The organism is Pseudomonas violetae (genome assembly GCF_023072615.1).
GTDB lineage: Bacteria > Pseudomonadota > Gammaproteobacteria > Pseudomonadales > Pseudomonadaceae > Aquipseudomonas > Aquipseudomonas violetae.
Genome location: NZ_JAKNRW010000023.1, coordinates 1 through 83,356 on the forward strand (window position 1 = coordinate 1; position 83,356 = coordinate 83,356).

Here is an 83,356-nt window from a genome sequence, read left to right on the forward strand (position 1 = left end):
CGCGCGGCCAGCCGAGCATCGCCCGCGCCCAGTAGCGGCGCCGGGATTCGGCAGCCGAGAGGAATTCCTGGTACATCATCGGCTGCCGGCCACGGCGCACGCCCTGGTTGTCCCGGTAATCGGGAATGCCCGACGGTGTGCTGATGCCGGCTCCGGTCAGCACCACGAACGGTTGTTCGGCCATCAGGTGATTGAGCTGATCGAGTTGTTCGCGTATTCGGCCATCTAGCATATTCAACACTCCAGAGATCTCCCCATTGTAGGAGTTGCCGAAGGCTGCGATATCTTGATCTTTATAAATCAAAATCAAAAGATCGCAGCCTTCGGCAGCGCCTACGCGGACCCCAGCCTGGCGTGTGATTTGCGCGCCTCACCCGCCTGCGCGGCGAGACCCAGTAGGCGTGCGGTGGTCGTGGGAATGAACAGGACGCCAGGGGGTGTCCTGTGTGCATTTAGGCTAGTTCGCAGCCGCTGAGCCATTGCCTCAGGCGACGAAAATCTCACCTGAAACACCGCCCGCCCCCTGTGGGTGTTGCTTGTATTGGAGTGTATCCGGTGTTGGCATCGGCGGGGCTCACGGCGCGGCGTTGCGGGCCCTGGCGGAAAGGTTTGCGCTGTCGTGCCACGATTTGTCGTTGTCCTTCGGTGTGCCGACGCCCCTGGACGTCGGATTTGTGCGCGAGGTCATGGTCTTTCTCGACCACCACCAATGCCGTGTTGCGCGAAGCCGATTGCGACCTGCTGCTGGACATCAACACTGTGTACGTCAATTCGATCAATCATGGTTTTGATCCGCAGGCGTTCCTGCTCGGCAGCGAGGCCGGCCGGGTGGTGGGCATGCACGTGGCCGGGCATTTCGACGAGTCCGACACCTTGAAGATCGACACCCACGGCGCCTCGGTGAAACCGGCCGTCTGGTCATTGCTGGCGCAGGCCTATGCACGCTTCGGCGCGTAACCGACGTTGCTCGAACCTTTTTCGAGCGGGTCGCCGAACTCAGGCTCCTCGGCGATGCGCGCTGGCGCGCAGTTTCCTGCGAGACCATCGCGCACGCACGCCGAAATTTGGCGAGAGCGCTGAAGAATTCGTCGGCTTTCTGGCCAGCATCCCGCCCGGCGACTGGCCAGGGTTCATGGTCGAGCTGGCGCATGACGAATGGGTCGAGATGGCGTTGCAGCAGAGCGCTGCCGAACCCTTGCCGGCCAGCGCTGCCGGGTCGTTACTGGAGCGGCCGTTGCAGATTTCACCGCTGGCCAGGCCTTGTTGCAGCAGCTGCATGGGGAAGGCGTGGTGGGTGGGGTGGCCCGGTAGGTGCGCTGAAACCTGCTCCGGGGGGGCGACGATGGCCGTGCTGGGGTCTTACAGCCGAAACACCAAAGCCTTCAACCCGCACTCGATATCCGTGTCCGGAAACTCCGGCGGGTTCTCCAACCGTTGCTCAAACCGCAGGCTCGGCGCTTCTCGGGTCACGCCCTCGACCAGGAAGTCTGCACCCAATGCCGGGTCGTTCATACAGGCCAAAACAGTGCCTTGGGCTGCGAGCAGCTCCGGCAGCCGACGCAGCACCCGCTGGTAATCCTTGGTCAGCAAAAAGCTGCCTTTCTGAAAGGACGGCGGGTCGATGATCACCAGGTCATAGGGCCCCTTGCCGATCACTTTGCCCCAGGACTTGAACAGGTCATGGCCCAGAAACGTTACCTTGCCCAGGTCGTGGCCGTTCAGGCGGTGATTGTCGCGACCGCGGCTCAGGGCCGCGCTGGACATGTCCAGGTTGACCACATGCTCGGCGCCGCCTTCGATTGCTGTCACGGAAAAGCCGCAAGTGTAGGCAAACAGATTGAGCACGCGCTTGCCCTGCGCATTGGCCCGCACCCAGTCGCGCCCGTAGCGCATATCGAGGAACAGGCCGTTGTTCTGCTTGCGGCCCAGGTCCACCCGATAGCGCAGGCCGCCCTCGGTGATGGTCATGTCATCGATGGCGTCCCCCACCAGCCATTCGGTGGTGCTCTGCAGCATGTAGCGATGCTGCAGTGCGAGGGTATGCGCGCCGCAGGCCACCCATGCGGGCGAGGCGGCGAGTCGCATCAGGTCTGCCTTCAACGCCTCCAGTTGTGCCGCTGGCGGTTCCTTGAACAAGGACACCAGCACCACCCCTTGCAACCAGTCCACCGTCAACTGCTCCAGGCCCGGCCAGCACCGCCCGCGGCCGTGGAACAGCCGGCGGGTTTCGGCGGGGGCGTCTGCCAGGGCGGTCAGCAGATGAGCATGGAGGAGGGTGAGCGCGTCTGGGTTCATCGGCCTGGTTCGGTCATTTGAGAGGGTCGGCATTTAACCACAACTTTGGCCAACGGCTGCTTTGCGGGTGTCGGGAGTTATCACGTTTAATTTAACTTTTCGTGAGGATTTGGCGATCTGAGCGCCCACATACTAGGCTCCATCGAACAACCGCCGCCGGGAGAGCCACCATGTTGCAGCAACCCACGGTCAATACACATCCGCGCTGGCTAAGGCTGACCCACTGGCTCAATGCCTTGGCGGTACTGGTGATGGTGGCCAGCGGCTGGCGCATCTACAACGCCTCGCCGCTCTACGATTTCAGTTTCCCCACGTCGATCACTCTGGGCGGCTGGCTCGGCGGCGCGTTGCAATGGCATTTCGCAGCGATGTGGTTGCTGGCCATTAACGGTGTCATTTATCTGCTGGTCAACCTCATTAGTGGGCGCCTGTCGCGACGGTTTTTTCCCCTGTCGCCTAAAGGTTTCGGGCACGACCTGCTGGCCGCGCTGCGAGGCAAATTAGGGCATGCGGACCTGCGCCAGTACAACCAGGTGCAGCGGCTGGCCTACCTGTTCGTGATGCTCGACATCGCGCTGCTGGTGGTCTCCGGGCTGGTGCTGTGGAAGTCCGTGCAGTTCCCGTTGTTACGCGAGCTGCTGGGCGGTTACGACGCGGCGCGGCACGTGCACTTCATTGCCATGGCGCTGTTGCTGGGGTTTGTCGCGGTGCACCTGGTGATGGTTGCGCTGGTCCCGAAAACGCTGGTCGCGATGCTGTTCGGTCACAAGGAACCATTATGAAAAAGCGCATTCAAGGACTTGGGCTCGATGAAGCGTCCATTCTCGCCGACGCCCGCAAAATCATTGCCCCGCAAATCGAAGACCGCTCGCGCCGCTCCTTTCTGCTGCGTGGTCTGACCCTCGGCGGGGTAGCGATGTTGTCCGGCTGCAACCTGACCGACAACGACAGCGTCGAGAGCGCATTGTCTTCCATGTCGCGCTTCAATGATCGGGTTCAGGGCTGGTTGTTCAACCCCAATGCACTGGCGCCAACCTACCCTGCGTCGATGATCACCCGGCCGTTTCCGTTCAATGCGTTCTACGGCATCGACGAGGCGCCGACCGTTGAGGCAGACAGTTATCGGCTGGAAGTTACCGGACTGGTCGCCGACAAACGCAGCTGGCGCCTGGAGGAACTGCGTGCCATGGCCCAGACCGAACAAATCACTCGGCACATTTGCGTAGAAGGCTGGAGCGCGATTGGCCGCTGGGGCGGGGTGCGGTTCAGCGATTTCCTCAGGCGCATCGGTGCCGATACGGACGCCAAATACGTCGGCTTCAAATGCGCGGACGATTACTACACCAGCATCGACATGGCCACCGCACTCCACTCGCAAACCCTGCTGACACTGACCTATGACGGCGCGGTGCTACCGCGCGAGTACGGCTTCCCGATGAAGCTGCGTATGCCAACCAAGCTGGGATACAAAAATCCCAAGCACATCCAGGCGATTTTCGTCAGCAATACCTATACCGGCGGCTACTGGGAAGACCAGGGCTACAACTGGTTCGGGGGTAGCTGACGAGCATCCGTCAGGTTTAACCGCGCAGCCCGCGCTGCGCTCATTCGTAAGCCAAGCTTCAGGAGATTCAACATGAAAAAATTGACCAGCGTTGTTCTGTCCATGTGTCTCGCAGTGGGCGCCGCCAGCGTGTTTGCCGCCGATACGATGAGCAATGACAGCATGAGCAAGGACTCGATGTCCAAGGATGCCATGAAGAAAGACGCGATGAAAAAAGACGGCATGAGCAAGGATGCGATGAAGAAGGACCACATGTCCAACGACTCCATGTCCAAGGACAATATGTCCAAGGATTCCATGAGCAAGGACGGGATGAAAAAGGACGCAATGTCCAAAGACGCCATGAAGAAGGATGACATGGCCAAGTGATTTTTGCCCTCTGTCGTGGGCTGGACGCCTGATTTTGTCGACTGACTGTATCAAAAGTGAATTTCCGCCGAGTCCGCTGCTCATACCTGTAGGCAGCGGATTTGAGCCCGCGAAATTTCGAGCAATCAGGGAGTGGCAGCGTCATGAGTCCAGTCACAACGGCAAGCGATCACCTTCCCGACGGGTTGATCCTTGTGGTCGAGGATGATCCGTTGATCCTGGAGTTTCTCTGCGAAATTCTTCAGGACGAGGGTTTTACCGTTGAACCCAAGATCAGTGCGGACGCTGCATCGGTCTATCTGGAGCAGCATTCAAACAAGGTCAGCTTATTGCTGACCGATATCACCATGCCTGGCAAACTCAACGGAGCCGACCTGGCAAACCAGTTCGGCGATCGTTGGCCGGACAAGCCGATCATGATCATGTCAGGTTTCGAAACGCCGGAAACTTCCGGCGTACGGCACGACGTTTCTTTCATCAAGAAGCCTTGGGCGCTCGGGCAATTGCTCGATTGCGTAGAAGGAGCACTGAAGAAAGCGCCAGTGCAACGTTGATCCTGTACATTCCCTGAAAACCCGCCTGTTATCTGGATAGGAAGTTTGCCTTTGCCTGCTGACGACGCTGTCTTCAATTCCCCTTATCGCGCCTTTCTCTTCGACATGGATGGCACCGTTCTCAACTCCATTGCTGCGGCAGAGCGAATCTGGACCACCTGGGCCCTGCGCCACGGCCTGGATGTCGCTGCGTTCCTGCCGACCATTCATGGCGCACGCGCCATCGACACGGTTAATCGCCAGGGTTTGGCAGGAATAGACGCACAGGCGGAAGCGGCGTGGGTGACCCAGGCTGAGGTCGAGGATGTCGAGGGGATTGTCGAGGTGTCAGGCGCTGCGCGATTCCTGCAATCGCTGCCGGCCAGACAGTGGGCGATAGTCACTTCGGCGCCTCGTGCATTGGCGTTGCGCCGGATGGCGGCGGCCGGTATTGCGGTGCCCGAGGTGATGATCACCGCCGAGGAGGTCAGCGCGGGCAAGCCTGATCCTGCCGGTTACAAGTTGGCGGCTGAGCGTTTGGGCGTCGAGATTGGCGAGTGCCTGATTTTTGAAGACGCCAGTGTCGGTATTCAGGCGGCTGAGGCGTCCGGGGCTGACCTGCTGGTGATCACCTCGACGCATCCGCACCCGATAGACACTGCGCACGCGACGCTGCAAAGCTATGAGCGGGTGAGTGTTGCAGTGGCGGATGACGGGCGACTCAGCCTGCAAAACCACTGAGTTCGCGGTTAACTGCCTAGGAGCTGCCGAAGGCTGCGATCTGTTGATCTTGGGCATTCCAGCCGCGCCCAAAATCAACAGATCGCAGCCGGCGGCAGCTCCTACAGGGTGTCGCAGGACTTGGGTCGGTCTATTGCCCCGACGCCGCGCCATCATTGATCAGGATTGCCCGAGCCAGGTCTTCATCGGTGGCGTTCAAACCGGGGTTGTCCTGGCGGATCTGATGCATCACCGACTCCAGATACACCCCGCGAATGGCCCCACCACTGGCAACGAAACTTGAGGCATCGTCTTTGGCGGGAATCATCAATTTGTGATCCTTGAACGTCGAATACAGCGAAGCTGAAACACCCGCCGAAGTGGCGACCTCGCCGGCATCGACTTTGGCCATGGCAGAACCGAATGGCAAACAAAGTACCAGGGAAGAAATCAGAAATAGACGGCGCATGACGGTGTCCTCCGACAGCTTGAAGCGTAAGGGAATTACCACATAGCTTAGGATGCTCCCTGGGGCTCAGTAGTTCCTTGACGGGCAGATAATCATTTCCCGCGACCGATGATCAGGGCCCGGGCCGCCGTGGCTCACCGGGTCTATGCTTGCCAGTGCACCCATCGCAATGGGAGAACTGCAATGATCAACACAGCCACTGCCTGCCTGCTTGCCGATTACAAGCGCTGGGCGGATCTGCGCCTGTTCGACAGCCTGGCTGCACTGCCACCGGGTGAAGTCGATAAACACCGAGTGTCGGTGTTCAGCAATATGATTGGCACCTTAAACCACATCTATGTGGTGGACTGTATCTGGCAAGCACACCTAGAAGGCCGCGGACACGGCTTCAAGACCTCACACGATCTGCTCCACGCCGAATTGCCCGAACTGCGCCAGGCGCAAAAGGACATCGATTCCTGGTACTGCGACTGGAGCGCCAGGCAGACCGACGCCTCGCTGCTCAAACCGGTCGAGTTTGTGTTTGTCTCCGGCGAAAACGGCACTATGAGCGCTGGTGCAATGCTGATGCACGTGATCAACCATGCCAGCTATCACCGCGGCTGGGTGGTGCAGATGTATTTCGAGATCCCGGCCATGCCGCCCGTGACGGACCTGCCGGTGTTCCTGCGCGAGCAGGATCCACCGTTCAAGACGCAGAAAGCACCGGCAGCGGCGCCGACATGTGTTGGGCTATTCGCGAGCGCAACCAACGTTCTGCCGGATCGTTATCGTTGACGCCGTTCCACACCATCGAGAGCTCCGACAGCACCATGTCGAACGGCGGTTCGTCGGCACGCAACTGGTTGCTGCCTTCGATCAAGGCGCACGCTGCGTAGTCCGGCACCGTGGCAAGCATCTCCGTGCCCGCAAGCAATGCGCGCAGGCCAGAGAACTGCGGCACCGCCAACACCACCCGGCGTGAGCGGCCGATGCGCGCGAGGTCGTTGTCGATAGCGCCGGTCAGGTCCCCGGAAAACGACACCAGCGCATGGGGCCGCTCGCAGAATTCATCCAGGGTCAGGGGCCCGGGGCGATCGTCACCGCGCAGGATCTTCACGCTCAGGTCCCGCAGTTTCTTGCGCTTGGCGTTGGCCGGCAGTTCAGTGGTGTAGCTGATGCCTACGGATATCTCGCCGCTGGCGAGCATCGATGACATCAGCAGAAAATTTACCCGCCGCACCACCACCACGACGTTCTGCGCCTCGTCGCGGATCTGCTTGAGCAAAGGCGGAAACAGGCCAAACTCGGCATCGTCGGACAGGCCGATACGAAACACGTCGCGACTGGTAGACGGGTCAAAATCCTTGGCCCGGCTGACCGCCCCGGAAATGGTGTCCATCGCTGGCTGCAACTCCTTGAGAATCTGCAGGGCGCGCTGAGTCGGTTCAAGGCTGCGGCCATTGCGCACCAGCAACGGGTCGTCAAACAAATCGCGCAACCGCGCCAGTGCCGCACTCACCGCAGGCTGGCCCAGGAACAGCTTTTCCCCGGCACGGGTGAGGTTTTTTTCGAACATCAGGGTCTCGAAAATCACCAGCAGGTTCATGTCCACGCGGCGCAGGTCGTTGCGGTTCATGGTGGGGGGCTCGCAGGTTTCTTGAGGTTTTCTCAGTAAAGCATCAAAGGTGGGGGAGGCGCGCATGATCGGTTAATAGAACGTCAACAAGGATCGTCGAAAATGCATCGTAAGCTGCGAAACAAGTCCGCCCTCGTTTACTACCATTTACTGTCCATGTCCTGGTGTCCGAACGGGCGCCGTTGCCAACGATGGGAGCTTGAGCATGAAAATTGATCTGAGCGCAAAACTGGCGATTGTCAGTGGCAGCACTGCCGGTATCGGCCTGGGCATCAGCAAGGCGTTGGCTGAGGCCGGTGCGACGGTGGTGGTGATAGGCCGGGATACCGCGAAGGTCGAGCAGGCGCTTGAGAGCATTCGCCAGAGCGTGTCGGGCGCGCAGTTGCGTGGCGTGACGGCGGACCTCGGTACCGCAGAAGGCGCAGAGCAGTTGTTCGCTGCCGAGCCGCGGGCGGACATCCTGGTGAATAACCTGGGGATCTTCAACGAAGTGGATTTCTTCGACGTGCCAGACAGTGAGTGGGCGCGTTTTTATGAGGTCAATGTGATTTCCGGCGTGCGCCTTTCCCGGCATTATGTGCCGGACATGGTCAAACAAGGCTGGGGGCGGGTGATTTTTCTGTCCTCGGAATCCGGGGTGGCAACGCCGGCCGACATGATCAATTACGGCGTGACCAAGAGTGCTAACCTCGCGGTGTCCCACGGCCTGGCCAAGCGGCTGGCGGGCACTGGTGTGACGGTCAACGCGATTTTGCCGGGCCCGACGTTCACCGACGGCCTGGAGCAGATGCTCAAAGATGTCATTGCCGAGTCCGGCCGCAGCCCCCGGGATGAAGCTGACGCCTTTGTACGCAAGGCGCGCCCGACTTCGATTATCCAGCGCGTGGCGGATGTCGAGGAAGTGGCCAATCTGGTGGCTTATATTGCTTCGCCATTGTCTTCGGCCACCACCGGCGCCGCTTTGCGGGTCGATGGCGGTGTCGTCGATAGCATGGCAATCTGAATTTTTTGCTTGATCGAGAGAGAGAGAATTACATGGCAACTGCATCAGCGTTCATTGATATCCCGGCGTCGGCCGACGAGGTTTGGCAATTGATTGGCGGCTTTAATTCGCTGCCGGACTGGCTGCCGTTCATTCCCAAGAGTGAGCTGAGCGAAGGTGGGCGCGTGCGTAGCCTGCAGACCTCGGACGGCGCGGTGGTGGTTGAGCGGCTCGAGTCGTTTGACAACGCCGGGAAGACCTACAGCTACTCGATTCTGCAGGCGCCGTTTCCAGCGAAGGATTATCTGGCGACGATCCGTGTTGAAGCCCAGGGCGAAGGTACGCGGGTGACGTGGTCGGGGCAGTTTGCACCGGTGGGTGTGACCGAGGCAGAAGTGGTGGAGCTGTTCAGCGCTATTTATCAGGGCGGGGTGCAAGCTTTGCGGGCCAATTATCCCGTGTAAACCCGATCGGCATGCGGGGGCCGGTGCCTGGCATTGAGCATGAGTGTCGCCTGGCACGGCCTCATCGCGAGCCAGCTCGCGATAGCGGTGGGTCAGTTGACAGCAATGTTCGGCGGTTGCCGGCACTCCAGCGCCAAGCGTGCACCGCCCAGTTCGCTTTCACCGACCTCCAGTGTGAAGCCATGGAGGCTGACGATGGCTGCGACGATCGACAGGCCCAACCCGAACCCGCTTTGCTGATTGCCGCCTTCGGCGCGATAGAAGCGCTGAAACACGGCTTCTCTCTCCGCCAGCGCAATACCAGGGCCGGAATCGTGCACTTCGATTCGCGTATGCCCACTCTCGGCGATCCCGCGCAAAATCACCTCGCCACCGGGCGCAGTGAACTTGATCGAGTTGCTCAGCAGGTTGGCCACGGCTTCGAACAACAATGCCCGATCGCCATTGAGCGGCGGCAACGTATCCGGCAGCTGCAGCTTGAACGTCAGTTCGCCTTCTTCCGCCAGTGGCAAGTAGAAATCATGCAGCTCCTGCAACATTGGCAACGGATCCAGCTGGACAAAACCGGAGCGCCGCTGCCTGTCTTCCAGTTCGGAAATCCGCAACAAACCACGGAAGCGTGCCATCAGGGTATCCGCTTCACCGAGCACCGAGTCCAGTTGTGTGGCCAGGGGTGAGCCCTCGTCCGCCTGTTGTTGAATCCGATACAGCTGCGCCCGCAGGCGCGTCAGTGGCGTGCGCAGGTCGTGGGCGATGTTGTCGCAGACGCCCTTGACCTCGTTCATCAGGCGCTCGATGCGCTCAAGCATGGCGTTGACGATGGCGGCCAGCATGTCCAGTTCGTCGCGGCGATTGGACAGCGGCAGGCGGCGGGTCAGGTCGCCGGCGACTATCGCCTCGGCGCTGGCCTGGATTGCGCGAATCCGCCGCAGGGGCCGGCGGCGCAACAGGTGCCAGCCAGCAATGCCTGGAAGAACGGTCAGGGTCACGCCCCAGAACAGCGCGTGCAGGATGATCCGGGTTACGGCAAACAGCGAGCCGTTGTCGCGCACCAGGATCAGCCAGCGACCGTCCAGGGTCTGGGTGGCGACCGCGTCACAGCTGTCAGCGGGCAGGCTCGGGTCGTCGGAATCTGCGCAGTCGCCAAGCATGTGGATCTTGCCGTCCAGCGGCAGGCCTTTGGGTATGTGGTCCAGCGCGCCACTGAGGTAGCGGTGCTGATCGTCGAACAGGCCATAGGCGTCGATGCCGCGAATGTCGAAGGTCATGCTGACGGCGAGGGCGTCGAGCAGCTGCTGGCCTTGAAAATGCGAGAACAGATGCTGGCGTTGCAGCAGCGAATGCTTGGCCAGATTGTCGAGGTAGGTGGACACCTCGTAATACATCACCCCCATCAAGATTCCGCTCCAGATCACGAACAGTGAACTGTAGAGCGCCAGCAAGCGGCTGCTGGAGGAGCGCCAGCCGTTAGAGGGGTTCGGCAATGACATAACCCGACCCTCGCACGGTCCGAATCAGTGGGGCATTGCCAGGTGGATCGATCTTTTTGCGCAGGCGGCCGATATGCACGTCGATGAGATTGGTGCCGGGGTCGAAGTGATAACCCCAGACCTCTTCGAAAATCATCATGCGCGAGAGGATCTGCCCGGTATTGCGCATCAGAAACTCGAGCAATTTGTATTCGGTGGGCAGCAGTGCCAGCAGTTGGCCGTCGCGACTGGCTTCGTGGCTGATCAGGTTCAGCTCCAAGTCCGCGACGCGCAACGTGGTCACCTGTGCGGTGACGGTGTTCTGTCGGCGCAGCAGGACCTCCACCCGGGCCGCCATTTCATCGGTGGCGAAGGGCTTGGTCAGGTAATCGTCACCGCCTGCGCGCAAGCCGCGAACCCGCTCATCGACGTCCGAGAGCGCGCTGATCATCAGGATGGGCGTGGTCACGCCCATGGTGCGCAAGGTCGTGACAATTGCCAGGCCGTCCAGCTCGGGCAGCATGCGGTCGAGGGTGATCAGGTCATAGTCGCCACTGACTGCCCGCTCCAGGCCTTCACGGCCGTTATCCACCCACTCCACGTCGAGGCCATGGCTACTGAGTTCGGCAACGATTTCCCGGGCGGTCACGGCGTCGTCTTCGATGGTCAAGATTCGGGTCATAAGGCTGGCCTGATAGTCGGTTCGTGGCGAGGATGCAGGCATTTTGCCAAGAAATACTCCCGACTTTTTAAATTAACTTTCATGTTGCTTTAGTAGGCGGAAACACGCATTGATATCATAAAGCCATAATTTACTAAGGAGTTGCACCGTGCGCACGTTGCCTGGCCATGGCTGGATGCCAATGTTGATATTGCTGCTCATGACTATCAGTACGTACGCCTGGGCTGCCAATACACCTTGTTCGGGTAAAAAAGGAGGCATCGATCGTTGTGACGGGGATTTGTTCCTCTGCAACGACGGGTCTATCAGCGGCTCGAAAAAGAGTTGCTCGGCCATGTTCGGCACCCAGCACCAGGCCCGTCCGCAGACCCTGCTTGAAGGTGCGGATGGTTGTGCCTGCGGGACTGGAGCATTCTGCACCGGCCCCAGGGGTGGGGTGTATTGCCTCACGCCTGCCGGTAACAAGAGCTATAAGCGCAAGTAACGCCTGTGCAATGCATAAAACCCGCTGATATCGGCACTTCGTTGCAATTTGCAAGGAATTGGGAAGTTCAAAATTTATAATGCATTGAATTAAAACGATTTATCAAAAAATAGCGCTTGGCACGCCGACTGCAATTATTCAGGCAGCTACTTGTAACAACATCTTTCCTGCCTGGAGCGACAAATAATGAATAGATCCTCGGATGGTTTCTATCCTGCCGCAGAAGAATCAAACGCGCGGTCGGGCGTTTCCTGGGCGGCGATTTTCGCCGGTGCCGCTGCTGCGGCGGCGTTGTCGCTGATCCTGGTATTGCTGGGCTTCGGTCTCGGCTTCTCGGCAGTTTCCCCGTGGGCCAATGAGGGCGTGAGCGCCAAGGGCCTGGGCATTTCCACGATCGTCTGGTTGGCGTTCACGCAAATCGTCGCATCGGGCCTGGGTGGCTACATTGCAGGCCGCCTGCGGGTCAAATGGGCCAACATGCACGGGGATGAAGTCTATTTCCGTGACACCGCCCATGGCTTCCTCTCCTGGTGCGTTGCAACGCTGGTGGCCGCGACCCTGGTGGTCGGTTCGGTCAGCAGCATCATCAGCGGCGGTGTGCAAGCCGGTGCCAGTGCGGTCGGCGGTGCCGCCAGCATGGCAACCCAGGCTGCAGGTTCTGCAGCCGGTAATACCGACAGCGATCAGTACGGCTACTTCATTGACAGCCTGTTCCGTGACGATCGTCCAGCCGCCGTCAGTGATGACGCCGCCCGTGGCACCGTCACCCGCATCTTCGTACGCAGCCTCAATGACGGCCAACTCGCCGCCGAAGACCGTGCCTACCTTGCGCAACTGGTCGCCCAGCGCACCAACTTGACCCAGGCCGATGCCGAACGTCGTGTTGACGAAGTGTATGCCCGCACCCAGAAAGCGGTGGCCGATGCCAAACAGGCTGCCAAGGAAGCGGCTGACACCGCTGCCAAAGTTGCTGCGAGCACCACTTTGTGGATGTTCGTTGCCCTGCTGATCGGTGCCTTCTTCGCCAGTTTCGCCGCCACCTTCGGCGGTCGTCGTCGCGATGCCGTGGTGTATGTCGAATCTGATGCCTACGTCACCACCAACAACTCTATTCGTTAAACCAGGAGAAACCTCATGCGCTCACTACTGTTGTTCTTTCTCGGTGTACCGATCCCGATCATTATCCTGATCGCCCTGTTTATGCACTGATAGTTCTGGAGCTTGCGCTCCTGCCGCTTCTGCCCTTGGTAGAAGCGGCGTTTTTATGTGGGGGGCGATTCATTCAGTCGGTGTGTTCAGGAATTCTTCCAACTGCTCGGCATACTCGGTAAACGCGTTGATCCGTGGAAACCGCTCACTGTCCACCTGCTCCGGTACCACCAACTTGGAGAAGTTCCATGCCACCGCCACGCTGATGCCGGCTTGGCCGATCGAGCCATCAGTCGTCAGCGGGTCGAACTCCAGTTCGCGCTCAAGCGCCGAATACGCCGCTGCCAATTGTCCCTCCACCCGCTCCACCCAGGGTTCATATTGAATCTCGGCCGGCCGAAGGGTGCGTTCGTAATAGAGCTGCACGGATTTTTCGCAGGCGGCCAGCGCCAGGCCAGTCAGGCGCAATGCGCGCAAGCGTTGATCGAGTTCGCCGGGCATCAGTGTCCTACCAGGGCTGGCCAGCGCCTCCAAGTAATCGATGATCAGCGTTGAATCGATCAGTACATCGCCGTTGTCCAGCACCAGGGTCGGCGCCTTCACCACCGGGTTGATCTGCTGGAATTGCTCGAAGTGCCGAAACACCGAGACCGATTGATGTTCCAGAGGGATGCCCAGGCACTTGGCGGAAATAGCGACGCGCCGCACGTAGGGCGAGTCGAGCATGCCGATCAGCTTCATAGATATTCTCCTTGGGGATGGCCATAGCGGAGGCTGAACCTTAGCTCAGGTTCAGCGCGGTGCAATATATGAAGAGGTGAGCCGCCGTTTATCTCCTCAATACAGCCACCCGATTGAATTTCTTGCTATAAACGCACTCCGATAACCACTGCAACGACTGCCGTAGAGCATTTTCGGGGTCTTGTCGGACGAATTCACTGTCTTTTCAGTTGCTGAGGCCTCAAGTCGGCCTTAGACTGCCGCCCCTCGTAAATTGAGTGCCGGGTGGCGCTTGGAATAAATGGCGCCTTTGCGTTGGCCTTCCCAGGCCCAGCGGAACGCTCCCTAATTCGCCTTAATGCACGTTTTTTTATAGAGATATCAATGACAAAGGACAAGTTGCTGGCCATGCCGGCGGATGACTACATGAATGCCGAGCAACATGCTTTTTTCTCCGAGCTGTTGCAAAACATGAAAGTTGAAACCCATGAGCGCATCGAACAGAACCGCATCGCCATCGAGAGCCTGGACACCCCAGCCGATCCGGCCGACGCTGCTTCCGTTGAAGAAGAGCGCACCTGGCTGGTGAACGCGATCGATCGCGACCAGCGCATGCTGCCTCAGTTGGAACAAGCCCTGGAACGCATCAAGGAAGACAGCTTCGGCTGGTGCGATGACAGCGGCGAGGCTATTGGCCTCAAGCGTCTGCTGATCAGCCCGACCACCAAGTACTGCATCGAAGCGCAAGAGCGTCACGAACAGATCGACAAGCACCAGCGTCAGGCCTGATTTCGTTTCGTAGCGCTTCAATCGCGGGCAAGCCCGCTCCCACAAGGTTTGCGTTGAACCGGTGGGAGCGGGCTTGCCCGCGATGTTTTTGCACGCCTGCAGAAAACCTCACACTTCTATTGATCTGCTGCAATACCACGACTAATGGACCATGGATAATGGCCATGTAGTGGCGTTAAATGTGGATACAACAATTAGAAGACGCGTGGGGTGACGAAGATGACGAGAGACGGATCTCTGGTTGGGCCAGTGCCGGCACCAGTACCGGCAACCCGCAACCGTTGGCTCACGCCGACGCTGCAAAGTATCGCGCTGCTGCTCCTGCTATTGGGGATCGCGCTGGGTGGTTGGTCGCTGACTATCGGCCTGCCGCTGGCGATGCTGATCATCTGGCTGCCGCGGCTACGGCAACGCAACACCCCTGAGGCGCCAGCCGACAAGTCCGACGGCATCGCCGAGTTGACCCGCGATCTTTCCTACGCCACCAGCCACAATGCGTTGTCAGCCGCTGGAGTGGCGTACTCGGTCAAGCAACTGGCCGACCGCCTGCAGTCGCAGCTTGGCGCGGCTGCGCAAATCGTCAGCAACGCCGAAGTCCTGATCGCCACAGAGCAAGTCACTTCGCAGCTCAGCCAGCAAGCCCTGAGCGCAGCCAGCGAGGCTCATCACAGCAGCGCGGCCGGGCGTTCGGAACTGGTCGAGTCGATCGCGCGTATGCACCAACTCAGTCAGCGCGCCAGCAGCAGCCGGGAAATGATCGAAGCCTTGAGCTTGCGCAGTGACGACATCCAGCGGGTCACACTGGTGATCCAGTCCATTGCCAGCCAGACCAACCTGCTGGCCTTGAATGCGGCCATCGAGGCGGCGCGAGCAGGTGAACATGGCCGTGGCTTTGCGGTGGTCGCCGATGAGGTGCGCGGCCTGGCGGCGCGCACCGCGACAGCGACCGGCGAAGTTGGTGAGATGGTTGCCGATATCCAGCAACGCACGGCGCAAGTGGTGGAACAGATTCGTCAATTGTCCAGCGACCTGGATCAGGGGGTTGAACAGGTTGAGCAAACCGGACAGCACCTGGAGAACATCGCGCGGCTGGCAGCTGGGGTCGAAAACCAGGTCGGCGAGATCGCCCAGGGCGCGGCGACCAACCGCGAGCAACTGGACAGCCTGTTCCACGCCATTGAGCAGATGCGCAGCGATCTGGGTGTCAGCGACCAGCAGACTCAGCGACTGGCCCTGGCAGCGGTGCAAATGGAAGGGCAGGCCGAAACCATCAGTGAGCGACTCGCCGAGGTTGGACTGGATGATTACCACCAACGCATCTACGACCTTGCCCGTGAAGGCGCGAGTCAGATCACGGCGCGTTTCGAGGCCGATATCGACCAGGGCCGTGTCAGCCTCGAGGACCTGTTCGACCGCAACTACCAAGTGATCCCCAACACTAATCCCGGCAAGTTCCAGACCCGGTTTGATCGTTATACCGACCAGATGTTGCCGGCCATTCAGGAGCCGCTGCTGACGCGTCACGAGGGCCTGGTGTTCGCCATCGCCTGTACCCAGCAAGGCTACGTGCCCACCCACAACAAGGTGTTCAGCCAGCCGCTGACGGGCGATGCGCAGGTGGATGCGCTGCACAATCGTACCAAGCGCAAGTTCGCCGATCGTACCGGCATTCGCTGCGGCAGCCACCAGCAACCCGTGCTGCTGCAAACCTATACCCGCGACACCGGGGAATTGATGCACGATCTCTCGGTGCCGATCCTGCTCAAAGGACGTCACTGGGGTGGTTTGCGGTTGGGCTATAAACCGCAAAGCCCCCGCTGACCGGCAGGTATTGTTACCGGTTCGGCAACGAAGCTGTGCAGGGGCGTTGCTGTTTCCTCGCAGGGAAACTCATTAATCTACTGACATAGTTAGGTGGCTAATGAGTTGATCGAGGCAATATGCAAAGCAAAGTGGATGTGGCGGTGATGATTGGCAGCGCAGTGCCTTCAAGTCTGCGGGCGATGGGGCAGAGTGTCTGCTGGGTGGTCCTGCTCAACGGCGAGCGTCGCGGGACGGCATTCGCCAGCCGTCATGAAGCACAAGAGTGCAAGGCTGCCTGGTTGGCACAATTGAGCGCCGCGTAACAAGGCAGCCTGCATTGGGTCCGCGGCTTAGTAAACCTGGTGCATGCGCAGGTTGAGGTCGTCCACCACCCGTGCCCAGTCAGCATCTTCGCGCAATTGTTCTTTCAGGAAACCTGCCTGTTGCGCAGTCCAGAACTCGGCGTCGATGAGTTTCTTGTCGTCGGGGAGGGGAGAGTGACTGGCGATGAAGTCGTCGATAGCCTTCTCGCTGGAATCAAGGCCAAGTTGGTCGAACAGGCCTTTCAAATCATGTGTAGGTGCATCCATGTTGATCTCCTTGAGTGTCGCGTCGAGTGCGGTTCTGAAGTACGGCTCATTGCATCTGAGGTGGCCGCGCTCCAGGAGTTCGATAGCGATGTTCGAAAGCAGGGCAAGCATAGACTGCAAACTGATTTCAGGCTTTCAACGCGCCTTCGTCGACAGCCAGTTTGAGTGCTTTAGCGGCGTCTTGGGCGGCGATGGCGGCAACGTCGGCGGTTTTGAACCAGCGGTCCTTTTCCACCTGGTGAAACGTGACAGTGGTTAGCGGTGGTTTGGCGCGCATAACGATGACTGCCTGGAACTCGCCCTCGACTTCCCTGACTTCGCCCCGGATAAAAAATTCGCCGATATCAAATTCCGTCACGTCGCGGTCTTCCCTTGAGAATATTCTGATGTTTTTTAACGTCGCCCGCCGTTGGGACGGATTTCATTGGTCGGGCAGTATGGCAGTAGTTGCCTGCCGGCGGCTGAGATAAGTCGCCGGCATGACGAAACGCCTGCCGGAGTAACGAGAGGGGGCGCTCAGCAGCGTGATTCCAGGGAGCGAGCGAGGGCGCAGGCTTCGTTATGGTTGGCGCGGAAACCTCTTACATGACCGGTGGAAATTTCCTTGATATGGAAAAAAGCACTTCCCGCCAGCACCACCTGAAAGCGCGGTGCTTCAGTGTGTGCCTGATGCCCGTCAAGGTCCGCAAAACTGGCTCGATTTCTGGCCTGCAACTGATGAGAGGGGGAAGAAAGCAGTTGGCTGAAGTGAGTTTGAGTGCACATATGAAGTCCTTTTCATGGGTTTACCGACGTCTGTTTGTCGTTATGGGTAGTCTCGAATAGCGTCGCTGCTCTAGAATCACCCGCAGTGCCGGGCGTACGTGCCTATCTAAAGCAATTTTTGCCTGGCGATCTGTCGGAAAAATGCTTTTTTTAAAGAGATTTTTCCCCAGCGTTGATAGTCCGTTTTCTCTGGCGTAAAAAAAGGCGTTTTCCTTCAAATCATGGAGAACGCCAGACAGGACGACATGGGCGGTACTCCATTATTCTGCTCATGCCGGGATTTCAATCCGGTTTAGGTGTTCATTTCGGCATTGCCGCTATTTTCTGCCGTGCGCCAGTTTCGCGTACGGCGTCATTTCAGATGTGGGGATGTTTCCTTGGCAGTAAGTAATCTCGATATGCATGCTTTGTTCGTGCTGGGTGATCTGCGCGCAAAGCTGGTTAAACAGTTTCAGTCTCGTTTCGTCTACATCACCGAACAAAACGCCGAAGGCATTTACATTGCTGAAATCGACACCGAAGAGTCGTTGGTCGTCGATGACAAGCCAGGGCTCAAGCTCAAGGTTGGCGATCACTTCAGCGCTGCCGTGCTACCTAGTCGCGAAGGCGGCAAGCTGGATATCAAGTTTCGCGAAATCAAACTGACTGTTTACGGTTTGGGCGATTACGCGTTCGTGACCACCGCTGATGGCCACGGCATCGTGTTCAAGGAAGGGCATAGCGTGGTGATGGTGTTTGCCGCGCACCAGCAGTTGCAGGAAGGGTTGACCAAGACGCTCAAGGCCGTCACCGCCAAGGCCGCCAAGTGGCGCAAGGGTGAATTGGTGACCTTCAAGGCCAGCGAATAACCGGTCGCCGCTGCAGGAAACTTCCGAAAATAGATTCATACCCCTCGAAAGTAGGAACCTCTACTACAGTCAGTGGACTGAGTATTTTGAGGCTTGCAGTCTTCTGCCCGGCCATCTTGCTATTGCTGTGAACAGCACGAGGTGCAAAAGCATGAAAGGATTACGACGGTTGCTGGCCGCTGTTCTGGCCACTGGCGCTTTGTTCGCTTCATCCGGTCCGGTGGCCGCCGCCCAGGCGCCCATCCATTTTGCCGACCTGAATTGGGAAAGCGGAAGCCTGATCACCGATATCCTGCGCATCATTGTCGAGAAGGGTTACGGGCTGCCCACCGATACCTTGCCGGGTACGACCATTACCCTGGAAACCGCGCTGGCCAACAACGATATTCAGGTGATCGGTGAAGAGTGGGCTGGGCGCAGTCCGGTCTGGGTCAAGGCCGAGGCTGAGGGCAAGGTGGTAAGCCTGGGCGACACGGTCAAGGGTGCCACTGAAGGCTGGTGGGTGCCGGAGTATGTAATCAAGGGTGATCCGGCCAAGGGCATCAAAGCTGTTGCCCCGGATCTGCGTAGCGTCACCGATCTGCCCAAGTACAAGGACGTGTTCCGTGATCCGGAATCTCCCGGCAAGGGCCGCTTTCTTAACAGCCCGATCGGCTGGACTTCCGAGGTGGTCAACAAGCAGAAGCTCAAGGCCTATGGGCTGGACGACAGCTACGTGAACTTCCGCAGCGGATCCGGAGCGGCGCTGGATGCCGAGATCAGTTCTTCGATTCGCCGAGGAAAGCCGATCCTGTTCTATTACTGGTCGCCCACGCCGTTGCTCGGCCGCTTCAAGCTGATCCAGTTGGAAGAACCGCCGTTTAATGCCGAAGCATGGAAGACCCTCACCGACGCTGACAACCCGAATCCACAGCCGACCCGCTCGCTGGCCTCGAAGCTGTCGATCGGCGTCTCCGCCCCGTTCCAGAAGCAGTACCCGCAAATTGCCGAGTTTTTCAGCAAAGTCGATTTCCCGATCGATTCATTGAACAAGGCATTGGCCGACATGAGCGAAAAACACACGGCCCCACGCGAGGCGGCCGAAGCGTTTATGAAAGCGCATCCGGACGTATGGCAGGCGTGGGTGCCCAAGGATGTCGCCGCCAAAGTCACTGCCGAATTGAAGTGAGTTTAGACCGGCCCTTACATTATCGTTCGGGGAGGTTCATTCTGCGCCGACATTTCACGCTGGAAGTTTGACTATGAGCCTGGTAATTGCGCAATGGATGGCTGCCGTCTTCCTCCTGATCAGCTTGGTCCACCTGTACTGGGCGGCAGGTGGCAAGTTGGGCAGCGAGGCCGCAGTGCCGCGAGTGCCCAGGGAGGACAACCAAGGCTCCAGGCCGGCCTTCAAACCCTCAGGATTCACCACGCTGCTGGTCGCGGTCGGCCTGTTGCTGATCGCTATGCTGGTGTGCCTGCGGGTAGGCCTGTATTTGCCGACGGTTCATCACTGGTCGCTGCAGTGGGTGATTAGCGCAATCGCGATGCTGATGTTTGCCCGGGCGATTGGCGATTCGAATCTGGTGGGGTTTTTCAAGCAGGTCAAGGACTCGCAGTTTGCGTGGCTGGACACCTGGGCTTATTCGCCGTTGTGTGTGGTATTGGGGGCGGGGTTGCTGGCGGTGGCGTGGATCTGAACAGTATTCAGGTCGATCCTTGAGCGTCGGTAGTGCTATTGAACGCTTCGGGGTACTTTTCCAGGTAAGCATCATGGAGCTTTGTATCTTGGGATCGCATGAAAGTTCTGAAATCAGGTACCAGAAAGACCAGCAGAGATAACAGCAGGACCATGGCCCCCAGCAGTGTGATTGTCAGAGCGACTCCCAAATAGGCGATGAAGGTGGTCATCGCGAAACTGCCCAAGGGGCTGGCCACTGCGGACAGGAATGCAACCGTGGCAAAAACGCGGTTGCGATGCAGCTTTGGCGTCGCCAGCAACCTGACAGAGGACGTAGGGATGTTGATCAGCATCAGGCCGACGCCGCCGCAGAAAAAGGCAGCGGGTAAAATAGCCGAAGATGAAAGGGTTCCTACCACTAACAGATTGCAACCTAACAGTGCAAAACCTGCGGACACACACCTGTCACGGGGGACGCGGCCGGATAACCATCCGATAATTTTGTAACTGCCCACCAGTATGCCCAGCCCGAAGCTTGCGTCCAGAAGACCGATGTAAGTAACCGGATATTGGATGACGTCTTTCACATACAGTGGAATCAGGATGGTGAAAAACGGAAACAGGGCAAAGTTGATCAGCATTGCAATGATGGCCAGGTAAAACTCCACTTTCACGCCGTAGACCACCTTGAAACCGGAGTAGATCATGCTCAAGCCGCTGGCGGCCGGAGCGTTTGAGCTTTCGTCAGGGGCTCCGATAGAACTCGGGATAGTCGCAATCAATGCCCCTGCGATTAGAATCGCAACGAAATCGGCGGCCAAGGCGAACGTGATACCGAGTCCGTAAATCAACCCGCTGGCCAGCGCCGGACCCAGCAGCATGGAAAAGGACGACATCACGCTTTTGCTCCTGAAGGCCAGCGAGACTTTATCGTCGTTTGCAAACAAAGGAATGATCGAGGCCTGAAGCGGGTCACGCACGCCGACGATCGCACTGCTGACCATCATCAGCGCACCCACCGTCCAGGGATTGAACAAGCCTGCGACGGATAGCACCAACATCAACAGCGCTGTGATCAAGCTGAGCCATGAGGCTAGCTTGATGATGTGGATTTTGTTGTATTTATCCCCCATCCAACCCAGGAGGGGTCTGGACAACACCTCTGTCGCGATGGAACAGGCAATCATGTTGGCGAAATAGAGCGCCGAGCCTGTTTCCTGGAGGACCCACCAAGCCACCGCCAGTTGGTTGCACCGTCCACCCAGAACCATCAGGAAAAAGCTGAATTGAACCTTCAGTAGTTGCCGGTCTATCCCGGCAGGAGCCGGTTTGCTGGCGAGGCGGCCCTCAAGCCCTGCGCTTACGTCGAGTGCGCCATCGCAGGCAAGCCTTGAACCCGCAGGGTCAGGTGTGGCCCCACTACTCAACTCCCGCTTTCCATGCTCCGGCTGCTCACTTCGGCCGGCACGTCATCCCCCGCCATGCGCTTGCGAAACAGTGCCGCCCGGGCCAGCAGCAGGGTGGTCACCGGTACCGTCAACGCCAGCAGGATCGGAATCAACCAGGCGTGTAACACCGGCGCGGACTTGAGCGCCGAGAAGTAGATGATCGACGCCAGTGCCACGCTCCAGGCACCCAGGGTCGACGCCAATGCCGGCGGGTGCATGCGCTGGAAATAATCCTTCATGCGCAGCAGCCCGACGGCACCGATCAGTGCAAACAGGCTGCCGAACACCAGCAGTATCGCCACCGGTACTTCAACCCACAAAGACAGTTCAGCGCTCATTCGATCACCTCGCCACGCAGGAGGAATTTCGCCAGGGCAAACGAGCCGACGAAGCCGAACAGCGCGATCAGCAGCGCTGCCTCGAAGTAGGTGTCACTGGCATAACGAATGCCCAGGGTTAGCATCATCAGCATCGCGACGATGTAAAGGTAGTCCAGCGCCAGTACCCGGTCTTGTGCCGAGGGACCCTTGAACAGGCGAATCAGCGTCAGGACCATGGCCAGTGAGAAGATGAACAGGCTCAGCAGGATCGCGTTCGACAGCAACGGGCTCATTCGAAGATCTCCATCAGGGGGCGTTCGAAGGTCGCCTTGAAATGCTCAATGAACAGCGCCTCGTCATCCAGGTCGAACACGTGCAGTAATAGAATGCTGCGATCCAGTGCCAGCTCTGACCAGACCGTGCCGGGGATCACCGTGGTGATCATCGATAAGGCCGCCAGGCCATTGGCGTCGCGCAGATCCAGTGGCACCTTGATGAAGTGAGAGCGCGGCGGTCGGCGGCTGGCATTGAGCACGATCCAGGCGACGGCGAGGTTGGACACCACCACGTCACGTCCCACCTGCAGGAACAGGCGCAGGATCACTCCAGGCCGGCGAATGCGGATCGGTAGTGGGCGCAGCTTGCGCATCATCAGCGGCGCGCAGAGGCCGAGAATGGCACCCAGCAGCAAATTACCCGGGCTGATCGACAGGTTCAGCGCCAGCCACAAAACCCACAGGGCCAGCGACAACCAGGGTGCGGGAAACAGGCGTCTCATGGGCGCACCTCCACGATAGCGGCTTTCGCTTCTGGGCTTGGTACGGCGCGAGTGCCGAGCACCGCCATGACGTACTGCTGGGGATTGTTCAAGGCGTCTGCAGCGGCTTGTGTGTAACGCAACAGCGGCTCAGCCTTGAAGGTCAGCGCGATGCTCAGGCCCAACAGTGCGAAGATCGGCACGCATTCAAAGCGGCGCAATAGCGGTGACGGTCGCTCCTCCGGCGTCCAGAAGCGCTGGATGCCCAGGCGCGAGAACGCTATCAGCGATGCCAGCCCCGAAATGATCAGCAACGCCAGCAGGCCCCACGCGGCGTTCGAGACCGGTTCAGCGTCCCCACTGCCCAGGCCCAGGGGGTTGAGCAGGGCGTGTAGCAAGCCTAGCTTGCCGATAAAGCCCGAGAGCGGCGGCATACCGATGATCAGCAGCGAGCAGGCAATAAAGCTCAGGCCCAGGAAAGCCATGGTCCAGGGAATCACCTGGCCCACTACGGCTTTCTGTTCGTCATCGAGGTTGATGCCTTTGGCTGGCTGCAGGGATTCCATGGGCCGTGGTAGCAGGTCGCCGTCATCGAACAGCGGTATTTCATTGGCCGAGCGCGAACGTTCGATCAGCTCGGCCAGCAGGAACAATGCGCTCAGCGCCAGTGTCGAGCTGACGAGGTAGAACAGCGCGGCACCAATTAGCTTGGGCTGGGCGAAGCCAATGGACGCCAGCAGAATTCCCGCGGACACCAGGATGCTCAGGCTGGCCAGGCGTTCGAGGCGTTGCGCGGCAATGATCGCGATCGCCGCGCAGATAATGGTCGCCATGCCGCCGTAGATCAGCCAGTCGCCGCCGAAATACGCCGACGCGCCGGCTTGTCCGGAGAACAGCAGGGTCCACAGGCGCAGTAAGGTGTAGACGCCGACCTTGGTCATGATCGCAAACATCGCTGCTACCGGGGCACTGGCGGCGGAATAGGCCGGTACCAGCCAGAAATTCAGCGGCCACATGCCGGCCTTGGCCAGGAACGCCACCGCCAGTATCGCCGCGCCGGCATGCAGCAGGCCCCGATCGGCCTCCGGCACCAAGGGGATTTTCAGCGCCAGGTCAGCCATGTTCAGGGTGCCGGTGACGCCGTAGATCAGCGCGGCGCCAATCAGGAACAGTGACGAGGCCAGCAGGTTGATCGAAATGTAATGCAGGCCGGCCGAGACCCGTGAGCGCCCCGAACCGTGCAACATTAGCCCGTAGGAGGCGGCCAGCAGCACTTCGAAGAACACGAACAGGTTGAACAGATCGGCGGTCAGGAAAGCGCCATACAAACCCATCATCTGAATCTGGAACAGCGCGTGGAAACTCGACCCCGCGCCATCCCATCGGGCCATCGCAAACAGCAGGGCGCTGACGCCGATGATCCCGGTCAGTACCAGCATCATCGCCGACAGGCGATCGACCACCAGCACAATGCCGAACGGTGCCTGCCAGTTACCCGGCAGGTACACGCCGATGGAGCCGGGAATGCCGGTCTCCTCGGTCCATTGCAGCAGCAGCACGGCAATGCCCAGCCCGACCAGGCTGGAGAACAGGTTGATCCTGGCCTTCAGCGGGCGGTGTTTTTCCCCCAGCATCAGCATCACCGCAGCGGTCAGCAGCGGCAGCAGAATCGGTGCGGCGATCAGGTGCGGCATCAGGTTCATTCTTTAGGCTCCCGGCCGTCCACATGGTCGGTACCGGTCAGGCCCCGGGAAGCCAGCAACACCACGAGAAACAGTGCGGTCATGGCGAAGCTGATGACGATGGCGGTCAGCACCAGCGCTTGCGGCAATGGGTCGGTGTAGTGCAGCAGGTCCTGGGGCACGCCGTCCTTGATGATCGGCTCCTTGCCGATGAACAGGCTGCCCATGCTGAAGATGAACAGGTTGACGCCATAGGACAGCAGGCACAGGCCCATGACCACCTGGAACGTTCGCGGCCGCAGGACCAGCCACACGCCGGACGCCGCCAGGACGCCGATGGCGATTGCGATGACTTCTTCCATCAGACGGCTCCTTTGCTGGCGACGGATTTGGGCAGGGTCGCGTTCTTGTGGCCACGTACCGACTGGTGGGCTAGGGCGGTGAGGATCAGCAAGGTCGAACCCACGACCACCGCATACACGCCAATGTCGAAGAACAGGGCGCTGGCGATGTGGATGTCGCCGAACACCGGCAGGTCGAAATGCCAGGTATGGGTGGTCAGGAATGGATAACCGACGGTCATGGCCCCAAGCCCGGTGACTGTGGCGAACAACAGCCCGGTGCCCATCCAGCGTAACGGCCGCAGGTTCATTTGGGCCTCGACCCACTGCGTACCGGCGACCATGTATTGCAGGATGAACGCTACCGACATCACCAGCCCGGCAACGAACCCGCCACCGGGCTGGTTATGGCCGCGCATGAACAGGTAGATGGACACCACGAAGGCGATTGGCAGCAGCAGGCGCACCAGCACCGCCGGCACCATCATGAAGCCCAGGGCGGTATCGCTGGCCTGACGCGGGTTGACCAGGTCGGTTACCACGTCGGGCGCCAGCAGGCGCTGCTGGGCAGGCAATTGCAGACTCTCTTTGGGTGGGCGGAAGCGTCGCAGCAGGGCGAACACGGTCAGCGCCACGGCGGCCAGCACGGTGATTTCACCGAGGGTGTCAAAGCCGCGAAAATCCACCAGCATCACGTTGACCACGTTACTGCCGCCGCCCTCGGGCAAGGCCCGACTGAGGTAGAAGGAGGAGATGTCGTTGGGCGTCTGGCGCGTCAGCATGGCGTAGGACAGCAGCGCCATGCCGCCACCGACTGCGGTCGACAGCAGCAAGTCGCGCAGGCGGCGGATGCGCGCCTTGCGCAGGGTGCTTGGCAGCGGCGACACCTCTTCGATCCGCCGTGGCAACCAGCGCAGGCCGAGCAGGATCAGCACCGTGGTCACCACTTCGACCACCAGTTGCGTCAGGGCCAGGTCCGGTGCGGAGAACCAGACGAAGGTGATGCAGGTCATCAGGCCACAGACGCTGACCATGGTCAGGGCTGCCAACCGGTGATACTTGGCTTGCCAGGCGGCGCCCAAGGCACAGGCGATCGCCAGCAGCCACAGGGTCACGAACACCGCCGAACCAGGGATTTTCGGCCGATCGCCCCAAGTCAGGCTGCCGTGCAACATCGGGATCAACCCCACCAGCACAGCGGCCAGCACCACCAGGAACAGCTGGGTTTGCAGGCGCTTGGTGCTGATCCACCGCTCGAGGCGTCGAGCCAGACGCATCATCACCACCAGGCTGCGTTCGAACTGGCGCTTGCCGTTGAAGCGGCCAATCAGTGGCGGGTACTTGAAGCGCCCGCGCTTGAGCTGGTTGCGCAGCAGCAGGTAGAGGACGATGCCGCCGGTCATGGCGATCAGGCTCATGATCATCGGCGCATTCCAGCCGTGCCAGATGGCCAGGCTATATTCCGGCAATGTGCCGCCGACCACGGGACGAGCGGCGGCGGCCAGCAGCGGGCCCACCACCTGGGCGGGGAAAATGCCCACCACCAGGCAGGCGAACACCAGCAGTTCGACCGGCGCACGCATCCAGCGTGGCGGCTCGTGCGGGGTGTGGGGCAGGTCGGTGGCGGTCGGGCCGAAGAACACGTCAGCGGTAAAACGTAACGAATAGGCGACGCTGAAGGTACCGGCGATGGTCGCGACGATCGGCAGGGTCATTTCGACCCAGGCCGTGGCATTGATGAACACGGTTTCGGCGAAAAACATCTCTTTTGACAGGAAGCCGTTGAGCAGCGGCACGCCGGCCATGGAGGCGCTGGCGACCATGGCCAGGGTGGCGGTGTAGGGAATCAGCCGGATCAGGCCACTGAGCTTGCGTATGTCCCGGGTGCCACTTTCGTGGTCGATGATCCCGGCGGCCATGAACAGCGACGCCTTGAAGGTGGCGTGGTTGAGAATATGAAAAACCGCAGCCACTGCCGCCAGCGGGCTGTTCAGGCCCAGCAGCAGGGTGATCAGGCCCAGATGGCTGATGGTGGAGTAGGCCAGCAGACCCTTGAGATCGTTCTGGAACATTGCACAGTAGGCGCCGAGCAACAGGGTGCAGGCTCCGGCGCCGCTGACGATGTAGAACCATTGTTCACTGCCGGACAACGAGGGCCAGAGTCGCGCCAGCAGGAACACCCCAGCCTTGACCATAGTTGCCGAGTGCAGATAAGCCGAAACGGGCGTCGGCGCCGCCATCGCGTGGGGCAGCCAGAAGTGAAAGGGGAATTGCGCGCTTTTGCTCAGGGCGCCGATCAGGATGAGAGGAAGCAGTACAGGGTATAGGGCGTGTGCGCGAATCAGCTCGCCGGCGGCCAGGACCTTGTCCAGGTCATAGCTGCCGACCACATGGCCAAGCAGCATGACCCCCGCCAGCAGGCACAATCCGCCGGCACCCGTGACCATCAGTGCCATATAGGCACCGCGTCGGGCGTCGGCGCGGTGATGCCAATAGCCGATCAGCAGGAATGAAAAGAGGCTGGTCAACTCCCAGAAGAACACGATCTGGATCAGGTTGCCGGAGATGACGAGCCCAAGCATGGCGCCCATGAACGCCAGGAAGAACGCAAAGAAGCGCGGCACCGGGTCGTCCGGCGACATGTAGTAACGAGCGTACAGCGAAACCAGTGTGCCGATGCCCAGCACCAGCATGGAGAACAGCCACGCGAAGCCGTCCATGCGCAGGACGAAGTTCAGGCCCAGGCTGGGTAACCAGAAGAATTCCTCGCGAATCACGCCGCCGTCGGCGATTTGCGGGTACAGCAAGGCGACCTGGACGGTGCCTATGAGGGCGACCAAGCCAGCCAGCAGGGATTCGGTATTACGCGCGTTGTGCGGCAGCATGGCTGCCAGACAGCTGCCGATGAAGGGCAGAAGCAGTAGAACTATCAGGGACATAGGCTTCTAATCTGCGGAGGTTTGTGAAGCATCATACGTGCCAGTCTCCGGATTACCAAACGCGAACCTGTGGCAGAATCCTACTCGGATTGCGGAAAAGTCCTGCTTTTGGTGATTTGGCATGCTGTGGCGATGAAGGTCTGGCCTTTTCGCGAGCAAGCCCGCTCCGACCTTAGATCTTCTGTGAATGCAGGACATGTGTATCACAGAGAAAACCTGTGGGAGCGGGCTTGCTCGCGAAGATTTTCGATCAAACGCCGCAAATATTGCCGGTTAGCGTTGGGTTTCGCTCTCCAGGTCCGCCTTAGCCACAACCCCCTTACCCTTGGTCTTCAACTCACTGACAATTACCGCCGCCACGATCAGCCCTGCGCCGACCAACGCAACCGCTGGCAACCGCTCCCCGGCAATCCGCCCGACAATCCCGGCCCAGACCGGCTCGCCGGCATAAATCAGGGTGGCTCGGGTCGGCGAGACGCTTTTCTGCGCCCAGTTCATTGCAACCTGAATCGCCGCGCTGGCCGCGCCCAGGCCCAGGGCGCTGCACAGCAGCAACCAGGAAAAGTCTGGAATGCGTTCCTGGGTCGGCACCACCAGCAGGAATGACAGCACCGAAGTCACCGCCAGTTGCACCACTGTCACTCGGCGTACGTCGACCTGACCGGCAAAGTTACTGATAAGAATAATTTCCGCAGCAATCGCCACGGCGCTGATCAGGGTGGCGATTTCACCGGGGCTGAAATTCAATGACGCCCCCGCGGGCCCTGACAGCAACATCAACCCGGTAAACGCCAGCATAATCCCGATACTAGGCATCAGGCCCGGACGCCGCCCCAGCACCAGCCATTGCAGCAACGGTACGAAGGGCACGTACAGCGCCGTGATGAATGCCGACTGGCTGCTCGGAATGCTCTGCAACCCGACCGTCTGCAAGCCATACCCGAGCATGATTGCCACCCCAATAAAGGATCCGGCCTTGAGCTCAAACAACGTCAGGTCACGCAGGTGCCGCCAGGAGAACAGCGCGACGATGAGGGTGGCTGCGGCGAAGCGCAGGCCGACGAAAAACATCGGACCGCTGACGGTCATCGCATGCTGCACCAGCAAGAAAGTCCCGCCCCAGACCATGGTGATTAACACCAGCACGCACTCGGCCTTGCTGAACCGCGAAAAGCGGGGAGAAGTATTGTGGGAGGAGTTCACCGACGTCATGACCTTGCGTGCTACCTGAGGGGGACGCACAATGCGTCGTATGTTGCGCAGTATACTGCCCAATCCTACCAAGTGAGCAATATAGTGCACAAAGATTCCACGCAAAGGGCCTCGGTCCTGCAACACGTCAGCCTCAATGTTCGGCGCCTGCGCCACGCCGCCGATATGAGCCAGACGACCCTCGCTGAAAAGTCCGGGGTCAGCCGGCGGATGCTGGTGGCGATCGAGGCGGGTGAAAAGAACGTCAGCCTGACCACCCTCGATCGCGTGGCCGAAGCACTCGACGTAGCCTTCAGCGACCTGATCCAGGCTCCCGAGGCCCGCGATCCGAGTCGCATCAATGAACTGGCCTGGGCCGGCACCATTCCTGGCAGCAAGGCGGTGTTGCTGTCCAAGGCCAGTGCCACCCGCGAGGTGGAGCTCTGGGAATGGCGCCTGGAACCGGGCGAGCACTACCCGTCCGAACCCGATGCCGATGGCTGGAGCGAACAGCTCTATGTGTTTGAAGGCTGCCTGACGCTGATGCTCGGTGATGTGCCCCACACTATTTCGGCGGGGGAGTTCTACATGTTCGCCAGTAACCAGCCGCACTCCTATCGCAACGAAGGAGAAGTCGCCGCGCGTTTCGTGCGTAACGTGGTGATCTGAACAGGGGCGCGGCAGAGCCTGCTCATTGCGCAGGGCCGCCATCGCTACTTTGGTACTGCTTGATGACGCGGCCCCGGATTTGGCGCTTATTATCGTCCCATGACTTCCATTCAGGAAAACACTGATCAGTGAGAACACCATGAGTGAAATCCCCCACGAGCAGGCCAACGCCGCCCTCCGCCAAGCTGACGTCCTGATCGTTGGTGGCGGCCTGAGTGGCGCGCTGCTGGCCTTGCAACTGCTGCGCCTGCCGGGCAAGCGCTCGGTGCTGGTCATCGAACCCCGTACCGAACTTGGACGGGGCGAGGCCTACAGTGCGGTGGAACTGGGCCACACACTCAACGGCAACGCGGCGCGAATGAGCGTCGACCCGGACAATGCCGATGACCTGACGCAGTGGCTGACGGAGCATATCGCGGCGGGTGGCTGGCCCGAGTCCGATCAGCAGCCTGCGCCGATCAGCGAGTTGTTCCCACCGCGCGGGCTGTTCGGCGAGTATGTGCAGCAACGTCTTGCACAAGCCCAAGCGGTGGGCGCGGTGAACGGATCAAGCGTCGAACACGTGCGGGCGGAGGCCGTAGACCTGGAAAACCTGGCCGGTGGCGTGCGACTGACCTTGAGCGACGGGCAATGCCTGCAGGGCACTTGCGCGGTGCTGGCCACTGGAATGTTTCCCGCCGCACGCACGCCACAGACCGAATCCAGCGGCTTGAACGCGGCGGCACTCGACCCCTGGGACATCGCCGCGATGCGCCAGCTTGATCCGCAGTCGACGGTATTGATCATCGGTTCCGGCCTGACCATGGTGGATGCTGTGGTCTCGCTGGAGCAGGCCGGACACCGCGGGCCCATCGAAGTGTTTTCCCGGCATGGCCTGCTGCCCCATGTACGCCGCCAACCGCCCGCATGGGCGGACTTCCTCGCCAATGACCACAGCATTCGTACGCCACGGCAATTGGTACGCGAACTGCGCCGCCATTGCCGGGACGCCAGCGCCCAGGGGGTCGACTGGCAAGCGCCACTGGACACTGTGCGGGTGCACATCCCGCGGCTGTGGAGTCAGGCGACGGATGTGCAGCGTCGGCAGTTCGTGCGGCATGTGCGGCCGTGGTGGGAAAGTCATCACCACCGCTCGCCGCCCCTGAGTGCCGAGCTGGTGGCGCGGTTGCATGGGGAAGGGCGGCTGCGGATTCAGGCGGCGTCATTCAAGGGGCTTGAGCCTTCGTCGGGGAATAGCGTGGGGATCCGCATCCGCCGGCGAGGTGAGTCTGCGCAGTGCGTGGTCAGTGGTGCGGCGTTGATCAATTCCAGTGGCATCGAATATGACTGGCGGCGTGTTGCGCGACCTCTGCCCAGGCAGTTGCTGGCGCGGGGCTTGATTCAGCCTGGGCCCCTGGCATTGGGAATCGCCGCCGCAGTGGACGGCGCGGTGATCGACGCGGATGGGCACGTCGCCAGTCGTCTGTTCGCCATGGGGCCTCCGTTGCGTGGCATGTGGTGGGAAAGCACGGCCGTTACGGATGTGGCACTGCAGGCCAAAGCGCTCGCCGCCCGGCTAGCCAAATCCCTGTAAGAGCAACTGTGCTCCAGTTGCAATGGGCGAATCAATAACGCTGATACTTAGAACCGAACTCAGGGCGGTTTTGCGCAACGTAGTCGTTATCAAAGTTGTTGAACCGGATGTGCCACTCCCGCTGTCGTCATTCAGCCCTGCGCGCCGAGCATCTCCACGGGGTAGGAGAAAACATAGCCTTCGCTGCGCACGGTCTTGATGTAGGTCGGTTCGCGCGAGTCGTCCATCAGCCGTTGGCGCAACCGGCTGACCAGCAGGTCGATGGACCGGTCGAACAGGTCGGCGTCGCGACCCTGGGTCAGGTTCAAGAGTTGATCCCGGCTGAGCACGCGCTGTGGATGGTCGAGAAACACCCGCAACAGGCGGTATTCAGCGCCGCTCAGGGCGACCATGGTTTGATCTTCGTCCAGCAGATGGCGGGCGGTGGTGTCCAGGCGCCAGCGACCGAAACCCAGCAGGCGGCCGCTCTCGCTGACCAGCAGGTTGGGCGGCAGCATCCGCGTGCGCCGTAGCACGGCGTTAATGCGGGCAAGCAGTTCACGGGCAGAGAAGGGTTTGGTCAGGTAGTCATCGGCGCCCATTTCCAGCCCGAGAATTCGATCGGTTTCATCGTTGCGCGCCGTGAGCATCAGGATCGGCGTCGCCTTGTGCTTGCCCGAGCGCAATTCGCGACACAGCTGCAGGCCGTCATCGCCGGGCATCATGATGTCCAGCACGATCAGGTCCACCGGGTTGGCTTGCAGAAAACTGCGCATCTGTCGTCCATCGGCCACGACAGTGGTGCGCAAGCCGTTCTTCTTCAGGTAATTGCTGACCAGTTCGCGGATCTCTCGATCGTCGTCGACTATCAGGATGTGGTTCACGTGTTCCATCGCTTGATCTCTTGTTATTGAACCCAGGGTTTTGCATCGGGCTGTATCCGTCGCCCCGTCGGACACTTTATGCCGCAATAGCGCGGGTTTACGACACAAGTCAGATACCACGGCGTGCTCATGCCTTAGCCCGGGGTTATGGTGGCGCGCACTTTCTCTCGACGAGACGCGGCGCACCGGCCAGCCGCCCGCATTGGCCGGTAATGTCATCGACCCGGAGCGGGTCGAAGCGTTGGTGGCGGTCAGCGGTTATCTGATCGGCAACCAGGCGGCAGGCAATAATCCGTTACCGCCCAAGGCGGTGATTGATGCCGATAGAGTGTGATTGGCTGGGCGCACACCAACCTGGGAGCGCGGTCAGCATTGATGTCACAGGTAGATCGCTATCGCAAGCAGGCTCCCACAGTATCTCGGCCGGGCACAAATGCTGCGTACACCAACAATACCCTGTGGGAGCACGCTTGCCCGCGATGGCACTCTTGCTGTCACATCAGTGTCGCAAGTGCAGCTCCCTCATGGGCAAGCCCGGCTCCCACAGCACGCTATGCAACCACTCGATAACACGGCACATACGCCGCGCCGCCGGGCAGTTTCATGCGGTGCTGGGCGACGAATGCCTTGAGTAGTTGATCCAGCGGCTGCATCACCGCGGCATCGCCACGGATCTGATACGGCCCGTGGTCCTCGATCAGGCGGATGCCCTTGTCCTTGACGTTGCCGGCAACGATGCCGGAAAACGCCCTGCGCAAGTTAGCGGCCAATTCGTGGGCGGGCAGGTCGCGGCTCAGGTTCAGGTTGGCCATGTTTTCGTGGGTCGGATCGAACGGGCGCTGCAGGCTTTCATCGATCTTCAACAGCCAGTTGAAGTGGAACGCATCGTTACGCTCGCGACGGAACTGCTTGACCGCCTTGAGGCCCTGGGTCATTTGCCGGGCCACTTCGGCCGGATCGTCAATGATGATCTCGTAGTGCTTTTTCGCCGCTTCGCCCAGCGTGGCGCAAACAAACGAGTCAAGCTGCTCCAGGTAAGGCGCTGCATGTTTCGGACCGGTGAGGATGACCGGGAAGGGCAGCCCTTCGTTGTCCGGATGCATCAGGATCCCGAGCAGGTACAGGAACTCTTCGGCGGTGCCGGCGCCGCCCGGGAAGATGATGATGCCATGGCCCACTCGCACGAAGGCTTCCAGGCGTTTTTCGATGTCCGGCAGGATCACCAGCTCGTTGACGATCGGGTTCGGCGCCTCGGCGGCGATGATCCCGGGCTCGGTCAGGCCCAGATACCGGCCGCCGTGAATGCGTTGCTTGGCGTGGGCAATGGTCGCGCCCTTCATCGGGCCTTTCATTACGCCGGGGCCGCAACCGGTGCAGATATCCAGGCTGCGCAGGCCCAGTTCATGGCCGACTTCCTTGGTGTACTTGTATTCCTCAGTGTTGATCGAGTGGCCACCCCAGCACACCACGATCTTCGGTTCGATACCGGGGCGCAGGGTGCGGGCGTTGCGCAGCAGGTGGAACACGTAGTCGCTGATGCCCTGGGAATTGCTCAGGTCGATACGTTGGCTGTCCAGTTCGTTTTCGGTGTAGACGATGTCGCGCAGGGCGCTGAACAGCATCTCCCGGGTGCTGGCGATCATTTCGCCGTCGACGAAAGCGTTGGCAGGGGCGTTCAGCAGTTCGAGACGCACGCCACGGTCCTGCTGGTGAATGCGGATCTCGAAGTCCTTGTAGGCTTCGAGAATGGTCTTGGCGTTATCAACATGCGCGCCGGTATTGAGGATGGCCAGGGCGCACTGGCGGAAGAGGGTATAGGTGCTGCCGGATCCGGCTTCGCTCAGTTGCTGCACTTCACGTTGAGAAAGGGTTTCCAGGCTGCCTTTAGGGCTGACAGAGGCGTTGATTACATGTCGTTGGGTCATTCAATGATCCTTAAAACGATGTCATTCACACGGGGGCCGGCAAATGGCATCCGAATAGTGTGTATCCATGAAAGAAGATGGCACGAACTGAGCAGTATCGCCACGTTGCCCTTTGACGATGAAAAGATGAAAAGGAGCTCCAGCATAGCTAAATCTGTCGGGGAGGCGATAATGCCCCGCAGTCTTTTGCCCCTGAATCTATTACCTGATGCAAGGAACCCTGTCGCAATGTTTGAAATCCAGCCAATGAACGCCCAGACCTATCGACAACAGACGCGGCGCAGCACGGTGATTATTGCCCTGGTGTTCCTGGCGCTGGCGATGCTGCTGTCGACTGTGGCGGTCGCCGTGTTCGGCGAGCCTGGTGGCGACAACATGCGCTTCAATGTCGGCGGGGTGTTCGTGGCGGTGTTGCTGATGGTCGCGTTGATGCGTGGGCTGTTCTGGGAGCAGCCCTGGATGGCGGCAGCGGTCTATGGCTGGCAGCTCAAGCGCAGCCTGATGAGCGTTACCAATGTCATGCACCAGGTGACGGCGGCGGTGGATCGCGATGATCCCCGGGCGATGAAGTTGCTACGCTTCTATCATCTGGGGCTCACTCAGATGCACGAACTGGACGCTAATTCCAGCGATCACGGGCAATTGAATCGGGAGATTGACCTGCACAAGGCGCGAATGGAAGCGCTGGGCATCGACATCGGGCAGACACGACTGGATCCCGCCTGGATCGCTGCCGTCAAGCACACGCCGAAACCATAAGCGTTCAGGGAGTGACATGGTACAGCTGTCCATCAACGATCATCTCGATAATAACCAACCGGCCTTGCTGTTGAACGGCGGCCAGGTGTTGTCCAGGCTGAAGATCCGCTCACTGGTGTTTTTCCTGATCGCCGTGTGCCTGTCGATGACCACCGTTGCTGGCTGGGAAGTCTGGAATTCGCGCCAGTACCACCTGCGTGATAAGGAAGTGGCGATGTCCAACCTCGCCCAGGCCCTGGCCTGGCAGGCGCAGGCGTCGATCAAGCAGGCTGACACTCTGCTGCTCACGTTGGTTGAGCGCCTGGAAAACGAAGGCATCGAATCGGCCCGCCAGCCCAGGATGCAACGCCTGCTCGGTATCCAGCGCCGCGAGCTGAGCCAGCTGCATGGCCTGTTCGTTTACGACCAGGCCGGGCAGTGGATCGCCAACTCCAACGGCGCCGCCCTGGCCAACGCCAATAACTCGGATCGCGAATACTTTATCTTCCACCGCGGTCATCCTGATCGTGGACCGCACATCGGCCCTTCGATCAAGAGCCGATCCAGCGGCGAATGGATCATGACCGTGTCGCGCCGGGTCAGTCATCCGGACGGCAGTTTTGCCGGCGTGGCCCTGGCGACCATCCAGCTGAGCCATTTCCTGGCGCTCTATGACAGCATCGACATGGGCCACAACGGCGTGATCAACCTGATCGCCGATGACGGCTCGATTGTCGTGCGCCGTCCGTTCAAGGAATCCGAAGTTGGCAGCAGCGTGGCCAATGGTGCGCTGTTTACCCAGTTGCTGCCCTTGGGTAATTCCGGGACTGCCAGGGTCAGGTCGGTGGTCGATGGCGTCGAGCGGGTGGTGGGTTTTCGTAGGGTCGAAGGGTACCCGCTGATCGTGTTCGCCGCGCTGAATCAGGAAGAGGTATTGGCCGGCTGGCGCGAGGAATCACTGCTCAGCGCCGGCATTGTCGCCCTGTTCCTGGGGCTTCTAGGCGTCCTCGGTTATCGCCTCATCCGCCTGATGAAACACCAGAACCACATTCAAAGTGTGCTGCTCGACGCCCAGGAAAAACTGCTGGAGGTCAATCGCGGCCTGGAGTTGCTCGCACTGGAAGATGCCCTGACCGGCCTGTCCAATCGGCGCCAGTTCGATCTGTTCATCATGACCGAGATGCGCCGCGCCCGGCGCACCCAGACTCACCTGGCGCTACTGATGATCGATGTCGATCATTTCAAGCGCTTCAATGATCTGTATGGACACGTGGTCGGCGACGCGTGCCTGCGCAGGATCAGCTCGATCATCGTCGAGCACATCAAGCGCCCCGGTGATCTGGCGGCCCGATATGGTGGCGAAGAGTTTACGGTGGTGCTGCCGGGCACCGACTATGTCGGCGCTTTCCTGGTGGCGGAGAAAATTCGCCGTGCGGTGCAGTTGGCGGGGATCGAACACAGCGAGGGCGTCGAAGGGACGGTCACCGTCAGCGTCGGGGTCTGCGCCTGGGATACGGCCTTGCACGATCAGCCCGATGACCTGGTACGTGCCGCTGACAGGGCGCTGTACGTGGCCAAGGCCAGTGGGCGCAACATGAGCGTGATCGACAAGTAAGCTCAGCGCCGCTCGCCTCGCCGCAAGCGCCTGACCAGCCGCAGGTAGACACAGAAGTTGAGCGCCAGCACCACGGCGCCCAGCCCCACCTGGATGCCCGGGGTCAGTCCGGCGGGATAGATTGCCGGCCATATATAATGCTCGACGAAACCACCGCCGTAGCCGTTCTGGCCCGCCGCTTCGCGCAGGCGGTTCTCCCATTCGGTCAGCGGGCACAGCAGGTGAAAGACTTCCACCGAGATACCCCATGCGACCGCGGGTAGATGCCAGAAAGCCAGGTGGCGCCACTTGAGCACCAGCAGCCCGCCGAACAGTACGAACAGAATGAACAGCAGATGAAACAGCACCAGTCCGTCGGCGGCGATTCGGTAGAGCATGTGGGCTTCCCTGGGTGTGCCGGATGGACTGCGCCATGGTACTCGGTCGAGGGTCGGCAAATAACTCGAAATTGTGTATGCCTTCGCGGGTAAGTACTGGCAGAGTTGCAGGTCTTTTTTCCAGTGGCAGAGCGCTATGTCCAACTCACACTTGCCCTGCAGCGCATTCCTGCGCGGCGCCGTGGCGATCCTTCCCTTGTCCCTGGCGACTGCGCCTTGGGGCTTATTGGCCGGATCCATGGCCATCGAAGCCAACCTCACGCCCCTGCAAGGCCAGGGCCTGTCGAGCATCGTGTTTGCCGGCGCCGCACAGTTGGTGGCTATCGGCATGCTCAAGGGCGGTGCCGGAATCTTCTCGATCCTGCTGACCACGCTGCTGCTGACATCCCAGCATCTGCTCTACGGCATGAGCATGCGCTCGGCGATCTCACCGCTGCCGGGGCACTGGCGCGTGGGCTTGGGCTTTTTGCTTACCGACGAACTGTTCGCCCTGACCAGCCAGCATGACAAGCAGCAGTTCGATCGCTGGTACGCACTCGGGGTTGGACTGACGTTCTACATTGCCTGGAATCTCTTTACCCTGGCCGGCATCGTGCTCGGCAGCAGCATTGCGGGGCTGGAACACCTGGGCCTGGACTTCTCGATTGCCGCGACCTTCATCGCGCTGATCACTCCCGTGGTGCGCAACGTGCCCACAGTGGTGTGTGTCGCGGTGGCGCTGTTCTGTTCGGTGCTGTTCAGTTACTGGCAATGGGGCTCGGCGCTGGTGCTGGCAGGCCTGGCGGGAATGACGGCGGGATTTGTGTGTAACAAACTTTATGTGGGGCAAACAGCATGATGGTCTGGGCGGTCATTTTCGGGATGGGTGTGCTGGTGTTTCTCAACCGCTACGTATTTCTGGAGCCTCGCCTGCCAGTGCGCCTGAGCAGCAACGCCCGGCAATTCCTCGGTTTTGCCGTGCCTGGCATGCTCACCGCCATCTGCGGACCGATCGTATTCATGCCGGATAAACAACTGAACCTGCAATGGGACAATCCTTACCTGCTCAGTTCATTGGTGGCGGTGGGGCTGGTTCTGTACACCCGTAACACCTTGCTGAGCATGTTGTTGAGCATGGCGTTTTTCTTTGTGCTGCGTTGGTGGCTGTGAATCTGTTCTACGCTTGAATGGATAATCTTCACGAACAGAGGTGAACATGGCGAATGAACCCGAGCGTCCCGATCCGGATGAACCTAGCGAAGAAGAAATAGAAGAACAGAACAGGCGCTCGAAGCAGGACTGGAAACATGACGACAGCCGAGAGCTGTCGGAGCGTGATCAGGAGCGTCCGCTGAAACGTTGAATAGTGTCTTTCGCTCGCGGCGGCACCTGCAATTTTAACTGCAGGCGCTGTCGCCCTACAGAGGCGCGTTCAGACATCTTCCAGCCGGGAGAAATCGGGGTGCATTGCTCGATAGCCCAGGGTCCTGTCGATCCAGGCATTGAGCTCATTGACCATCACTGGTGGCTTGCCTGGATAGCGCTGCAAGGTTGTGCGCAGAGTAGTGTCGATGTTGGGCACCGATGCCAGGTTTCGGGTCTTGATGTATTGCCCGATGAAACAATCGAGTTGATAACGTTCTGTGGTCGACAGATGGACACATTCAACACTGGTGAACTGTTTGTTATAAAAATCGTCGCGCAACTGGGTTCTCTGCAAGGCTTGAGTTTCTGGGTTTTCCGTCCTGGGAGATGCGGCGCGCATGCTAGCGGCACTGGTCCTTAATGTATGTATGACAATCGAAATGTCAGACAGGCGGTTGGCGCGGCAAATGGCCATATTTCGCTCGACTGTTACGTGGGTGAAACACTATGTGTAACGTCCCAACGGCCTGTTTATTTAACGTCCGCCTGCTATGCCAGTTGTTCTATTAGTTCGGGTCCCTGATTGCGCACATTGCCTACTGCCTTACTGACCCGGAACCACTCGAACACTTCGCTGGCTTCTCCTTGAAACAATGCCATCTGTTCGGCGCGCTCCTTGGGCGTGGCAGGGTCGAGCCACTCTTGCGCGAGTTCGGGCGATAGCACGATAGGGCGTCGGTCGTGGATATCGAGCATGCCGCCGGCGCTGTCGGCGGTGAGGATGACAAAACCGTCCTCGGGATTTGGCTCGGCGTGGCCTGCGGGGAACTGGCCGATGGCGGCGCAGTACACCGGCGCCCGGTCCTTACGGCGGATCAACCAGGGTTGTTTGCTGCCTTCCCCGGCGTCGACCCATTCGAACCAGTTGTCCACCGGCACAATCGCCCGGTGCGGCCAGATAAGCCGGAAGTAGGGGCCGTGGGCGACCTTTTCCACCCGGGCGTTGATGGGCGGGGCGCGATCCTTGGCCCAGTGTGGCCTCCACCCCCAGCGCACCAGGTCGGCGTGCAGGCTGTCGTTTTGCCGGTGTAGCAGGGCGAGGCGGGTGGTGGGCGCGGCGTTGTAACGGGCCAGTGGTTCATTGCCGACGTGGTTGATCAGCGCATCGGGGATGCTCAGCGCCGCGACGAAATCGTGGATGCCACGGTATTGGCTCAGGCGTCCGCACATTGGCTGGTCCTCAGGGTGGCAGGAGTTGTCTCGTGAAAGAAGGCGGCGGGTCGCCGTACTGGTTTGATCGTGCACGGCCTCAGGGCGCACGCTACTCCCTGTAGACGCGAGCTTGCTCGCGACGAACGTAAACGATACCGCGGGCCTCCTGGATAAACGCGGCACTTTCAGGTTCATCACCGTAATTGCCCAGACCAGGCGTCCTCTACAGGCCATTGTTGCGCACGACCTAAGGTTCGCCAACCCATCTCAGCGCCATTTGAACCAAACACCCTGTACCCTATCCAACCTGCGCCCGCCGCCCCGCACGGGCGCAATCGTCTGGCCAAAGCAAACCATGAAACAGCTGTGCAAGCTTCTCGCTCCACTCGTTATCGCCGCCGGGCTGGTCGGGTGCATTGCTGCACCCATCGCAATGACCCCGCAAACTGAACAACGCTTAAATGCCCAACCCCCTGTCCGGTTTCTACTGACCTTTGACGATGGCCCCAGTGCCTCAAGCTTCTGGAACCCGACGCTGACCGTACTCGATAGTCTCGCGCAAAATCCGCTGCAACCGGACATCAAGGCGGTGTTTTTTGTACAAACCCGTGCTTCCCGGGCCGGGGGCAGTGAGATCGGGCACCAGGTCATGCGCCGCGAACATGCTGAGGGTCATGTCATCGGCTTTCACACGGCCACTCCCGGACACAGCAACCATCGATCCCTGGACGATCAGGCGCTGGAGCAGTCGCTCGCCAATGGCAGCGCCGATATTGCCGTGATCACCGGTGTGTTGCCAAGCCTGCTGCGTCCGCCGTTCTGGAATTACGACAAACGCACATTCGCTGCCTATCGGCAGCACGGCCTGCACGTGCTGCTAACTGACCTCAGTGCCAACGATGGCAAGATCTGGGGCTTTAATGCCAGCCCGCGGCGGCGGTCCCATATGCTGCGTTCGATGTCCGAAGTACGCGAGCGCATCGCACAAGGTGAACTGCCGGTGGTGGACGGTGTGATTCCGGTGGTGGTGACCTTCCATGACCTCAATCGCTATACCGCAAGGCATGCACGCGAGTATCTGCAGATTCTCCTGGATAGCGCCCGGGAGACAGGCGTGAAGGTTGCGCAAAAGCCCTTTTATGATGACACGGCCTCTCTGCAACGGGCGGCCCTGGCGAGAACCGTGCGCGACAGTTCGCAGCCGGTGCAACTGCCGGGGCTGTGGAACTGGATCTGGTCTGGGGATTCGCGCTGAGAAAACTACTCAAAATGAGAGCTGGATAACACTACGACGTACGCGCAATGCGCAAAGTGTATCTATCCTTGCTGGGGTCTTTTCCATTAAATGCCGCCCGAGTCGTCAGCCATGGTGCCCATTGCAGTCCTTTCCAATATTGTAGAATCCGGTTTCGAGCCGCTGTCTTGCGAGTGCACGGAGAGCCTGGGCTTACTGGAAATCACGATTTTCGATCCTGATACCCACGAGGTTGTGCTATTGGTCCGCAATGTCTCCACAGCGCACCTGAGCACCGTCCGCGACATCAACAACCTCATTGCCGAGTTGCGCACGGAAATGAAAGCCGGGCGCCGTGCGTTCGCGGGTTGAGCAAGCTCTCCAGCCACAGGCTACAGCTCAGGCGCCCTGATTGGATTCCAGCGTGCGAGGCAACAACTCATCAATCATCTGCAGGCAGTGCTTCAGCCCCGGCGACACATCGCCTACCCGCCGGCTGAGAATGATGGGTGAAGTCGCGTTGTCCTCCAGAAGTGCCGTAAATCCTATGTCGTCACGATGCAGCAATTGCACGGAAGCCGGCACCAGGGTGACACCGATGCCTGCCCCGACCAAGCCAATCGCGGTCTGCAGCTCGTTGGTCCATTGCGCTACCTGAATACTCACACCATAGGATTCGAACAGGGCGATCACATGGTCGGCATAACTTGGCCGCGGATTACCCGGGTAGAGTACGAAAGGCTCCCTGGCCAGTTCCCGCAGGCTTATCGGCGCGCCCAGCAGCGGGTGCCCGGCGGGCAGGGCGGCGACCAGCCGGTCTTCGGTGAGCACGGTCTGGATGATGGCCGGGTCGTCGATGCGGATTCGCCCGAAGCCGATGTCGATCCTGCCAGCCTTGAGCGCATGGACCTGTTGAAGCGTGGTTAATTCCGACAGCCCAAGTTCCAGTTCAAGGGGCTCACCGCTGCGCAAACGACGGATCAGCTCCGGTAGCACGCCATAGAGCGTGGATGGCGCAAAGCCGATTCCCAGCCAGGTTTTTTCCCCCAGGCCAATGCGCCGGGTGTTGTCACACACCTTGCCCAGTTGTTCCAGAAGCGCGCTGGAGTGTTCATGGAAGAACCGGCCGGCATCGGTCAATTTCAACGGTCGGCCACGTTCCAGCAACAGCACTCCCAGCTCATCCTCCAAGTGCTGGATCTGCCGGCTCAGGGGCGGCTGTGCGATATGCAGCAGCTCGGCGGCGCGGGTGAAGTTGAGGGTTTTCGCCAGCGCCTGAAAATAGCGCAGGTGACGCAGTTCCATACAGCCTCCAAAAGCTGATCGGCTACATACCTTTAAGGTATCGAGTCAGACCAATTCTATATTGGCTTCCAGAAAAAAGCCGTACCAGAATCGGTTCCAGAACTCCAAGAACCTGACGGGTATCGAAATGCTTGCAACAGCCATTGAATCGATCGAGACGATCATCGTCGATCTGCCGACCATTCGCCCGCACAAGTTAGCCATGCACACCATGCAGAACCAGACGCTGGTGATCATTCGCGTGCGTTGCGCCGACGGCATAGAAGGTATCGGCGAAGCGACCACCATCGGTGGCCTGGCGTATGGCAACGAAAGCCCGGATAGCATCAAGACCAACATCGACCGCCACTTCGCGCCGCTGCTGCTGGGCCAGGACAGCGCCAATGTGAATGCCGCGATGTTGCGCCTGGAGCGCTGCATCCGTGGCAACACTTTCGCCAAATCAGGTATTGAAACGGCCTTGCTCGACGCCCAGGGCAAACGCCTGGGCCTGGCGGTCAGTGAGTTACTCGGCGGTCGGGTACGCAATGCGCTGCCAGTGGCCTGGACCCTGGCCAGTGGAGATACCGCCAAGGACATCGCCGAAGCGGAGCAGATGCTCGACCTGCGCCGCCACCGCATCTTCAAGCTGAAAATCGGCGCCGGTGAAGTCAATCGCGACCTGGCGCATGTGATCGCCATCAAGAAAGCCCTGGGTGATCGCGCCAGCGTGCGGGTGGATGTCAATCAGGCTTGGGACGAAGCGGTGGCCATCCGTGCCTGCCGAATCCTCGGTACCAACGGTATCGACCTGATCGAACAGCCGATCTCGCGCAACAACCGCGCCGGCATGGTGCGCCTGAACGCCATGAGCCCGGCGCCGATCATGGCCGACGAATCCATCGAATGCGTGGAAGATGCCTTCAATCTGGCCCGTGAGGGCGCCGCTTCGATCTTCGCCCTGAAGATCGCCAAGAACGGCGGCCCGCGCGCAGTGCTCAAGACCGCAGCCATTGCCGAAGCGGCGGGCATCGGCCTGTACGGCGGCACCATGCTCGAAGGCGGGATCGGCACCATGGCCTCGGCCCAGGCATTTATCACGCTGAACAAGCTGGCCTGGGACACCGAGTTGTTCGGCCCGTTGCTGCTGACCGAAGACATCCTCAGCGAACCGCTGGAGTATCGCGATTTCGAGTTGCACGTACCGACCACCCCGGGCCTGGGCCTGAATCTGGACGAAGGGCGCCTGGCGTTTTTCCGTCGCGACAAGTCTTCCACTGTTCTTCATCAAGTCTGAGGAGTGCATCATGCTGTTCCACGTAAAGATGACCGTGAACCTGCCGGTCGATATGAATACCGAGTTGGCCACCAAGCTCAAGGCTGACGAAAAGGCCTTTTCCCAGCGTCTGCAAGACCAGGGCAAGTGGCGTCACCTGTGGCGCATTGCCGGGCTGTATGCCAACTACAGCGTGTTCGACGTCGACAGTGTCCAGGAACTGCACGACCTGCTGATGCAACTGCCGCTTTACCCGTACATGGCGATCGAAGTCACCGCGATGTGCCGGCATCCTTCGTCGATTCGCGAGGATGACCGCTGAACCCAGCCTGTTCAGTTCGCTACGCTAATAATTACAAGATGAGGAACCACCATGAACATCAAGATTTCCCACACTGCTGCTGCCCAGCAATTTCTCGAAGAAGCCAGCGGCCTGCACAACGATGCCGGCAGCCCACGGGTCAAGGCGCTTATCTACCGTATTCTGCGTGACTCGGTGAACATCATCGAGGACCTGGCGGTAACGCCGGAAGAATTCTGGAAAGCCGTCAATTACCTCAACGTGCTGGGTTCGCGCCAGGAAGCCGGACTGGTCGTCGCTGGCCTGGGGCTGGAACACTATCTCGATCTGCTGATGGACGCCGAAGACGAGCAGGCCGGCAAGGCTGGCGGCACCCCGCGCACCATCGAAGGCCCGCTGTACGTGGCCGGCGCTCCCTTGTCCAACTTCGAGGCGCGTCTGGACGACGGCTTGGATCCGGGCGTGACCCTGTTCATGCAGGGCCAGGTGCTCAATACCGCTGGCGAACCTCTGGCGGGTGCAGTGGTGGATGTCTGGCACGCCAACACTGGCGGCACTTATTCCTACTTCGACAGCACCCAATCGGAGTTCAACCTGCGCCGGCGCATCGTGACCGACGCCGAAGGCCGTTATCGCTTGCGCAGCATCGTGCCGTCCGGCTACGGCTGCCCACCGGATGGCCCGACCCAACAACTGCTCGATCAACTGGGCCGTCACGGCCAGCGTCCGGCGCACATCCATTTCTTCATCTCGGCTGCGGACCATCGTCACCTGACCACCCAGATCAATCTGGACGGCGATGAATACCTGCACGACGATTTCGCCTACGCCACCCGTGACGAACTGATCGCCAAGATCACCTTCAGCGAAGATCAGGCTCGTGCAGCGGCCTATGGTGTCAGCGGTCGCTTCGCCGAAATCGACTTCGACTTCACCCTGCAGTCTTCGGCCCAGCCGCAAGAGCAGCAACGCATGGAGCGAGTTCGCGCACTCGAAGACTGATCCCCACAGAACGTGTGGGAGCCCGGCTTGCCGGCGATGGCGAATGTGCCGCCGCCATCGCTGGCAAGCCAGGCTCCTACAGGATTTGCCCACTCCCATGTGTCGGTCAACTCGTACATCGGTGCCGGCACTGCTTTAGAATGACCAGAACATCTATAACAAAAATGAGAGTGACCCGATGATGCACGCGCAACTGTTGAGTCAGCGCAGCACTGTATTCGACCATGCCGACCCGTACGCGGTGTCAGGCTACGTCAATCAGCATGTCGGAAATCATTGCATCCTGATGCCCCGGGCGGGGCAACCCCTGGCCAGCCTCAATCATCGCAAATTCGCCAGCCTCGACCTGTGCCGTATCAGCTACGGCGGCAGCGTTCGCGTCACCTCCGGCGCGCTCGAAACCATCTATCATCTGCAAGTGTTATTGCGCGGCAATTGCCTGTGGCGTGGTCATGCCCAAGAGCATTACTTCGCCCCCGGCGAGTTGCTGCTGATCAATCCCGACGATCCAGTGGATTTGACCTACTCCGACGATTGCGAAAAATTCATCCTAAAGATCCCCGCGTCGTTGCTCGAGTCGGTCTGCGACGAGCAGCGCTGGCGCTATCCGGGGCAGGGCGTGCGGTTTCTGGAAAACCGCTACCAGCTCAATGAACTGGAAGGTTTCGTCAACCTGCTGGCGATGATTTGCCAGGAGGCTGAGGCCACCGAGCAGATTCCCCGGGTGCAGGAGCACTACACGCAGATTATCGTCAGCAAGATGCTCAGCCTGATGAAGACCAATGTCAGCCGGCTGGAACTCGGCTCACAGGCTGCGACGTTCGAAGCGATTGCCGATTACATCGCCAGGAACCTCAAGCACGACATCGACAGCGAGGAACTCGCGCGCCAGGCCAGCATGAGCCTGCGTTCGTTGTATGGCCTGTTCGAACGCAACGCCTGCACCACGCCGAAAAACTACATCCGCCAGAAACGCCTGGAGCGCGTCAACGCCTGCCTCAGCGACCCGACCTGCATCGTGCGCAACGTCACCGAAATAGCGATGGATTACGGCTTCCTGCACTTGGGACGGTTCTCGGACAGCTACCGCAAGCAGTTCGGCGAGTTGCCTTCGGACACCCTCAAGCGCCGGCATTGACCGCAAACCCCGACCCTGTGGCGAGGGAGCAAGCTTCCTCGCCACAGGATCAGTGTCGCATTGAGGTTGCACTAATCGGATACAGGTCTGCACCCTGCGGATAGTCCGTCCCATCCCCTCCGTCCTAGCATGGCCCTGCCTGATAAAAACAATGGAGGCGGCGGCCATGACCCTGCGACCCGAATACCTGCAATCCCTGCTTGAAGACGATCCAGAGCAGGGTATCTATCGCTGCAAACGCGAGATGTTCACCGACCCACGGCTGTTCGACCTTGAGATGGAACACATCTTCGAAGGCAACTGGCTGTACCTCGCCCACGAAAGCCAGATCCCCAACAAAAACGATTTCTACACCACCACCATGGGGCGCCAGTCGATCTTCATCGCGCGCAACAAGGACGGTGAGCTCAATGCCTTCATCAACGCCTGCAGTCACCGCGGCGCGATGCTGTGCCGGCACAAGTCCGGTAACAAGAGCTCCTATACCTGCCCGTTCCACGGCTGGACCTTCAACAACTCCGGCAAGCTGCTCAAGGTCAAGGACCCGGCGGCGGCTGGTTACCCGGCGAGCTTCAATTGCGAAGGCTCCCACGACCTGACCCGGGTCGCGCGCTTTGAATCCTATCGCGGCTTTCTATTCGGCAGCCTCAAGGCCGACGTAGTCCCGCTGGTGGAGCACCTGGGCGAATCGGCGAAGATCATCGACATGATCGTCGATCAATCCGCCGATGGCCTGGAAGTGCTGCGCGGTTCTTCCAGCTACATTTACGAAGGTAACTGGAAACTCACCGCTGAAAACGGCGCCGACGGCTACCACGTCAGCTCCGTGCACTGGAACTACGCAGCCACCCAGAACCAGCGCAAGCAGCGCGAGGCCGGCGACACTAACCCGACCATGAGTGCCGGCAGTTGGGCCAAGCAGGGCGGTGGTTTCTACTCCTTCGACAAGGGGCACATGCTGCTCTGGACCCGCTGGGCCAACCCTGAAGACCGTCCGCTGTACGAGCGCCGCGACGAGCTCGCCCAGGACTTCGGCAAGGCGCGCGCCGACTGGATGATCGAGAACTCGCGCAATCTGTGCCTGTACCCCAACGTGTACCTGATGGACCAGTTCAGCTCGCAGATCCGCATTGCCCGGCCGATTTCGGTCAACCGCACGGAAATCACCATTTACTGCATCGCGCCCAAGGGCGAAAGCGATCACGCACGCTCCAGCCGGATTCGTCAGTACGAGGATTTCTTCAACGTCAGCGGCATGGCGACGCCGGACGATCTCGAAGAGTTTCGTTCCTGCCAGACCGGTTATCAGGGCAGCGTCACCGCCTGGAACGACATGTCCCGGGGGGCTGAGCACTGGGTCGAAGGCGCTGATGACGCCGCGAAGGAAATCGACCTGCAACCGTTGCTCAGCGGCGTGCGCACCGAGGACGAAGGCCTGTTCGTGCTGCAGCACAAATACTGGCAGCAGACCATGCTCAAGGCGCTGGCCGCCGAGCAGGCGAAGCTGATCGACGTGGAGGCCGTGCAATGATTATCACCTACGAAAGCGTGCGCGATTTTCTCTACCGCGAAGCGCGCTACCTCGACGACCGCCAGTGGGATGAGTGGCTGGAACTGTACGCGCCGGACGCCACCTTCTGGATGCCTTCCTGGGACGACAACGACGAACTGACCGAAGACCCGCAGCGGGAAATCTCGCTGATCTGGTACGGCAATCGCACCGGCCTTGAAGACCGGGTGTTCCGTATCAAGACCGAACGTTCCAGCGCCAGCGTGCCGGACACCCGCACCTCGCACAACCTCAGCAACATCGAGCTGCTGGAACAGGCCGACGGTGTCTGCAAGGTGCGCTTCAACTGGCACACCCTGAGCTTTCGCTACAAAACCGTCGACAGCTATTTCGGCAGCAGTTTCTACACCCTGGACATGCGCGGTGAAAACCCGCTGATCAAGGCCAAGAAAGTGATCCTGAAGAACGACTATGTTCGTCAGGTCATTGATGTCTACCATTTGTGAGGCCGTCGCCATGACACATTCCATCGCGTTCAATTTCGAAGACGGCGTCACCCGGTTCATCGACGCCAATCCAGGTGAAACCGTGGCCGACGCCGCTTACCGCCAGGGCATCAACATCCCGCTGGACTGCCGCGACGGCGCCTGCGGTACCTGCAAGTGTTTTGCCGAAGCCGGTCGTTATGACCTGGGCGAGGAATACATTGATGACGCCTTGACTGCTGACGAAGCCGAGCAGGGCTTTGTCCTCACCTGCCAGATGCGCGCCCAGAGCGATTGCGTGGTCCGGGTGCCGGCCTCTTCGGATGTCTGTCGCACTCGGCAGGCCAGTTTTGAAGCAACCATCAGCGCCGTGCGCCAGCTGTCCGACAGCACCATCGTGCTGTCGATCAAGGGCGAGTCCCTGAGCAAGCTGGCGTTTCTGCCGGGGCAGTATGTGAATCTGGGGGTCCCGGGCAGTACGCAGACCCGAGCCTATTCCTTCAGCTCGCTGCAGCGTGATGGCGAAGTGAGCTTCCTGATTCGCAATGTGCCAGGGGGACTGATGAGCAGTTTTCTCACCGGCATGGCCAAGGCCGGCGACAGCATGAGCCTGGCCGGACCATTGGGCAGCTTCTACCTGCGCGATATCCGTCGCCCTTTATTGCTGCTGGCTGGCGGCACGGGGCTGGCGCCATTTACTGCGATGCTGGAGAAGATCGCCGAGCAGGGCAGTGAGCATCCGTTGCACCTGATCTATGGTGTCACCCATGATTTTGACCTGGTAGAACTCGATCGCCTTGAAGCCTTCACCGCGCGTATCCCCAACTTCACCTATAGCGCCTGCGTGGCCAGCCCTGACAGCCAGCACCGGCTCAAGGGCTACGTGACCCAGCACATCGAACCACGGCATTTGAACGATGGTGACGTCGACGTCTACCTGTGCGGCCCGCCACCGATGGTCGAGGCGGTCAGCCAATACATTCGTGAACAAGGCATCGCGCCGGTCAACTTCTACTACGAGAAATTCGCCGCCAGCGCGGCCTGAGCCATACCGCTCACCCTGTAGAAGCGAGCTTGCTCCGGGCGGCGTTCCGACGATGGACTCCAGAGCGCCGCGTGCATCCAGGCTGCCCGCGTCATCGTTAATCACCATCGCGAGCAAGCTCGCTCCTACAAGGACGTGTTTCGTCCGGTAGGGCTCAGAACCGCATCTGACGTATCGAGGTACACATGAACAGATTCCACGAAAAAGTCGCACTGATCACCGGCGCCGCCCAAGGCATCGGCCGGCGTGTCGCCGAACGCATGGCGGCCGAAGGTGCGCGGCTGATCCTGGTCGACCGCTCCGAGCTGGTGTTCGAGCTGCAACAGCAACTGGGCCAGGACAGCTTTGCGCTGACCGCCGATCTTGAGCAATACAGCGAATGCGATCGTGTGATGCAGGCCGCCGTTGAGCGTTTCGGTCGCCTCGACATCCTGATCAACAACGTCGGCGGCACCCTCTGGGCCAAGCCATTCGAGCACTACCAAGCGTCACAGATCGAAGCCGAAGTGCGACGCTCGCTGTTTCCAACGCTGTGGTGCTGCCATGCCGCACTGCCGTTCATGCTGGAGCAGGGCAGTGGGGCGATCGTCAATGTCTCCTCCATTGCTACTCGCAGCATCAACCGTGTGCCCTACGGTGCGGCGAAGGGCGGGGTGAACGCATTGACCGCGTGCCTGGCGTTCGAAACTGCCGGGCGTGGCATTCGGGTCAATGCCACCGCGCCTGGCGGCACCGAGGCGCCGCCACGGGTCATCCCACGCAATAGTGCCGAACAGAGTGCAGAAGAGAAGGTGTGGTACCAGCAGATCGTCGACCAGACGCTCGATAGCAGCTTGATGAAGCGCTACGGCACGCTTGATGAGCAGGCTGGCGCTATTCTGTTTCTGGCCAGCGACGAAGCCTCCTACATTACCGGCATGATTATGCCGGTGGGTGGCGGCGACCAGGGCTGAGGTATTGACCGACAAGGCTGCAACGCCAGTGTCACAAGACTGATCAACCTTACAGGCGACGCTGGAACGCTTTGATGATGCGCAGCGTGGCATCGTTGGTGCTGAGATTGTGCACCGAATTCAGTGGATGCCAGATGCACTCGACTATTTCATTGGCCGGTCGGGCGACCTCGTAATCCACCACCGATGCTTCGTACACATGGTGGCAGGTAGCGCCTGACTCCAGCTCCATGACGTAGAGAAGGTCGTCGACCCCCAGGCTGGTTTCTTCCTGGAGCTCACGTATGGCTGCGTCGGCAATGGTCTCACCTGGCTCCACTTTGCCTCCGGGCAAGGCCCAGCGACATCCGTACTTGCGTACCAGGAGTACGTGGCGGTCCTGCTCGCAGATGACGGTTGCGCGTACTTTCATGCTCTATCCAAATGCTGGGCTGTCACAATAATGTCATAAAGTTGCAATAGTCAGGCCGTGCAGCGCGGGTTTCAGATGGTTGGAGCCCGGGAGGGGGGTAAAAGTGCAATCGCTGACGTCGCGACGTCTGGTCAGCACGATCGCCGGAGGCAGGTGTAAGGTAGACAGGTCAATCCTGGATACGATGCAGCAATGGAGGTTGTCATGAGTGTACCGATGCTGAACAAGATGCATATGAACGGTTACGACGTACTCAGCGTGAACAATGGTCCTTGGCGTGTCTGCACCAAAGGGGACCGTCTCGGCGCGTTTGCCAGTCGGGAAGAGGCATTGGCCTTTGCGGCCTCTTTGCCCGGCTATCGCGACAGATCGCCCAGACCGGCAAATAAACAGTAACTTCTTACCGTCATACGGTGGCGAGGGAGCTCGCTCCCTCTCCACCTGTGCCAATCAGTGAGCCTGGTTGCGCGTGATGGCCTTGGCCTTCACTTCAACGGCATACTGCGCCAGGCGTTCTTCATCCCCCTGGAGGACTTCACACAGTCGCTTTGCCGCCTTGGCGTCCACCTCGTTGCCCGCCTGCAGCAATTGCTCGGCAATGCGCAAAAGCTCGACTGCCGACCAGCGCAGGTCAGAGGCGACACCCTGCAAGTCCCGCCGAAGTTGCTGTTCCGATTCGTTAAGCCACATGCTGACCTCCTGCAATAATTCTTCGTTTCGAAATACTAGACCCTTTTCACTGCGGGGGAAGTCGAGCGGGCAATCATGAGCTTTTGTGTATCGAATGGATGTCTGCGCCGCCACGCGCTACATTTTCCTTTTAAACGAAGGAAAGCCTCATGCGGATGCTAATCGCTGGAATCGTACTGGCGTCACTGGCGGGTTGCTCGTTGCCCGCTTCCGTCGTGCCGGGTGAACCGAACGTCAGCAAGTACAGCGAGAAGCCGCCCAAGGAGTACGCCGCGTGCGTCTTGCCGTTATGGCAGAAGGAAGTATCGGCCACCCGCCAGGCCTCGATCTCCAACGGCTACCGGATCAATGCTCCCGGTATGATTAGCGCGGACGAGATCCTCGATATCGTGAAGAACAAGGACGGCAGTCGCGTGTCCCTGTATCAGGGGCCACCCTGGGCCAAATCGGGTGCACTGCGTCAGGCTGTGCGCGACTGCCTGTAGTCTTCAGCCGCGCTTGTGTTCAGTCGCTGATGTCGGTCAGCGGTATGCCTTGAGGGCTGGGGCTTTTCCTGTCCCGCCGATCATTGATCCAGGTGTCCACCTGCTCGGAGAATTCTGCCGGGGCCTTGCGCCCGACTTTCCTCGCGAGATCAAAAATGGTCTGCTGGGCCAGTGCTTCTTCCATGCGCTTTTGCGCCACCAGCATGGCGCCGTGCACTGAACAGTGGCCATCCAGCGCCCAGTCGGGCGCATTCCCTTCGAATAAAGCACAGCGCCCGCGTATTTCCTTGCAGTCGAATATGGGTTACCGGAATGCGGCGGGCGCCCAGCAGCTGTGCAGCTAAGACAAACTCGTGCTGGCCACGGGCAGCCGTCTGGCGCGACCGAGCACGGCGGGGGTGAACGAACACGCTTTTGATGTCGACCAGATCGAACAGGCCGTGCGCCTGGAACAACACCTCAAATGCCTCGCCGACCGACCGGACAGCGCCGCGCGCAATACCGTGGTGGTGGCGGGCGGTGGCTTCACCCGGATTGAAACGGCGACTGAGATGCCCGCCCGGCTGCGCGCCATTCTGGGTAACGCGGCGGACATCAAGGTAATCATCGTTGATCGCGGCGAGAAAATTGGCGCGTCGATGGGTGCCGACATCAGCGTTTCTATCGCTGAAGCGAGCGCCGAGGTGGGTGTGGAGTGGCGCTTGAAGTCGTCGGTGACCGGCGTCGATGCCAGCGGAGTGACCTTGGCCGATGGGCAGCGCATTGAAACCAGCACCGTGATCTGGACCACTGGTGTGCATGCCAGCTCGTTAACCGAACAGATCCCCGGCGAGCGCGATGCCTTGGGCCGCCTGCACGTGGACAGCCATCTGAAAGTGATCGGCCAGGACGACATCTTTGCCACTGGCGATGTGGCCTACGCGGCCTCCGATGACATCGGCAACCACGCCCTTATGACCTGCCAGCACGCCATCGTCCTTGGTCGTCACGCCCGCAACAACGTCGCCGCGCAAATGCTCGGGGTTGCCCCGACGCCTTACAGCCAGCCCAAGTACGTGACCTGCCTGGACCTCGGGGCCTGGGGCGCGGTGTACACCGAAGGGTGGGATCGCCAGGTCAAACTGGTTCGCCAGGAAGGCAAAGCGCTGAAGACACAGATCAACACCCAGTGGTTCTATCCGCCAGCGGCCAATCGTGAAACCGCTTGGGCCGCCGCCGATCCGCTGATCCCGATTGCCTGATTCCCTGCATCGAGCTCCTATGCGGCCGGAGGTCTGAAACGTTTGCCAATGTGAAATAATATGTGTAAATTTTCATGAAATTTTGATAAAAAAATTTCACGAGGTCTGCATGTTTCACCAATCCCCTCAGCATGTCGCCAGCTATTACGCCCACACCTGCGCCGATCGGCTGGTGAACCGCGATCCGCTGGTGGGCGAGCAGGACACCGAGGTGCTGATCATCGGGGCTGGTTTCAGCGGTTTGCACACGGCCTTGCGCCTGGCCCTGGCCGGCAAGCGCGTGACCTTGCTGGAAGCCAGTCGTGTGGCCTGGGCAGCGTCCGGGCGCAATGGTGGGCAGGCCATTCTTGGCTGGTCTTGCGACATGCCGCCGCTGGAGGCCGCTTTGGGGCACGAGCGCGCGCGACGCCTGTGGGACAGCATGCGCTGGGCAGCGAGGGAACTGCGTGATCTGCCCGGTCGGCATTATTTCGACTGTGATTACCGGCCCGGTCATCTCTGGACCTCGGTCATGCCGCGACGGGTAAGCCTGCTCACGGACTGGCAACACGAGGCCAGCCACAAATGGGGCCACGACGCCTTGCAGTTCATTCCCCGGGCAGAGTTACCGAACTGGGTGGCGAGTGACCGTTACCAGGCCGGCCTGTTCGATCCCGAGGGCGGACACCTCAACCCGTTGAAACTGGCACTGGGCCTGGCCGCCGCCATCGAGCGCGCCGGCGGCCGTATTCATGAGCAGAGCAAGGCCCTGGAATATCGCCAGGAGCGCGGCGGGTATGTGGTCACCACCGAACGTGGGCGCATTCGTGCCGATGTGCTGGTGCTGGCGTGCAATGCGTACCTTGATCAACTGGATCCGCAGCTGTCGAGTTGCGTGCTGCCGGTCGGTACCTATCAGGTTGCAACCGCACCGCTGGCGGAGCAGCAGGCCATCGCACTGCTGCCGCGCAATGTATGCGTGACCGACAATCAATTCGTGCTCGATTACTTTCGCCGCACGCCGGATCACCGCCTGCTGTTCGGCGGCGGCTGTACCTACCTGGGCGGCATGCCCAAGGACATTGCCGCCGCGACCCGACCCTTCCTGGAGCGGGTATTTCCCCAACTCAAGGGAGTGGAGCTGGAGTTCTCCTGGGGCGGGCATATCGACCTGACCCTCAAGCGCACGCCCGACATCGGTCGCCGGGGAGCACTCTATTGGCTGCAGGGCTATTCCGGCCACGGCGTGCTGCCGACACTGGCGGGCGCCCGCGCGGTGTCCGACGCGATACTGGGCCAGCCCGACGACCTTGCATTGTATCAAGGCCTGGTCAACGAACGTTTCCCCGGCGGAAAATACCTGGCCGCGCCGCTGGAAGCCGTGGGCAAGGCCTGGTATCGACTGCGCGACAGCCTGTGAACTGCACCATTTCCGGAGCCTTCAGATGGACATGCAAGAAGAGATATCGGCGCTGGCAATCCTGATCCAGGACCTGCGCAAACACAAAAAGTACACGCTCAAGGAGCTGGCGGACAAAATCGGCCGCTCGGTGGGTTTCCTTTCCCAGGTCGAGCGCGGGTTGTCCCGCCCGACAGTGGCAGACCTGACGGCCATCAGCGAAACCCTCGGCGTGCCCACCACCTATTTCTACAGCCTGCCCAAACCCATGGCGCTGCCCTGGGTCACGCGCCCGGACGAACGTCGCACCCTGTATTACGCCGATGGCATTACCGACATCCTGGTCTCGCCGAAAATGCGCGCCTCGTTTTCGATGCTCGAGAGCCGGCTGGAACCAGGGGCAAGCAGCGGCGAGCGGCACATGAACGACAGCTCGGAGCAGGGTGGTTACGTACTCGAAGGCGAGCTGACGTTGTGGCTCGATGACGCGCAGCCCGTAACGCTGCGAACCGGCGACAGCTTTCAACTGGCCAGTCACACCCATTGTCGCTACGGCAATCTTGGTGACCGGCTTACCCGCGTGCTCTGGGTCTACACCTGATAAAACAACAAGGAACACAATGATGGATGCTGTCTGCTCTGATCTGGTTGCTGAAGTACGTGCGTTTCGTCAGCGCTTTCCGGACGTTCGCTATGTCGACCTGATCGCCCTGGATATCCCCGGGCACTTCTATGGCAAGCGCTACCCGATCGAGATGCTCGAAAAGGTCGCGGCCGGAAGCGTTCTCAAACTGCCGCAGAACTGCGTGTTGCTGGGCACCCAGGGCGGCCTGTTCAAGATCGGTGACTACTGTTTCAACGACGGTGACCCGGATGCCACCCGCCGCCTCGTGCCCGGTACGCTGAAGCTGGTGAACTGGGAAAAGCAACCTTTGGGGCAGATGCTGATTACCTCCGATGGCACCGCCAAGCCGATCGAATTCGAGCCTCGCGAGGTCCTGGCGCAGGTACTGCAACGGCTCAGGGGCAAGGGCATTTTTCCGGTGGTGGCCTTCGAACTGGAGTTCTATCTGTTCGATCGTCAGTTGCGCGACGGCCTTCCGCAGTTTGCCCGGGACCCGCTGAGCGACGATGCCGATGATCAACCGAACATGCACATCGAGCGCCTGTCGCGTTTTTCCACGGTGCTGGATGACATGGTCGAAACCGCGCGGGCGCAAGGTATCGAAACTACCGTGATCACGGCGGAGTTGGGGCCCGGTCAGTTCGAGATCAACTTCGGCCACCTCGATGATGGGTTGCGCGCCGCAGACTGGGCGGCCCTGTTCTGTCGCAGCACCCGGGGCGTGGCGCTCAAGCACAACTACCGCGCCAGCTTCATGGCCAAGCCCTATGTGCAGCATCCCGGCAGCGGCATGCATGTGCATGTCAGCCTCTACGATGAGGCCGGTCACAACCTGCTGGCAGCCAACAACCAGCAACCCTTGCGTCATGCGGTCGCCGGCTGCCTTGAAGTGTTGCCACACTGCATGCCGATCTTCGCCCCGAATCACAATGCCATGCGCCGCCTCAGTGGCACGGTCAACACCGCCACCCACGCCAGTTGGGGCTACGAAGACCGCGACGCGTGCCTGCGGGTACCGGATTCGGATGCGAAAAACCTGCGGGTCGAACATCGCCTCGCCGGCGCCGATGCCAATCCTTACCTGGTGCTGGCGGCGATTCTAGTGGGTCTGGAACAAGGCCTGGAGGCCGGCCGTGAACCGATACCTGCGCTGAACGAAGATCGTACCAGTGGCATTGATTTCCCCACGCAAATGCTCGAAGCGGTGCAGGCCATGCAAGGCCATGCATCATTGCGCGAAGGCTTGGGTGCGGAGTTTGTAGATGTTTACTGCGAGAACAAGCGGCAGGATCATTTGGCATTCATGAACGAAATCAGCGCGCGGGAATATCGCTGGTTCATGTAATCCACCCTCAAAAAATATGTGGATATATAAGGGCTTAGAGACCTTAGTAACTTTACGGTTAATTAAAACATCTTGTTACAGTAGGAAATATTCAGTAATATCCGCCCCGCGTTCACCACCACGGTTTATGCATTTTTAAGTCCCAGGCGTCCATCAGCTGCCTGGGATTTTTTTTGCGCGGGATTTACCGGTAGGGGTGTCACCTTCACGGCAGCGCCTCCCACCTGACGTCGGTCAACCCGCACAGTTGCGCCTGCGTCCGCAGTTTGGCAAGCCCCTGCTGGTCCGGATCCTCGCCATAGGCCAGGCCGACACCTGCGTGCAGACAGGCGTAGTACCAGGCATCGGCATCGGTCATGTGTGAGTCGGGCTGGACAAAAACCTGTCGAGCATCGTTCAAGCGATACGTGATTTGAAAATGAAGGGCGCGCATCCGATTCTCCAGGCGAAGCCACTACGACCCTAATGGCTCATGGCCAGTTCCCTTTCTTTTTGGATCCCCCCGGGCGTCTGGTGTGAAACCGGCTCCACTGAGCCAGCTCGCGAAGGCGATGTATCAGCCTTTCGATTCCTTCGTCCCCAGCACATCACGGATGCTGTCCACCACGTTGCTGTCCTTGATCACATCGTTCAGCCAGCCCTCAAGCGGCATGTTGCCCCATTTGATCGCGCGTTCGATCAGGTACGGCACCGGGCTTTGCGGTTCGGTCTGCTTGAAAAACTGGGCGATGCCCGCCAGCTGGGTGAAGGCCTCGTCGCGGGTCAGGGGGGTGGTGCGCAAGGGGATGGACGAAGGATCTGGCTGGGTCTGGGTCATGGAGGCACCTGCGGGTTGGTCGACAACGCTTGGCGGGACGGGCGCAACGGGGGCGGGGTACAGCTCGATGCCGCGGTCCTTGAGCAGTTTCTCGGCCAGTTGCCCGGCACGGGTCAGCACGTCCGTCAGTGCGGCGAAACTTGGCGCATCCACGCCAAACAGCCGGTCTGTGGTGCTCTGCAACTGCTGGCAGGCTCGCAGGCTGGCGGCGATTTCGCCGGCCTTGAGGCGCAGGTGGTCGGAGTCGGTCAGCACCACCGAACGCTGGAACACCTCGGCGTTGATCTTGCCTTCATCAATCGCGGCACGCATGGCCTGGGGATTTTGCAGCGCGAGGTTTTCGATGTGCCGGGATTCGTCATACCGCAGCAGGCCGAACTGTTGCCCCTGGGTAATCGGCAATCCACCGACGACGTCCGCCAGCGAAGCTTTCAACCACGCCAGGCGCGCGGCGCGTTCATCAAGCCCGTCTTCCAGGGATGGGAACAGGTCCGCCCAGAACGAATCAAGAATGCGCTCGGCCAGTGTCAGGCCGAAGGTGATGCCGATGAAATGGTATTTATGCGCCAGGCCTTCACTGAGCCAGGCGACCAGCATCAGGTCCTTGCTCTGGCGAGCCAGGCCTTGTGCAGCCAAGGTGATGGTCAGGTCCCAATCCGAAGATTTGAGGTCGGTTTGCCAATCACCCTGGGTGAGATAATCGGGGTCTGCTCGACGCGCTTCTTTCACCTGGTCGAACAAGGTGGAAAAGCTCAGGTCTTCACCGCTCCCCTCGTTGATGGGCGCTGTCAGTTCGGCCAGGGAAAGGTCGTTGAGAAATTCAGACATAGGCAACTCTGATCAAGATAAAAGAACACCGCGCCCGGACGACAGGCGCGGTGCTTAGTGCGGGCCGCTCGCACGGCCCGCTAACGCAACGGACTTAAGCGAACACCTTGTTCGCCGTACGATCCCAACCGCCGGTGACGTTGCCGCCACCCTGGCCATCGGCACGGCTCTGCTGGGTGTAAGTGGTCTTGATGCGCGCGAAGTTGAAGCTGATCTCCTCGATCGGCAGGTCGCTGACCGCCTTGTCTTCACCGCCCTGGCTGCCGCCGGCGACGGCCTTGACGGAAGACACCACGACTTCTTCCAGGTTGATGGTCAGGTAGGTGACCTTGTCACCACCGGCGCGGTTGACGTTCAGCTGGATCTTGGCAATGTGAGTACCCTTGCAGCAGGCTTCGAACAGCTTGGCCGAAGCCTTGTCCACGGCCTTGCGGATGCTGAAGTCGCTCAACGCCACACGCTCCGACGAAGCACCGCCCGAAGAGCTTGCAGTCGCGGAGGTGGCCTGGGTGGCGCCATACTCGTAGCCCAGCACTTCGATCCAATCCTTGTGCTTGTCGTCCAGTACTTCGCCTGGAATGCCTTCGATCTGGATGTATGCGTCAAATGCCATTTCTAATTTCTCCTTACCTTCATTTAAGGTGCCGCTGCAAGCAGTCGACAACCCTTCGTTTTAACCTCTTTGAAATGATCAAAAGAGGTGTCTTACCGTTGCCCGGCTCTTGCATCGAAACGACCCGGGCAGCGATTTTTCTTGCTCTGGCGGCGCGGGGTCAGTTGATGGCCCGTACTTCGATTTCCACCCGACGGTTCGGCTCCAGACACTGGATCAGCTGCGCCCGGGGTTGCGTCGCATCGCATTTGACCAAGGGCTTGGAGCTGCCTTCGCCGATGGCTTCGACCAGCTCACCGGGCACACCTTTGCCCACCAGATAAGTCTTGATGGTCTGCGCGCGCTGCTGGGACACCTGCAAGTTACTCTGCGGGTCGCCCAATTGATCGGCATGCCCGGCGATGATGATCTTGCCGATGTCCCGAGTGTTCAGCAGCTTGCTGGCGATGCTGCTGAGCTGGCTCTGTCCTGCGGCTTTCAGGCTCTGGAAGTCAGCGCGGCCGAAGGCGAACAGGGTGTCCGATTCCAGGGTAATGGTCTCGATCGAGCGCAATGACTGGGTCAGCAGGCTGTTGATGTAGTTGCGCGAGCTGGACGTGAGGAACGCGTTGTCGAGAATGCGCGGCACGTCTTGCTCGTGGATCTGGTCGCTGTAGAAATTGATCTGCCGGCTGGCGTACTCGTAGTCCTGATTCGCCCCTGCCACGCCGTTGGCCGCACCGATGGACTTGCCGGTCTGGCGGGCAATCGCGGGGTACCAGTAGTCCGGTATTTTCGCCTTGAGGAACGCTGGGTCAGCCTTCTCGCGCTGGGCCCTGGATAGCATCACGTAGGTGTCCAGAGTGGTCTTGCCGAAGGCGGCGATGGACTGTGCGCGGTTATCGTCAGGCAGGGCCTTGGGCTCTACGCTGTCGATACCGGTCACGGGCAACAGTTGGTGGGTGTTGCGCTGGTACACCTTGAGCGTGGTCAGCAGGTACAGCGAGCGTGTCAGGTTGTCCGCCGTCGGCTTGAGCATCACGCTTTCCAGACGGCTGAAATAATCGCTGCGCAGCAGTGGCTCGACTTTGTAGCCCTGATACAGCCCCAGGCGCATGCGCAGCGGCACTCCGTCCTGGTGATGCTGAGCGTAGTAGTGGGCAGTCCAGAAGCGCATGCGGTCCAGGGTTTGCCACGCGGTGTATTGACCTGTCGCCGCCGCGTCAGCGGACGCGGCCTGGGCCAGTTCCGTGGCGATGCCCTGCACGGTGTCGCGGTTGTTCACATAAGACCAGCCCAGCAGGCCGCACAACAGCATCGCCAGCACGCCCGTGCCACCCATCCAGGCCGCCTTGCGTCGACGCTCGCGGTGGTTGGTGGTGTAAAGCGCCACCAGATGCTGGTCCGGGATAATCACTTTGCGGAACAGGCTATTGATGAACATCGGACGCGGTTGCGCGTCGCCGCTGACAATCGCCTGATCGCTTTCCAGGGAAAAGCGCTCGGTGACCTGGCGGGCATGGCCACCCAGCTCCGGCTGGTCGGCGTCCAGGGCGCTGGTGAAATAGAAGCCGCGCAGCAGTTCGGCCTTTTGGTACGGGTTGGCGCGCAACAGCGCGTCGACAAACAATCGCAGGCGCGGTTTCAGCGCCGCCAGTTCCAGCGGGAAGCGGTACACCGCCGAATCCTGACGGGTGATCTGAATGTCCTGGGTCACCAATTGTCGGCTCGCCACCTGTTGCCAATAGGCAACCAGTTCGTCCATCGCTACACCGAATTGCCGGCCCCAATCAGCCTGCTCATAGCCTTTGTGGGCAAAGGTCTTGCCCATCACTTCGCCGCGGGCCGCTTCATCCAGCTGGCGGTAGAAGGGCGCGAAGCCCGGCACTAAATCGCACTTGGTGAACACCAGGTACACCGGCAGGCGTACTTCCAGCAGCGCGTGGGTTTCCTGAATGCGTTCGCGCAAGCGCTTGGCGATGCGCTCCTGGTCGTCGAGGGACGCCTGCAGGATGTCGTGGATGCTCACCGTCACGATCAAGCCATTGAGCGGCCGGCGTTGGCGATGCTGACGCAGCAGCTGCAGGAAGGCGCGCCACTTGCCGGCTTCTTCCTGGTTGTTCATGTAGCGTCCGGCGGTGTCCAGCAACACGGCTTCGGAGCTGAAAAACCAGTCGCAATTGCGCGTGCCGCCCAACCCCGCGACCCGGGCGCCTTCGCGTTCGGCATAGGGGAAACTCAAGCCCGACTGATAGAGCATGGTGCTCTTGCCGGCCGCTGGCTGGCCGATCACCAAGTACCAGGGCAGGGCGTACAACGCGTCCTTGGGATTGCTCCCCCGGGGCTTGTTGTTGTGCAGGCGTTCGATGCTTTGCAGCAGGCGTTCGCGCAGCAGGCTGACTTCCTCGCGGTCCGCCGGGCTGGCGTTCAGCACGGCCTGGTCGGCGTCATCACGTAGCAGGCCTTCGAGGTTGTGATGCCGCGAGACCCCGCGATAAAGCAGCAGTACGTAGCCGGACGACAGCAGTACAAACACGCCGATACCGCTGAGCAAGCTGTTCAGCGAACTGAAACCGAGCGCCCGCCCGATGCCCCAGACCAAAAAGATCGTGAGGAAGAAGGCGACACCCAAAAAGTAGGGTTGATACCGCAAGAAGTAATACTTGATCTTGTTCATACAGACTTCGAATCCAGGGCGTCGACAAAACGGTCGATGACGTCATCAAGGGGGCGGTCGATTTCGGGAAAAATGTGTGCAGGGTGGTGCTCGTCAAAGGCATCGAAGGACGCCAGCACGTCATAGTTCTGCCCGCAATCGCCGCTGCCGGTGAGCACGCGATAGGCATTACTGGTGGTGCGTGACGCAAAGCAGATCAGGCGCGGACGCATGAAGTCGTCCGCCAACAGGCTGACCTGTGGCACGGCGTTGCCAGGCGTCATGCGCGTGAGCCAGGTGAGCCATAGATCGGCGGTCGGATTTTTCAAGCCGCGCTCCGCCGGCAAGGGCAGGGTGATGCCGATGGGCATGCCGTGTTGCAGGGGCTTTTGCAAGGCTTGCAGACGGGTCAGCACGGCGTTGGTGACGAACTCCGGGTACGAACCCTCCAGCGCGGTCGCGATGTCGCGCAGGTTGAAGTCCAACAGGAATTTGCCGTGCACCCGGCGAAACAGGCCGAAATCGTTGACCTGCAGCGGGCGCAGGGCCTTGATGCGTTCGAACAGCAACAAGGTGCTTTCGCCTTGTGCCGCCATGTGCAGCAACGGTTTGATCTGCGCGCTGAACAGTTCACCCAGGGTGAATGGGTTGACGAAAGGCTCGGCGTCGCCGGCTTTCACCGTCTGGAAAATGAAGAACGGATAGCGCCGCTGGCTGGCGTCCATTGAGCTGATCAGCCCGCCCAGCAGCCAGTTGCCGCTGCGCGCGCGATAGCTGAAAAAGCACAACGGCAAGGCGTCGAACAAGCCGCGCCAGTCCTCGCGATGCTGCAGGGTCGCCAGGGCGCCTTGCAGCCAGCCATCGAACTCGCAGACATCGTCAGCCGCTCCGTGCAGGCTGACGAAGTCCGGGCTCGCGGGCACCTTGCCGAAGCAGCCAATCATTGGCCGCGTCCCTGATTTATCGCCAGCGTGCTCACTGGACCCGACCGCCGGCCGCATTGAGCGAACTCAAGGCCTTGACGTTAGCCAGGTCAGTCAGCTTGACGCCGCCGTAGTTGCGCACGGTGAGGCTGACTTGGCCGCTGGCGGTGTTCCAGCTGAAGCGTTGCTGGATGCCGTCCAGGTCACGGACCCGCGCACTGTCGTTCATACGCAGCAGGCCCCAGCGGCCTGGATAATCGAACACAGTGATGCGTTCGCCGGCCAGCGTCACCACGTCCATGCGAGCGCCTGGAGCGGTGGTGGTGCCGGGCCAGGAAAAGCGGCTCCAGCTGGTCTTGCCGTTGCGGTAATGCTGCACCTGGCCATCGAGGGTGAAGATGATGTCGGTGAAGTAAGCCGAAGGTTCGAGCATGATTTCGAAGCCATTCTCACGATCCGACAGGCTGGCGATTACCTGGCCCAGGGAGCTGGCCTTGTCGATGCTGTTGACCATGTTCGGGTTGACCAGCGGCGTTGATTTGCTCGCGCTGCTCATGCCCAGGCCTTCGCCCCCGGAGAGGTTGCCGATTTCGTTGCGCTTGAAGTTCGGCAGCAAACCGGACTCGGGGTCGACGAAGCGCTGCAGGTCCTTCACCGACGCTTCGTTGCGACTGTTAGCGGCGATCGGGAAGCGGTGCGCCATGACCTGCTCCCAGGGCTTGGCAATCTGTTGCGCCCAGGCCTTGGCGATTTGCTCGCCAGCCGGATCGCGCAGGGTTTCCCAGGCAAACTGGATCGGCAGGCTGAACAGCCCTTGCAGCGAGGTCGACAAGCCGCCCTGGCTGGTATCCACCGTGGTCTCGACGTAGTTGCGCACGCTAGTGACTTCGCTTGGCTGACCTTCAAGGGTCTCGCTGATCAGTTGCTTGCTGCTTTTGCCCACGTCCTGGGAGCGCTGGATGTTGTTCATCCGCACCTTGAGCTTGCGCAGTGCCGCCAGGTAGCGATCCATGATGGTGCTGTCGGCGCCTTCGGCATTCTGTACCGCGAAGACTCGCGATACCGGTTCGAAACGCTTGGCCAGGCTGCCATCATCCACGGCCGGCAACGGCGAAATCAGCGCGTTTGGCGAAGTGTCCTGGCCATCGAAAATGCCCGTGACCTTGCCCCAGAAACCGTCATCAAGCTTGATCCCGGGTTGCTGGGTGGTGCGCGGTGCCGGTACATCCCATAGGGTATTGTCGTTGACCGCCGCCAGCAGGTTTTTCACCGGTGAGTTCTGCACGTCGCTGAGCAGCGACAGTTGTCGGGTCGCATTGGCCATGTCGGTGAAATGGCGCACGCCCACACTGTCGACGAAGCCGTACCAGGCTTGGGCATAGTCACGCTTGTAGCGCGTCATGAACTCACGGATGAAGTTGGCTTTCTGCACCAGGCTGTCGCCGCCTTCACCGTCAAGTACCCAGTCCGATTCGTTGCGCAGCTTGCCCGATACCAGCTTGATCAGCTCCGGCTTGACGAACTGCTCCCAGCCCTGGCGGGTGAAAATCGCCGGCACTGCCTCGCTGCCGTAAAGCAATTGACGACCTGGCAACGGCACCAGGTCGCTCAGGCCTATGGCCGGGAACTGACGGCTGGATTCCAGTTGCAGACGCAGGTATTCACGGTCCACCAGGGAGCTGGAGATCATGAACGACTTCAGGCTGTTGCGGGTTTCGCTGATTAACTGCTCGTTGCGCGGCAGGGTAGGTGCCTGGCGGTTTTTCAGCAGTTGCACATAGACCGGCGCGTTGTCCTGGATGACCTCGCTGCTCACTGGATTCTGCGCAGTGGCGGTATTGGCCCAAGCCACCGGGAAGGCCGCCCCGACGAACTCCGGCTCTGGATGAGAATTCGGTTGGGTCAGCATCAGGTACAGCTTCAGTGCGTTATAGGATTCGATGATCGACGCGACCTGATGCTCGTCCAGGCGACCGAGCATTTCCTCGGACAACGACAGCCCGCCGGTAGTCGCCGACAGATCGGCGGCGTCGCTGGCGGTGGCCGGGTTGCGCAAGGTGTTCATGGCATCGCCACGAACCTTGTTTGCTGCACCTTTGGCGGCGCCGCTCAGGCGACTCCCGACTTCGCCGGCGCTGCGCGGCACGCTGCTCAGGCGCGAGGGCAGTTTTAACCCCGGGACCTGGGCTTTGGCGTTGGCGCTGCCAGCTGTGGCGGGTGCCGCCGCGAAGGTGTTCTGCGGGTCCATGGTTTTGGCGAATTCATTAAATGCGCGCATCTGCAATTGCAACTGCAAGGTCACCGGTTCCAGTGCCTGGGTGCGCAGTTGCTGCAGATAGGCATTTTGCGCGACCCGGTAGATGTCATCGCCACGGTACAGCCCCGCACTCAATGGCAGCGGTACGCCCTGGGCGCGGTGTTTCTCGATGGCGCTGAGCTGATTGCGCAGCAATTCCAGGCCCTGGCCGGAGGCGAGCAGCTGCGCACGGTCCGGCGACTGCTGCAGTTGATTCAACTGATCGCGCAAGGAGGCCAGCCACTGGCGGTTGTTCTGGTACGACAGCGCCTGCCAGCCAATGAACCCCAGCCCGGCCAGCAGCGCTACGCCCAGCAGCACAGGGCTCAGGGATTTATTGTGGCCCAGGCGCGACTGGTACAACGTCAGGTCGCGGTCGGGGAAAATCACCCGGCGGAAGGTATCGGTGATGAAGTAGCTGCGGTCGTTGATTTTCTTGCCGTTACTGTCCGCGTCCTGCCCGGCTTGCGGTTGCAGGGCGAACGACTCGGCGAGGTCGTCTTCATACACCCGGCTCAGCTGCTGATCGGTCTGCAGTGCGCTGGTGAAATACAGGCCACGCAGCACAAGGGGTGCGCCGGCGTGACGGTGGTCGGCGAAGTGCTGGAGGAATTGCTCCAGCACCATCGACAGCTCGGAGAAATAGTTCGGGAAATTCAGCAGCGCGCTGTTGGCATCGGCGCCCAGGGCAATCATCTGCGCGTCGACGTGGCGGCGGATGTGGCTATGCAGGTTGGCCAGCTTGGCATCCAGCACCGGGCGCAGGCCCTGGTGGCGGATCTCCGACAGGCCGAAGGTCATGCCCAGGGGTTGCTGGCGTTCGTTGAGGTCCAGGCCTTCGAACGCCTGGCTGAAACCGGGCAGTTGGTCGGTCTTGCTCAACATCAGGTAGATCGGCGGGTTGGCTTCCAGGCAATCGGTGTATTCCTCGATACGCGACACCAGCTGCGCGGCCAACTTGTGACGCTCGTCCGCGCTGGCCGCCAGCAACTCGGGCAGGCTCACCACCAGCACCAGGCCGTTGACCGGGGCTTTTTTGCGCTGCTTTTTCAGCATGCGCAGGAACCCGGCGAATTCGCTGGCGGACTGGTCGTCGCGCAGGTAGCGCCCGGCCGTATCGATCATCACGGCTTCGGGGCTGAAGTACCAGTCGCAATGCTGGGTGCCGCTCTGGGTGTCGTTGGCGTTGCTGGCGATGCTCGCCGACAGGCCGGAGCGGGTCAGCAGCGAGGTCTTGCCGGCGCCGGACATGCCGATCACCAGGTACCACGGCAGGTCGGACAACGCCGACGAGCCGCCGCCACCGGCCGCGCGATCGGTACGCAGCATGGCGATGGCGTGCTTGAGGCGTTCGCGCAGCACTTGCTGGTCACGAAACTCGCCGGTGGACTTGGCCGAGCGATCCACTTCACGCTGCACCAGGTTCTCAAGGTTGTGTTCGGCGCGAATGCGCTGGTACTGGCGCAGCACGATAAGCAGGAGGTAAAAGGCGCTGATGATCGCCATCGCCTCCAGCGCATAACCGCGCAGCCAGCTCACATGCGGCGCTGCGAACCAGCAGACCGCCAGGCTCGCCAGCCACAGGACCGGGACGACAAACCAAAAACTTTTCAACAAACGCAATAATGTCTTCATGTCTTCCTGACTCGATTACCTGACCTGGATTCAGGCACTGAACAGCTGGCTGATTTGTTCGGACAACGCGGCGACGTCCTTGGCCAACAGCCAGTCCAGCGTTAGGTAAACCCCGACGCAGACCAGCGCGATCAGCGCCAGGTAGACCCAGACAGGCACTTCGTAGCGCAGCATCTGCGACACCTGGTCGGGCAGCGCCCAATCTGGCGACAGGGCTTTGGGGCTCTTGCGGTAGCGCGCGATGTCCTGGCCCAGGGTGTTGGCCAGGTAGCGCAACTGGTCCTTTTCGCCGGCGGCGAACTTGCCCTCGAAACCCAGTGCCAGGCATAGGTGATACACCTCAAGCACGTCGAGGTTCTGCTTGACGTCGCTGCGTAGCGAATCGATTTTGTCGAAGAAACCCTGGCCGGCCAGGTGCACGCCGAAATAGCGGAACTGCAACGGCTGCAATTCGAAGTGGCGACGCAGAGGGTTGTCTTTGTCTTCGGCGCGCAACACGCTTTCGTCGAGGAACGCGCACAGGGCGTACTGGGTGTCCTTGACCTGTTCAACGCTGTAGTTGGCGCTGCGGGCTTCGCGCTCCAGGGTGGCGAAGAACGTGTCGACGCTGGCCTCGAAGGCGTTGACCGACGTCACCTGACGGCCCTTGCGCACGATCAGCGCCATGCTGATGAAGTCTTGCACCAGGTCTTTGAGCACCGGTTTGTCGGTGGCGGCTGCCACGGCGCCTTGCATTACGGCTTCAGTCATTTGAGTACCGCCATCAGTTCAAGCTTGAGATTGGTAAAGGCGCTGGGTGCGTAGAACGAGATGGCCTGGGCGCTCATCATCCGTTCGTACACGCGGCCATGGGGCTCGATGGAAAAGTAGTGGTTGTCCAGGCGCACCGGAATCGCGTTCGGCAGACGGGTCGAGTGATTGAGCGTGACGCCGGGCATGGCGCTGTTGACCACCACTTCGATGTCTTCCGGCGAGCCCACCTTGAACGCCCGCGGCACCAGCTCCAGCAGGCTCGAGCCGGGCATGTCGGCGTGCACCGAGATGTAGAAATCCGCTTCGGCCAGGCGCGGGTCGAGCAGCTGTCCCTGCCAGTACGACGGCTTGGTCTGGGTCAGGTTGATCACCACGCACTGGTTCGGCACGACGTTGTCGAGCAGCACCCGGATCATTTCGTCGAGCTTGACCAGGGATGCCGCAGGGTCGTGATGGTCGTACTCGGGGATGTCGTTGAGCTGGGTGTCCAGCGAGAACGTCAGCAAGCCACCGGCCAGTTCCGCCAGGAACAGGTACAGGCGCTCGGGGTGCAGGCGCGGGTGAGCGAGCAGATGCGCGAGGCTCGGGTGGGCACGATTCACCGTATTGAGCAACCAGAACAGGGTGACGTCGCTGGAACCGAATTCGGCGATCTGGTCTGCACGCTCGCGTCGCCGACCGGACAGCGCCGCGCTCTTGGCGTGCAGGGCACCTAGCAAACGTTTGCCCAGGCCGATCAAAGTTTCGTGAGTGCCGACATGCAGCGTCGGGTGCACAAAATGCGCGTCGAGGTTGAAGCCGCCAATGTTATTGCGCGACAGCCGGGCGATCGGGCAGTAGCTGTAACCGTCCAGGTTGTCGCCATCGATCAGCATCACCACGTTCAGGCGCAGGCTGGTGATCTCGTTTTCCAGATCGCCTTCGTTGAGGTCCGGCAGGGTGTCGAACTGCTTGCGAAAACGGCGCGCGCTTTTCTGTTCCTGGCCGTCCTCGACGTAGTTCATGCCGAAGGGCTCAGGCAGTTTTAAGGCGGCGTAGACCTTGAGGTCGTTGCTCTTGAGCAGGTCTTTGAGGTCCCGGGCGGCCGGCAGCGGGTCGTGCTGCGGCGCGTCGAACAGGCTGCCGTCAGGGAATACCAGCTTGAGCCGCTTGAGCTGCAGCGAGCCGGTCGCGAGGGCTTCTTCATCGACCTGGAGCATTTGCACGCCCCAATGGAAGGGCGTGCTGCGCAGCGTCGACTCCGCCAACTGGTGCTGGTGGAACTCGTCCTGATATTGGAAATGCTGCGGCAAAAGGAACATGCCTTCCGACCACATCACCCGGCTTTGCTTACTCATGAACGCCTTCCAATAGAGAGTTAAATTTTGATTCGGTGGCTTTCTTCGCCGAACGGGTGGCGGTGTCTTGCGCCTGCTCCAGGGCCGCGTCCTGCAAGCGCTGGGTCAGGGAATCTTCTGCCGGTTCTGCGGCCGCTTGTGCCAGCTGTTCGGCGGTCTTGGGTTTGTTCAACACGTCGACGCCGCTGACGGCAGTGACGGTGTTGTTGTCCACCAGCACGCGCAGGCCATTGGAAGAAAACCAGATGCCGTCCTTGCGCAGGGAGTTGGCGTCGAACGCGACCTTCCAGCGGCTGTTCTCGTCCGAGCGGAAAAACGCCGCCACCCCGACGTAGCTCGCCGCCTTGTTCAACGGCCAGCGATCGACCTGACCCATGCCGGGCAGCAGGGTGATCTCGCGGTTCTCGATCAGGGTGTTGCCGAGGGCTTTTTGCGGGGTGTCCCACAGCGAATCGGCGTCGGTCGAGGCAAAGCGTTCCAGCGAGCTCAACTGGTACACGCGCAGCACCACCGACAGCGGTTTGCCGGATTCGTCGGGGTTGAGCTGATTGCCGCCGTCGGACGTCAGGATGACCTTTTCGTTATCGTCGAACAGCATGTCGCCGGCCCAGGTGTCATCGACGCGCTTGCCCACGCGGTCGGTGACGCCACAGGCGGTCAGCACCATCATCATTGCGGCGGCCGTCAGGCATTTGGCCAATGCCAACTGCGCCAGTCGCTTCCCTGAATGTGTGTTATCCATGATGCTCACCTTCAATTGCTCGTTCAGCACAGGCTGTAGGCGAAATCGCCGTCGCTGCCCAATTCGATCTTCAAGCTCTGGATCGGCTTGTCCTGCGCCATCCGCTCCAGGACGCGCTGGGCCAGTTCCGGCATCAGCGTCCTGGACAGGATGTTGTCGATGTTGCGCGCGCCGCTGTCGACTTCGGTGCAGCGCGAGGCAATCGCCTTGACCAGCGCTGCGTCGTAGCTCAGTACCGCCTGATGGTTGCGCTCGAAGCGCTGGCGAATGCGTTCCAGTTTCAGCCCGACGATGCGCTCCAGAATCGCGTCCTGCACCGGGTAGTACGGCACGATGCTCAGGCGCCCGAGGAACGCCGGCTTGAACACCTGGTTGAGCTCGTCGCGCAGGCCCTCGACGATGTCTTCGGGGGTGGGTTGCTGCTCGGCGTTCAGGCACCACTGCATGATGCAGTCGGTACCGGTGTTGGAGGTGAGGATGATCACGGTGTTGCGGAAGTTGATCTCGCGACCTTCGCCGTCATCCAGCACGCCCTTGTCGAACACCTGGAAAAACAGTTCGAGCACGTCCGGGTGGGCTTTTTCCACTTCGTCCAGCAGCACTACGCTGTAAGGCTTGCGCCGCACCGCTTCGGTGAGCACGCCGCCTTCGCCATAGCCGACATAACCCGGTGGCGAACCCTTGAGGCTCGAGACGGTGTGGGCTTCCTGGTACTCGGACATGTTGATGGTGATCAGGTTGCGCTCGCCGCCGTACAGGGTGTCGGCCAGGGCCAGGGCGGTTTCGGTCTTGCCGACGCCGCTCGGGCCCAGCAGCAGGAACACGCCGATCGGCTTGTTCGGATCTTCCATACGGGCCCGGGAAACCTTGATGCGCTTGCCGATCTCATGGAGCGCATGGTCCTGGCCGAGCACGCGCTCACCCAGCAGTTCAGGCAGGCGCTGCACGGTGTCGATTTCGTCGCGCAGCATCTTGCCCAGGGGAATGCCGGTCCAGCCTGAAATCACTTCGCCAATGGTCCCGCCGTCCACCAGGGCATGCACAAGCGGCTGTTCGCCCTGGACGCTGGTCAGTTCGGCACGCACCGCGGCGATTTCCCGGGCGTCCGGCGCCTGGTTGTCCGGGTGGCTGAGTGCACCCAGTTTTTCCACCAATTGCAGTTCGCGCTGCCACTGTTGTTCCAGGGCCTCGCAGGTTTGCTGTTCGGTGGTCAGTTCGCTGTGCAGGGTGGCCAGGCGGCGCGAGTGATCGCTACCTTTGCCGGCTTCCTGCTCCAGCACGTTGATTTCGGCCTGCAGGTTATCGATCTGGCGCTTGCAGTCTTCCAATGGCCCCGGTTGCGCGGATTGCCCAAGGGCGACCCGGGCGCAGGCGGTGTCCAGCACGCTGACGGCCTTGTCCGGCAACTGGCGGCCGGTGATGTAGCGGCTGGACAGGCGCACGGCTTGCACCAGCGCTTCGTCCATCACCGTGACCTTGTGGTGATCCTGCATCTTGGCCAGCAGGCCGCGCAGCATGTGGATCGCCTTGTCTTCGTCCGGCTCTTCGACCTTGACCACCTGGAAGCGGCGGGCGAGGGCTGCGTCTTTCTCGAAATACTTTTTGTATTCGGCCCAGGTGGTCGCCGCGATGGTGCGCAGTTCGCCGCGGGCCAACGCCGGTTTCAGCAGGTTGGCGGCATCGTTCTGCCCGGCCTGGCCACCGGAACCGATCAGGGTGTGCGCCTCGTCGATGAACAGGATGATCGGGTGCAGGCTGCGCTTGGTTTCTTCAATGACCGACTTGAGGCGGTTTTCGAACTCGCCTTTCACCCCGGCACCGGCTTGCAGCAAGCCCAGGTCGAGGGTGTGGATGGCGACGTCTTTGAGCACCGATGGCACGTCGCCCTGGACGATGCGCAGCGCCAGTCCTTCGACCACGGCGGTTTTGCCGACGCCGGCTTCACCGGTCAGGATCGGATTGTTCTGGCGGCGGCGGGTCAGGATGTCGACCATCTGCCGCACCTCGAACTCGCGGCCCAGCACCGGATCAATCCGGCCTTCGCGAGCGCTTTGCGTCAGGTTGATGGTGTATTGATCGAGGGCCGGGGTCTTGCCGTTGCCTTTTACCGTGCTGCGGGGCGTGACGTCCGCGCCGGACAGGGGTTTGGCCTGCTGCGATTCGGCGCTGCCTTCCACCAGGGCGCCGAGGTTGACCCGCAGGTCGTCGGCATTGATTTTTTCCAGCTCCGGCGCGGAGGCGCTCAGCACCCGGCGCAGCTCGTCGTCATCCAGCAGCGCCTGCAGCAGGTAACCGGTGCGAATCTGCCCCTGGCCGAACTCGATGGAGGCCAGCACCCAGGCTTGCTCGATCATGCGCGTGATGTGCGGCGACAGAGCCGGGGTGCGGGTATTGCCCTTCTTGAACGTCCCCAGCGCCGTCATCAACTGCGCCTGCAGGCGATCGGGCACCACGTCGTAGTGCCGCAGGATGGCCGGCAGGTCGTTGTCGTTGCTGTCGAGCAACTGCAACAACAGGTGCTCGATCTCGACGTCGTAGTGCTGTTCCGACAGGCACAGCGCGGCAGCGCTTTCAGTGGCGGTGCGGCTGGTGTCGTTGAGTTTGGCAAACAGGGACTTCAGGTTCACAGGGAGACCCCATCAAAAGGAATGTGGAAGAGCGCGCAACGGGACGGTGCCACGTCGACACCAGGGCGTTTGAGCCAGCCGAGCCAGCCCAGGGACACATTGCCCTGGCGACCGAGGCGGGCCGCAGGTACGGCTTCGGGTTTGAGCTTGGGCGCGAGCTGGAAGTCCAGCTCGGCGCCGACATAGAACCGCACCAGCTCCACCAGCTTCTGGTAGTCCGCAGTGCCGGGCTGGAAGCGTTGATAGTCGGCCAGGTCCAGCGGACCCATCTCGATGCGCACACACGACTGGTAGTCCCAGACCCGATTGCCGGCCACCGCGCTTTGCCCGAGTACGGCGTTCTTGCGCCCCAGCTGCGTGCATTGGCCGGGGTCGAGGTGCAGCCAGCGACCGGCGAACGGCTTGACCTTGAACGGCAGGGAAAAATAGAAGCTGAGCATCGCTTCGAGGTTCATCGCATTACGCGGCTTCTGCGCGAACAAACCGGAGAAATAGCTGAACAGTTCACGGCGCAGTGGCGAACCCTGCTTGTCGAACTTTTGCTTCTGCGCCTCCGGGCCAAAGCCCACGAGGTTGAGCAGGTAGCGGTCGAAGTCCGAGGTGCCGTTGCGTTCGTACTCGATGTAGAACTTGTATTTCTGCCAGGCTTCGTAGAACAGCGTGGTCATGCGGTGCGAGAAAATATCCAGGAACGCATGGGCGGCGTCGTCGCGGTACTGGATGTGCCGCTCGATCAGCAACTCGGTGTACGGCCGTGGCAGCACGCCCGACGGCCCGACCAGGCCCATGAACGTCACTTGCACTTCCGACAGCGGCAGGCCGGCCGCCGACACCTTGCCTTCGCGCTCGAACTGCAGGTCGCTGACTTCACTGGCAGGGAAGTTCAGCGACAGCTGCGAGCGAAAACGCAAAGGGTCTTCGTGCGGTCGAGTGTCCAGGTCCATGCGCCCGGTTCTGCTGTAATGCAGGCGGAGCAAGCGCACCAATTGAAAAAATTCGAATCGGTGTGGCTCAGCCCGTGCCTGGTCGATCAGACCAGGGGTTGATCGCCGGTTCGCGGTGGCCATTGGACGACTCTCTTTTCGCGCTGCAAGGTGCGAAGGGTTAATTGGGTAAAGCTGTTCATGCTGCAGTACTGGCCGAAGAAGTGGTCCAGCACCATGCCGAACAAAAACACGCCGCTGCCGGTGTACTGGCTCTCATCGAAATTGAGGGTGATGCCCACGCCGCGCACGAAATTCGGCCGTGGGTGACCGATGCGCGCCACCACCGGTTCGCTGCTGACCGAGACGATCCCGTTGATCTGTTTGCGAATCGCCGACACGTTGCGGTAGTTGTAGAGCGACAGCAGCTCCAGCAACACCTCGCGCCCCCGCGACACCAACGACATGTGGTTGAGCGACAGGTGCGAAATCAGCCGCCAGATCACCCCGTTGCCCAAGGGCACGCGCGCCGTGGCGGTGGGTTTGCGCAGGCAGCGAATGTCGTTGATCACTGAGTTGCCGGGAATGTTGAAATCGCCGCGCTCGCCACCGAACGGCAGCATCAGCGGCAGGTCGCGGTTGCTGCAGGTCAGGCGGATGCTCAAGGTGTCGTTGCTGGAATTGAGGAGTTCGAGCTCGCGATCCACCACCCGGATGACCATGTTCGAGCCGTCCTGCTGGCGGTTCTGCACCGGGCGCCGACGGGCAATCCAGAAGCTCTGGCCAGGGCCCTGGTCGCCACGGGGTTCGAAGAACGGATGGCAGGTGCCGACTTGGTCGATGCCGCCGACTTTGCGCACTCGCTGCACCCGATCGATCGACACCACTTCGGCCTGGCCTTGCAGGCGCACATCCGGCGTCACCGCATACTCGTGCTGGGCATGGGTCAAATGGATCGGCTCGGCCTGCTGGCGGAACAGGTTGATGATTGGCGTGCAATTGAGCTTGAAGTTGTTGCGCCCGATGTTCTGGGTCAGGCGCGTCAGGCGATCGGTGAGGTCGTAATCGGAGAAATAGAAGTTGATCTCGATGTTCTCGAGATTCTTCCCCGCCAGCAGCCGCGCGAACCCCGACAGGTCGAAGAACATGAATTTGTCCGGGAAGGTGAAGTATTCGTGCAGCAGGCGATAACCGAGGAACGAGCGCTCGGAGTAGTCCACCAGCCCTTCGTCCAGCCCGTAGCCGACCGCTTTCAGGGCGTGCGCCGGCAAGGTGATTTCGCGGGTGCGGCCCTGGTCTTCAAAACTCAAGGTGGCCTTGGCCAGGTTGTTGAACAGCAACTCGTAGAGCTGCAGCATCAGGGTGCTTTCGCCGTCGAGGAAAAACCGCAGGCGGTCCATTTCCATCTTGCCGAACAGCACATCCGAGGTGGCCCGCAAGCCGATGCGCAGGCGCGCGACCAGGTCGGCGCTGTGGCCGTTGAACGCCGAACGTTCCATCTCGATGAACGATGCCTGTTGCACCGCCACCGGCCACAGCTCGACCGGGTAGCAGGTGCGAAACTTGCACACCACGCTGTCAATCGGGTTGGCGCTGAGCTCGGTGTGCCGGGGCACGCGGAAGGCTTCGGTGACTTTCTCCTGCTTGCCCAGGTTGAACTCGACGATCGACATCGATGGGGTAGGGCGCAGGTAATGCGGGTACAACACTTCAAGGAACGACTCGACGATTTCCGGCAGCTCGTCATCGAGTTTTTTGTGCACGCGAGCCGACAGGAACGAAAACGCTTCAATCAGGCGTTCGGTGTGCGGGTCTTCGCAGTTATCGCCCTCGATGAGCAACCGCGAAGCAATCTTCGGGTACTGGCTCGCAAACTCCTGGCCGAGAAAGCGCAGGTGCGACAGTTCCTTTTCGTAATAGGGGAGCAGATCGTCGAGCATCAGTTGAGGTTCTGCACTTTGTACTCCTGGGTATTGACCTGCAGCACCGCGTCGAAGGAAACCTGACGGCTGATGTCCTGCAGGCGCAGTACTGCGTCCACGCGGAAGGTCAGCATGCGTTGGCCGGTTTGTTGCGCGAGCAGTTGCACCTTGACGCTGCGGAACCGTCGATCGCCGACGGTGATTGCCTTCTCCAGCTGGCGTTGAATCAGCAGGCGATCCTGCGGATCCAGCACACTGCGGCTGGTGAAGTCGGGCATGCCGTAGTCGAGGATGGTCCCGCCCAGATTGACGAAACCTTGCAGCTCGTTGGCGACCAGGGACTGGCGCGTGTTCACCAGTACTTCCAGGTCGCGAACGATGCTGGCCTTGTAATCGGCCAGCGAACACAAGCGTTGCGACGAAGCCTCCATGGACTGGTGCGGATGATCGTCGAGCAATCGATCCAGCAGCGATGGCAACAACCTGTGTTGACTACTCATAGTGCCTCCCTGGCAACGATGTCGATCAGCCGCGAGTCGATTGCGGCAATTCGGCAACCAAACGCAACGATGCAGTCAGTTCGTCCAGCTGGTAGTGCGGACGCAGGTAGGTCACGGCCTTGTACACCCCTGGCTTGCCCGGCACTTCGAACACTTCGGCACGGGCCTCACGCAGCGGGAACTTGGCCTTGGCTTCCTGGCTGGCGGTGTCGTCCAGCAGCACGTAGCTCGACAGCCACTTGTTGAGGAACATCTCGACGTCTTTACGCGAAGCAAAGCTGCCAATCTTGTCGCGCATGATCGCCTTCATGTAGTGAGCGATGCGCGAGGTGGCGAAGATGTACTGCAGCTGCGCCGAGAGGCGGGCGTTGGCGTTGGCGATATCGGTGTTGTACTGCTTTTGCTTCTGCGCCGACTGGGTGCCGAAGAACGCGGCGTAGTCGGTGCCCTTGCAGTGCACCAGCGGAATGAAGCCCAGGTCCGAGAGCTCTTTTTCACGACGGTCGGTGATGGCGATCTCGGTGGGGCACTTGAGGGCGATTTCGCCGTCGTCAGTCTTGAACGTGTGAGTTGGCAGACCTTCGACCAGACCACCCCCTTCCACGCCACGAATCGCCACGCACCAGCCGTAGCGCGAGAACGCGTCGGTGACCCGGGTGCCCAGGGCGTAGGCGGCGTTCATCCACAGGTACTTGTTGTGGTCACGGCCATCGACGCTTTCGACGAAGTTGAATTCTTCCACTGGCGTGGTATCCGGGCCGTACGGCAGGCGACCGAGCACGTGGGGCAGGGTCAGGCCGACGTAGCGCGAATCTTCCGAGGCGCGGAACGACTTCCACTTGGCGTATTCGACGGTGTCGAAAATCTTCGCCAGGTCCCGTGGGCCGGACATGTCGGTGAACGAGTCCCAGCCGAACAGCTCAGGCGAGGCCGCCGAGATGAACGGGGCGTGGGCCGCAGCGGCGACGTGGGAGATTTCTTCGAGCAGGTACATGTCTTCGGGGCTGCGGTTGAACTCGTAGTCACCCAGCAACATGCCGAACGGCGCACCACCGAAGGTGCCGTATTCTTCTTCGTAGATCTTCTTGAATAGCGCGCTCTGGTCGAATTCCGAGGCGGCCTTGAGGTCGCGCACCAGGTCTTTCTTCGAGGCGTTGAGCAGGTGGATCTTCAGCGTGGTGCTGGTTTCAGTCTGGTCCACCTGATACTTCAGGCCACGCCACGACGCTTCCAGCTGCTGGAATTCGCGGGCATGCATGATCTCGTTCATCTGCTCGGAGAGCATCGCGTCGATTTCGGCGATGCGCGCATCGAGCACGGCGATCAGGTCCTTGCTCGGCGTCATCTCGCCTTCCAGCACCTGGCCCACCAGTTCACCGATCAGGTCACGGGTGCGGGTACGCTCGGTCTCGGAGCGGGCCACGCGGCTTTCCGAAATGATGCTGTCGAGCAGGGAGGATGGCGGGGCGAAGTTTTCCACTTCGACGAGTTCGCTGTCCTGTTGAGTCACGGTTTGCTTGTCGTTCATCTTCAGGCTCCTACTCTTTGCCATCGGTGGCAGGGACGGCCGCTTCACGGCCGAATTCCTTGCCCAGCGTTTTCAACTTTTCGGTGTTCTGCAACACGTCCATCAGCAGCTCTTCGAGCTTGTCGTTGCCGCCCATCTTGTTGCGCAGGTCCGCCAGCTTGTTGCGCACTTCCAGCAGCTTGCGCAGCGGCTCGACCTGCTTGACCACGTTCTGCGGCTCGAAGTCTTCCAGGGCATTGAAGTTGAGCTCGACGCCCAGCTGCGTGCCGTTCTTGGCCAGGGTGTTGTCGACCCGATAGCTCAGGCGCGGCTTGATGCCCTTGAGCACGCCGTTGAAGTTGTCGCGGTCGATGAAGATGAACTTGCGGTCCTTGAGCTTCGGCAGCGGCTCCAGCGGGTTGCCGGAGAAATCGCCCAGCACACCGACGACAAAGGGCAGCTCTTTCTTTTCCTGAGCGTCACCGATATCCACGTCATAGGTGATATGGACCCGAGGCGCGCGAACGCGGTCGAGTTTGTGCTGGGTACTTTCCTTCTTCGCCATCGTCATCTCCTGGTGCGAACCAATTCGCTGCAAGTCGTTTGCGTTCGGCTGAACTGTCGGCCGGGCGCGTTACATTCCTTCGATCGTCAGCAGCAGGCGCTGACGGATTTCATCGTTCATCTGCAAAATATTGTCGTGGCCCACCAGCTCTTCGAAGCTGCTGTTGCCGGCAATCTGGGTGCTGCTGCGGATCACTGCTTCGTCGGGCAACTGCGCGCGCACCGGCGAGCTGATGACGCAGAAGGGCAGGTCACCAAAGTCTTTCAAACGTTCGAAACTCACGGGAAAACGCAGGCCATCGAGCAGTCGGCTCAAGCCCGGGGATTTGCTCAGGCAGTAGAACAGCACCAGGTAGTGCACGACGAAGCGATACAACTCGGCGCTGCTGCGATTGGGGTCTTTGATCACGGTGCGAAAACGCGCCAGGTCGAACGAACTGAAGCCGATCACCCAACGCACCGGGCTGGTGATGCGAATGACCTGACCGCTCTGGGACAGCACCTTGTCGTATTCCAGCGGGAACAGTTCCGGCGTGGTGCTGATCAGGTTCAGGGGCACTTCGAGTTCGTTGACCAGCTGGAACGGCGCGGCAGAACCGATGCGGTCGTACAGTTCCTTGAGCTCTTTGAAATGGTGCTGGGTCTCACGCCCGCTGCTGCGCTGCGCGCCTTGCAGGTACTCACCGAAAAACGACTGCGCACGGATCAGCAAGGCCAGGGTCGACAGGTAATCCGAAGCCTGAACCTTGAGCGCATCGGAAATGGCCCGGGTCTGGCTGCGCAATTTGATCAGTGCTTCAACGTCAAACGTCTGAGTCATTGGTACATCGTCCTTGAACACTTCGCTGTGGCTCGCCGTATATCGACAGGCTGGCGCAAAGAGCTACTAATTTCTCGAATGAACACCTGTTTACAAAGTGCAATCCCTGATGTCAGCCATCAAGTAATCGCCCTGTCAGGAATATAATGTCTTTAAATACTGGCCTTTCAGTGTCGAGTGGCCAGCAACGTGGTGTATGGCAACATTTCGCATGAAAAAGTTCACGAGGGAGCGGATTTTTTCTCGTTTTTGATACATGCCGCAATGATGTCCGCTGGCCATTAGTCTGGGGTTGTGTCTTACAGGCTTGTCTGAAAGCCAGCAGGTTCAATGGTTTGCGGGGTGCGGTGGATCCAATTTTTTATTTTAATTAATTTCAAAAAAGGTGAACCGGTTCACCAAAATTTCTGGAAATGGGGGAATTAAGTGGGTGGTGGTGGGTTGGCTGATGGGAGAAGTGATGGCATTGCAGAGTAATTGCACTAAAAACGTGATCCGGGTTTTGTTGAAGGAGTTTTAGTGTCTGCCCACGCACAGGTCGTATAGCTCGCTCAGCAGCGCGTGCAACTGGTTGTTTTCGTCCAGTAAGGGTGTTTCCTGTTTATAAAGCACGATGATCGAGTTTTTCTCTGAGAAGGCGCGCAGTTTTTCTCAATTCGTCAACATTCATTTTTGTTTTCCAGATGTTGTCATTGATCGAACGCCACCCTATTTTTCAAAAGCAGCAACGCTGACGGCGCCATTGTGCAAATCGACTGAGTAGCTGAGGCCATTCCAGTTACTGGCAATCACCCACTCATTTTTGTCGCAGTGAAGATTCACGTAGGGCTTGTCGACTTCCGTGCCATGGGGGCTTTCTTCGATTTGCCAGAGTAGTTCGCCGTGCATTGACAGTGCAAAGACGTTTCTATTGAAAATCACATCGGGTGGGGGCTCGACCAGAATCAAGAGCCTGTCCTTGTGGCGAAGGGCCTCTTTGACGGGGTGAGGCAGGGGAACGGGTTGACCTGCTATCAATAGGGTTCCGTCGTCAATACGGTGCCACTGTGGGGTCATCTGTTTACACCTGCGTTGTCAGTGAAGTCGCAGCAATGCTATGTGCGAGGAAGACTTTCTGGCGGCAGTCCATTAGGCAGCTGAATCTTTAAGCCCTGTGCGATCTGATGGCCAATGTAGAAGGCAATCCCCAGTGCGCTAGCCAGTTCGGGATCATCGGCTTCAAACTCTTTGCTGGCCCAAGCGCCGATCGTCAATTGGTGTAGCCTCGCTTTATCTTTTTCAACGCTTAGCAACACGTTTTTTATGAATTGCAGTTGGATTAACGAGCTTGAATACATCTGGAATTCCGGGTGCCTGTTGTATCTCAGTGCGGTGATTGCTATTGCATTGTCGATGTAATCGAGGGCAGTTATTGGCGTTTTCAGGAGGTGGTCATCCCCGGCTACGGTAGCTTGAGAGCTACGCGACGCCACATAATCATCAAACAATTGAACCTGCTCTCTGGTCGGGTCGAAGTTTCGATAATAATCAACGTGTGTTCTATAGGTAAGAAATTGTTCCGATTGTGGTCCATGAGTCAGTAGAGCAACAATGGCCGCACATTGCATTAGCCAGTAGATTTCAAACGAGGATTTAGTGCCTCGATCATAGCCAAGATTTTCGCCTTGCTTGTACAACTCAGCGGCCAGTTGGCTGGGATTGTCGCGGTTTATCGTCGCCTTTGAGGTCAAACCGGCCGGGTCATTTGCTATGACGAATACTCGATAGCGCTGCAATAGAAGGGCATCCACGAGCGTCAGGTCCGGGCAGGCGGGGGGTATTAGCGGTTCAAAAATCTCTGCCTCACGATTGATCGGTAGCCAGGACAAGTTCCTCTCTACTTGGGAAGGTGCTTTGTTCAACTCTGTCAAGACGGCTTGATCAACAGCCTGCTCTGTAGGGGCGGGTGGAAGATCAGTCTTTTGCCTGAAAAGAGCCCTCAAATGACGCAATAGCTTTGACATGACAAGCCTTCAGCGGTCCAAATGTGAGTCGATTGCTCGCTCGAGCAGATCTAAGCGGTAACGCACAAGTTATGTAGCTTCGATAGTAGCATATCGAGTTCATTGTTCTCCGTGATCAAAGGTTGGCCATTGCAATAAAGAACTATATCGTTGATCGAGCCCATGCCACCAAACAGTATGATTATTTTAGACAAGGTATTCGTCACATCTCTCTGTAATTCGGAGTTGTATTGATCTATTCGCTCTGCCCATTCCAGTTTTTCGCCTTTACGCAATAGTTCGGTAATGCGTGTCATGATTAAACTGATTTCGCTTATGTTCTTCATTTTAGAGGACTCGATCCCATTATCTCAACGCCTTCTATTGTCCAAGGCTTAATTACTACGATTTGTTCCGTTCCACCAACGTAAAAGCCACCCTGAGAGCCAACCTCGCCTATGTAAACCTCTGTTCCAGCCGGTATTTTAACTTCAAACGCTGTATCGATCGGAGACTTGCCACCTCCGGGCCACTCTGGAAGGACAGCTTTGTCTATTCGCGTTTGCAATATTCCCGATGGAGCCTCCTGACCAAAGAATTGTCCCAACGGCTGATCCTCTACGCCAGCTCTTTTTAGTACTGTATCGTTTTCGAGGATTACTGAGGTGTATCTGCCTCCAGTAAATGTCTCTGCAAGCCTTGGATCCAGAGGGCCCGGCGCGACGGCAGAGTATGTGCCAGTGATTGCTCCGAGTTTGTGACGCGGTAGTGTTTCAGTCTTCGATGCATTCCGGGGCTTGTCTGGGGCAGGTTCAGGCAGTGGTTCATTGGCCCGTTGCAAGGGCGTCGGCTCCTTCACCTGCAACTCCGCCTGAGCCAGCAACTTCTGCTCATTACGGGCCAACCAGCCCGCCAACTGCTTGTTGGAAATCTCTGCCTGCAACCGCGCGCTACGGGTCGCGATGCTCTCCATGCTGCCGACCACACCCGCTTTCATCTGGCCCCGGGTCAGGTAGGTGACGATGGCAGTGAGCAGCAGCAACACCAACTGCTCCTGGCCGCGTGCGAGTTGTCGCGCTGCACGTTCAGTGCGTTCCTGAACGATCGAAGCCGAGCCGCCGCTGGGGTCCAGGCCTGCAGGCTTGACGCCGTCATCGGCGTGCCACGCGGTGGTGATGCCTTCCTGCAAAATGGAGAGGCAGGCCGGCAAGCCCTGGTAGAAATATTCGGCAATCGCCGACAAACCCAGCCCCATCAGGATCAGGTTGCCGACTTGCAGGCCGATGCCCGCACCGGCTGCGGCCCCTGGCGCGGCGCCGATCCCAAAGGCAAAGGCCCCCGCCGCGCCGCCGGCAATGGTGCCAATCGCCACACTGCCGCCGAGGATCATCGAAACTTCCTTGACCAGTTGCAGCAGCACCGGAAGGATCTGCTCGATTTCGATCGAGGCCCACTTGCGCTTGAGGTCCATCTGGATGATCGGGTAGGAGAGGGCGAACGCCCGGTTCACCGAGTCAATGCGCTGACCGCCCATGTAGCCATAGGCCTGGCTCGCACCGTTGCCGACGCGCCGGGTGAAACCGTTCCAATTGTCGTGAGCGCTCTGCAAGCCCTCATTGACGCCCTGGTTCAGTTCGCTGAATTTCTGCTCGAGGTTGCGTTCGACGTCGGCCCAGCTGGGCACATTCGCTAAAAGATCCATTTACACATCACTGTCCTTGGGTGGAAGAAGCTTCCGTGTCGCCGCATGGGTGTTGCCGGATATTGGACTTCATGCCGGGGCTAAAGTAATGGCCATTAGCCGCACTCTAGACTGCACTCGAATAATAAAATTCAATGTGGATCCCATTTTTTCTCAATCGCGTAACACTCGGCAATGATGTCAATGAGGCACCAGTTGTGTTTTTCACACCGCATAGCTGCCGTTTATCCTTGATATACGGGGATTTTCTGTCTTTGCGACGGGCAGATATTAAATTCTTAAACTTCCAACCGTTTTCAAAGGATCACTGAAATGCCACTAGCGGGTTGACACCATAGCGGGCGAGGGTGTTTCCTTTGCCGCTTTCGGGGCACTGTAACGCCGCTGAAAATGTGACGTCCCTCTCATTTCTGCTTCGGCGATGGCACTTTCGCATTATCTTGCGGTCGCATTAACTGCGCTCGATCCCATCCCCGTAAATACGGTGGATTGCAAAAAAGATGACCGGAAAAGCATGTAGGAAAATTCAAACAAAGTTGCGCTGTTGAAGTCTGCAAGTTCGCGCTACGTGCGCTGGTGTATGCGGTTGATGTTGTTGTAATCGGGTTACGGCCCTTCAGTCAGATTCGTTATGCGCAGTGGTTGGCGAGGGCGGTAGCGTTCCCCACTGCTTTCAAGGAGATACTCATGTTGATGGACCTTGCCGCAATGCTTTCCCCGCAGAATCGGCGCCTGTTCAAGTTCAAGAACCTTGCCAACCCCGACCAGCAGCTCCTGCTCGAGTCCTTCAAGGGAACTGACGGTCTGTCACGTGCCTACAACTTCGAATTGATGCTGGTGTGCCAGGATTCGGGGGTGGAGCTCAAGTCGATGATGGGCCAGCACGTGGTGCTGGAAATCGAACTGGCCGAGGGCGGTCCGCGATACCTGGCGGGCTACCTGACGCGCTTCGCCAGCATCGGCAGCGACGGCGGCATGGCGCGCTACACCGCGACGCTGAATCCCTGGTTCTCGATGCTGAAAAACCGCTTCGACACGCGCATTTTCCAGGGCTGCACCGTCGAAGAAGTGGTCACCCAGGTCTTCGGCTTGTGCCCCGCATTTTCCCGCCATGAATTCCGCCTGAGCAAACCGCTCAAGCGCTACACCTACATCACTCAATATCGGGAAACGGATTTTAATTTCGTCCAGCGCCTGCTGGAAGAAGAGGGGATGTTCTACTACTTCGAGCACACCGCCGAAACCCACACCATGATCATCTGCGACGACTCCAGCACCCTGCTGCCGTTGCCGGAACAACCCCAGATCCGCTTCCACACCGCATCGGTCACCGAGAGCGCGGACGCCATCACTCAATGGAGTGGCAACCGCCAGCTGCAGTCCGGAAAAATCGCGGTGCAGACCTTCGATTATCGCCAGCCGACCAACCGCTTGCCGGTCGCCATGAAGAGCCTGAACAAACAAGGCGACGTCGACGATTTCGAAATCTACGACTTCCCCGGCCAATACACCCACGGCACTTATGACGAAGGCGAAGCGCTCCTGCGCCTGCGTGTCGAAGCGCTGGAACTCAAGGGCAAGAGCTTCCACGGCTCCAGCAACTGCCGCGCGATGAAACCCGGCTACACCTTCGAACTGCTGCAGCATTACGACCACGATCAAGGCTCGCCCGACGATCGCCAGTTCCTGTTGATGAGCGTCGAAAGCGAAGGCCACAACAACTACCTCAACGGCCATCAGGCCAGCTACTACAACACCTTCTCCTGCGTGCGCAAAAAGATCGTCTTCCGCCCGCAACTCACCACCCCGCGCCCAACCATCTCCGGCCCGCAAACCGCCATCGTCGTCGGCCCCCCGGGCGAAGAAATCTTCACCGATGAACTCGGCCGGGTGAAAGTGCAGTTCCACTGGGACCGCAAGGGCGAGCACAACGACAAGAGTTCCTGCTGGGTGCGCGTCGCCCAATCCGGCGCGAGCGGCGGCTTTGGCAGCATCCTGATTCCGCGGGTTGGCGATGAAGTGGTGGTGGTGTTTCTCGACGGCAACCCTGATCGGCCGTTGATCATGGGCAGTTTGTACAACAGCAAGAACACTCCACCGTGGTCGTTGCCGGCGAACAAGACGCAGAGTGGGTTTTTGACCCGGTCGATGAAGGGCGACGGCGGCACGGCGAACTTCTTCCGCTTTGAAGACAAGGCCGGCGCCGAGCAAGTGATCATGCACGCCGAGCGCAACATGGATACCGAGATCGAGGTCGACGAGACCCACAGTGTCGGCAGCAATCGCACGATCACGGTAGGTGGCACGCACACCGAGACGATCAAGAAAGACACGGTGATGAATGTCCAGGAAGGCTCGCTGACGATTCAGGTTGATAACCAGTTCATTCAAGTGAATGCCAAGCAGCACATTATTTTGCAGGTGGGAGAGAGCAGTATCACGCTCACTCCGGACGGCATCGAGATCAAGGGCAAGGTGATCACCACGACCAGTACTGGCACCACCCAAATCACCGGCTCCGAAGTTCGGGTCAATGACTAGGGACGCCTGCCAATGACCAGAACCAGTATCTACGATCGCATTTCCGCCAAGCGCATTGCGCTGGAGGAAGCGGCGCGTCTCGAACAGCTGAATGCGCCGGTCGTTGTGCCAGCGTCCGAGCCGGAACCCGTTGCAGTCGTTGCGCTGCAAGATACGCCCAGCAGCTTCAACTTCGGCGGTTTTAACCTGGTATTTCCCGCCGGTTTCCACTTCCGCGATATCCAGACCACCCTCGAACACGAAGGCGAGCCGATCATCCTGACCATCAAGCGTCGAGATGTGATGCAGGGCCAGACTCTGCAGCAACTCTTCGACACC

The 83,356-nt window shown here is 60.0% G+C and carries 83 protein-coding genes and 7 pseudogenes; 44 read left to right on the plus strand and 46 right to left on the minus strand.

Annotated features, from left to right (window positions below):
* Nucleotides 1-232, minus strand: a pseudogene (locus L9059_RS21420) (NAD-dependent protein deacetylase); the annotation flags it as partial.
* A 325-nt stretch (nt 233-557) separates the two neighbouring features.
* On the opposite strand from L9059_RS21420, the pseudogene L9059_RS21425 reads away from it, so the two are divergent.
* Nucleotides 558-954 (plus strand): annotated as a pseudogene (locus L9059_RS21425) (multinuclear nonheme iron-dependent oxidase); the annotation flags it as partial.
* A gap of 61 nt (nt 955-1,015) precedes the next feature.
* Nucleotides 1,016-1,261: pseudogene (locus tag L9059_RS21430) on the plus strand (HvfC family RiPP maturation protein); the annotation flags it as partial.
* Between the two features lie 98 nt (nt 1,262-1,359).
* On the opposite strand, the gene L9059_RS21435 reads toward L9059_RS21430, so the two are convergent.
* Complete coding sequence (locus tag L9059_RS21435) at nt 1,360-2,295, minus strand: class I SAM-dependent methyltransferase (protein WP_247292903.1); 936 nt, start codon at nt 2,293-2,295, stop codon at nt 1,360-1,362.
* Nucleotides 2,296-2,465: 170 nt separating this feature from the next.
* On the opposite strand from L9059_RS21435, the gene L9059_RS21440 reads away from it, so the two are divergent.
* The 5 genes from L9059_RS21440 to L9059_RS21460 all read left to right on the plus strand — a co-directional run bounded on the left by L9059_RS21440 (nt 2,466) and on the right by L9059_RS21460 (nt 5,502).
* A complete protein-coding gene (locus tag L9059_RS21440) occupies nt 2,466-3,077 on the plus strand; it encodes a cytochrome b/b6 domain-containing protein (protein ID WP_247292904.1) in 612 nt (203 codons plus the stop codon).
* The gene (locus L9059_RS21445; protein WP_247292905.1) at nt 3,074-3,859 is read left to right on the plus strand and encodes a molybdopterin-dependent oxidoreductase; all 786 of its coding nucleotides are present in this window, start codon (nt 3,074-3,076) and stop codon (nt 3,857-3,859) included. The genes L9059_RS21440 and L9059_RS21445 overlap by 4 nt, the downstream gene beginning before the upstream one ends.
* A gap of 72 nt (nt 3,860-3,931) precedes the next feature.
* Nucleotides 3,932-4,228, plus strand: coding sequence for a pentapeptide MXKDX repeat protein (locus L9059_RS21450; protein WP_247292906.1), 297 nt, complete (start codon nt 3,932-3,934; stop codon nt 4,226-4,228).
* 143 nt (nt 4,229-4,371) lie between these two features.
* Nucleotides 4,372-4,782, plus strand: a complete 411-nt coding sequence (locus tag L9059_RS21455; RefSeq protein ID WP_247292907.1) for a response regulator — start codon at nt 4,372-4,374, stop codon at nt 4,780-4,782.
* A 105-nt stretch (nt 4,783-4,887) separates the two neighbouring features.
* Nucleotides 4,888-5,502, plus strand: coding sequence for an HAD-IA family hydrolase (locus tag L9059_RS21460; protein ID WP_428480291.1), 615 nt, complete (start codon nt 4,888-4,890; stop codon nt 5,500-5,502).
* Nucleotides 5,503-5,632: 130 nt separating this feature from the next.
* On the opposite strand, the gene L9059_RS21465 is transcribed toward L9059_RS21460, so the two are convergent.
* Nucleotides 5,633-5,950, minus strand: a complete 318-nt coding sequence (locus L9059_RS21465; RefSeq protein ID WP_247292909.1) for a DUF2388 domain-containing protein — start codon at nt 5,948-5,950, stop codon at nt 5,633-5,635.
* Between the two features lie 183 nt (nt 5,951-6,133).
* Here L9059_RS21465 and L9059_RS21470 point away from each other — a divergent pair, with 183 nt between their 5' ends.
* On the plus strand, nt 6,134-6,727 hold the full coding sequence (locus L9059_RS21470) for a DinB family protein (protein WP_247292910.1): 594 nt from the start codon (nt 6,134-6,136) through the stop codon (nt 6,725-6,727).
* Here L9059_RS21470 and L9059_RS21475 read toward each other — a convergent pair.
* The gene (locus L9059_RS21475; protein ID WP_247292911.1) at nt 6,639-7,568 is read right to left on the minus strand and encodes a LysR substrate-binding domain-containing protein; all 930 of its coding nucleotides are present in this window, start codon (nt 7,566-7,568) and stop codon (nt 6,639-6,641) included. The genes L9059_RS21470 and L9059_RS21475 overlap by 89 nt on opposite strands.
* A gap of 205 nt (nt 7,569-7,773) precedes the next feature.
* Between L9059_RS21475 and L9059_RS21480 the strand changes: the two genes are divergently transcribed.
* Together L9059_RS21480 and L9059_RS21485 are read left to right on the plus strand one after the other, a co-directional pair.
* Nucleotides 7,774-8,571: an SDR family NAD(P)-dependent oxidoreductase gene (locus tag L9059_RS21480; protein WP_247292912.1), complete on the plus strand. Its 798-nt coding sequence runs from the start codon at nt 7,774-7,776 to the stop codon at nt 8,569-8,571.
* Between the two features lie 32 nt (nt 8,572-8,603).
* Complete coding sequence (locus L9059_RS21485; RefSeq protein WP_247292913.1) at nt 8,604-9,014, plus strand: SRPBCC family protein; 411 nt, start codon at nt 8,604-8,606, stop codon at nt 9,012-9,014.
* Between the two features lie 92 nt (nt 9,015-9,106).
* Here the strand turns inward: L9059_RS21485 and L9059_RS21490 are convergent, their stop codons facing one another.
* Nucleotides 9,107-10,504: a sensor histidine kinase gene (locus L9059_RS21490; RefSeq protein ID WP_247292914.1), complete on the minus strand. Its 1,398-nt coding sequence runs from the start codon at nt 10,502-10,504 to the stop codon at nt 9,107-9,109.
* Entirely contained in the window at nt 10,482-11,165 is a 684-nt protein-coding gene (locus tag L9059_RS21495) for a response regulator transcription factor (protein ID WP_247292915.1), read from the minus strand. The genes L9059_RS21490 and L9059_RS21495 overlap by 23 nt, the downstream gene beginning before the upstream one ends.
* Nucleotides 11,166-11,346: 181 nt before the next feature.
* On the opposite strand from L9059_RS21495, the gene L9059_RS21500 reads away from it, so the two are divergent.
* Both L9059_RS21500 and L9059_RS21505 read left to right on the plus strand, forming a co-directional pair.
* Nucleotides 11,347-11,649, plus strand: coding sequence for a YdcA family protein (locus L9059_RS21500; protein WP_247292978.1), 303 nt, complete (start codon nt 11,347-11,349; stop codon nt 11,647-11,649).
* Between the two features lie 186 nt (nt 11,650-11,835).
* Nucleotides 11,836-12,768 carry a hypothetical protein gene (locus L9059_RS21505; protein WP_247292916.1) on the plus strand — a complete coding sequence of 311 codons (933 nt, stop codon included), beginning with the start codon at nt 11,836-11,838 and terminating at the stop codon, nt 12,766-12,768.
* Between the two features lie 159 nt (nt 12,769-12,927).
* Here L9059_RS21505 and L9059_RS21510 read toward each other — a convergent pair whose 3' ends face one another.
* A complete protein-coding gene (locus tag L9059_RS21510; RefSeq protein WP_247292917.1) occupies nt 12,928-13,539 on the minus strand; it encodes a glutathione S-transferase in 612 nt (203 codons plus the stop codon).
* 363 nt (nt 13,540-13,902) lie between these two features.
* Between L9059_RS21510 and L9059_RS21515 the strand changes: the two genes are divergently transcribed.
* The 3 genes from L9059_RS21515 to L9059_RS21525 all read left to right on the plus strand — a co-directional run bounded on the left by L9059_RS21515 (nt 13,903) and on the right by L9059_RS21525 (nt 16,433).
* Nucleotides 13,903-14,307 (plus strand): TraR/DksA family transcriptional regulator, encoded by a 405-nt coding sequence (locus tag L9059_RS21515; protein ID WP_007907888.1) that lies wholly within the window; start codon nt 13,903-13,905, stop codon nt 14,305-14,307.
* Nucleotides 14,308-14,685: 378 nt separating this feature from the next.
* Complete coding sequence (locus L9059_RS21520) at nt 14,686-16,128, plus strand: methyl-accepting chemotaxis protein (protein WP_428480292.1); 1,443 nt, start codon at nt 14,686-14,688, stop codon at nt 16,126-16,128.
* A 119-nt stretch (nt 16,129-16,247) separates the two neighbouring features.
* Nucleotides 16,248-16,433, plus strand: coding sequence for a hypothetical protein (locus tag L9059_RS21525; RefSeq protein WP_247292919.1), 186 nt, complete (start codon nt 16,248-16,250; stop codon nt 16,431-16,433).
* A gap of 27 nt (nt 16,434-16,460) precedes the next feature.
* On the opposite strand, the gene L9059_RS21530 is transcribed toward L9059_RS21525, so the two are convergent.
* Nucleotides 16,461-16,700 (minus strand): DUF2789 domain-containing protein, encoded by a 240-nt coding sequence (locus tag L9059_RS21530; protein WP_247292920.1) that lies wholly within the window; start codon nt 16,698-16,700, stop codon nt 16,461-16,463.
* 127 nt (nt 16,701-16,827) lie between these two features.
* Nucleotides 16,828-17,058 carry a hypothetical protein gene (locus tag L9059_RS21535; protein ID WP_247292921.1) on the minus strand — a complete coding sequence of 77 codons (231 nt, stop codon included), beginning with the start codon at nt 17,056-17,058 and terminating at the stop codon, nt 16,828-16,830.
* 784 nt (nt 17,059-17,842) lie between these two features.
* Here L9059_RS21535 and L9059_RS21545 point away from each other — a divergent pair.
* From L9059_RS21545 to L9059_RS21555, 3 genes are all read left to right on the plus strand, one after another.
* Nucleotides 17,843-18,313, plus strand: coding sequence for a hypothetical protein (locus L9059_RS21545; RefSeq protein ID WP_247292923.1), 471 nt, complete (start codon nt 17,843-17,845; stop codon nt 18,311-18,313).
* A 151-nt stretch (nt 18,314-18,464) separates the two neighbouring features.
* Complete coding sequence (locus tag L9059_RS21550) at nt 18,465-19,481, plus strand: ABC transporter substrate-binding protein (protein ID WP_247292924.1); 1,017 nt, start codon at nt 18,465-18,467, stop codon at nt 19,479-19,481.
* A gap of 73 nt (nt 19,482-19,554) precedes the next feature.
* Nucleotides 19,555-19,992: a DUF3995 domain-containing protein gene (locus L9059_RS21555; protein ID WP_247292925.1), complete on the plus strand. Its 438-nt coding sequence runs from the start codon at nt 19,555-19,557 to the stop codon at nt 19,990-19,992.
* Between the two features lie 7 nt (nt 19,993-19,999).
* Here L9059_RS21555 and L9059_RS21560 read toward each other — a convergent pair whose 3' ends face one another.
* The 8 genes from L9059_RS21560 to L9059_RS21595 form a co-directional block, all read right to left on the minus strand.
* Complete coding sequence (locus L9059_RS21560; RefSeq protein ID WP_247292926.1) at nt 20,000-21,400, minus strand: MFS transporter; 1,401 nt, start codon at nt 21,398-21,400, stop codon at nt 20,000-20,002.
* Nucleotides 21,397-21,759 carry a Na+/H+ antiporter subunit G gene (locus L9059_RS21565; protein WP_247292927.1) on the minus strand — a complete coding sequence of 121 codons (363 nt, stop codon included), beginning with the start codon at nt 21,757-21,759 and terminating at the stop codon, nt 21,397-21,399. The genes L9059_RS21560 and L9059_RS21565 overlap by 4 nt, the downstream gene beginning before the upstream one ends.
* The gene (locus tag L9059_RS21570) at nt 21,756-22,034 is read right to left on the minus strand and encodes a K+/H+ antiporter subunit F (protein ID WP_045060409.1); all 279 of its coding nucleotides are present in this window, start codon (nt 22,032-22,034) and stop codon (nt 21,756-21,758) included. Before L9059_RS21570 ends, L9059_RS21565 begins: the two co-directional genes overlap by 4 nt.
* On the minus strand, nt 22,031-22,519 hold the full coding sequence (locus L9059_RS21575) for a Na+/H+ antiporter subunit E (protein ID WP_247292928.1): 489 nt from the start codon (nt 22,517-22,519) through the stop codon (nt 22,031-22,033). Before L9059_RS21575 ends, L9059_RS21570 begins: the two co-directional genes overlap by 4 nt.
* Nucleotides 22,516-24,201, minus strand: a complete 1,686-nt coding sequence (locus tag L9059_RS21580) for a monovalent cation/H+ antiporter subunit D (RefSeq protein WP_247292929.1) — start codon at nt 24,199-24,201, stop codon at nt 22,516-22,518. The genes L9059_RS21575 and L9059_RS21580 overlap by 4 nt, the downstream gene beginning before the upstream one ends.
* Entirely contained in the window at nt 24,198-24,542 is a 345-nt protein-coding gene (locus L9059_RS21585) for a Na+/H+ antiporter subunit C (protein ID WP_003202835.1), read from the minus strand. Before L9059_RS21585 ends, L9059_RS21580 begins: the two co-directional genes overlap by 4 nt.
* Nucleotides 24,542-27,460, minus strand: coding sequence for a monovalent cation/H+ antiporter subunit A (locus tag L9059_RS21590; RefSeq protein WP_247292930.1), 2,919 nt, complete (start codon nt 27,458-27,460; stop codon nt 24,542-24,544). The genes L9059_RS21585 and L9059_RS21590 overlap by 1 nt, the downstream gene beginning before the upstream one ends.
* Before the next feature lie 273 nt (nt 27,461-27,733).
* Entirely contained in the window at nt 27,734-28,762 is a 1,029-nt protein-coding gene (locus L9059_RS21595) for a DMT family transporter (protein WP_247292931.1), read from the minus strand.
* On the opposite strand from L9059_RS21595, the gene L9059_RS21600 reads away from it, so the two are divergent.
* A complete protein-coding gene (locus tag L9059_RS21600; protein ID WP_247292932.1) occupies nt 28,757-29,320 on the plus strand; it encodes a helix-turn-helix domain-containing protein in 564 nt (187 codons plus the stop codon). The two genes, L9059_RS21595 and L9059_RS21600, sit on opposite strands and share 6 nt — an antisense overlap.
* A 139-nt stretch (nt 29,321-29,459) precedes the next feature.
* Nucleotides 29,460-30,893: an FAD/NAD(P)-binding protein gene (locus L9059_RS21605; RefSeq protein WP_247292933.1), complete on the plus strand. Its 1,434-nt coding sequence runs from the start codon at nt 29,460-29,462 to the stop codon at nt 30,891-30,893.
* A 131-nt stretch (nt 30,894-31,024) separates the two neighbouring features.
* On the opposite strand, the gene L9059_RS21610 is transcribed toward L9059_RS21605, so the two are convergent.
* Nucleotides 31,025-31,765 carry a response regulator gene (locus L9059_RS21610; RefSeq protein ID WP_247292934.1) on the minus strand — a complete coding sequence of 247 codons (741 nt, stop codon included), beginning with the start codon at nt 31,763-31,765 and terminating at the stop codon, nt 31,025-31,027.
* Between the two features lie 128 nt (nt 31,766-31,893).
* Here L9059_RS21610 and L9059_RS21615 point away from each other — a divergent pair.
* A pseudogene (locus tag L9059_RS21615) lies at nt 31,894-32,066 on the plus strand (alpha/beta hydrolase); the annotation flags it as partial.
* Nucleotides 32,067-32,307: 241 nt separating this feature from the next.
* Here the strand turns inward: L9059_RS21615 and ppnN are convergent.
* Entirely contained in the window at nt 32,308-33,681 is a 1,374-nt protein-coding gene (gene ppnN / locus L9059_RS21620) for a nucleotide 5'-monophosphate nucleosidase PpnN (protein ID WP_247292935.1), read from the minus strand.
* A gap of 228 nt (nt 33,682-33,909) precedes the next feature.
* Here ppnN and L9059_RS21625 point away from each other — a divergent pair, with 228 nt between their 5' ends.
* Together L9059_RS21625 and L9059_RS21630 are read left to right on the plus strand one after the other, a co-directional pair.
* Complete coding sequence (locus L9059_RS21625) at nt 33,910-34,440, plus strand: DUF3087 domain-containing protein (RefSeq protein WP_247292936.1); 531 nt, start codon at nt 33,910-33,912, stop codon at nt 34,438-34,440.
* 16 nt (nt 34,441-34,456) lie between these two features.
* The gene (locus tag L9059_RS21630; RefSeq protein WP_247292937.1) at nt 34,457-36,034 is read left to right on the plus strand and encodes a GGDEF domain-containing protein; all 1,578 of its coding nucleotides are present in this window, start codon (nt 34,457-34,459) and stop codon (nt 36,032-36,034) included.
* A 2-nt stretch (nt 36,035-36,036) separates the two neighbouring features.
* On the opposite strand, the gene L9059_RS21635 is transcribed toward L9059_RS21630, so the two are convergent.
* Nucleotides 36,037-36,411 carry a DUF2784 domain-containing protein gene (locus L9059_RS21635; protein WP_247292938.1) on the minus strand — a complete coding sequence of 125 codons (375 nt, stop codon included), beginning with the start codon at nt 36,409-36,411 and terminating at the stop codon, nt 36,037-36,039.
* A gap of 136 nt (nt 36,412-36,547) precedes the next feature.
* On the opposite strand from L9059_RS21635, the gene L9059_RS21640 reads away from it, so the two are divergent.
* Genes L9059_RS21640 through L9059_RS21650 form a run of 3 tightly spaced genes read left to right on the plus strand, consistent with a single transcriptional unit; the run spans nt 36,548 to nt 37,753 of the window.
* Nucleotides 36,548-37,249 carry an AzlC family ABC transporter permease gene (locus tag L9059_RS21640; protein WP_247292939.1) on the plus strand — a complete coding sequence of 234 codons (702 nt, stop codon included), beginning with the start codon at nt 36,548-36,550 and terminating at the stop codon, nt 37,247-37,249.
* On the plus strand, nt 37,249-37,560 hold the full coding sequence (locus L9059_RS21645; RefSeq protein ID WP_247292979.1) for an AzlD domain-containing protein: 312 nt from the start codon (nt 37,249-37,251) through the stop codon (nt 37,558-37,560). The genes L9059_RS21640 and L9059_RS21645 overlap by 1 nt, the downstream gene beginning before the upstream one ends.
* Nucleotides 37,561-37,606: 46 nt before the next feature.
* Nucleotides 37,607-37,753, plus strand: coding sequence for a hypothetical protein (locus L9059_RS21650; RefSeq protein ID WP_247292940.1), 147 nt, complete (start codon nt 37,607-37,609; stop codon nt 37,751-37,753).
* Nucleotides 37,754-37,822: 69 nt separating this feature from the next.
* Here the strand turns inward: L9059_RS21650 and L9059_RS21655 are convergent, their stop codons facing one another.
* Together L9059_RS21655 and L9059_RS21660 are read right to left on the minus strand one after the other, a co-directional pair.
* On the minus strand, nt 37,823-38,095 hold the full coding sequence (locus L9059_RS21655) for a hypothetical protein (protein ID WP_247292980.1): 273 nt from the start codon (nt 38,093-38,095) through the stop codon (nt 37,823-37,825).
* 209 nt (nt 38,096-38,304) lie between these two features.
* A complete protein-coding gene (locus L9059_RS21660) occupies nt 38,305-38,985 on the minus strand; it encodes an SOS response-associated peptidase (RefSeq protein ID WP_247292941.1) in 681 nt (226 codons plus the stop codon).
* Between the two features lie 337 nt (nt 38,986-39,322).
* Here L9059_RS21660 and L9059_RS21665 point away from each other — a divergent pair, with 337 nt between their 5' ends.
* Together L9059_RS21665 and L9059_RS21670 are read left to right on the plus strand one after the other, a co-directional pair.
* Nucleotides 39,323-40,222: a polysaccharide deacetylase family protein gene (locus L9059_RS21665; protein ID WP_247292942.1), complete on the plus strand. Its 900-nt coding sequence runs from the start codon at nt 39,323-39,325 to the stop codon at nt 40,220-40,222.
* A 111-nt stretch (nt 40,223-40,333) separates the two neighbouring features.
* Complete coding sequence (locus L9059_RS21670; protein ID WP_247292943.1) at nt 40,334-40,573, plus strand: DUF1652 domain-containing protein; 240 nt, start codon at nt 40,334-40,336, stop codon at nt 40,571-40,573.
* A 27-nt stretch (nt 40,574-40,600) separates the two neighbouring features.
* Here the strand turns inward: L9059_RS21670 and L9059_RS21675 are convergent, their stop codons facing one another.
* The gene (locus L9059_RS21675; RefSeq protein ID WP_247292944.1) at nt 40,601-41,506 is read right to left on the minus strand and encodes a LysR family transcriptional regulator; all 906 of its coding nucleotides are present in this window, start codon (nt 41,504-41,506) and stop codon (nt 40,601-40,603) included.
* Between the two features lie 127 nt (nt 41,507-41,633).
* Between L9059_RS21675 and L9059_RS21680 the strand changes: the two genes are divergently transcribed.
* The 8 genes from L9059_RS21680 (at nt 41,634) to L9059_RS21715 (ending at nt 49,195) form a co-directional block, all read left to right on the plus strand.
* A complete protein-coding gene (locus tag L9059_RS21680; RefSeq protein WP_247292945.1) occupies nt 41,634-42,782 on the plus strand; it encodes a muconate cycloisomerase family protein in 1,149 nt (382 codons plus the stop codon).
* A 10-nt stretch (nt 42,783-42,792) separates the two neighbouring features.
* A complete protein-coding gene (gene catC / locus L9059_RS21685; RefSeq protein WP_247292946.1) occupies nt 42,793-43,083 on the plus strand; it encodes a muconolactone Delta-isomerase in 291 nt (96 codons plus the stop codon).
* Nucleotides 43,084-43,134: 51 nt separating this feature from the next.
* Nucleotides 43,135-44,064: a catechol 1,2-dioxygenase gene (gene catA / locus L9059_RS21690; RefSeq protein ID WP_247292947.1), complete on the plus strand. Its 930-nt coding sequence runs from the start codon at nt 43,135-43,137 to the stop codon at nt 44,062-44,064.
* A gap of 178 nt (nt 44,065-44,242) precedes the next feature.
* Entirely contained in the window at nt 44,243-45,202 is a 960-nt protein-coding gene (locus tag L9059_RS21695) for an AraC family transcriptional regulator (protein ID WP_282615575.1), read from the plus strand.
* A gap of 166 nt (nt 45,203-45,368) precedes the next feature.
* Nucleotides 45,369-46,733, plus strand: coding sequence for a benzoate 1,2-dioxygenase large subunit (gene benA / locus L9059_RS21700; protein ID WP_247292948.1), 1,365 nt, complete (start codon nt 45,369-45,371; stop codon nt 46,731-46,733).
* Nucleotides 46,730-47,218, plus strand: coding sequence for a benzoate 1,2-dioxygenase small subunit (gene benB, locus L9059_RS21705; RefSeq protein WP_247292949.1), 489 nt, complete (start codon nt 46,730-46,732; stop codon nt 47,216-47,218). The genes benA and benB overlap by 4 nt, the downstream gene beginning before the upstream one ends.
* Nucleotides 47,219-47,228: 10 nt before the next feature.
* Complete coding sequence (gene benC, locus L9059_RS21710) at nt 47,229-48,242, plus strand: benzoate 1,2-dioxygenase electron transfer component BenC (RefSeq protein WP_247292950.1); 1,014 nt, start codon at nt 47,229-47,231, stop codon at nt 48,240-48,242.
* A gap of 185 nt (nt 48,243-48,427) precedes the next feature.
* The gene (locus L9059_RS21715) at nt 48,428-49,195 is read left to right on the plus strand and encodes a 1,6-dihydroxycyclohexa-2,4-diene-1-carboxylate dehydrogenase (RefSeq protein ID WP_247292951.1); all 768 of its coding nucleotides are present in this window, start codon (nt 48,428-48,430) and stop codon (nt 49,193-49,195) included.
* Nucleotides 49,196-49,244: 49 nt separating this feature from the next.
* Here L9059_RS21715 and L9059_RS21720 read toward each other — a convergent pair whose 3' ends face one another.
* Entirely contained in the window at nt 49,245-49,607 is a 363-nt protein-coding gene (locus tag L9059_RS21720) for an NUDIX hydrolase (protein WP_247292952.1), read from the minus strand.
* 204 nt (nt 49,608-49,811) lie between these two features.
* On the opposite strand from L9059_RS21720, the gene L9059_RS21725 reads away from it, so the two are divergent.
* A complete protein-coding gene (locus L9059_RS21725) occupies nt 49,812-50,003 on the plus strand; it encodes an SPOR domain-containing protein (RefSeq protein WP_247292953.1) in 192 nt (63 codons plus the stop codon).
* A gap of 54 nt (nt 50,004-50,057) precedes the next feature.
* On the opposite strand, the gene L9059_RS21730 is transcribed toward L9059_RS21725, so the two are convergent.
* Nucleotides 50,058-50,297 (minus strand): hypothetical protein, encoded by a 240-nt coding sequence (locus L9059_RS21730; RefSeq protein ID WP_247292954.1) that lies wholly within the window; start codon nt 50,295-50,297, stop codon nt 50,058-50,060.
* 149 nt (nt 50,298-50,446) lie between these two features.
* On the opposite strand from L9059_RS21730, the gene L9059_RS21735 reads away from it, so the two are divergent.
* Nucleotides 50,447-50,782 (plus strand): hypothetical protein, encoded by a 336-nt coding sequence (locus L9059_RS21735; protein ID WP_247292955.1) that lies wholly within the window; start codon nt 50,447-50,449, stop codon nt 50,780-50,782.
* Between the two features lie 19 nt (nt 50,783-50,801).
* On the opposite strand, the pseudogene L9059_RS21740 reads toward L9059_RS21735, so the two are convergent.
* A pseudogene (locus tag L9059_RS21740) lies at nt 50,802-51,083 on the minus strand (RrF2 family transcriptional regulator); the annotation flags it as partial.
* Nucleotide 51,084: 1 nt separating this feature from the next.
* Between L9059_RS21740 and L9059_RS21745 the strand changes: the two are divergent.
* The 4 genes and pseudogenes from L9059_RS21745 to L9059_RS21760 form a co-directional block, all read left to right on the plus strand.
* A pseudogene (locus L9059_RS21745) lies at nt 51,085-52,023 on the plus strand (NAD(P)/FAD-dependent oxidoreductase); the annotation flags it as partial.
* A 109-nt stretch (nt 52,024-52,132) separates the two neighbouring features.
* On the plus strand, nt 52,133-53,422 hold the full coding sequence (locus tag L9059_RS21750) for an NAD(P)/FAD-dependent oxidoreductase (protein WP_247292956.1): 1,290 nt from the start codon (nt 52,133-52,135) through the stop codon (nt 53,420-53,422).
* A 25-nt stretch (nt 53,423-53,447) separates the two neighbouring features.
* The gene (locus L9059_RS21755) at nt 53,448-54,002 is read left to right on the plus strand and encodes a helix-turn-helix domain-containing protein (protein WP_247292957.1); all 555 of its coding nucleotides are present in this window, start codon (nt 53,448-53,450) and stop codon (nt 54,000-54,002) included.
* A gap of 22 nt (nt 54,003-54,024) precedes the next feature.
* Nucleotides 54,025-55,371: a glutamine synthetase family protein gene (locus L9059_RS21760; RefSeq protein ID WP_247292958.1), complete on the plus strand. Its 1,347-nt coding sequence runs from the start codon at nt 54,025-54,027 to the stop codon at nt 55,369-55,371.
* 205 nt (nt 55,372-55,576) lie between these two features.
* On the opposite strand, the gene L9059_RS21765 is transcribed toward L9059_RS21760, so the two are convergent.
* The 20 genes from L9059_RS21765 to L9059_RS21855 form a co-directional block, all read right to left on the minus strand.
* Nucleotides 55,577-55,804 carry a DUF6555 family protein gene (locus tag L9059_RS21765; RefSeq protein WP_247292959.1) on the minus strand — a complete coding sequence of 76 codons (228 nt, stop codon included), beginning with the start codon at nt 55,802-55,804 and terminating at the stop codon, nt 55,577-55,579.
* A 123-nt stretch (nt 55,805-55,927) separates the two neighbouring features.
* Nucleotides 55,928-57,016, minus strand: a complete 1,089-nt coding sequence (gene tssA / locus L9059_RS21770) for a type VI secretion system protein TssA (RefSeq protein WP_247292960.1) — start codon at nt 57,014-57,016, stop codon at nt 55,928-55,930.
* 94 nt (nt 57,017-57,110) lie between these two features.
* A complete protein-coding gene (locus L9059_RS21775; RefSeq protein WP_247292961.1) occupies nt 57,111-57,629 on the minus strand; it encodes an Hcp family type VI secretion system effector in 519 nt (172 codons plus the stop codon).
* A gap of 160 nt (nt 57,630-57,789) precedes the next feature.
* Entirely contained in the window at nt 57,790-60,285 is a 2,496-nt protein-coding gene (tssM, locus tag L9059_RS21780; protein WP_247292962.1) for a type VI secretion system membrane subunit TssM, read from the minus strand.
* Nucleotides 60,282-61,208 (minus strand): type VI secretion system-associated protein TagF, encoded by a 927-nt coding sequence (tagF, locus tag L9059_RS21785; protein ID WP_247292963.1) that lies wholly within the window; start codon nt 61,206-61,208, stop codon nt 60,282-60,284. Before tagF ends, tssM begins: the two co-directional genes overlap by 4 nt.
* Before the next feature lie 31 nt (nt 61,209-61,239).
* On the minus strand, nt 61,240-65,118 hold the full coding sequence (locus tag L9059_RS21790) for a type VI secretion protein IcmF/TssM N-terminal domain-containing protein (protein ID WP_247292964.1): 3,879 nt from the start codon (nt 65,116-65,118) through the stop codon (nt 61,240-61,242).
* Nucleotides 65,119-65,148: 30 nt separating this feature from the next.
* Nucleotides 65,149-65,868, minus strand: a complete 720-nt coding sequence (gene icmH / locus L9059_RS21795) for a type IVB secretion system protein IcmH/DotU (RefSeq protein WP_247292965.1) — start codon at nt 65,866-65,868, stop codon at nt 65,149-65,151.
* The gene (tssK, locus tag L9059_RS21800) at nt 65,865-67,208 is read right to left on the minus strand and encodes a type VI secretion system baseplate subunit TssK (RefSeq protein WP_247292966.1); all 1,344 of its coding nucleotides are present in this window, start codon (nt 67,206-67,208) and stop codon (nt 65,865-65,867) included. Before tssK ends, icmH begins: the two co-directional genes overlap by 4 nt.
* Nucleotides 67,201-67,950 (minus strand): type VI secretion system lipoprotein TssJ, encoded by a 750-nt coding sequence (gene tssJ, locus L9059_RS21805; protein ID WP_247292967.1) that lies wholly within the window; start codon nt 67,948-67,950, stop codon nt 67,201-67,203. Before tssJ ends, tssK begins: the two co-directional genes overlap by 8 nt.
* 23 nt (nt 67,951-67,973) lie before the next feature.
* Entirely contained in the window at nt 67,974-70,577 is a 2,604-nt protein-coding gene (gene tssH / locus L9059_RS21810) for a type VI secretion system ATPase TssH (protein ID WP_247292968.1), read from the minus strand.
* A complete protein-coding gene (gene tssG / locus L9059_RS21815; protein ID WP_247292969.1) occupies nt 70,574-71,644 on the minus strand; it encodes a type VI secretion system baseplate subunit TssG in 1,071 nt (356 codons plus the stop codon). Before tssG ends, tssH begins: the two co-directional genes overlap by 4 nt.
* The gene (gene tssF, locus L9059_RS21820; RefSeq protein WP_247292970.1) at nt 71,608-73,440 is read right to left on the minus strand and encodes a type VI secretion system baseplate subunit TssF; all 1,833 of its coding nucleotides are present in this window, start codon (nt 73,438-73,440) and stop codon (nt 71,608-71,610) included. The genes tssG and tssF overlap by 37 nt, the downstream gene beginning before the upstream one ends.
* Entirely contained in the window at nt 73,440-73,922 is a 483-nt protein-coding gene (tssE, locus tag L9059_RS21825) for a type VI secretion system baseplate subunit TssE (RefSeq protein WP_247292971.1), read from the minus strand. The genes tssF and tssE overlap by 1 nt, the downstream gene beginning before the upstream one ends.
* 25 nt (nt 73,923-73,947) lie before the next feature.
* A complete protein-coding gene (tssC, locus tag L9059_RS21830; RefSeq protein WP_247292972.1) occupies nt 73,948-75,450 on the minus strand; it encodes a type VI secretion system contractile sheath large subunit in 1,503 nt (500 codons plus the stop codon).
* Nucleotides 75,451-75,460: 10 nt separating this feature from the next.
* Complete coding sequence (gene tssB, locus L9059_RS21835; protein ID WP_247292973.1) at nt 75,461-75,994, minus strand: type VI secretion system contractile sheath small subunit; 534 nt, start codon at nt 75,992-75,994, stop codon at nt 75,461-75,463.
* A gap of 69 nt (nt 75,995-76,063) precedes the next feature.
* Complete coding sequence (locus L9059_RS21840; RefSeq protein ID WP_247292974.1) at nt 76,064-76,813, minus strand: hypothetical protein; 750 nt, start codon at nt 76,811-76,813, stop codon at nt 76,064-76,066.
* A 708-nt stretch (nt 76,814-77,521) separates the two neighbouring features.
* Nucleotides 77,522-77,869: a DUF7957 family protein gene (locus L9059_RS21845; protein ID WP_247292975.1), complete on the minus strand. Its 348-nt coding sequence runs from the start codon at nt 77,867-77,869 to the stop codon at nt 77,522-77,524.
* Nucleotides 77,870-77,907: 38 nt separating this feature from the next.
* Entirely contained in the window at nt 77,908-78,816 is a 909-nt protein-coding gene (locus L9059_RS30760) for an immunity protein Tsi6 family protein (protein WP_345894379.1), read from the minus strand.
* A 50-nt stretch (nt 78,817-78,866) separates the two neighbouring features.
* Nucleotides 78,867-79,142, minus strand: a complete 276-nt coding sequence (locus L9059_RS31050; RefSeq protein WP_428480290.1) for a DUF6966 domain-containing protein — start codon at nt 79,140-79,142, stop codon at nt 78,867-78,869.
* Complete coding sequence (locus L9059_RS21855) at nt 79,139-80,497, minus strand: DUF6861 domain-containing protein (protein ID WP_247292976.1); 1,359 nt, start codon at nt 80,495-80,497, stop codon at nt 79,139-79,141. Before L9059_RS21855 ends, L9059_RS31050 begins: the two co-directional genes overlap by 4 nt.
* Nucleotides 80,498-81,184: 687 nt before the next feature.
* On the opposite strand from L9059_RS21855, the gene L9059_RS21860 reads away from it, so the two are divergent.
* Both L9059_RS21860 and L9059_RS21865 read left to right on the plus strand, forming a co-directional pair.
* Nucleotides 81,185-83,038 (plus strand): type VI secretion system Vgr family protein, encoded by a 1,854-nt coding sequence (locus L9059_RS21860; protein ID WP_247292977.1) that lies wholly within the window; start codon nt 81,185-81,187, stop codon nt 83,036-83,038.
* Nucleotides 83,039-83,050: 12 nt separating this feature from the next.
* Nucleotides 83,051-83,356: pseudogene (locus L9059_RS21865) on the plus strand (hypothetical protein); the annotation flags it as partial.

What these genes read in the sequence shown, in the direction of transcription:
- L9059_RS21435 (WP_247292903.1), bottom strand. Translation starts at nt 2,295, where the DNA reads ATGAACCCAGACGCGCTCACCCTCCTCCATGCTCATCTGCTGACCGCC.
- L9059_RS21440 (WP_247292904.1), top strand. Translation starts at nt 2,466, where the DNA reads ATGTTGCAGCAACCCACGGTCAATACACATCCGCGCTGGCTAAGGCTG.
- L9059_RS21445 (WP_247292905.1), top strand. Translation starts at nt 3,074, where the DNA reads ATGAAAAAGCGCATTCAAGGACTTGGGCTCGATGAAGCGTCCATTCTC.
- L9059_RS21450 (WP_247292906.1), top strand. Translation starts at nt 3,932, where the DNA reads ATGAAAAAATTGACCAGCGTTGTTCTGTCCATGTGTCTCGCAGTGGGC.
- L9059_RS21455 (WP_247292907.1), top strand. Translation starts at nt 4,372, where the DNA reads ATGAGTCCAGTCACAACGGCAAGCGATCACCTTCCCGACGGGTTGATC.
- L9059_RS21460 (WP_428480291.1), top strand. Translation starts at nt 4,888, where the DNA reads ATGGATGGCACCGTTCTCAACTCCATTGCTGCGGCAGAGCGAATCTGG.
- L9059_RS21465 (WP_247292909.1), bottom strand. Translation starts at nt 5,950, where the DNA reads ATGCGCCGTCTATTTCTGATTTCTTCCCTGGTACTTTGTTTGCCATTC.
- L9059_RS21470 (WP_247292910.1), top strand. Translation starts at nt 6,134, where the DNA reads ATGATCAACACAGCCACTGCCTGCCTGCTTGCCGATTACAAGCGCTGG.
- L9059_RS21475 (WP_247292911.1), bottom strand. Translation starts at nt 7,568, where the DNA reads ATGAACCGCAACGACCTGCGCCGCGTGGACATGAACCTGCTGGTGATT.
- L9059_RS21480 (WP_247292912.1), top strand. Translation starts at nt 7,774, where the DNA reads ATGAAAATTGATCTGAGCGCAAAACTGGCGATTGTCAGTGGCAGCACT.
- L9059_RS21485 (WP_247292913.1), top strand. Translation starts at nt 8,604, where the DNA reads ATGGCAACTGCATCAGCGTTCATTGATATCCCGGCGTCGGCCGACGAG.
- L9059_RS21490 (WP_247292914.1), bottom strand. Translation starts at nt 10,504, where the DNA reads ATGTCATTGCCGAACCCCTCTAACGGCTGGCGCTCCTCCAGCAGCCGC.
- L9059_RS21495 (WP_247292915.1), bottom strand. Translation starts at nt 11,165, where the DNA reads ATGACCCGAATCTTGACCATCGAAGACGACGCCGTGACCGCCCGGGAA.
- L9059_RS21500 (WP_247292978.1), top strand. Translation starts at nt 11,347, where the DNA reads ATGTTGATATTGCTGCTCATGACTATCAGTACGTACGCCTGGGCTGCC.
- L9059_RS21505 (WP_247292916.1), top strand. Translation starts at nt 11,836, where the DNA reads ATGAATAGATCCTCGGATGGTTTCTATCCTGCCGCAGAAGAATCAAAC.
- L9059_RS21510 (WP_247292917.1), bottom strand. Translation starts at nt 13,539, where the DNA reads ATGAAGCTGATCGGCATGCTCGACTCGCCCTACGTGCGGCGCGTCGCT.
- L9059_RS21515 (WP_007907888.1), top strand. Translation starts at nt 13,903, where the DNA reads ATGACAAAGGACAAGTTGCTGGCCATGCCGGCGGATGACTACATGAAT.
- L9059_RS21520 (WP_428480292.1), top strand. Translation starts at nt 14,686, where the DNA reads ATGCTGATCATCTGGCTGCCGCGGCTACGGCAACGCAACACCCCTGAG.
- L9059_RS21525 (WP_247292919.1), top strand. Translation starts at nt 16,248, where the DNA reads ATGCAAAGCAAAGTGGATGTGGCGGTGATGATTGGCAGCGCAGTGCCT.
- L9059_RS21530 (WP_247292920.1), bottom strand. Translation starts at nt 16,700, where the DNA reads ATGGATGCACCTACACATGATTTGAAAGGCCTGTTCGACCAACTTGGC.
- L9059_RS21550 (WP_247292924.1), top strand. Translation starts at nt 18,465, where the DNA reads ATGAAAGGATTACGACGGTTGCTGGCCGCTGTTCTGGCCACTGGCGCT.
- L9059_RS21555 (WP_247292925.1), top strand. Translation starts at nt 19,555, where the DNA reads ATGAGCCTGGTAATTGCGCAATGGATGGCTGCCGTCTTCCTCCTGATC.
- L9059_RS21565 (WP_247292927.1), bottom strand. Translation starts at nt 21,759, where the DNA reads ATGAGCGCTGAACTGTCTTTGTGGGTTGAAGTACCGGTGGCGATACTG.
- L9059_RS21570 (WP_045060409.1), bottom strand. Translation starts at nt 22,034, where the DNA reads ATGAGCCCGTTGCTGTCGAACGCGATCCTGCTGAGCCTGTTCATCTTC.
- L9059_RS21575 (WP_247292928.1), bottom strand. Translation starts at nt 22,519, where the DNA reads ATGAGACGCCTGTTTCCCGCACCCTGGTTGTCGCTGGCCCTGTGGGTT.
- L9059_RS21580 (WP_247292929.1), bottom strand. Translation starts at nt 24,201, where the DNA reads ATGAACCTGATGCCGCACCTGATCGCCGCACCGATTCTGCTGCCGCTG.
- L9059_RS21585 (WP_003202835.1), bottom strand. Translation starts at nt 24,542, where the DNA reads ATGGAAGAAGTCATCGCAATCGCCATCGGCGTCCTGGCGGCGTCCGGC.
- L9059_RS21590 (WP_247292930.1), bottom strand. Translation starts at nt 27,460, where the DNA reads ATGTCCCTGATAGTTCTACTGCTTCTGCCCTTCATCGGCAGCTGTCTG.
- L9059_RS21605 (WP_247292933.1), top strand. Translation starts at nt 29,460, where the DNA reads ATGAGTGAAATCCCCCACGAGCAGGCCAACGCCGCCCTCCGCCAAGCT.
- L9059_RS21610 (WP_247292934.1), bottom strand. Translation starts at nt 31,765, where the DNA reads ATGGAACACGTGAACCACATCCTGATAGTCGACGACGATCGAGAGATC.
- ppnN (WP_247292935.1), bottom strand. Translation starts at nt 33,681, where the DNA reads ATGACCCAACGACATGTAATCAACGCCTCTGTCAGCCCTAAAGGCAGC.
- L9059_RS21625 (WP_247292936.1), top strand. Translation starts at nt 33,910, where the DNA reads ATGTTTGAAATCCAGCCAATGAACGCCCAGACCTATCGACAACAGACG.
- L9059_RS21630 (WP_247292937.1), top strand. Translation starts at nt 34,457, where the DNA reads ATGGTACAGCTGTCCATCAACGATCATCTCGATAATAACCAACCGGCC.
- L9059_RS21635 (WP_247292938.1), bottom strand. Translation starts at nt 36,411, where the DNA reads ATGCTCTACCGAATCGCCGCCGACGGACTGGTGCTGTTTCATCTGCTG.
- L9059_RS21640 (WP_247292939.1), top strand. Translation starts at nt 36,548, where the DNA reads ATGTCCAACTCACACTTGCCCTGCAGCGCATTCCTGCGCGGCGCCGTG.
- L9059_RS21645 (WP_247292979.1), top strand. Translation starts at nt 37,249, where the DNA reads ATGGTCTGGGCGGTCATTTTCGGGATGGGTGTGCTGGTGTTTCTCAAC.
- L9059_RS21650 (WP_247292940.1), top strand. Translation starts at nt 37,607, where the DNA reads ATGGCGAATGAACCCGAGCGTCCCGATCCGGATGAACCTAGCGAAGAA.
- L9059_RS21660 (WP_247292941.1), bottom strand. Translation starts at nt 38,985, where the DNA reads ATGTGCGGACGCCTGAGCCAATACCGTGGCATCCACGATTTCGTCGCG.
- L9059_RS21665 (WP_247292942.1), top strand. Translation starts at nt 39,323, where the DNA reads ATGAAACAGCTGTGCAAGCTTCTCGCTCCACTCGTTATCGCCGCCGGG.
- L9059_RS21670 (WP_247292943.1), top strand. Translation starts at nt 40,334, where the DNA reads ATGGTGCCCATTGCAGTCCTTTCCAATATTGTAGAATCCGGTTTCGAG.
- L9059_RS21675 (WP_247292944.1), bottom strand. Translation starts at nt 41,506, where the DNA reads ATGGAACTGCGTCACCTGCGCTATTTTCAGGCGCTGGCGAAAACCCTC.
- L9059_RS21680 (WP_247292945.1), top strand. Translation starts at nt 41,634, where the DNA reads ATGCTTGCAACAGCCATTGAATCGATCGAGACGATCATCGTCGATCTG.
- catC (WP_247292946.1), top strand. Translation starts at nt 42,793, where the DNA reads ATGCTGTTCCACGTAAAGATGACCGTGAACCTGCCGGTCGATATGAAT.
- catA (WP_247292947.1), top strand. Translation starts at nt 43,135, where the DNA reads ATGAACATCAAGATTTCCCACACTGCTGCTGCCCAGCAATTTCTCGAA.
- L9059_RS21695 (WP_282615575.1), top strand. Translation starts at nt 44,243, where the DNA reads ATGATGCACGCGCAACTGTTGAGTCAGCGCAGCACTGTATTCGACCAT.
- benA (WP_247292948.1), top strand. Translation starts at nt 45,369, where the DNA reads ATGACCCTGCGACCCGAATACCTGCAATCCCTGCTTGAAGACGATCCA.
- benB (WP_247292949.1), top strand. Translation starts at nt 46,730, where the DNA reads ATGATTATCACCTACGAAAGCGTGCGCGATTTTCTCTACCGCGAAGCG.
- benC (WP_247292950.1), top strand. Translation starts at nt 47,229, where the DNA reads ATGACACATTCCATCGCGTTCAATTTCGAAGACGGCGTCACCCGGTTC.
- L9059_RS21715 (WP_247292951.1), top strand. Translation starts at nt 48,428, where the DNA reads ATGAACAGATTCCACGAAAAAGTCGCACTGATCACCGGCGCCGCCCAA.
- L9059_RS21720 (WP_247292952.1), bottom strand. Translation starts at nt 49,607, where the DNA reads ATGAAAGTACGCGCAACCGTCATCTGCGAGCAGGACCGCCACGTACTC.
- L9059_RS21725 (WP_247292953.1), top strand. Translation starts at nt 49,812, where the DNA reads ATGAGTGTACCGATGCTGAACAAGATGCATATGAACGGTTACGACGTA.
- L9059_RS21730 (WP_247292954.1), bottom strand. Translation starts at nt 50,297, where the DNA reads ATGTGGCTTAACGAATCGGAACAGCAACTTCGGCGGGACTTGCAGGGT.
- L9059_RS21735 (WP_247292955.1), top strand. Translation starts at nt 50,447, where the DNA reads ATGCGGATGCTAATCGCTGGAATCGTACTGGCGTCACTGGCGGGTTGC.
- L9059_RS21750 (WP_247292956.1), top strand. Translation starts at nt 52,133, where the DNA reads ATGTTTCACCAATCCCCTCAGCATGTCGCCAGCTATTACGCCCACACC.
- L9059_RS21755 (WP_247292957.1), top strand. Translation starts at nt 53,448, where the DNA reads ATGGACATGCAAGAAGAGATATCGGCGCTGGCAATCCTGATCCAGGAC.
- L9059_RS21760 (WP_247292958.1), top strand. Translation starts at nt 54,025, where the DNA reads ATGGATGCTGTCTGCTCTGATCTGGTTGCTGAAGTACGTGCGTTTCGT.
- L9059_RS21765 (WP_247292959.1), bottom strand. Translation starts at nt 55,804, where the DNA reads ATGCGCGCCCTTCATTTTCAAATCACGTATCGCTTGAACGATGCTCGA.
- tssA (WP_247292960.1), bottom strand. Translation starts at nt 57,016, where the DNA reads ATGTCTGAATTTCTCAACGACCTTTCCCTGGCCGAACTGACAGCGCCC.
- L9059_RS21775 (WP_247292961.1), bottom strand. Translation starts at nt 57,629, where the DNA reads ATGGCATTTGACGCATACATCCAGATCGAAGGCATTCCAGGCGAAGTA.
- tssM (WP_247292962.1), bottom strand. Translation starts at nt 60,285, where the DNA reads ATGAACAAGATCAAGTATTACTTCTTGCGGTATCAACCCTACTTTTTG.
- tagF (WP_247292963.1), bottom strand. Translation starts at nt 61,208, where the DNA reads ATGATTGGCTGCTTCGGCAAGGTGCCCGCGAGCCCGGACTTCGTCAGC.
- L9059_RS21790 (WP_247292964.1), bottom strand. Translation starts at nt 65,118, where the DNA reads ATGAAGACATTATTGCGTTTGTTGAAAAGTTTTTGGTTTGTCGTCCCG.
- icmH (WP_247292965.1), bottom strand. Translation starts at nt 65,868, where the DNA reads ATGACTGAAGCCGTAATGCAAGGCGCCGTGGCAGCCGCCACCGACAAA.
- tssK (WP_247292966.1), bottom strand. Translation starts at nt 67,208, where the DNA reads ATGAGTAAGCAAAGCCGGGTGATGTGGTCGGAAGGCATGTTCCTTTTG.
- tssJ (WP_247292967.1), bottom strand. Translation starts at nt 67,950, where the DNA reads ATGGATAACACACATTCAGGGAAGCGACTGGCGCAGTTGGCATTGGCC.
- tssG (WP_247292969.1), bottom strand. Translation starts at nt 71,644, where the DNA reads ATGGCCACCGCGAACCGGCGATCAACCCCTGGTCTGATCGACCAGGCA.
- tssF (WP_247292970.1), bottom strand. Translation starts at nt 73,440, where the DNA reads ATGCTCGACGATCTGCTCCCCTATTACGAAAAGGAACTGTCGCACCTG.
- tssE (WP_247292971.1), bottom strand. Translation starts at nt 73,922, where the DNA reads ATGAGTAGTCAACACAGGTTGTTGCCATCGCTGCTGGATCGATTGCTC.
- tssC (WP_247292972.1), bottom strand. Translation starts at nt 75,450, where the DNA reads ATGAACGACAAGCAAACCGTGACTCAACAGGACAGCGAACTCGTCGAA.
- tssB (WP_247292973.1), bottom strand. Translation starts at nt 75,994, where the DNA reads ATGGCGAAGAAGGAAAGTACCCAGCACAAACTCGACCGCGTTCGCGCG.
- L9059_RS21840 (WP_247292974.1), bottom strand. Translation starts at nt 76,813, where the DNA reads ATGACTCAGACGTTTGACGTTGAAGCACTGATCAAATTGCGCAGCCAG.
- L9059_RS21845 (WP_247292975.1), bottom strand. Translation starts at nt 77,869, where the DNA reads ATGACCCCACAGTGGCACCGTATTGACGACGGAACCCTATTGATAGCA.
- L9059_RS30760 (WP_345894379.1), bottom strand. Translation starts at nt 78,816, where the DNA reads ATGTCAAAGCTATTGCGTCATTTGAGGGCTCTTTTCAGGCAAAAGACT.
- L9059_RS31050 (WP_428480290.1), bottom strand. Translation starts at nt 79,142, where the DNA reads ATGAAGAACATAAGCGAAATCAGTTTAATCATGACACGCATTACCGAA.
- L9059_RS21855 (WP_247292976.1), bottom strand. Translation starts at nt 80,497, where the DNA reads ATGGATCTTTTAGCGAATGTGCCCAGCTGGGCCGACGTCGAACGCAAC.
- L9059_RS21860 (WP_247292977.1), top strand. Translation starts at nt 81,185, where the DNA reads ATGTTGATGGACCTTGCCGCAATGCTTTCCCCGCAGAATCGGCGCCTG.